This window comes from Pseudomonas sp. GW821-FHT11G12 (genome assembly GCF_058808055.1).
Genome location: NZ_JBXARH010000005.1, coordinates 115344 through 229012, shown reverse-complemented (window position 1 = coordinate 229012; position 113669 = coordinate 115344). Strand labels below are relative to the sequence as shown.

The following is a 113669-nucleotide window of genomic DNA, read 5'->3' as shown; positions in this document are numbered from 1 at the left end:
GTGTTACGCATGTGATAGATCACTTTACGCTGTTCGTTGTTGACGTCGTCGAACTCGAGCAATTGCTTGCGAATGTCGAAGTTGCGGCCTTCAACCTTGCGCTGTGCCTTCTCGATGGCGTTGGTCACCATGCGGTGCTCGATCGCTTCACCGGACTGCATGCCCAGGGCTTTCATGAAGTTCTTCACCCGGTCAGAGGCGAAGATACGCATCAGGCTGTCTTCCAGCGACAGGTAGAAGCGGCTGGAACCGGCGTCACCCTGACGGCCGGCACGGCCACGCAGCTGGTTGTCGATACGACGGGATTCGTGACGCTCGGACGCGATCACCTGCAAGCCGCCGGACTCCAGCACTTGCTGGTGACGCTTCTGCCAGTCGGCCTTGATCTGGGCAATCTGCTCAGGGGTCGGGTTTTCCAGCGACGCCACTTCAACTTCCCAGTTGCCGCCCAACAGGATGTCGGTACCACGACCGGCCATGTTGGTAGCGATGGTCAGGGCGCCCGGACGACCGGCCTGCGCGATGATCTCGGCTTCTTTTTCGTGGAACTTGGCGTTCAGAACCTTGTGTTCGATGCCTTCCTTCACGAGCAATGCGGACATGTGCTCGGAGGTTTCGATGGTGGCAGTACCCACCAGCACCGGACGGCCGGCAGCCATGCTTTCCTTGATGTCATTGACGATCGCCGCGTATTTCTCTTCGGCGGTCAGGAACACCAGGTCGTTGTAGTCCTTACGGGCCAACGGCTTGTTGGTCGGGATCACGATGACCGGCAGGCCATAGATCTGGTGGAATTCGAACGCTTCGGTGTCGGCCGTACCGGTCATGCCGGACAGTTTGTCGTACAGACGGAAGTAGTTCTGGAACGTGGTCGATGCCAGGGTCTGGCTCTCGGCCTGGATGTTCAGGTTTTCCTTGGCTTCGATGGCCTGGTGCAGGCCTTCGGACAGACGACGGCCCGGCATGGTACGGCCGGTGTGTTCGTCGACCAGTACGACCTGACCGTCCTGCACGATGTATTCAACGTTGCGGTTGAACAGCTTGTGCGCACGCAGGCCGGCGTAAACGTGAGTCAGCAGGCTCAGGTTATGCGCCGAGTACAGGCTCTCGCCCTCGGCCAGCAGACCGATGCTGGTCAGTTGGTCTTCGATGAACTGGTGACCGGCTTCGTTGAGTTCGACCTGACGGGTCTTCTCGTCGACGGTGAAGTGGCCTTCCTGGGTGACGACGCCTTCGACTTCTTCGACGTGCAGCTTGAGTTTCGGGATCAGTTTGTTGATCTCGATGTACAGCTTGGAGCTGTCCTCGGCCTGACCGGAAATGATCAGCGGGGTACGCGCTTCGTCGATGAGGATGGAGTCGACTTCGTCGATCACGGCAAAGTTGAGTTCGCGCTGGAATTTCTCTTCCATGCTGAACGCCATGTTGTCGCGCAGGTAGTCGAACCCGAATTCGTTGTTGGTGCCGTAGGTAATGTCGGCGGCGTAGGCCAGACGTTTCTCTTCCGGCGGCTGGAACGGCGTCACGATGCCGACGGTCAGGCCGAGGAATTCATACAGCGGACGCATCCAGTTGGCGTCACGGCGGGCCAGGTAATCGTTCACGGTCACAACGTGCACGCCCTTGCCGGACAGCGCGTTGAGGTAAACGCCCAGGGTACCCACCAGGGTCTTGCCTTCACCGGTACGCATTTCGGCAATCCGGCCTTCATGCAGGGTCATGCCGCCGATCAGCTGGACGTCGAAGTGACGCATGCCCATGACACGCTTGCCGGCTTCGCGGGCGACCGCAAAAGCTTCCGGCAACAGCTTGTCGAGGGTTTCCCCTTTGGCGATGCGGTCCTTGAACTCTGCGGTCTTGGCGCGCAGTTGATCGTCCGAGAGGGCGACCATCTTCTCTTCGAAGGCATTGACGAGCTGCACCGTCTTGAGCATGCGTTTGACTTCACGCTCGTTCTTGCTTCCAAAAAGTTTCTTTAACAAAGGCGCAAACATATCGGCAGGATCTTCCACACTAAAGGGATGGAGGGCGGCCCCGTGAGTCGCCCGTGCAGCCCTCATGGCCGCATGCGAACGAGCATTCTACCCGGAAACGGTGGTGAGGAAAGTGGCGATATTCCACGATGCTGGCACTGCGCTTTGACGGGGCTCACTTAAAATAGGGGCGTTTTGCTCAACTTCAAGCCGTTGGAGGCAGAAGTTAGTCGTTGATTTAATGGGCAAAGCAGGGACAAAAGCAATGGGCGAGTGAAATGGGTGCTATCTGCTACCATGGCGCCTCTGTTACTTCAGGTGTTAGATCATGGCATTTCGCCCTCTTACAGCCAGAGCGCCCGCCGTTCTGCTTCGCGAAGCCAAGCCGCTGAAAGCCATCCTCGGCCATGCCCAACGTCTGGGCCGTCTGCAACGCCTGCTCGAAAGCCAACTGCAACCCGCCGCCCGCGAGCACTGCCATGTTGCCTCGTGGCGCGAAGGCAATCTGTTGCTGATTGTCACCGATGGCCATTGGGCCACACGCCTGCGCTACCAGCAAAAACGCCTGCAACGGCAACTGCAGATGTTCGATGAGTTCGCCAACCTGACGCGGATTCAGTTCAAGGTCCAGCCGCCAACGGTGCAGCGCGGTGCAGCCGGGCACACGATGGACTTGTCGACGGATGCGGCGGCGACCATTCAGTCGACCGCCGACGGGATCAGTGATCCGAACCTGCGTGCAGCGCTGGAGCGTCTGGCGGCGCACGCCAAAGCCAAATCCTGACCAAAAAACCTGTGGGAGCAAGCTCCCACGGGTGTTATCGACGTTTACTGCCACCGAGCAGAGAACCCATCAGGCCGCGCACCAACTGTTTACCCAGCGAATTCGCTGCCTGGCGCATCGCCGACTTGAGCGCCTGCCCCGCTGCCGTCCCGAGGAACTCCCCGGCCTTGTCCGCCAGGCTTGGCTCCGCGACTGCCGGTTTGCCGGGTGCCGCTTCACCTTCCGGCGCCAGCCCCTTGCGCCCCATCAGGATTTCATAGGCCGACTCCCGATCGATCGGCTTGTCATAGCGGCCCTTGAACGGCGAACCGGCAATCAGCACGGTGCGTTCGGTTTCGGTCAACGGCCCGATCCGCGATTGCGGCGGCGCCACCAACACCCGCTGGACCATTTCCGGCGTGCCCTTTTCCTGCAAGGTGCCGACCAGCGCCTCGCCAATCCCGAGTTCAGTCAACACCGACAACGTATCGAACGCCGGATTCGGCCGGAAGCCATCCGCCACCGCCCGCAGGGATTTCTGCTCCTTGGCGGTGAATGCCCGCAGACCGTGCTGGACCCGCAGGCCCAGTTGCGCCAGCACATCGTCCGGCAAATCGCCCGGCGACTGGGTGACGAAATACACACCGACACCCTTGGAACGGATCAGTCGCACCACCTGCTCCAGACGTTCCTGCAAGGCCTTGGGCGTATCGCCGAACAACAAGTGCGCTTCGTCAAAGAACAGTGCCAGCAACGGTTTGTCGGCATCGCCACGTTCCGGCAATTGCTCGAACAGCTCGGCGAGCAACCACAGCAGGAACGTCGCGTAGACCTTCGGCGCTTCATGCACCAGGCGACTGGCATCGAGCAAATGAATGCGCCCGCGACCGTCGGCGGCCGGTTGCAGAATGTCCTCCAGTTGCAGCGCCGGCTCGCCGAACAAGGCTTCGGCGCCCTGCTGTTCAAGGATCGCCAGACGCCGCAACAGCGCCTGGCTGGAACCGGTGGTGAACAACGCGGCGTCTTCGCCGAGCAGCTGCGGGTTGTCCTTGAGGTGGTTGAGCAGCGCTTTCAGGTCTTTCAGATCCAGCAGCAACAGGCCTTCGCGGTCGGCGACCTTGAACGCCGCGTACAACGCCGACTGCTGGCTGTCGGTCAACTCCAGCAAGGCACCGATCAACAATGGCCCCATTTCACTCAGCGTTGTGCGCAGCGGATGACCGGACTCGCCGTGAATGTCCCACAAGGTCACGGGATAAGCCTGAGGCTTGTAGTTGAGCCACGGCATGCCGGCGATGCGCTCGGCGACCTTGCCCTGGGGATTGCCAGCGGCGCCGAGGCCGCACAGGTCACCCTTGATGTCGGCGGCGAACACCGCGACCCCGGCGTCACTGAACGCTTCAGCCAGCCGTTGCAGGGTGACGGTCTTGCCAGTGCCGGTCGCGCCGGCCACCAGTCCATGACGGTTGGCCAGGCGCATCGCCTGGGCGATCGGTTGCCCGGCGAGATCGGCGCCGATAACGAGTTGCGAGGAGTCAGGCATTTGGTCACCCAATAGTTAATCTTTGTCGAGCATGGCCGATAGAGAGAAGTGAGAGACCGGATCAAAAGTCCGGTCCGTGATTTCCCTAAGGAGAGACGGAAATATCACTCAGCTTTCACACCTGCCCATTTTGCGCGTCTTTATAAAAGCACGCCCTGGACATTAAGACCTTAGCGGAACCCCAAGCCATGAACAAAAATCTACGCTTCAGCCATAAAATTTTGCTTGCCGCCGCCCTCATCGTCATTGCCGCCTTCGCCTCGTTCACGCTGTACAACGACTGGCTGCAGCGCAATGCAATCCGCGATGACCTGAACAATTACCTCAACGAGATGGGCGAGGTCACTGCCGACAACATCCAGACCTGGCTCAGCGGGCGCATCCTGCTGATCGAGAACGCGGCACAGAACATCGCCATCAATCCCGAGCCTGCCGCCGTTGCCAGCCTGCTGGAACAGAAAGCCCTGACCTCGACGTTCATGGCTTCCTACCTCGGCGATGCCACCGGTCACTTCACCATCCGTCCGGATGCGAAGATGCCGGACGGTTTCGATCCACGGGTTCGCCCTTGGTATAAAGGTGCCGAAAGCAGCAGCACTTCGACCCTGACCGAACCGTACATCGACGCGGCCACTGGCCAGACCATCATTTCCATCGCCACTGCCGCGAAAAAGGCCGGTCAGAACGTCGGCGTGGTGGGCGGCGACCTGAGCCTGCAAACCCTGATCAACACCCTCAGCGCCCGGGACTTCTCCGGCATGGGCTATGCGTTCCTGGTCAGCGCCGACGGCAAGATCCTGGTGCACCCGGACAAGGCCCTGGTGATGAAATCGCTCAAGGAAGCCTACCCGCAGGACACGCCGCGCATCAGCAGCGACTTCAGTGAAATCACCGTCGACGGCAAGACCCGTATCGTCACCTTCACCCCGATCAAGGGCCTGCCGTCGGTGAACTGGTACATCGGCCTGTCGGTGGACAAGGACAAAGCCTTCTCGATGCTCAGCCAGTTCCGAACCTCGGCCGTGATTGCGACCGTGATTGCGGTGGCGATCATCATCGCCCTGCTCGGCATGCTGATCCGCATCCTGATCCAGCCGCTGCACGTCATGACCCGCGCCATGGAAGACATCGCCGACGGCGAAGGCGACCTGACCAAGCGCCTGACCATCCAGAACCAGGACGAATTCGGCGTACTCGGCACTGCCTTCAACCGCTTCGTCGAACGGGTTCACGGTTCGATTCGCGAAGTGTCGTCGGCCACCGGGCAAGTCAACGAAGTCGCCCTGCGGGTCGTCGCCGCTTCGAACTCGTCGATGTACAACTCCGACCAGCAAGCCTCGCGCACCAACAGCGTGGCCGCCGCGATCAACCAGCTCGGTGCCGCCGCTCAGGAAATCGCCCGCAACGCCGCGCAAGCCTCGACCCAGGCCAGCGACGCCCGTGGCCTGGCCGAAGACGGCCAGCAAGTGGTGGATCGCAGCATCAAGGCAATGAATCAACTGTCGAGCATGCTCAGCGCGTCGAGCAGCAATATCGAATCGCTGAACAGCAAAACCGTGAACATCGGCCAGATTCTCGAAGTGATCACCAGCATTTCCCAGCAGACCAACCTGCTCGCGCTCAACGCCGCCATCGAAGCAGCGCGGGCCGGTGAAGCCGGGCGCGGGTTTGCGGTGGTGGCGGACGAAGTGCGCAACCTTGCACACCGCACTCAGGAATCGGCGCAACAGGTGCAGACCATGATCGAGGAGCTGCAAGTCGGCGCCCGCGAATCCGTCAGCACCATGAGCGACAGCCAGCGCCACAGCCAGGAGAGCGTGGACATCGCCAACCTCGCCGGCGAGCGCCTGAACAGCGTGACCCAGCGGATCGGCGAGATCGACGGCATGAACCAGTCGGTGGCCACCGCCACCGAGGAACAGACCGCCGTGGTCGAGTCGATCAACGTCGACATCACCGAGATCAATACGCTGAACCAGGAAGGCGTGGAGAACCTGCAGGCGACATTGCGCGCCTGTTCCGATCTGGAACAACAGGCTTCGCGCCTGAAGCAACTGGTCGGCAGCTTCCGGATTTAAGCTGCTCCCCCCGGATGTCTTCGCGGTTCAGTCCGCGAAGACATCTTCACCTCCCGCAAAACCTCCCCCACCCCGCCGCACATCCCGACCGAACATCTATTCTGGAGAAAGGTCAACACGGGACATCAACACGCGGAGGGGCACTCACTGTGCATATCGCTGAAACCACGCTGGCGCGCCAACACGGACTTCACGCATGAGTCGCGGCATTCTGTTGCTGATCGGTCTGCTGGCGGCGGTGCTGATCCCTTCTTTACTGGGTGGCGGTGAAACCTGGACCCGGCTGCAAGCCTTTCCTCTGCACTGGCTGCAGATCCTGCTGGCCATGATTCTGCTCTGTTGGGGCATCAATACCTTGCGCCTGAGATTGCTGCTCGGCGATCAGCGTGAACGGGTCACACCGCTGAAAAGCCTCGGCGTGGTCATGGCGGCCGAATTCGCCTGGTGCGCCACACCCGGCGGCACTGGCGGGCCGCTGACGATCATGGCGCTGCTGGCCCGCAGCGGCGTGCGCCCGGCCCGGGGCAGCGCGGTGTTTGCGATGGATCAGTTGAGCGACTTGCTGTTCTTCCTGTGTGCACTGGGCGGGATTCTGATTTATGCGCTGTTCCAGCATCTGAGCGACCGGATGGAATGGCTGCTGACTGTCAGCGCCATATCGCTGTTCGGCGGGCTGTTCAGCTGTGTGCTGGTGGCGCGTTATCACCGCACGCTGATTCGCTTGAGTGGCCGGCTGCTGGCGCGCATGAACGTGCAACCCGCTACGAGGTGGCGCTGGGCGCGCAAGCTGCTGCATTTTCTTGCGGCGTTCACCGATGCCCTGAAATTGCCGCGACAAACGCTGTTCAAGGTGTTTGCCCTGACCTGCGTGCATTGGTCGCTGCGTTACAGCGTGCTGTATCTGGCGCTGCGCGGGCTGGGGGCGGACGTGCAGTGGGCCTGGACGTTCCTGATTCAGATGCTTTCACTGGGCGCAGGACAATTCAGCCTGTTGCCGGGCGGTGCCGGGGCGGCGGAGCTGACCTCGGCGGCGCTGCTGGCGCCCATGGTCGGGGCTTCGACCGCTGCGGCGGCGATTCTGATCTGGCGGGCGATGACGTTTTACTTCTACCTGCTGGTGGGCGGGCCGATTTTTCTGCTGATGCTCGGGCGTCCGCTGCTCAGGAAGCTGATGAAGGTGCGCCAGGCTTAGCGTCGTCCGGTTTCTCTTCATTGAGCTGTTCCCACAACGCGGCGGCGTCGGGGAAGTCCGTGCCATCCTCCGGGCCCAGGTCATCCGGGTCATAGCGGCTCAGGCAGCCTTCACCCAAGGTGGCGGGCGCTTTGGAGGTGGCTTTGTCCAGTGGATCGCTCATGGGCATGTCCTCAAGGGCTGAAACAGGGCGAAAAAAAGGGCCTGAAGCGATTGAACGCCCAGGCCCTTTGTTTTTCAACCGTAAAGGGTTCGATCAGAACACGACGGTCTTGTTGCCGTGCACCAGCACGCGGTCTTCAAGGTGATAACGCAGGCCACGGGCCAACACCATCTTCTCGACGTCACGGCCGAAACGCACCATGTCTTCGATGCTGTCACTGTGGCTGACGCGCACCACGTCCTGCTCGATGATCGGGCCGGCGTCCAGCTCTTCGGTCACGTAGTGGCAGGTCGCACCGATCAGCTTCACGCCGCGCAGCGACGCCTGGTGATACGGCTTGGCGCCGACGAACGACGGCAGGAAGCTGTGGTGAATGTTGATGACCTTGTGCGCGTATTCGCGGCACATGTCCGGCGGCAGGATCTGCATGTAGCGCGCCAGCACCACCACTTCGGCATCGTGCTGCTTGACCAGGCGCGACACTTCGTCGAAGGCCGGTTGCTTGTCCTGCGGATTGACCGGGACGTGGTAATAAGGAATGCCGTGCCACTCGACCATGCTGCGCAGGTCGTCGTGGTTGGAAATTACGCAGGAGATCTCGCAATCGAGTTCATCGCTGTGCCAGCGGTGCAGCAGGTCGGCCAGGCAGTGGGACTCACGGCTGGCCATCAGCACCACGCGTTTTTTCTGCTCGGTGTCGGTGATGCGCCAGTCCATCGAGAACTCTTCGGCGATCGGTGCAAACTTCTCGCGCAACACCTCGATACCGAAAGGCAGGGAATCGGCACGGATTTCGTGACGCATGAAGAACCAGCCGACCTGATTGTCCGAGTGGTGGCTCGCTTCGGTGATCCAGCCATTGTGGGCCGCCAGAAAGTTACTGACTTTGGCAACGATGCCAACGCGGTCCGGGCAAGAAATCACCAGCCGAAAAGTGCGCATGAGGGGGAAACTCCAGAACTTCGCAAAGGCGGCCATTCTAGCGACTACGCCGCAAAACTGCAGTATTGATGAGCCTTGAGCCCCGGCAGGCCTCGCCACAGTTTTTTTGACGCGGACAACCGTCAGGATGATGGCGCAGTAATAGCCATGCACCAACGGATCTCTGTGAATATCTGTGAAGACTGCATCACATTATTTAACTGAATATTCAATTCAGGGCTTTTCAACGCAACTAATTCAAATAAAAAGCCCTGTTAAATGTTTACTTGATGAAACAGCCTGACTATTATTGCCGCACTGTCCCCTGCCATCGTGCACTCCCAATAAGGTAGTAATCATGTCCTTGATCAACGAATATCGTGCCACCGAAGAAGCAATCAAAGAGCTGCAAGCCCGTTTGAAGAACCTGTCGCAAGACGACAAACTGCAAACCGAGCTGGAATTCGAAGGCAAACTGCGCACCCTGATGGGCGAATACTCCAAATCCCTGCGTGACATCATCGCGCTGTTGGATCCAGAGTCCAAAACCAAGGCCCCACGTGGCGGCGCAGTAAAAACTACCGGCACCAAGCGTGCTCGCAAAGTTAAACAATACAAAAACCCGCACAACGGTGAAGTCATCGAAACCAAAGGTGGCAACCACAAGACTCTGAAAGAGTGGAAAGCCAAGTGGGGCGGTGACGTGGTTGAAGGCTGGGCTACCCTGCTGGGCTAAGCCGCAACCCTTGTCGCAGACCCGTCTGCGACACCAAAAAAAACGCCAGCATCCGCTGGCGTTTTTTTATGCCCGTCGTTCAAGCGACGGGCATGTTCGATTTCAAAGATTCAAACGTTTGCGCAATGCCTGGACATAATTCTGCCATTCAACCAGCACCTCGCGCTGTAATGGCGTGGCACTAAGCAGCCATTGCTCTGCGGCCTCTGTAAAAGATTGCAAGGTATTAGGAGCCCCCCATTCAGGCTCGGACAAGCGCTGCCGACAAAAGATTTGCCAGCGTTCTTGCTCTTCGAAATTCAACGTATCCGGAAAGTTACGCGCTCGATATCGAAACAACAATTCAGGCAAACGTTCGTCATCGAACGGCCATTGCTCTCGCGCTAATTGAGCAGGATCTGCCGTCCTCACTTGCTCACATAGTCGCCGGTCACGATCACCGATAAATCCGTCGTACAACTGTTGTTCGGGATCTTCACTCGGGGTGAAATCTTCGCTGGCATAAATCGCCGCGACTTTATCTTTCCAAACTTGTTGTGCGTCACTTAGTCGCAATGCACGCGCCTGATACAGCGCCATGTCCAGACCCAGACGCTGCTGATCTTCAGCTCTCAGCACCGACAACGGCGCCACCACCGGGCACTTGTTGATGTGAATAAGCTTGAGCGGCACCGGCAACTCGCCTTCGGCCAGATCATCACGACGGGTATACAGACGCTGACGCAATGTCTGCGCATCCAGGTCGAGCAGGCCCTGCGGGTCCAGGTGCAGATCACAGACGATCAACGCGTTCTTGTTGCGCGGATGCCAGGCCAGTGGCAGCACCACACCGACATAACTGCGCGCCGCCGAGAAGCGTCCGGAAATATGCACCATCGGCTGCAACAGGCGAATCTGGTCCATGACCTTCTGCTTGCTGCGCAACTGGAACAGCCAGTCATACAGTTTCGGCTGTTTCTCGCGGATCAACCGGGCCAGGGCGATGGTGGCGCGCACGTCCGACAACGCCTCGTGGGCATTGCCGTGATCGATGTTGTTGGCGGCGGTCAGGCGCTCGAGCTTGAGCGTGACCTTGCCTTCATCATCGGTCGGCCAGACCAGACCATCCGGACGCAACGCATAAGCAGCGCGCACCACATCGATCAGATCCCAGCGACTGTTGCCGCCCTGCCATTCACGGGCATAAGGATCGAAAAAGTTGCGATACAGGCTGTAGCGGGTCATCTCGTCGTCGAAGCGCAGAGTGTTGTACCCCGCGCCACAGGTTCCGGGAGCAGCGAGCTGGGCGTGAACCCGGGTCATGAAATCAGCTTCGCTCAAGCCGTGCTCGGCGAGACGGCTCGGGGTGATACCGGTGATTGCGCACGCCGCCGGGTGCGGCAGGATGTCTTCGCTGGGCTGGCAGTAAAGATTGACCGGCGCGTCGATTTCGTTGAGTTCGTGGTCGGTGCGGATCCCGGCCACCTGCAACGGACGGTCACATCGGGGATTGATGCCGGTGGTTTCGTAGTCGTACCAGAAGATGGAAGTCACGGGTGGTTCCTGAACTGAAGATCGGCAAAGTCTAGGCGTTCTACGGCGGTCGCGGCCAGCGCGGCATCATTCAGGCACATTTGGTTGAACGATGTGTATGACATAGTTATGTCGTTTTCCCCCGAGAGACTGCTAGCATCGGACTCACTTGCATCCCGATCCGGCAACATCAGGTAGCCCATGCTCGAGACCACAGCACCGCCAAGGAAAGCAACGCTGGCCCCGCCACTGGACACGCGGTATCAGGTCGAAACGCCGGAAGGCATCGACCTGCCGCTGCGTCCCGCCGGCCTGATGGTGCGTGCCGTGGCGTTCACCATCGATCTGGGTTTGCGCGGGTTGATCATGGGGCTGCTGTTCATGCTGCTGGCGTTGCTCGGCAAACTCGGTATCGGTCTCGGTTCACTGCTGCTGTTCGCGGTGAGCTGGTGGTACATGGTGCTGTTCGAAGTGCTGCGTCAGGGCCGTTCGCCGGGCAAGCAATGGATGGGCCTGCGGGTGGTGCACGACGATGGCACGCCAGTGGGCTGGTCGGCCTCCTTGTTGCGCAACCTGCTGCGTTTTGTCGACCTGATGCCATTCGGCTATTTCCTCGGCGCCATCAGTTGCCTGCAACACCCGACCTTCAAACGCCTCGGCGACATCGCTGCCGGCACGCTGGTGATCTACAGCGAACGCCCGCTCAAGCGTCCGCAGTTGCCTGATGCTGAGCCCCGTCGCTCACCGATCCCGCTGACCCTGACTGAACAACGCGCCCTGCTCGCTTTCGCCGAGCGTCAGGGCGAACTGTCGACGGCGCGGGTCAATGAACTCGCGGCGTTGCTCGCTCAGCCACTGCACATCAGCGCACCGAAAGCCGTCGGTGAACTCAACGGCATCGCCCGCGGCCTGCTGGGGCCGACATGAAGCAAAGCCTTTTCGAAACCCGCCACAAGGCCGAATGGGAGCGCTTTACGCTCGCCCTCGAACGTCTGGAACGAGGCAAGGACACTTCGCAGGTGGCCGAATTTCCCAAGGCCTATCGCCGACTCTGCCAGCATCTGGCACTGGCGCAGGAACGTGGCTACAGCAGTTTTCTCGTCGACTCGTTGCAACAGCTCGTACTGCGCGGTCATCAACAAATTTACCGTCATCGCAGCCAGCTCGGCGCCAACCTGCTGAGTTTCATCCTGGCCGGCTTTCCAAGGCTGGTACGCGCCGAATGGCGCTTCGTACTGGCCGCCGGGTTGCTGTTCTTCGGCAGCCTGACCGGTTTCGGTTTGCTGGTGTACCTGTTCCCGGAGCTGGTCTACAACCTGATCCCCGCCGATCAGGTGCGCGAGATGCAGAGCATGTACGACCCCACCGCCGGCCACCTCGGACGCTCGGCCGAACGTGCGGCCAGCGAAGACTGGGTGATGTTCGGCTACTACATCATGCACAACATCGGCATCGCCTTTCAGACCTTCGCCAGCGGTTTGCTGCTGGGCGTGGGCAGTGCATTTTTCCTGTTCTACAACGGTTTGATCATCGGCACCGTGGCCGGGCACCTGAGTGAAATCGGCTTCGGCCAGACCTTCTGGTCCTTTGTGATCGGCCACGGTGCCTTCGAACTCACCGCCATTGCCCTGGCCGGCGCGGCGGGACTGAAACTGGGTTGGGCGTTGATCGCGCCGGGACGCCTGACACGCGGCGAGGCCTTGAGACACGCGGCGCGCCAGAGCGTATTGCTGATCTGCGGCGTGATGCTGTTCCTGTTGATCGCCGCGTTTATCGAGGCTTATTGGTCGTCGCGCACCGGGGTCACACCGCAGACCAAATACCTGGTCGGTTCCGGACTCTGGCTCTGCGTGGCGACCTATCTGCTGTTCGCCGGAAGGACCCGCCATGCGCCTGAGTGACGCCACCGTGGTGATCCGCCCGCGTACCACCTGGGAAGCCATGGACCTGGGCGTGCTCATGAGCCAGCAACATCGGCGCTTGCTGATGACCAGTTGGGCCATCGTCACCCTGCCGCTGTTCGTGGTGCTCAGCCTGCTTCTGTGGGATTCGCCGTCGCTCGCGGTGTTCATCTTCTGGTGGCTGAAACCGGCGTACGAGCGCCTGCCGCTGTACATCCTGTCCAAAGCCTTGTTCGGCGAAACGCCCACACTGAAACAGGCATTACGCCAGTGGCCAGAACTGCTTAAACCGCAGTTGCTGGCGAGCCTGACCTGGCGACGCCTGAGCTTCAGTCGCAGCTTCCTGATGCCGGTGGTGCAACTTGAGGGCCTGGGCGGCATCGCACGCCAGCAGCGTTTACGGGTGCTGCTGCAACGCAATGCCGGCGCGGCCCAGTGGCTGACGATCATTGGCGTGCATCTGGAAACGGCGCTGTGGATCGGCCTGATGGTGTTGTTCTACCTGCTTCTGCCACAACAGGTCGAAACCGATTGGGACTGGCAAAGCCTGATCTTCGCGGCCGACCACCAATGGCGCTGGCTCGAGCATCTGACCAATGCCTTCTATGCACTGATACTGGTGATCTGGGAACCGATTTACGTCGCCTGCGGTTTCAGCCTCTACTTGAATCGGCGCACCGCGCTCGAAGCCTGGGACATCGAACTGGTGTTCCGCCGCCTGCGTCAGCGCCTGAACAGCAGCGCACTCGGTTTGCTGCTGGTGGTGTGTCTTTTGCTGCCGGGAGTGCCTTCGGCATGGGCAGCCGACCCCGCCACCGCTCCGGATGCGCCCCGACTCCTGAATCAGCCGCTGACCAGTCAGGCATCCCGCGACAGCATCAAGGCCTTGCTTGAACAACCACCCTTCAAGAACAAGGAAACCATCACCCGTTATCGCTTTGGCGAAGACCCCGCCACCACCGAAAAACCCAAGGACGGCAAGGCGCCGCAATGGCTGAAAACCTTGCTGGGCTGGCTCAACGGCCAGCATCTGAACGGGCTGGCCAAGGCCATTGAAGTGTTGTTGTGGGCTGCCGTGATTGGGGCAGTCGGCTGGTTGATCTGGCGCTATCGCGATTTTCTGCAAACGTTCGTCAGCCGTCGCCCGCGACTGCCCGAGCGAATAAAGCGCCCCGTGCCACAGCAAGCCTTCGGCCTCGACCTGAGCCGGGAAACCCTGCCCGACGACATCGCTGCCAGCGCCGAACAACTCTGGCAAACCCAACCCCGCGCGGCGCTCGGCCTGCTGTATCGGGCGTTGCTCAGTCATCTGCTGCACGATTTCAACCTGACCCTGAAACCTGCTGACACCGAAAGCGAAGTGCTGGCTCGGATCGAACACCTGCAGCGTCCGGACCTGCTCGCTTACAGCCACAGTCTGACCGGCCACTGGCAGAACATGGCCTACGGGCACCGCGTACCGGCGGCGCATCTGCAACAGGAATTGTGTGACGGCTGGCGGTCCTTGTTCGGCCGTGGAGTTGCCCGTTGAACCGGCGTGCACTCTGGCTGGTCGGCGCGCTGATCGTCGCCCTGTTGGGCGCATTGGGCATTTATCTGTACCTCAAGGCCACGCCTTACCAGGCCGTGGTCGATCACGGCCCTTCCCCCGCCGCGCAAGCCAATCCTTATCTGGCGGCGGAGATGTTTCTACGCGGTCGCGGGATAGCCGTCAGTCATGCCGAGAGTCTCGCCGTATTGCCCGAGATCGACCCTCGCCGGCACACGTTGCTGCTGTTCAACGACCGCTCGAACATGCCACCGCGTCAGGTCGACCAAGTTTTGAACTGGGCCCGGGCCGGCGGACGACTGGTGTTCGTCGCCGAATCGATCTGGGATGAAAAGACCGGCCAGAGCAATGACCTGCTGCTCGACCGCGTGCAACTGCATCAGTCCCTGAGCAAGGATCTGAAAGACCCGCCGCCGGATGCCGACGACGATCCCTACCCCAACCTGACCAAGCTCTATCTGGAAGACGAAGACGCTCCCGCCTACGCCGGGTTCGACACCGCGTTCCACCTCGACGATCCGAAAAACCTTGCGCAAGCCTGGGCCAACAGCGCCCGCGCCACGCACATGATGCAACTGCCCTACGGCCTCGGCACGATCACCGTGGTCACCGATGCCGATCTGTGGAAAACCCCGGCGATTGCGCAGCACGACAATGCCTGGCTGCTCTGGTACCTGAGCGCCGACACCGCCGTGACCTTGCTGTACAACACCGAACATGACGGTCTGCTGACCCTGCTCTGGCGCTATTTCCCACAAGCCATCGTTGCCCTGCTGGCGTTGATCGGTCTGTGGTTGTGGCATGTCGGCGTGCGTCACGGGCCGGTGCAGGCTCCTGCCCCGAGCGGTCGTCGTCAGTTGATGGAACACCTGCGCGCCAGTGCCGATTTCATCCTGCGTCACAACGGTCAACAGACCTTGCTGCAAGCCTTGCAGCAGGACGTCCTGCGCCGCGCCCGCCATCGTCACCCCGGTTTCGACCAATTGAACGTCGCCGAACAATGGTTGGCCCTGTCACGCCTGACCCGCCAGCCGACCCGTGCCATCAGCCAGGCCCTGAGCCCGGCACCGAAGCGGCGCCTGTCCAGCGCCGAATTCTGCCGTCAGGTCGCCCACCTGCAAGCCTTGAGGAACTCGCTATGACCGAACACATCGAACCCGGCTCGCCCAGCCACGCGGCCCAGCAACGTCACCGAGCCAGTCAGTTGGCCCAAGCGGTACGCGGTGAATTGCAGAAGGCGCTGATCGGCCAGAACCCGGTAATCGACGACGTGCTGACCGCGCTGATTGCCGGCGGTCACGTGCTGCTCGAAGGCGTTCCCGGCCTTGGCAAAACCTTATTGGTACGCGCCCTGGCCAAATGCTTCGGCGGCGAGTTCGCCCGCATCCAGTTCACCCCGGACCTGATGCCCAGCGACGTCACTGGCCACGCGGTCTACGACCTGCAGACCGAGCAATTCAAACTGCGCAAAGGCCCGTTGTTCACCAATCTGCTGCTGGCGGACGAGATCAACCGCGCCCCGGCCAAGACGCAGGCCGCCCTGCTCGAAGCGATGCAGGAACGTCAGGTCACCCTCGAAGGCCGGGCACTGCCGATTGCCCAACCGTTCATGGTGCTCGCCACGCAAAACCCGATCGAACAGGAAGGCACTTACCCGTTGCCCGAGGCCGAGCTCGACCGCTTCATGCTCAAGGTGCGCATGGATTACCCCGACGCCGATCAGGAGCTGGACATGGTGCGCCAGGTCACCCGCTCGACCCGCGCCGACATGCTCGATGTGCAGCCGCTACGCACCGTGTTGCAGGCCAAGGACGTGCAAGCCTTGCAACGCATCGCCAGTGATTTGCCGCTGGACGATCAGGTACTCGACTACGCCGTGCGACTGGCGCGCAGCACCCGCACCTGGCCGGGGCTGAGCCTCGGTGCCGGCCCCCGCGCTTCCATCGCACTGGTACGCTGCGCCCGCGCCCGAGCCTTGTTGCGCGGTGGCGAGTTCGTGATTCCCGACGACATCAAGGGCTGCGCACTGGCGGTGTTGCGCCACCGCGTGCGCCTCGCACCGGAGCTGGACATCGAAGGGCTGCAAGTCGATCAAGTCCTTCAGCAATTGCTCGACCAAGTGCCGGCGCCGCGCCTGTGAAACCCTCGCGCCTGCTGTTGATCTGGCTGGCGATCCTGCTGGCCATCGGCATTGTGCTGGGCGCGTTGCAGGCGCTGAACGTCGAGGTGCCTTCGAGCCTGCTGTCGATCAACTGGGGATTGTTGCTGGCGTTGTTTGCACTAAGTCTGCTGGATGCCCTGCGCCTGAAGCGCATGCCCTCGCCCCGCGTGCAACGACAGATGCCCGGCAGCCTGGCACTCGGTCGCTGGAGCGAAGTGCGGCTGGAGATCGAACACGATTTCGACCAGCCACTGGCCATTCAAATTTTCGACCACGTACCCGACGGCTTGAGCTTTGAACACCTACCGCTCAACACCGAGCTACAACCCGGCCAACGCAACCTGATCGGCTATCGCCTGCGCCCGCTCAAGCGTGGCCACTTCACCTTCGAAACCTGCGAACTCAACCTGCCGAGTCCCTTCGGCCTGTGGTCCGGCAAACGCCTGCTGAACATCACCGACCACACCCGCGTCTACCCCGACTTCGCCCGCCTCTACGGCGGCCAGTTGCTGGCGGTCAACAACTGGCTCAGCCAGCTCGGCGTACGCCAGCGCCAACGTCGTGGCCAGGGGATGGAGTTTCATCAACTGCGGGAGTTTCGCGAAGGCGACAGCCTGCGCCAGATCGACTGGAAAGCCACCGCCCGCCATCGCACACCGATTGCCCGGGAGTACGAAGACGAACGAGATCAACAGATTGTTTTCATGCTCGATTGCGGGCGGCAGATGCGCAGTCAGGATGGGGAGCTGTCGCATTTCGATCATGCGTTGAATGCGTGTTTGCTGTTGAGTTATGTGGCGTTGCGCCAGGGGGATGCGGTGGGGTTGTCTACCTTCGCCAGTGATCAGCCTCGGTTCATTACACCGATCAAAGGTACGGGGCAGCTCAAGGTGTTGCTCAACAGTGTTTACGATCTGGATAGCACGCGACGTTCTGCGGATTATCCGGCAGCGGTGAATCAGTTGCTGACCAGACAGAAGCGCCGGGCTTTGGTGGTATTAGTGACCAATGTGCGGGATGAGGCTGATGAGGAGTTGCTGAATGCCGTCAGACGCCTGAGTCAGCAGCATCGGGTACTTGTGGCCAACCTCCGCGAGAGCACGCTTGAAAATGCACGGCATTCGCGGGTGCAAACAATAGAGCAGGCCCATGAGTACTGCGCAACAGTGGACTATCTGAATGCCCGAGCGATACTCCATGAACGGTTGAGTGCTCAAGGAGTGCAAGTGATGGATATCCCCCCCAGCGAATTGAGCACGGACGTAATATCACGATATCTAAGCTGGAAGAAATCTGGAGCGCTCTGACCCCTCTCAATCTCACACTCGAGGGGATCAAATAAAATCACAATAATCAAGAGAACCTCAACGAAGTAAAAAACCTTAAGGCGCAGGCATTGATAAAACGGTGCTGCTCATCCAAGGAGTATCAAAACCTCCTCACGATCCAACTAATTTGAGTAGACATCTCTAGTCAACTCACATTTGCAAACACCGCTGCTATCCTTGGAGCTTCTCTAACGGAGTCTCAGAATGCCTGCTAAATACTCTCTATCGGACGTGCTGGAAAGGATGTATCAGAACCAACTCGGCCTGGAAGCCGCCCTGATGGAGTTGGTACTCCAGGTCGAAGCTCAGGGAATGGTGGAAACCGGAAAAAACGTCCGTGAAGCACTTTTTACAATTGGAGAAAACGCCGGTTTCATCAAACAAGGCTTGGCCAAGCTGAAAGGAGAACACCACGGCTAAATTCCGGCTTTTCAGACATATGTCCCAGAGATGTTCGATGTCTTTCGCCTATAAGTCGTGCCTTCCAAAACGAATCGTTGATTGGAAAGACTCTTACAACTTGGTTCTCAAAATCTCCTCGCTGACCACGGCTACTGTAGTCCTGTCCTGCCCGTAAAGTTTCTCTAGCTTAGGATTGAAACCGTTGCCCTTTCAGCACTTGAGGACGATTGCAAGGCGGGGGAATTGAGGCTACAGCAACTGACGCTTTTACCTACACATATGAGCGAATCCGCTGGCTTGTGCACCTTGACGTTGACCCGTAACTTGATCCCCGTCGCTACCAATCAGCGGCCGGGTTTAGTCGCCCGAGGTAAGATAGGTTTGCAAACGCGTCATCCAGTCGGGTATTCCCTATCCCTGCACTAGATGGTGGCTGTGAGCAGGGTGCCCCCGGGCACGCCGGAAAAAAGCCTTACTTCCCCGGTCGACTAACCTGCTTACAGCTGCCACCCCTCGTTTAGTCGCGAAGCGGTAACAGCCCAACTTATTAGGAAGTTAGGTATGTTCAAAGCAACACCAAATCCTCCGTCGGATATCGATCCAACGGACACGACTGATCAAACTGACCCGGTCTCCCCCTACGCTTCAATCGACTCAAAAAAACTCCACGACGCCGCCCACCGGGCCCTCGATTTCTACCTCAATCCCTCTCCCGAGAAACCGCGCAACTCCGTGGATCGCGGCATGCAGATGTTCAAGGTCGATCCCGACATTAACCCCGAAGCCATCGCCATCCAGACCTACGAAACCTTTTCGTCAGTCAGCATCCTGCTGCTCGACCTGGCGGACAGCCTGGACGACAAGCCGCGGCATCTAGCGATGGCGATCTATCAACTGAGCGAGTTAGGGTTGTTGCTGGTGGAGAAGACGCTGGATAACGAGCGGGCGATTGCGATAACCGCGTAAGAAAAAAGGGCCACAACCTGCGGCAGGTTGTGGCCCTTTTTTGTTTTCAGGCCGAAGCCGGCAACGGCTGAAAACTGAAGTACTGCTTCAACGCCTCGACCAGTTGCCCATATTCGGGCGGTGTCCGGTACAGGCTGAAGCCGGCGTCGTAGTGTTGGGGGGTCGCGTCTTCGTGGCACCACAGGCAGCAGGCCGTCAGGTCGATCACCTGCTGGCAGCCCTCGCCCAGGGGGATCTTCAGGCGCAGTTTGAATTCGGCACCGATCATCATCGGCAACTGGCTGATCAGCATCAAACCGTCTTCAGAGACGTTGCCCAGAAAGCCGATGGGTTTGTCGGTGACGCTGTTGAACACTCGCAGAAAATACGGCAACTGGTGCCGTTCGATTCGACGGTCGGTAAACATGAGCGTATCGCCATGCATGGCCCGGTAAACGGGCCGCACTGTGCTTCGGAACGAACCTGCCCTACAGGTCCGCTCTCCCCGCTTCCGGTGTGGCACTTGCCACGTCTATCTCATGCCAGTCGCAGGTGTTGCGCCGGTACAGAGTGCATCTGCACCGGTGTCTGAGGACTATAGCTCACCTTGTACAGCCAGCCAGCTTTTGTATGACAACCGCCATCAAAAGCGAGTTGGACGCACCACGGCCGCTGCGCTACGGGTCGGGTAATGACCCAGGCTCTGCAGGGTTTCCAGACGCGCGCGGGCGCGGTAGGCGTATTCGCTGTTGGGGTACGAGGCGATGATGAACTGATAAGTCTGCGCCGCATCGACAAACATTTTCTGCCGTTCCAGGCACTGGCCGCGCATCATCGACACTTCCGGCCACACGTAAGGGCGGGCACGGCTGGCGCGTTCGACCTTGGACAGTTCGAGCATCACCTGCTCGCAATTGCCCCGGTCGTAGGCGCTGTAGGCGTTGTTCAAATGATGGTTCATCGACCAACGGGTGCAGCCCGTGACGGCGAGGACGCTGAGGGCAAGGGCGGCAATGGGCACGAATCGCATGGGGTATTCTCCTGTCTTGTGATCATTATCGACCTCTGGCGAGAAATCTTCAGAGCCCTTTGCTCCGATTGTCGCGTTCAATAAAGAAAACAATAAGTAGTGCAAACGAACAATGACTACACCCAAAGAGCGTAGTAGCCTCTGCGAGCGCTTGAACCTGAGGAGTCTTTGCATGTCCGTCCGTCGTACCAAAATCGTCGCTACCCTTGGCCCGGCCAGTAACTCGCCGGAAGTTCTCGAACAGCTGATTCTGGCTGGCCTGGACGTCGCCCGTCTGAACTTCTCCCACGGCACCCCCGACGAGCACAAGGCTCGCGCGAAGCTGGTGCGTGACCTCGCTGCCAAGCACGGCCGCTTCGTCGCCCTGCTGGGTGACCTGCAAGGCCCGAAAATCCGTATCGCCAAATTCGCCAACAAGCGCATCGAGCTGAAGATCGGTGACAAGTTCACCTTCTCCACCAGCCATCCGCTGACCGAAGGCAACCAGCAGGTTGTCGGTATCGACTACCCGGACCTGGTCAAGGACTGCGGCGTGGGCGACGAGCTGCTGCTCGACGACGGCCGCGTGGTGATGCGCGTTGATACCGCGACCGCCACCGAACTGAACTGCACCGTGACCATCGGCGGTCCGCTGTCCGACCACAAAGGCATCAACCGTCGCGGTGGCGGCCTGACCGCTCCGGCCCTGACCGAGAAAGACAAGGCCGACATCAAGCTCGCCGCGGAAATGGAAGTCGACTACCTCGCTGTGTCCTTCCCGCGTGACGCCGCCGACATGAACTACGCCCGTCAACTGCGCGACGAAGCCGGCGGCACCGCTTGGCTGGTGGCGAAGATCGAACGCGCCGAAGCCGTGGCCGACGACGAAACCCTCGACGGTCTGATCAAGGCTTCCGACGCCGTGATGGTTGCCCGTGGTGACCTGGGTGTGGAAATCGGCGACGCCGAGCTGGTGGGCATCCAGAAGAAAATCATTCTGCACGCACGCCGCCACAACAAGGCTGTGATCGTGGCGACCCAGATGATGGAGTCGATGATCCAGAACCCGATGCCGACCCGCGCCGAAGTGTCCGACGTGGCCAACGCCGTGCTCGACTACACCGACGCCGTGATGCTGTCTGCCGAATCCGCTGCCGGCGCTTATCCGCTGGAAGCCGTGCAGGCGATGGCGCGCATCTGCGTCGGCGCTGAAAAGCACCCGACCAGCAAGACTTCCAGCCACCGCATCGGCAAGGAATTCGAGCGCTGCGACGAGAGCATTGCGCTGGCGACCATGTACACCGCCAACCACTTCCCGGGCGTGAAAGCGATCATCGCGCTGACCGAAAGCGGCTACACCCCGCTGATCATGTCGCGTATCCGTTCGTCGGTGCCGATCTACTGCTTCACCCCGCACCGCGAAGCCCAGGCCCGCGCAGCAATGTTCCGTGGCGTGTACACCGTTCCGTTCGACCCGGCTTCGCTGGCACCGAACGAAGTCAGCCAGAAGGCCATCGACGAGCTGGTCAAGCGCGGCGTTGTGCAGAAGGGTGACTGGGTCATCCTGACCAAGGGCGACAGCTACCACACCACCGGTGGCACCAACGGCATGAAGATCCTGCACGTGGGCGACCCGCAGGTCTGAGTGACCGGTTGCTGAAAATGAAAAGCCCCGCCATGTGAATGGCGGGGCTTTTTCATTTCAGATTGATCGTTCCCACGCTCCGCGTGGGAATGCCTCAATGGACGCTCCGCGTCCGCTTCGGCATGGGACGCGGAGCGTCCCGGGCTGCATTCCCACGCAGAGCGTGGGAACGATCGGTGCACGGAGTGCGGCGGCGGTCGGCGGTCGGCGGTCGGCGGTCGGCGGTCGGCGGATATCTCAATGGCGTTTGATGAACCCGGTCAACGCCGCCAACGCCTCCGGCGAACGAAGCCGCTGGGTGAACAGCGCGCCCTCCTCCTCGATCACCTTGCGAATCAATTCGCGATCCGGCGCCCGCATCAATTGCTTGCTGATCCGCACCGCTTCAGCCGGCAGCTCGTCAAACCGCAACGCCATCTCCCGCGCCTTGGCCAGTGCTGCTTCGCCGCTGCCCAGTGCCTCGGTGGCAATCCCCCAAGCCGCCGCTTGTTCACCGGTAAAACCTTCACCCAGCAACAACAGCTCCGACGCTTTGGCCTGCCCGAGCAAACGCGGCAGGATCAGGCTGGAACCGAACTCCGGGCACAACCCGAGATTGACGAACGGCATGCGCAACCGCGCATCTCGCGCCACGTACACCAGATCGCAATGCAGCAACAGCGTCGTGCCAATCCCCACTGCCGCCCCGGCCACGGCAGCGACCACCGGTTTGCGGCATTCGAGCAGTTCGAGCATGAAGTGAAACACCGGGCTGTCGAGGTCGCTCGGCGGTTGCTGGATAAAGTCGGCGATGTCGTTGCCGGCGGTGAAGCACTCGGCGCTGCCGGTGATCAGCACCGCGTTGATCTCGGGGTCTTGATTGGCCTGCTTGAGCGCCTCGGCCAACTGGCTGTACATGGCGCGGGTCAGGGCGTTTTTCTTGTCGGGGCGGTTGAGGCGCAGGGTCAGCAAACCGCGTTCGCGGTGCAGCAGGATGGCTTCGGGCATGGCAGGTCTCGCGTCTGAAGAATCAGCGCTCAACCACGGCTCAGGAAGACATCGGCCAGCAGTTGATTGCGCGGCAGTCCGGCCAGGAACAGACGCTTGGCAAACGCGTCAACGCTGGCAGTCGAGCCGCAGACTAAGGCCAGCGTTTGTCGGGAGACAAGGCGCAGTTGCGCCAAAGCGGCCGGCAACTCGGCCGCCGTCCACAATTCGACGCTGAGGTTTTCCCGCTGCGCGGCCAGTGCTTCAAGGGGTTTGGCCAGGTAATGCCCGTCGGCATCATGGGCCAGATGAATGACGCGAATGGCGCCCCGATGATCCTGACGCAAGGCTTCGCGCAACACACCGAACAAGGGGCCTAGTCCGGTGCCCGCCGCCAGTAGCCACAGCGGCCGGTCGTGCCAGTCCGGGTCGTAATGCAACGCACCGCCGCGCAGTTCACCGAGGCGGATCGGGTCGCCGATCTGCAAGCGACGCGCGGCATCGCTGAATTCACCGGGCTGGCGGCAATCGAGGTGGAATTCAAGAAAACGGTCTTCTTCCGGCAGGCTCGCCAGCGAATACGGCCGCGCAACGTGGCCGGCCCACAGCACCAGATGCTGGCCGGCGCTGTAGCGCAACGGTCGCTGGGGTGTCAGGCGCAACCGCAGCACGCTGTCGCCGAGCCAGTCCAGCGCTTCGACCGAGGCCGGGCGACCATCGGTGACGGGATCGAAGGTGTGCACCTGCAAGTCCTCGATCACCTGACACTGACAGGCCAGGCGCCAGCCCTGATCACGCTGTTCAGCGCTCAAGGCATCGGGGCGACTGTCAGCAGGCAGACCTTGCACGCATTGCACCAGACACGCATGGCAACTGCCGGCGCGGCAGCTATAAGGCACCGCCACACCGTTCTGATTGAGAGCATCGAGCAGGTTGCTGCCCGCCGCCACCGACCACTTTCGTTCACCGACCCGCAGTTCAGGCATCGACGTTCTCCCACGCGGCTGCGCAACGGTTGCGCCCGTCGCGTTTGGCCCGGTACAGCGCCTGATCGGCGCGCTGCAAGGCGTCATCCAGATCATCGCCCAGTTCCAGCAGGGTCATGCCGGCAGACAGGCTAAGGTTTTTCACATTCAGGCCCACCAGTTCAACGTCGGTGAAGGCGATGCGCAGCCGTTCGCAACAGGCGGTCAGCCGCTCGGCGTTGCAATCGGGCAGCAGCACCACGAATTCTTCACCACCATAACGGGCCAGCACATCACCGTCACGCAGACAGGCACCGGCCACTCCGGCGAAGGCTTGCAGCACCTGATCGCCGGCCGCATGACCGTGTATATCATTGATGCGTTTGAAATGGTCGAGGTCGATCAGCGCCAGACCGTGCACCACGTCGGCTTCCATCGCGTTCAATTCGCGGGTGGCCAGGCGCAGGAAATGCCGGCGGTTGAACAGCCCGGTCAGTTCGTCGGTGGCCACCAGGTCTTCGAGCTGGCGCATCATCCCGCGCAGGGTGTCCTGATGCGCCTGCAAGGCAAACCGGCGCTGGCGCATGCGTTGCCGTGAGGTCTGGACGAAGCGTGCGTAGATCACCAGCCATGCCAGCACGATCAACAGAATGCACGCCTGCAACGCGGAGAGCGCTGGATCGTGCAGGCGGAAGTGGTAACCGTCCCACAGCGTGATGGCGCAGAAACTGAAGAACACCAGCATCGCGCAGCGCACAAAGGCCCGGCGCGACAAATGGAACAGGCCGAACAGCAGGATCAGCACATAGAAGACCAGGAACTCGCCCCGCGCTTCTTCCAGATGCGCGATCAGCCATGTCTGCCAGCCAAGGCCGAGCAGCACTTGCGCTTCGGTCAGGCTCGGGTCGGAGAACCGCAGGTTGGCGCCTGAGAAAAACACCGCGAACAGGGTCGCCTGGCTGATGACCACCAGGGCGCTGCCGACAGCGACGCCTGTCAGCGAATCTTCGTAGTGTCCGGTGAAATACGCCAGCCACAGCAGCAGCAAGGCCAATCCATAGGTGGCTGCAGCGAGGGCGAAGCGTTTGAGCAAAAGACGTTGAATGGCGTTATGGGTCAATCGTTGACTCACCGTGCGATAAGAGGCTGACCGAGTGTCCTACTCTACAGACCGGCTGCCACTTTAGTGGCGTAGTCGATAAATGACCATTGATTTTCGGGCCGGATAATTGGCGTCAAAAAAGCCCTTGAGTCCGCCCCTCCCGGGTTCCCGGAGCGCCCGCCAATAGCGCCGGCCGCGCGTGATTTTTTGTCGGCCTTCGCCGTCCGCAAACAGCGAACCGGACGCAGCGCTTGCAGACCACATCGACCGGCTCCTGCCATGCGACCAACGAATGACTACCGGCGCGTGTCACCACCAGGGAGGCGCGGTATACTGCCGCGCCTTTTTAGCGTCGCGCCAGCAGCCCCGGCGTGCCTTGAAAGGTGTCTGCGACCGACCGATGCACCCAAGCCGCAGGCACCTTATTGAATGTTCCCGTCTTTTAGAGGAGCGCGACTCATGACCGTGATCAAGCAAGACGACCTGATTCAGAGCGTTGCCGACGCCCTGCAATTCATTTCCTACTACCACCCCGTGGACTTCATCCAGGCGATGCACGAAGCCTACCTGCGCGAAGAATCGCCAGCGGCCCGTGACTCGATGGCGCAGATCCTGATCAACTCGCGCATGTGCGCCACCGGCCACCGGCCGATCTGCCAGGACACCGGTATCGTGACCGTGTTCGTGCGTGTGGGCATGGACGTGCGTTGGGATGGCGCGACCATGAGCCTGGACGACATGATCAACGAAGGCGTGCGCCGCGCCTACAACCTGCCGGAAAACGTCCTGCGTGCCTCGATCCTCGCCGACCCGGCGGGCGCTCGTAAAAACACCAAGGACAACACCCCGGCGGTCATCCACTACTCCATCGTCCCGGGCAACACCGTGGAGGTGGACGTAGCGGCCAAGGGCGGCGGTTCCGAGAACAAGTCGAAAATGGCCATGCTCAACCCGTCCGACTCGATCGTCGACTGGGTGCTGAAGACCGTTCCGACCATGGGCGCCGGCTGGTGCCCACCGGGCATGCTGGGCATCGGCATCGGCGGCACCGCCGAGAAAGCCGCCGTCATGGCGAAAGAAGTGTTGATGGAGTCCATCGACATTCACGAGCTGAAAGCCCGTGGCCCGCAGAACCGCATCGAAGAAATGCGTCTGGAGCTGTTCGAGAAGGTCAACCAACTGGGCATCGGCGCCCAGGGCCTCGGTGGCCTGACCACCGTGCTCGACGTGAAGATCATGGATTACCCGACCCACGCCGCCTCGCTGCCGGTGTGCATGATCCCGAACTGCGCCGCCACCCGTCACGCCCACTTCGTATTGGATGGCTCCGGCCCGGCGACCCTGGAAGCGCCACCGCTGGACGCCTACCCGGAAATCGTCTGGGAAGCAGGTCCGTCGGCCCGTCGTGTCAACCTCGACACCCTGACCCCGGAAGACGTGCAGAGCTGGAAGCCGGGCGAAACCGTCCTGCTCAACGGCAAGATGCTCACCGGTCGCGACGCCGCGCACAAGCGCATGGTCGAGATGCTGAACAAGGGCGAAACCCTGCCGGTGGACCTCAAAGGTCGCTTCATCTACTACGTCGGCCCGGTTGATCCGGTCGGTGACGAAGTGGTTGGCCCGGCTGGCCCGACCACCGCCACGCGGATGGACAAGTTCACCCGTCAGATCCTCGAGCAGACCGGCCTGTTGGGCATGATCGGCAAATCCGAGCGCGGCCCGACTGCGATCGAAGCGATCAAGGACAACAAGGCTGTGTACCTGATGGCCGTCGGCGGCGCCGCTTATCTGGTAGCGCAAGCGATCAAGAAGTCCAAGGTACTGGCGTTCGCCGAGCTGGGCATGGAAGCGATCTACGAGTTCGAGGTCAAGGACATGCCGGTCACCGTTGCGGTGGACAGCAAAGGTGAATCGGTCCACATCACCGGTCCTGCGATCTGGCAACAGAAGATCAGCGAGAGCCTTGCGGTGGAAGTGCAGTAAGCTATTTGCCTTATAAAAACGGCCGGCTCATCCAAGTGGATAGCCGGCCTTTTTTTTGAATGTATAAAATTCGCACAATAATGCAGGGGAGGTTTTTTCGAGCGCAATTGTCGATACCTCCAGTTCGGTATCTGCAAAAAAATACGGCACGCTCATCGCATCTATGAACAGGAACCCCGCCTACACATCTGCATGGTATCGTGCCCGCCCGTCCTGCCATCCGTTTGCCCCAGCATGCTGCCGACTTCCCGTACCCTGCGTCTGTCGTTGTATACCCTGCTGATCATCGCCGGTGCCGCCCTTGCTGCAACGCTTGCGATCCGCCATGCCGAACGCCAGGCATTGGAAGAGGACGCGGCGCGGGCCAATCAGCAGTTGGCACTGTACGCCAATTCTTTGCACACACTGATCGACCGCTACCGCGCCCTGCCCGCCGTGCTCGCACTGGATCCGCAATTGCGTGCGGCACTGGCCGGTCCCGTGAATGCCGAACAGCAAGCGGCGCTGAATCTGAAACTGGAAAAGATCAACGGCGCGGCGCAGTCCTCGACGCTGGAACTGCTCGATCACACCGGCCTCGCGGTGGCGGCCAGCAATTGGCGTCTGCCCAGCAGCTACGTCGGTCACAACTACGGCTTTCGCCCCTACTTCAGCCAGACCCGCACCCAGGGCACCGGGCGTTTCTACGCAGTCGGCGTGACCAGCGGGATTCCCGGTTATTTCCTGTCCAGCGCGGTGCTCGGCGACAACGGCGAGTTCCTCGGGGCGATGGTGGTCAAGCTCGAATTCCCGGAACTTGAACGCGAATGGAGCCAGGGCAGCGACACCCTGCTGGTCAGTGATGCACGCGGGATCATTTTCATCGCCAACCAGCCCGACTGGCGCTATCGCCTCCTGCACCCGCTGAGCCCGGCCGATTACAAAGAGATCAAGGCCACCCGCCAATACGACAAACAGTCGCTGGTGCCGCTGACTCATCTGTCGCTGCGTCGCTTCGACGACAACAGTGACCTGCGCCGTGTCGAAGGCCCGCAAGGCACAGCGGATTACCTGTGGGAATCGCTGCCGCTGACCGCCGAAGGCTGGACCCTGCACCTGCTGCGACGCCCGCAACTGTCCTTCGAAGACCAGCGCAATGCCGGACTCGCCGCTGCCGGGGTGTGGCTGGCGCTGGTGTTCCTGTTGTTGTTCCTCAACCAGCGCTGGCGCCTGGCGAAGATGCGCCAGCGTAGCCGCGAAGAGCTTGAGCAACTGGTCGAAGAACGTACCCGCGACTTGCGTACCGCCCAGGACGGTCTGGTGCAGTCGGCCAAACTGGCGGCACTCGGGCAGATGTCCGCCGCGCTGGCCCACGAAATCAATCAGCCGCTGACCGCTCAGCGCATGCAACTGGCGACCTTGCGCCTGCTGCTCGATCATGGCCGCGTCGATGACGCCTACAAGGCGCTCAAACCGGTCGATGAAATGCTCACGCGCATGGCGGCCCTGACCGGTCATTTGAAAACCTTCGCCCGCAAGAGCCCCAGCGGTTTGCGCGAGCGGCTGGATCTGGCGACGGTGGTCGATCAGGCCCTGCAGTTGCTGGACGCAAGAATGCGCGACGAACAGGTCAGCCTTGTGCTGCATCTGACCCGTCCGGCCTGGGTGCGCGGCGATGCGATCCGCCTCGAACAAGTGCTGATCAACCTGCTGCGCAACGCCCTCGACGCTATGCAAGGCAAACCTTGCAAGCGTCTGGAAATCCGTCTGGAAGCCGACGAGCAACTGTGGCGCCTGAGCGTCATCGACAATGGCGGCGGCATTGCCGAAGAGCATCTGGGCCAGGTGTTCGATCCGTTCTTCACCACAAAACCGGTGGGTGACGGCCTCGGTCTGGGGCTGGCGGTGTCGTTTGCCATCGTCCACGAATCCGGCGGGCGCCTGAGCGCCGACAATGGCGACAACGGCGCAGTGTTCAGCCTGACCCTGCCGATCGATCTGGAGGCGCACATCTGATGCTCAATGCGGTGATGGTGGTCGATGACGAAAGCAGCATTCGCAGTGCCGTCGAACAGTGGCTGAGCCTGTCCGGGTTCGAGGTGCAACTGTTCAGCCGCGCCGAGGAATGCCTGGCGGCGCTGCCCGCGCATTTTGCCGGGGTGATTGTCAGCGACGTGCGCATGCCTGGCCTCAGCGGTCTTGAACTGCTGGCCGAGGTGCAGCGCCGGGACGCCGACCTGCCGGTGATTCTGCTCACCGGCCACGGCGACGTGCCGATGGCGGTCGAAGCCATGCGCGACGGCGCCTACGACTTTCTGGAAAAGCCCTTCAGCCCGGAAACCTTGCTCGGCAGCCTGCGCCGGGCGCTGGACAAGCGTCGGCTGGTGCTGGAAAACCGTGCCCTGCACGAACAGGCCGACAACCGCGCCAAACTGGATGCGACGTTGCTCGGTGTATCCCGTGGCTTGCAGACCTTGCGCCGACAGGTGCTGGATCTGGCGACGCTGCCGGTCAACGTGCTGATCCGTGGCGAGACCGGCAGCGGCAAGGAACTGGTCGCCCGCTGCCTGCACGACTTCGGCCCGCGCGCCGACAAACCGTTCGTGGCGCTGAACTGCGCGGCGATCCCCGAGCAGTTGTTCGAAGCCGAGTTGTTCGGGCATGAGAGCGGCGCGTTCACCGGGGCCTCCGGCAAGCGCATCGGCAAGCTGGAATACGCCGATGGCGGCACGCTGTTTCTCGATGAGATCGAAAGCATGCCGCTGGCCCAGCAGGTAAAACTGCTGCGGGTGTTGCAGGAACAGAAGCTGGAGCGGCTGGGGTCGAACCAGAGTATTCGCGTGGACTTGCGGATCGTCGCGGCGACCAAACCCGATTTGCTGGATGAAGCGCGGGCCGGGCGTTTTCGCGAGGACCTGGCGTATCGCCTGAACGTCGCCGAATTGCGCCTGCCGCCGTTGCGTGATCGTCGGGAAGACATTCCGTTGTTGTTCGAATCCTTCGCCCAGAGCGCTGCCCAACGCTTGGGCCGGACCTTCCCGCCGCTCAGTGGCGCGCAATTGAGCCACCTGCTGAGTCATGACTGGCCGGGTAATGTGCGGGAACTGGCGAATGTCGCCGAACGGCAGGTGCTGGGGCTGGATGAACCGGTGCAGGGCATCGATCCCGGCCAGTCACTGGCGGCGCAGCAAGAGGCGTTTGAGGCGCAGTGTTTGCGGGCGGCGTTGACCCGGCACAAGGGCGATGTGAAAGCCGTACTTGAAGAACTGCAACTGCCACGCCGCACCTTCAATGAAAAGATGCAGCGCCATGGTCTGACCCGGGAAATGTTCGTACCTGAATGAGCGGAAATCCGCTCATTCATTCCTGATCATCGGCAAAAACCCGCTCAACGACTCCCCCTACCCCCTCTAAACCGGCCCTCCCCCCGTTGGCACAGCTCCTGCTATAGCCCTCGCAGGCTGCGTTTCAACGCGCTCCACAAAAACAATTAAACGAAGGATCCTTCAATGGATAACTCCAACGCCCTGCCTCTTGGGTCGGCTGCCGTGCCGGTCAAAGAACGAACCACCGCCAGTCGCATCAAGTCGATCTTCAGCGGTTCCGTCGGCAACATGGTCGAGTGGTACGACTGGTACGTCTATGCCGCCTTCTCGCTGTACTTCGCCAAGACCTTCTTCCCCGCCGGTTCCACCACCGCCCAATTGATGAACACCGCCGCGATCTTCGCCGTGGGCTTTCTGATGCGCCCGATCGGTGGCTGGCTGATGGGCCTGTACGCCGACAAGGTCGGACGTAAAAAGGCACTGATGGCCTCGGTGTACCTGATGTGCTTTGGCTCCCTGCTGATCGCCCTCAGCCCGAACTACGAAACCATCGGCATCGGCGCGCCGATCCTGCTGGTCTTCGCCCGTCTGCTGCAAGGCCTGTCGGTCGGTGGCGAGTACGGCACTTCCGCGACTTACCTGTCGGAGATGGCGACCAAGGAACGTCGCGGCTTCTTCTCAAGCTTCCAGTATGTGACCCTGATCTCGGGCCAGCTCATCGCGCTGGGCGTGTTGATCGTGCTGCAGAACATGCTGACCACTGAACAGCTGTACGCCTGGGGCTGGCGTATCCCGTTCGCCATCGGCGCGCTGTGCGCAATCGTTGCGCTGTACCTGCGTCGTGGCATGGAAGAAACCGAGTCGTTCACCAAGAAAGAGAAGTCCAAGGAAAGCGCCATGCGCACCTTGATGCGCCATCCGAAAGAACTGCTCACCGTGGTCGGCCTGACCATGGGCGGTACGCTGGCGTTCTACACCTACACCACCTACATGCAGAAATACCTGGTGAACACCGTCGGCATGAGCATCTCCGACTCCACCACCATTTCCGCAGCGACGCTGTTCCTGTTCATGTGCCTGCAACCGATCATCGGCGGCCTGTCCGACAAGATCGGTCGTCGTCCGATCCTGATCGCCTTCGGCGTGCTCGGTACGATCTTCACTGTGCCGATCCTGATGACCCTGCACACCATCCAGACCTGGTGGGGCGCGTTCTTCCTGATCATGGCGGCGCTGATCATCGTCAGCGGCTACACCTCGATCAACGCCGTGGTGAAGGCCGAGCTGTTCCCGACCGAAATCCGCGCCCTGGGCGTCGGCCTGCCGTACGCACTGACCGTGTCGATCTTCGGCGGCACCGCCGAATACATCGCGCTGTGGTTCAAGAGTATCGGCATGGAAACCGGTTACTACTGGTACGTGACTGCGTGCATCGCGGTGTCCCTGCTGGTGTACATCACCATGAAAGACACCCAGAAACATTCGCGGATCGTCACTGACTGATCGCAAAAAAAACGCGCGAAGGTGCAAGACCTTCGCGCGTTTCTTACCTGTCCGATTTCCCGATCAGGACAACTCGGCAACGCCCTGTTTGCCGCCATAGCGCTTCTGCGCATAAGACGCGCCCACGATCATCACCAACAGAATCCCCGCCAGCACCGCCGACGAACCGATGGTGCCGAAGTCCAGTCCGCCCTTCTCATGGGACTTGGTCATCAAGTCGCCCAGGGTCGCGCCAAACGGCCGGGTCAGCACGAACGCCACCCAGAACAGCGCCACCGACGAGATCTTGGTGAAGTACTTGAGCAGTACCACCACCGCAATCGCCGAGCCGATCAACAGCGCGCCACCAGCGAAGCCCAGGCCCGAATCGTCCGCCAGGTAATCGCCGAGCGCGGTGCCCAGGGTGTTGGAGAACAGGATCGCCATCCAGTAGAACATCTCGCCGCGAAAGCTCTGCACCTTGGTGACGTTGAGCGAATCGCCGCTCAGGCGCCACGCCGCGAAGATCGCCAGCAGGATCGCGATCAGGATCATGGAACCTGTGGCGTAACCCAGCTCCAGCGTGCGGTCCATGAAGTCGGACATGGTGGTGCCGGCGGTGCTGGTCGACAGGATCACGATCCAGTACAGCAGCGGCTTGTAAGTCTTGGACATCAGTTGCGTGATCAACGTCAGGACGAACACGCTGATCAGGATCAGCGAGCTCATGGCGTAGCCGACATTCAGGGTCATCGACAGCAAATCCCCCGCGGTTTCCCCCAGGGTCGTCGCGCAGATTTTCATGACCCAGAAGGCCAGGGTGATTTGAGGCAGTTTGTTCATTGCAGGTAAAGCTCCAGTGTGTGACGGCCGGTTCTTGGTTTTCTGGCCGCCGGCAGACTGGCGTTACGAGGGTGAAAAACCGGTCGGGAATGTATGAAAAATCTGTCACACAAGCCAAAAGCAGCGATTAATCACCGGTTAATGCCCCTGCTGCATCCTGCACCTACCTGATCGATGACCTGCGCGACGCTCGCTCCGACGACGAAAGCGAATTGAATGCGTCGCCCTTAATATCAAGTTAATCGATTGCTTTTAGCATTATTTTGCGCTTTTTAATCAATTTAGTTGGCGTAGCATGAACCCCATGCGAAACACATCGCCAACGAATTTCGAATCTGGAGAACGACCATGAAAACCAAACTGATCCTCGCCCTGACCTTGTCCGTACTGGCCGCCAACACCTTCGCCGCCGATGGCTCGGACAAAACCAAATCCGCCGATTTCATTTCCGGCGCCAGCGCCGCCATCGAAACCAGCCACTCGGGCGCCTACGCTGCCGATGGTTTCGATAAAACCAACGTCGGCAAAGCCGTTGCTGCCGATGGCTTCGACAAGACTGGCACTGCTGCTGCCATCGCTGCCGACGGCTTCGATAAAACCGGCACCGCCGCTGCCATCGCTGCTGACGGTTTCGATAAAACCGGTACTGCCGCAGCCATTAGCTGATCGGCGCAATGCAAACACCAAAGCCCGGCCATTGCCGGGCTTGTTCATTTCCAAAGGTCGGCATTTGATCTTCGCGGATCGGACTTGCACTATTGGCCGCTTATAAAAGCCTTCAGGAACACCCCGCCATGCCCGATGACATCCATTTCTACGAACCGGCCAACGGCCACGGCCTGCCCCACGATCCGTTCAACGCGATCGTCGGTCCGCGTCCTATCGGCTGGATTTCTTCGCAGGATGCCGAGGGCCGGCTGAACCTGGCGCCTTACAGCTTTTTCAACGCGTTCAACTACATTCCGCCGATCATCGGGTTCTCCAGCGTCGGGCGCAAAGACAGCCTGAACAACATCGAGCAGACCGGTGAGTTCGTCTGGAACCTCGCGACCCGGCCGCTGGCCGAGCAGATGAACCAGAGCTGCGCAGCCGTCGCGCCCGAGGTCAACGAGTTCGAACTGGCGGGGCTGACGCCGGTGGCGTCGAAGGTGATTGCCGTGCCGCGTGTGGCCGAAAGCCCGGTGTCCTTCGAGTGCAAGGTCACGCAGATCATTCAGTTGCAGCGGGCCGACGGCGAGACGGTGCCGAGCTGGCTGGTGCTCGGCGAAGTGGTCGCCGTGCACATCGCCAAATGGCTGTTGAAGGACGGGATCTACGACACCGCCGCCGCAGAACCGATTCTGCGGGGCGGCGGGCCGGCGGACTACTTCCAGCTGGGGCCGGAAGCATTGTTCAAGATGTGGCGCCCGGGCGCCGTCAAGTAAACGCGGTTACCAGATCAGCTCGGCGTCATCAGTGACGCCCTTGAGCTTGTCCAGCTCATTGATGGCCGCTTCATCGGCGGCAATGGCACCAGGGAAGACCTGGTCATTCAACAGTTTGTGAAAGCGTGGCGCACCGCCGTCGACCAGGGCCTTGACCGCGATTGCCGCGTGATAACCCTTGTTGCTGCCCAACTCGACGGGGACTACAGCGGAAACCGCTTCGAAGTGTTCGAACTCTTTACGTGCCATGTCGCAGGTCCTGGCTCAGTCAAATAGGCTGGCCATTAAACCCTCAACCGGCGAGTTTGTGTATCGGCGCGCAACTTTGACCCAGCGCCTGCGCCGCCGACACGTCTTTAAACGTGTGGAAATCCAGGCTGTTGACCACCAGGTCCTGCACCAGCTCGGCAAAAACCTCCATCGACGGGCTGCTGAAATAAGCGGTCATCGATTGCTGGTTATTCCAGAAACCGGAAACCAGCCACAACTCCGGATCACACTGCGAATGCTGCAAGGAAAAGCTCAGGCAACCGGCGGCGGCACGGGACGGTTCGATCAGCGCGCTCAGGCGCATGCCGAGTTCCGCCGAGCGCCCGGCGCGCGCTCGAACGAAGGCCATATGACTGACGGGAATCTGCTTGGACATGTTCAACCCTCCCAGGGAGTCGCGTGGCAGCCGGGGACGGGCTGCGACAGGATCCAAGGTTAAGGGCCGGGCAGCGTTCGCCGTTAGTCTATTCCTGCCGTCGCGTTGCACAATCCTGCGAGACTGTCTTTCAGACCTGTAACAGATCGTGAATTGCTGTCACCGTCCTGTCACACCGGTTTCGAGCAAGTTTGCCGGGATGCGCCCTGTCATGTCTGGGCAGGCACACAACGCCATGCAGGATCAGGCAAGCATTTCGCAGGATGTGTCTACCGCTTGCGCTTGCACAAACTTATGCTCTGCTCCCATTCCATCCCTTGCCGAGGAGGCTGTGCATGACGTCATTCGATCGTTTTCAGGCGCCGCCCGATGCCGACATGGAAAAGCAGCGCGCGGAACTGGCGGCCATCATCCGCCGCAACACATCCGAAGATGGCAGTTATGCCACCGCCGTCGGCTCGCTGTTCATGTCGCGCCACACCCAATCCCATGACTTCGCCCCGGTGCTCGCGCAACCGGCGCTGTGCATCATGGCCCAGGGGCGCAAAGAGGTGCGGCTGGCGGACGAGTACTTCAATTACGACCCGCTGAATTACCTGGTGGTCTCGGTTTCGATGCCGTTGAGCGGTCGGGTGGTGAATGTTTCGCCTCTGGAACCGATCCTCGCCGTGCGCCTGGACATCGACCCGGCGGAAATCACCGCGCTGATCGCCGACGCCGGGCCCATGGGCGTGCCGACCCGGCCGACCGGGCGCGGTCTGTATGTGGAAAAGATCGACAGCGCGATGCTCGATGCGGTGCTGCGTCTGGCCCGCCTGCTCGACACGCCGAAAGACATCGCCATGCTCGCGCCGCTGATTCGCCGGGAGATTCTCTATCGCCTGTTGCGCAGCCCGCAGGGCCATCGGCTGTACGAAATCGCCATCGCCAACAGCCAGAGCCATCGCATCAGCCAGGCGATCAAATGGCTCAACGGCAACTTCGAACAACCGCTGCGCATTGATGATCTGGCGAAGGAAGTGAACCTCAGCGTCTCGACCCTGCATCACCGTTTCAAGGCGATGACGGCGATGAGTCCGTTGCAGTATCAGAAGCAACTGCGCCTGCAAGAGGCGCGGCGGTTGATGTTGGCTGAGGGGCTGGAGGCTTCTGCCGCCGGGTATCGCGTGGGATATGAAAGCCCTTCGCAGTTCAGCCGCGAGTACAGCCGGTTGTTTGGGGCGCCGCCGTTGAGGGATCTGGCGCGGTTGCGGCTTTCGGTGTGAGTTCAAAAGCCCCCTCACCCTAACCCTCTCCCGGAGGGAGAGGGGACTGACCGAGGAATATTCACGAAGCACACCGACCTGAACGATCGGATTTGAATCCAGAATTAAGTGGATCTACTGGCTCGAATCCATAATCGACTCGATCTCTCTGGTCGACGGACAGCGCAAGACAACTCGGTCGGCTCCCTCTCCCTCGGGGAGAGGGCTGGGGTGAGGGGGCGGGGCCAAGCCAGTATTAAGCGCCCAACACCCGACACGCCTCACTCGGCAACGTCACCGACACCGGATGCCCGATCCCCAACCCGATGCCCTGACACGGCGTGCTCAGCGCCGTAAACGTCACCCCGGAACACTCCACCGTAGTCTCGATCGTCGCGCCGATATCCCGCACAAACGTCACCTTGCCCAGCAGACGATTGCCCGCCGTGGCCTGGGGCGCCGACAGTTGCAGGTCTTCGGGACGGATCAGCATTTTCACTTTCTGTCCGACCACGATGCTGCTGCAGATCGGCACTTGCAGGGCATCGCCGCCCGGCAGCACGACCTTGCCATCGCCTAGCGCGGTGGCCGGGAAGATATTGCCGGAGCCGATGAAGTCCGCGACGAACTCGTTGGCCGGATGGCGGTAGATTTCGATCGGCGTACCCACCTGCTGCACGCGATGCTCGCCCAGCACCACCACGATGTCAGCCATGGTCATGGCCTCGCGTTGATCGTGGGTAACCATGATGGTGGTGATGTTCAGGCGTTGTTGCAACTGGCGGATTTCCACCTGCATCGACTCACGCAGCTTGGCATCCAGCGCCGACAGCGGTTCGTCGAGCAAAAGGATTTTCGGGTGCGAGGCAATCGCCCGGGCAATCGCCACCCGCTGACGCTGACCGCCGGAGAGTTTCGCCACCGGACGATCGATCATCGGTTGCAGCTGGATCAGCTCCAGCAACTCCACCACCCGCGCCTGTTGATCAGCCTTGCTCACACCGCGCAGTTTCAGCGGATAGGCGATGTTCTCGCCCACGGTCATGTGCGGGAACAGCGCCAGCGACTGGAACACCATGCCGAAGTTGCGCAGGTGCGCCGGGGTGTGGCCGATGTCCTCGCCGTCCAGGCGGATCTCGCCGCCGGTAAGGGTTTCCAGCCCGGCGATCATTCGCAGCAACGTGGTCTTGCCGCAGCCCGACGGGCCGAGGAAGCACACCAGTTTGCCCTCGGGCAAATGCAGGTTGACGTCTTTTACCGCGCAGGCCGAGCCGTAGTGTTTCTCGACGTTTTCCAGAATCAGTCCAGTCATGTTGCACCTCACAATCAAAAGGAAACGCCGCCCTCGCCCACCAGCTTCTCCAGCGCCCAGATCAGGACGAAGTCGATCAGCACGATCAGCACGGCAAACGAGAACACGGTAGGGTCGAGCGATGACACGGTGCGGCTGTACATCCAGATCGGCACGGTCATGACGTCGATGGTGTAGAGGAAATAGGTCACGGTGAATTCGTTGAACGAGACGATGAACGCCAGCAGCATCCCCGCCAGAATCCCCGACTTCATCAACGGCACCACCACATCGACGATGGCCCGCAACGGCGAGGCGCCGAGCATCTGCGCGGCCTCTTCGACTTCGCTGCCGATCGAAAGCATGGCCGCCGTGCAGTTCTTCACCACGAACGGCAGCGCCAGAATCACGTGGGCGATCACCAGTCGCGAGGTGGTCATGTGGAATGGCAGGCTGTCGAACACCAGCAGCAAGGCCAGCCCCAACACCACCATCGGAAACACCAGCGGCAGCGACATCAATTGCAGCGCCACGCCCTTGCCACGGAACTCGCAACGGGTCAGCGCGTAAGCTGCCGGCACCGCGATCAGCGTGGCGAAAATCATCGTCAGGCACGCCACCAGCAAACTGGTGCCCATCGCCTGACCGAGGCTCAGCACATCGCTGGCGTCCGGCGACACAAAGGTGTGCCACGCGGCCTTGTACCACTGCAGGCTGTAACTGCTCGGCGGGAAGTCGAGGTTCGACGCACCGCTGAACGACATCACGATCATGGTCAGGATCGGCAACACTGCCAGGAACAAAATGATCCCGGAAAGAATGCCGGCGAACTTGCCGGTGTCGCCCGGCAGCAGCGACTGACGCTTCTTGATCAGGGCACTCATTGCGAAGCCTCCAGCAGACGGCGACGGCGGCCGGTGATGTATTCGGACAAGGTCATGATCGCCAAGGTGGTGACAATCAGCACCACGCCAGCGGCGGATGCGGCAGGCCAGTTCATCAGCGGGGCGATCTGGTCATGCACCATCACCGCGAGCATCGGCACGCGACGGCCACCGAGCAACAGCGGCACCACGAAACTGCTGGCGTTGTAGGCGAATACCAGGGTCGCGCCGGTGATGATCCCTGGCAGACTCATCGGCAACACCACCTGACGGAACACTTGGAAACGACTGGCGCCAAGCGTCGCGGCAGCATCTTCGTAGCTGCGGGCGACACCGCGCATGGCGCTGGCAATCGGCAGCACAGCGAGCGGGAACGCGGTCTGCACCAGACCCATCAATACGCCGTTCTGGTTGTACAGCAACATGATCGGGCGTTTGATCAGACCGAGGCCCATCAGCGTCTGGTTGAGCATGCCGCCGGGGCCGAGGATCACCAGCCAGCCGTAGCTTTGCAGCAGCAGGTTGACCAGCAACGGCAACAGCACCGCCGCGAGGAAAATCCGTCGCACGAACGGCGAGGTCAGACGCGACATGGTGTACGCCACCGGGATCGCCAGCACCACCGCGATCACCGCGCTGATCAGCGCCAGACGCAAGGTCAGCAGCAACGATTTGAGGTAGTAGGGTTCGAGCAACTGAGCGTAACTGGCCAGGCTGAAACCGGACCACTCCGCGCCCTTGGTGCCGACGCTCATGCGCAACACCAAAAGGCTGGCGGCAATCAGCACGCCGAGAAACAGCATCGACGGCGTGAGGAAAAACCACGCCCGTGCAGTCGGCGAAACACTGCGCGCCGGGCGCACGTCACCCGCGCCGACCGGTTGGGTCAGGGATTGATGTTCCATAGCAATGATCTCGTCAATGGAAAACGAATCTCCCGGGCACCCCGATCATGCGGTGCCCCGGAAGGTCGGCGTCAGGAAGAAAAGATTTCCGTGTAGCGACGAATCCACTGGTCATGCACGGTCGCCAGGAAGGCGTTGTCGTGCATGATCGCCTTCTCCGCGATCTGCTCCGGCGTGAGGATGAACGGGCTCTTGCGCGCTTCGGCGGAGATGATCGCCTTGGCGTTGACCGGGCCGTTGAAAATGTCTTCGGCCATCTTGCCCTGCACCAGCGGGTCGAGGGAGTGATCGATGAAGGCGTAGGCCAGGTCGGTGTCGCCCGGACGGTTCTTCGGCATCACCGAGAGCATCAGGTCGGTGTAGAAACCTTCTTTCATGCCGAACGTGGCGCCGAGGCCGTAGTTCGGGTCGCGGATCTGCTTGGGGAAAAACGCCGGGGCATACAGGCCGCCCATGTCCAGGGAACCGGTGCGAAACAGCTCGGCAATCTGGTTGGGGTTTTCGCCCAGGGTCACCACGCGGTCTTTCAACTCCGCGAGTTTCTTGAAGCCCGGCTCGATGTTGTGCTCGTCACCACCGGCCAGTTTGGCGGCGATGATGATCAGGTCCATCGCTTCGGTCCAGTTCGGCGGCGGCAGGAAAATGTTCGGTGCCAGATCGGCGTCCCATAGCGCGGCGTAACTGTCCGGCGCTTCTTTCTGGGTGCGGGTGCTGTAGACCAGACTGTTGCACCACAGCAGGTAACCGATGCCGTGACCGTTGGCTCCGGTGCGGTATTTTTCCGGGACATCGATCAGGTTGGGAATGCGGTTGAGATCGGGCTTTTCCAACAGCCCGGCAGCGGCCAGACCTTCAGCTCCAACGCCGGCCAGAGTGATGATGTCGTACTGCGGACGGTCACCGCCGGCCTTGAGTTTGGCGACCATTTCCGAGGTGCTGCCGGTGCGGTCGGCAATCACTTTGGCGCCGGTCTTGGCTTCGAACGTTGCAGCGATGTTGCGCAGTGCGGCCAGACCCGTGTCATCGGACCAGGTCAGCAGGCGCAGGGTCTTGCCGGCAAAGCGGGTGTCGCTGGCACTGGCCCGGATGAAGGGCATGCTCATGGCCGCCGCAGCCACCGAGGCCACGCCGACGGTTTTGATGAATTGACGCCTGTTCAGATCGTGCTCGCCCATTTAGGACTCCCATTATTCTTGTAAGTATGAGATTGACCGCAACCCTTGCCGTGCGTGATCGGAACCGCTCAAGCCCCGATTTCAAAGGGCTTGAACGTGATCAGCGGGTTCATCCTGAGGTCGTGCAAAACACCTGACTATCGATAAAAACTCATTGGAGCCATGACGCCGGCGCATGCCTCGTTGCGAGGCATGCGCTGACCTTTTTCGGGCATTCAGAGTGCGCGGATCACGTGCTTGATTTCCTGGAATGCCGCCAGGCCCCACGGCCCCAGTTCGCGACCGATGCTGCTCTGTTTGTAGCCGCCCCACGCCGTCTGCGGGAAGATCACCTGCGGTGCGTTGAGCCACACCAGCCCCGCCTGCAAGGCGTTGGCGACCCGATCTGCGGTCTCGGCATTGCGCGTGACCACGCTGGCCACCAGACCGAACTGGCTGTCGTTGGCCAGGGCAATCGCCTCGGCTTCCGAAGCGAAACTGCGCACGCATATCACCGGGCCGAAGATTTCTTCACACCACAGCGCACTGTCGAGGGGCACTTCGGTGAAGATCGTCGGTTGCAAGAAATATCCACGCGGCAGATCCGCCGGGCGATTGCCGCCACAGATCAGCTTGGCACCGGCGCTCAGGCCACGGTCAATGTGACCGAGCACTCGCTGGTACTGCGCCTGATTGACCAGCGCGCCCATCTCGACTTCTGGATCGAACGGGTCGGCCACACGGATTTTTTCCGCGCGGGCCTTCAGACGAATCAGGAATTCATCGGCCAGTTCATCGGCGACCAGCACCCGGCTGGTGGCCGAGCACATCTGCCCGGCGTTGAAGAAACCACCGCCGCAGGCCAGCTCCACCGCCAGATCCAGGTCGGCATCTTCCAGGATCAGCAGCGAGGACTTGCCGCCCAGTTCCAGGCTCACGCCCTTTACGGTTTCCGCGGCGCGCTGCATCACTTGCACACCCACGGCGTTACTGCCGGTGAAGGAAACCTTGGCGATGCGCGGGTCCGCCGACAGCGGCGCACCGACCGCCAGGCCGGTGCCGCACACCAGGTTGAACACGCCTTTGGGCAGACCGGATTCGGCGATGATCGCTGCCAGTTCCAGTTCCGGCAGCGGCGTGACTTCCGAAGGTTTGAGCACCACGCAGCAACCGGCGGCCAGGGCTGGCGCGAGTTTCCACGCGGTGGTGACCATCGGGAAATTCCACGGCACGATCAGCCCGACCACACCGCAAGGCTCGCGGCGCAGACGTGCGCTGAAATCGTCGCTCGGCAGCGGCACATCGCTGTCCTGTTTCGCATCGAGGCCTTCGGCGAGTTCGGCGTAATACTCGAAGGTGGCGATCACGTCGTCGACATCGATGCCCGCTTCAAACTGCGGTTTGCCGTTGTTGCTCGACTGCAATTTCATCAAGTGATCACGACCGTTGCGCACGCCATTGGCGATGTTGCGCAGGATCGCGCCGCGCTCGGCACCGGTGGTTTTCGACCAGTCCTTGAAGGCTTCAGTCGCGGCCGTTACCGCTTGGTTGACGGCGTTTGCATCACCGCCATTGACCGTGGTCAGCAGCGCTTCAGTGGCCGGGTTGATCACGCGCAGGTGCTCGCGGCCGGCGGCCCATTGGCCGTTGATGTACAGGCCGTCGAGTGTGGTCGGGAAATTCATCATTTGGCCACCGCCTTCATCCATTGGGTCTGGTCGATTTCGATCAGGGTCGGGCCCTGACGATCGGTGGCGGCGCGCAGGGCACCGCGCAGGTGTTCGGCGGAGCTGATCGCTTCCGCCGCGCAACCCAGGGCCTTGGCGACACCGATGAAATCCGGGGTGTAGATGTCCACGCCCACCGGTTCGATGGCGCGGTTGACCATGTATTTCTTGATCTCTTCGTAACCCTGGTTATTCCACAACAGGATGATCACCGGGGTGCGTGCTTCCACGGCGCTGGCCAGTTCCGGCAGGGTGAATTGCAGACCGCCGTCGCCGATCAGGCACACCACTGGCGGACGTGCGCCGTGTTCCAGAGGGCCGCCGAGCCAGGCGCCAATCGCTGCCGGCAAGGCGTAACCGAGGGTGCCGTAACCGGTGGACGAGTTGAACCAACGGCGCGGACGCTCCGGGTTGAACGTGAGGTTGCCGGTGTACACCGGTTGCGTGGAGTCGCCGACGAACACCGCGTTCGGCAGTTCGTGCAGCACGGTTTCAAGGAAGCGGGTCTGGGCCAGAGTCGGGGCGTCCCAGGTCGCGGCCAGGTCTTCACGCAGACGGGCGGCGCGCACCTGACCCCAGTCGTTGCGGCGCTCGGCCAGCGGCTTGTGCGACAACGCGCTCAGCAATGCTTGCGCCGCGTTGCGCGAGTCAGCCACCAGCGCCACATGAGGCGGGTAGTTGCGTACGGTCTGGTCTGGATCGATATCGACGCGCAGCAGTTTGCCGGGGATCTCGAAACCACCCGCGAAGGTGACGTCGTAGTCGGTTTCCGCCAGTTCGGTGCCGATCGCCAGTACCACGTCGGCATCCGCCACCAAAGCACGGGTCGCCACCAGACTCTGGGTCGAACCGATCAACAGCGGATGATTGGACGGCAACATGCCTTTGGCGTTGATGGTCAGGGCCACCGGCGCATCGAGCAATTCGGCCAGTTCGGTGAGTTCGGCAGCGGCATCGATGGCGCCGCCCCCGGCGAGGATCAGCGGACGCTGGGCGCCGGCCAGCAGTTCAGTCATGCGGCTAACGGCGGCCGGCGCAGCACCGGCGCGATCGATGTTGACCGGCACGCTGGTCAGTAGCTCATCGGCTTCTTCGACCAGCACATCCAGCGGAATCTCGATGTGCACTGGACGCGGACGCCCGGCCTGGAACAGCGCAAACGCACGGGCCAGCACACCCGGCAATTCGGACGCCGACATCAGCGTGTGGGAGAACGCCGCCACGCCGCCGACCAGTGCGCTCTGGTTCGGCAGTTCATGCAACTTGCCGCGACCACCGCCCAATTGGTTGCGCGACTGCACGCTGGAGATCACCAGCATCGGGATCGAATCGGCGTACGCCTGGCCCATGGCGGTGGTGATGTTGGTCATGCCGGGGCCGGTGATGATGAAGCACACGCCCGGTTTGCCGCTGGTGCGGGCGTAGCCGTCGGCCATGAAGCCGGCGCCCTGCTCGTGACGCGGGGTGACGTGGTTGATGCTCGAACGGGCCAGCCCGCGATACAGCTCCACGGTATGCACCCCGGGAATGCCGAACACCTGCTCGACCCCATAATCTTCGAGTAACTTGACCAGTACTTCGCCACACGTCGCCATGTCTTTGCCCTTCTTGTTCGTTGAGGCACCGGGCCTTAAGGGAACCGGTGATTGGCCTCATTGAAACGGGCGACCCGTAGCCGCAACAATCGATAAAAGCTCATACTAGCCATGTCCTCACGTCATACCTTGGATCCACATGAAACGACTGCCTCCCCTGCCCGCCCTGCACACGTTTCTGATCACCGCGCAGTGCTGCAACTTCACCCGGGCCGCCGAGCAGTTGCATATCACTCAAGGTGCGGTGAGCCGGCAGATCGCCGGGCTGGAGGAACATCTGGGTTATGAGCTGTTCATTCGCCTGGCCCGGGGCCTGGAACTGACGGCCGAAGGTCGCGAATGGCTGCCACGGGTGCAGCAGGTGTTCAGCCTCATCGGCGACTCGATGGAGCAGATCGGTGCCAAGCGCGAAACCCTGCAACTCAAGGCGCCGAGCTGCGTGATGCGCTGGTTGTTGCCACGGCTGCTGCAATGGCAGCGCGAGCGCCCGGACGTGCCGGTGAAACTCACGGCGTCGTTGCAGCACGGGGTGGACTTTCATCGCGAGCAGTTCGACGCGGCGGTGATCTATGGCACCGCGCCCCACGACTCGCCCGCGACCTTGCACCTGTTCGATGAACAACTGACGCCGGTCTGTTCACCGGGGCTGCTCAAGGGGTCGTCGGCCCTGCACACGCCGGCCGACTTGCAACAGCACTTGCTGCTGCACCCGACGCACACCGATGACGACTGGACGCTGTGGCTGGAGGCCGCCGAACTGCAATTGAACAACATCGGCAGCGGTCAGCATTTCGAAACCCTGGATCAGGCGATGTCGATGGCGTCCCACGGGACGGGGGTGGCGATCGGCGACTGGTCGTTGATCGGCGATGACTTGAACGCTGGGCGACTGGTAATGCCGTTCGATCTGAAGGTGAAGACGGGATTGGGCTATTACATCGTGGCGCCGGCGTCGGAGCCTTCGGCGAAGTTGCAGGAATTGATGGGGTGGTTGGTGGAGCAGGCTCATACCCGCTGATGATCGTTCCCACGCTCCGCGTGGGAATGCAGCCCGGGACGCTCCGCGTCCCATGCCGAAGCGGACGCGGAGCGTCCAGTGAGGCGTTCCCACGCGGAGCGTGGGAACGATCCAGTACTTAATATCCGACGGTGAACCGCTGACGCGAATGCTTCGGCGTTTCCACTTCGTCGATCAGCGCAATCGCGTAGTCGGCAAAGGTGATCGAGCTCTGGCCTTCGGCGCTCACCAGCAAGTCATCCTTGCCGACGCGGAATTTGCCGGTGCGCTCGCCTTCGACAAACAGCGCCGACGGCGACAGGAACGTCCAGTCCAGCTCCTTCTCCTGACGCAGCGCATCAAGGAACGCCGCACCGGCGCTGGCCTCAGCCTTGTACTCGGCCGGGAAACCGGCGCTGTCGATCACTCGGGTGCCGTCCGGCAGCAACAGCGAACCGGCACCGCCGACCACCAGCAGACGTTTCACCCCGGCCTGTTTCACCGGACCGATCAGCGCGCTGGCCGGGACCGTGGCGAAATGCACGGCGCTGATCACCACATCGTGACCGGCGACGGCGTCTTGCAGCGCGGCGGCATTCAAAACGTCTACGTTCTTGCTGACCACACCGGCGCGGGCGCCGATCTTCGAGGTATCCCGAGCGATGGCGGTGACGCTGTGGCCGCGACGCAGGGCTTCTTCCAGCAATTGGCTGCCGGCACGGCCGGTGGCACCAATGATTGCGATCTTGCTCATGACATTCTCCAGTTGGCTTGAGAGTGCTGCGTTTTTCAGAATCGGGTTACCACTTCATCTCGCCCTTGGCGACTTTGGCGCTCAGCTCCAGCGAGCTTTCTTCGCCCAGTTTCGGGTAGCGTTTTTTCATCGCGGCGATCAGCGCGGCAGAGTCCTTGGCCTTGGCGGTTTCTTCGTCGAACGCCTTGATGTAGTCGGCGGTGAACTTCACGGCGGCCAGTGAACGGGCGCTGTCACCCAGGTAGTGACCCGGCACCACGGTTTTCGGTTTCAGGGTTTCGATCGAGTGCAGGGTTTCCAGCCAGTCGGCGTGGGATTGTGCAGTCTGGGTATCGGCCATCCACACGTGGATGTTCTCGGCGACAACGACACCACCGACCACGGCTTTCAACGAAGGAATCCACACGAAGCTGCGATCCGGTTGCTTGCCTTCCAAACCGACTACCTGCAGTTTCTGGCCTTCAAGCATCAGGCTGTCGCCCTTGAGCACGCCCGGCACGATGGTTTTGGCCGGCACGTCGGCGCCCATTTTCGGGCCCCAGAACGCCAGTTTGCCGTCGACGGTTTGCTTGATGTGATCAACGGTCGGCTGCGAAGCCAGTACCTTGGCATTCGGGAATGCCTTGGTCAGGGTGTCGAGACCGAAGTAATAATCCGGGTCACCGTGGCTGATGTAGATCGTGGTCAGTTGCTTGCCGCTGGCGCGGATCTTTTCCACCACTTGCTCGGCCTGGGACTTGCCGAACTGGGCGTCCACCAGGATCGCGTCCTTCTCGCCGCTGACCAACACCGAAGTCACCGGGAAGATTGCGTTGGTGCCTGGGTTGTAGACATCGAGGCTCAGATTCGCAGCCGCCGCGTGAGCAGCAAAACCGAGGGTGGCGGTGGCCAGTAAAACGCGCTTGAGAGTGGTGAAGCCGATCATGGGTTGCTCCGCTGTTCGTATGCCGTGCTTGGCGATGGGACAGAGCTTAGTTGCCAGACTCATTACAAAAAATGCGATGCTTAAACATAGTTTGTTTCTGAAAGCGGGCAAATCATGGATCGTCTCCAAGCAATGCGGGTGTTTGTCACGGTTGTGGATCTGGGCAGCCAGTCGGCGGCGGCCGATCACCTGGACCTGTCGCGGCCAGTGGTGTCGCGGTATCTGGCGGAACTGGAAGACTGGGTCGGCGCGCGCCTGATGCACCGCACCACGCGCAAACTGAGCCTGACCGCCGCCGGCAACGAGATCCTGCCGCGCTGCCGGCAGATGCTCGAACTGTCGAGCGACATGCAGGCCGCCGTCAGCGAACCCGACGATGCGCCACGGGGTTTGCTGCGGATCAGCGTCAGTACCTCGTTCGGCCAGGCACAACTGGCCGATGCCATGGCCGCGTTCGTCAAACGCTACCCGGGCGTCAACATCGACCTGCAAATGCTCGATCGCACGGTGAATCTGGTGGACGAGCGCATCGACCTGGCGATCCGCACCAGCAACGATCTCGATCCCAACCTGATCGCCCGGCGCCTGACCGTCTGCCGCTCGGTGGTCTGCGCCGCACCTGCCTATCTGCGGGAACACCCGCAGCCGCAGCGCGTAGAAGATCTGAGCCGACACAACTGCCTGACCCATTCCTATTTCGGCAAGAGCCTGTGGCATTTCGAAGAGGATGGCGAACCGGTGTCGGTGCCGGTGCAGGGCAACATCAGCGCCAATGAGGCCAGCACCCTGCTGCGCGCGACACTGGCCGGTGCCGGGGTGGCGATGCTGCCGACCTATCAGGCCGGCGTACATATTCACAGCGGGGAACTGGTGCGCCTGCTGCCGCACGCCGAGCCTCGGCGGATGAACATCTATGCGGTCTACGCCTCGCGCAAACACATGCCGGTGGCGCTGCGCAGCATGCTGGATTTCCTGGTACTGCGGTTTCCCGAAAACCCGCAATGGGATGTCGGCTTGTAAACCCGTTCGCCGCGCGGCTGGCAACTCCACGGCGCTGACCTATGCTGAAAGTAGTACCCAAGGGTATTCGTTCAGAGGTCAACGCCATGATCATGAGCACCAGAACAAGAAGATACCTCGCGATTTTCATCACCTGCGCGGCCACGCTGGCGCTGTACGGCACCGCGGCATGGCGCGTGGAGCAGTTGCGGCAACTGCCCCGTGAGTACGCGAGCTGCAACTTCGAGCGCTGCATCCCTCACAACGCCACCCTCAACGCCCTGCGCTGATACAGGACGTCAGGCGTCGTCGTTCTGCTCGGCCTTCAAGCGGTCGCGGAACGCCTTTGGCGAGATCCCCACCCGGCGCCGGAACAGGCGCGTGAAGTTGGTCGGATCGGAAAAACCCAACACGTCGGACATCTCGTAGATGGTCATGCTGGTGTACGTCAGCAGACGCTTGGCTTCCAGCAACTGACGTTCATGCATGATCTGCAACGCCGGCTGCCCCGCCAGTTCGCGGCAGGTGCCGTTGAGGTGCGAGACGGAAATCCCCAGGCGATGAGCCAGGTCCTCGACCTTGACGTGCTGTCGGTACGTCTCCTCTACCAGTTGAATAAAGCCATTAAGGTATTCGCGCTGACGCTGCGGGCGTTGCGTGGCGTTGTGGCGGTGGATCGCCTGGCGGCTGACCCAGACCATGATCACGCTGACCAGCGAATGCATGAGCATTTCCCGCGCCGGTTGATGACCGTTGTACTCGGCCTGCAACGCGGCAAACAGACTGTTGAGGTAGTCCGCGTCCTTGCCCGCCGGGTAGCTTTCGGCCTGGGCCAAAGCCTGCACCGCGCTGCCCAGTTGCGCCTGCAAATGGTTGATCAACGGCGTGGCCAAGGTGACGACAAATCCTTCGACGTCCTCGGAAAAACGGAAACCATGCACCGATAACGGCGGCAGGATCTGGATCGCGGTTTCGTTCAGTTGCGTGCGTTGGCCTTCGATTTCAAGCTCTGCCTGACCTTTGAATACGAAGAGCAACTGGCACAAATCGGCGTGGCGGTGGGGTTTGATTTCCCATTGATGTTCGCGGCTGCGTTTGGAAATGGTTTCACAGTGCAGCAAGTCAGGGGTTGGCCAGTCCAGGCTTTCACCGTAGAGCTTGAACACCGGAATCGAAGGCAGGTCAGGCTTGTTCATCACTTCAATCCAGGCCTCGAAGGTTGCGGGCGATAATCGCACCGATTGGCAGAATGTACAGGTATCGGCTCAGTTTTCACCTTCAATTGACAGACCCGCAAGGGAAAAATGCAAGCACTCGAATCCTGAAAATCATTCACCGGCCGTTGTCGCGTGAAGCTTGCGAGTCATAAAAACAATGAAAACGCTGAAAACCCAAGTCGCCATCATTGGCGCCGGTCCGTCCGGATTATTGCTCGGCCAACTGCTGCACAACGCCGGCATCGACACCCTGATTATCGAGCGCCAGACACCTGACTATGTACTCGGCCGAATCCGCGCCGGGGTCCTTGAACAGGGCATGGTAGAGCTGTTGCGTGAGGCTGGCGTGGGTCAGCGGATGGACGTCGAAGGGCTGGTCCACGGTGGGTTCGAACTGGCCCTCGACGGGCGTCGGGTGCACATCGATCTGCAGGCGCTGACCGGTGGAAAAACCGTGATGGTCTATGGCCAGACCGAGGTCACCCGCGACCTGATGGCCGCTCGTCGGGAGACCGGCGGACAGACAATCTACGAAGCCAGCCATGTCGCTCCCTGTGGCATGAAAAGCGACGAGGCCTTCGTCACGTTTGAAAAGGACGGCGAAACCTGGCGTGTCGATTGCGATTACATCGCCGGTTGCGACGGTTTCCATGGCGTGGCCCGTCAGTCGATCCCGGCGGAATGCCTGAAGGTCTTCGAACGGGTTTATCCGTTCGGCTGGCTGGGGATACTCGCCGACACACCACCGATTCACGACGAACTGGTCTACGCCCGTCACGAGCGCGGCTTCGCCCTGTGCAGCATGCGGTCGGCGACCCGCACCCGCTATTACCTGCAAGTGCCGGCCGAGGAAAACGTCGACGACTGGTCGGATCAGCGCTTCTGGGATGAACTGCGCAATCGCCTGCCGGCGGATCTGGCGCAGAAGCTGGTGACCGGTCCGTCGATTGAAAAGAGCATCGCGCCGCTGCGCAGTTTTGTGGTCGAGCCGATGCAGTACGGGCGGATGTTTCTGGTGGGGGATGCGGCACATATCGTTCCGCCGACCGGTGCCAAGGGTTTGAACCTGGCGGCCAGCGACGTCAGCACCCTGTTCAGGATTCTGCTGAAGGTTTACCGCGAAGGGCGCGCTGACTTGCTGGAGAAGTATTCGGAAATCTGCCTGCGTCGGGTGTGGAAAGCCGAGCGGTTTTCCTGGTGGATGACCTCGATGCTGCACCGTTTCGACGAACACGATGATTTCAGCCAGCGGATCAGTGCTTCGGAACTGGACTACTTTGTCAGTTCAGAGGCCGGTCAAAAAACCATTGCAGAAAATTACGTCGGACTTCCTTATGAGGCTATCGAATAGCCTGCTACCGACTTACACTGGCGAGCATCCACCCGCTCGCCTTGCCCCTGCGGGTCAATCACTGCCCGCAGGTTCGCCCGTGACCAATCTCAACCATCCCGAAACGCCCAAACCGGCCATTCGCAGCGTGCTGGTCGCGCTGATGATGGCGATCTTCCTTGGCGCGCTGGACCAGACCATCGTCGCGGTTTCCATGCCGGCCATCTCCGCGCAATTCAAGGACGTGAGCCTGCTGGCCTGGGTGATTTCCGGCTATATGGTGGCGATGACCGTGGCGGTGCCGATCTACGGCAAGCTCGGTGACTTGTACGGGCGGCGCAAACTGATGCTGTTCGGCATGGGCCTGTTCACCCTGGCCTCGCTGTTCTGTGGCATGGCTCAGAGCATGGAGCAACTGGTGCTGGCGCGGATCTTCCAGGGCATCGGTGCCGGCGGGATGATTTCGGTGAGCCAGGCGATCATCGGCGACATCGTCCCGCCCCGGGAGCGTGGTCGCTATCAGGGTTACTTCTCCAGCATGTACGCGGTGGCCAGCGTGGCCGGCCCGGTGCTCGGCGGTTACATGACCGAGTACCTGTCATGGCGCTGGGTGTTCCTGATCAACCTGCCGCTGGGCCTCGGCGCCTACTGGGTAGCGCGACGCAATCTGATCGGCCTGCCGATTCCCCAGCGCAAACCGGTCATCGACTACCTCGGCACACTGCTGATGATCATCGGCCTGACGGCATTGTTGCTGGCGATCACTCAGGTCGGCCAAGGCCATGCGTGGCGCAGCAGTGAAGTCCTCGGTCTGTTCGCTTGTGCAGTGGCGGTGCTGGCGGTGTTCGTCTGGCATGAGCGACGTGCCCGGGAGCCGTTGCTGCCGATGCACCTGTTCACCAACCGCAGCGCCCTGCTGTGCTGGTGCACGATTTTCTTTTGCAGCTTTCAGGCGATTTCGTTGATCGTGCTGATGCCGCTGCGCTTCCAGAGCGTGACTGGCGCCGGGGCGGACAGCGCGGCCCTGCACTTGTTGCCGCTGGCGATGGGTTTGCCGATCGGCGCGTATTTCGCCGGTCGTCGCACGTCGATTACCGGGCGCTACAAGCCACAGATTTTCACCGGTGCGCTGCTGATGCCGATCTCGATCCTCGGCATGGCCTTCAGCCCGCCCGATGCGACGCTGATCAGTAGTGTGTTCATGTTGCTCAGCGGTATCGCCGGGGGCATGCAGTTCCCGACCTCGCTGGTCGGCACGCAGAACTCGGTCGAGCAAAAGGACATTGGCGTCGCCACCAGCACCACCAACCTGTTCCGCTCTTTGGGCGGTGCGGTGGGCGTGGCGTTGATGTCGGCACTGTTGCTGGCGTTGTTGCAGGACTCCAGTTTCGCCCACCTGACCGGTACATCGCTGATCGGCGAAGGTCATTCCGGCAACGTGCTGCTCGATGGCCTGAACGCGGCACCCGGCGATGCGCAGAATGCCTTGCGTGCCGAGTTGCTGGTGACGTTCCGGCATTTGCTGATGGTCAGCGCCGGGGTGTCGCTGCTCGGGCTGGCGGCGGCGATTGCCATGCCGAACCGCCTGTTGCGCGGGCGTGAACACGGCGCCCGCTGACCGATGCCGATGGCTCCCACGCCTTGCGTGGGAGCCACTGGGATCAAGCACTGTAATAACCGACCGCCACCAGATAATCCCCGACCTTCTTCAGGTAGGCATGTTTGTCCTCGACCTTGCCGGTCACCGGGTTCTTCCAGCGATATTCGTACTCGCCCTCATCCTGTTTGCCGATCAGCGCCAGAATCGGCTCGCCCACCGGTTTTCCTTCCGGGTCCTTGACCTTGGCGAAGTCGGTATTGATCAACCGCAGGTTGGTGCCATGGGCGACGTAACGTTGCGTTTTCAGGTCCACCACGAACACGTAAAGGTCGTCCTGCAGGTAACCGCCTTTGAGCGAGTTGACCGCCATCAGCATGCCCTTTTCGTCCTTGGTCAAATCAGTGGCGGCTTTGTCGAGCAATGATTTCGCCTGTTCTGCCGATGCTCGCGGCAAGTAATAACCGACCGCCAGAATCCGCTGACCGATGCGCTGATAGAACACATGCTTGCGCTCGACCTTGCCGTCGGCCTGATTCTGCCAGCGATATTCGGCTTGCTGGATGCCGTTGCCTTCCGGCACTTTCAGCGCGTCCTTGAACGCTTTCTGCAAATCCGGCCCGAGCACTTCGCTCACGTCCCGGCCGATCAACGCCGAAGACGGCCCGCCGCTGGCGAGCATTACGCCCTTGGTATCGACCACGAACACGTAGCGATCCTTGTCGACGAACTCGCCCTGGCGGCTGAACGCCGCGAACGCCTTGTCGCCGTTCTCGTGATAGTAGGCCAGAGCCTTTTCCAGCAAGGCGATGGCGGCCTTGCTGTCGTCCTTTTCCGTGGCCGCATTGGCCTGTCCGAAACTCAACAACAGCACCGCGCCGAGCCAGGCCAGTTTTTGCACAAACCCCATGACGCATCCCTCGTTCTTGTTGGTGTTTCAAGAGCGTAGACGGCCTGACGGCAGGTATGGATATTCAGAAAGCTTCTGAATGTTGCGATGGGTGTGTGGCGAGGGCGTTCGCGCCCTCGCCACAGAAGGGGCTCACGGCCGGGCGTTGATCTGCTGTTGCAGGTTCTGGATCTGCGCCTGCAGGGTGTTGAGGTTGCGGGTCATCTGCCCACGGAACGCATCGAACTCGGCGGTGCTGGAGCCGCCCTGTGCCGAAGCCGGACGGTTATCCTGCTCGCTCTTGAGCACAACGATTTCCTGTTCCAGACGATCGATCGCGGCGTTCGACCCGCCTTGTTTTTTCAGGGCCGTGATGTCGGCGCCGAGGCTCTTGAACTGCGCATCGAAACCCTTGACCTGTGCATCGAAGCTTTTCAGCTGGGCATCGACCTTGCTGGTGTCGGCCGGCGTGCTTTTCAGCGTTGCCAGCTCTGCACTCAGGGCTTTGAGCTGGGCCTGCAACTGGGTATTGGCGTTCTGCTGTTCAGTGGTCTGGGCGGTCATCTGCGCCAGACGCTTGTCCAGATCCGTCGCCTGACCCGCCACACCCTGCTGCTGTTTGCTCTGATCCTGCAGTGCGCTTTGCAACTGTTTGATCTGCAGTTTCAGCGCTTCGCTGTCGGTGTTGACGTTGGTCTGGCTGGCCACGACCTTGCCGGAAATGTCCTGCAGGCGTCCCGCCGCTTCTTCACTGATCCGCGCGAAACTTTCCTGGGTCGCCACCAGTTGCTGCTCCATCAGCGAGATCTGCTGGAAACTCCACCAGGCCAGACCGATGAAGGCAAAGAACAATGCGCCAACCAGCGCCCACAATGGCCCGGTGCTGGCCGACTTTACCTTGACCACGGGTGGCGTGCGCGAATGCACGGAAGTGCGAGTGGTGGTAGGGAAATCGTCGTCATCGAGTGTGTCGGCGCGCAGGCTCGGAACATCGTCGAAATCGTCGTCGTGTGCATCGTTACGCATGGACATTGAGGCAACCTTTGTGAAACCCGGTAATGGCTGATTGCGGCGCAGTATAAACCCCGCAGCCGCAGGGATTGACCCCCAACCCGTGGCTGGGTTCAGCACTTCGTATCAACGAATGTCCTGGGCCTTCCACCAGCCACAGAACTCATCGAGGGCCGTCCAGAGACTGACTTTCGGATCGTAGTCCAGATAATGCCGGGCGCGACTGATGTCGAGGGTGAAATTTTTGTTCATCACCTGCATGCCCAGCCGCGACAGGGTCGGTTCGGGACGTCCCGGCCAGAGTTTGCATGCGCCTTCGTTGAGCGCCGCCACACTGTAGGCCAGCCCGTAGGAACGGTACTTGGTGACCTGTGGGACTTCCATTTTGCGCATCACGTAATTGACCACATCCCACAGCGGCACCGGGGCACCGTTGCTGATGTTGTAGGCCTTGCCCAGTGCCGAACCGGCCGCCAGAAGACTGCTCAACAACGCTTCGTTGAGGTTGTGCACGCTGGTGAAGTCGACCTTGTTCAGGCCGTTGCCGATGATTGCCAGACGCCCTTTGCGCTGCATCTTCAGCAGACGCGGAAAAATGCTCATGTCCCCGGCGCCGGTGACGAAACGCGGGCGCAGGGCCAGGGTTTCGAGGCCGAACTCCTGAGCGCCGAAGACCTTTTGCTCGGCCAGATACTTGGTCGCCGCGTAGTGGTGTTTAAAGCGCTTGGGCACTTGCTCTTCGGTCAGGCCGAGGTGGTCGCGGCCGTCAAAATAGATCGACGGTGACGACAGGTGCACCAGGCGCCGCACCCGTTGCTTGAGGCAGGCCTCGACCACGTTTTCGGTGACCTGCACATTGCCCTGATGAAAGTCCTGATAACGTCCCCACAGCCCGACGGCGCCGGCGCAATGCACCACGGCTTCGACGTCGGTGCAGAGCGCACGCACCAGTTCCGGATCGCTGAGGTCGCCCTGAACGAACTCGGCGCCGCGACGCACCAAATGCTCGACACCTTCGGCCCGGCGACCGTTGACCCGCACCTCCAGGCCCTGCTCCAGGGCAAAACGCGCAAAGCGTCCGCCAATGAAGCCGCTTGCGCCGGTGACCAGAATTTTCATGTAGAGCTCCGCTGTCTTTCGTTTTGCCTGATTCGTGAGTCTTGACGCTGGCCGTCAGTCCAACGGCACCAGCCATTGCGACGACGAACGCACCAATTGGTCGGTCAACAACCCCAGCAACTGGCCGCCATTGCGCCAATGATGCCAGTACAACGGCACGTCGATCGGTTTATCTGGCAACAGTTCGCGCAATACGCCGCGTTCCAGTTGCTCGCGCACCTGCAATTCCGGCACCAGTCCCCAGCCGAGCCCGGCTTCGGTCAGGCGGATAAAACCTTCGGATGACGGACACAAATGATGTTCGAAACCACCATCGACACCGAGGGACGCAAGGTAGCGGTGTTGCAGAAAGTCGTCCGGACCGAACACCAGCGCCGGGGTGCGCGGCAGTTGTTCGGCCCGCACGCCGTCGGGGAAATGCCGCTCGATGAATGCCGGGCTGGCCAGCGCCCGATAGCGCATCGCCCCGAGCAACACACTGCGGGCGCCCGCCACCGGCCGTTCACTGGCGCAGACACAGGCCGCCACTTCACCAGCACGCATGCGCTTGAGGCCGACGGTCTGGTCTTCGACGATCAGGTCCAGCAACAGATGTTGCTCGGCGCAGAAGTCGCCCACCGCCTCGGCCCACCAGGTGGCGAGGCTGTCGGCGTTCAGCGCGATGCGCAGCCGTTCCGGCAGGCCCTCTTCGTCCAGCGCCGGCACCAGCGTCTGCAAATCCCGTTCGAGCAGGCGCACCTGCTGCACATGGTTGAGCAGGCGCCGACCGATCTCGGTGGGTGATGGCGGCGTCCCGCGCACCAGCACCGGCTGGCCAACCCGCGCTTCCAGCAGTTTGATCCGCTGGGAAATCGCCGATTGCGAAAGGCCCAGCACCTGCGCCGCCCGTTCGAATCCGGCCTGCTCGACCACGGCGGCCAGAGCGGAAAGCAATTTGTAGTCGAACATCAGTTTTCCTAATGAGCGATCAGCACTATTGGTTTTTCTTATACAGCGTCTGCCCGGAGAATAGCCAGCAAGCACTCTTTATCAAGGACCACCCCCATGGCTGGCGAAACCTCTTTGACCACCCTGCTGCGCAGCATGAGCCCGCAGCTCAATGCCGGCGAATACGTGTTCTGCACCTTGCGCGACGGTCAGTTGCCGAGCGGTCTGGAGGTCGTGGGCAGTTTCCGCGAACAGGAAGGCCTGACGGTGATTCTGGAGCGCTCCCACGCCGAACGCGCCGGTTTCAGCTTCGACTATGTCGCGGCCTGGATCACCTTGAACGTGCATTCGGCGCTGGAAGCCGTCGGCCTGACCGCCGCATTCGCCACCGCACTGGGCAAGGCCGGTATCAGCTGCAACGTGATTGCCGGCTACTACCACGACCATTTGTTCGTCGGTCAGGCCGACGCCGAACGCGCCATGCAAGTGCTGCGCGATCTCGCAGCCAACGCGGAGTAATTGTCATGTGGCAAAGCTATACCAACGGTTTGCTGGTGGCCTTCGGGCTGATCATGGCGATCGGCACCCAGAATGCTTTTGTACTGGCCCAGAGTCTGCGTCGCGAGCATCACCTGCCGGTCGCCGCGCTGTGCGTCGCCTGCGATGCGCTGCTGGTGGCGGCGGGCGTGTTCGGTCTGGCCACAGTGCTGGCGCAGAACCCGACGTTGCTGGCGGTTGCCCGCTGGGGCGGTGCAGTGTTCCTGATCTGGTACGGCAGCCAGGCGTTGCGCCGGGCGTTCTCGAAACAGAGCCTGCAACAGGGTGAAAACCAGACCGTGCGTTCATTGCGCGCGGTGATGCTCAGCGCACTGGCGGTAACCTTGCTCAACCCGCACGTCTATCTGGACACCGTGCTGCTGATCGGCTCCCTTGGCGCGCAACAATCGGTGCCCGGCGCTTATGTCGTGGGCGCGGCGAGCGCTTCGCTGCTGTGGTTTTTCACTCTGGCGTTCGGCGCGGCATGGCTGGCACCGTGGCTGGCACGGCCGGGTACGTGGCGAATTCTCGATCTGTTGGTGGCGGTGATGATGTTCACGGTGGCGGGTCAGCTCATTCTGGCCTCGTGATTATTCCAAACGGCTCTGGAACCTCTATCCCACACAGTTGTTGCGTGGTTATGCCGCACCCCCGGTGCTATGATCCGAACCCTGCGCCGCAAAGAGTAAAAACTCGCCGGTGCATTTCTGGCCGCCCGTGATCGGCCTTGCGCTCACCGCAACAGACCTGATTAGGAGAATCATCATGGCTTTCGAATTGCCGCCGCTGCCTTACGCACACGATGCCCTGCAGCCGCACATTTCCAAGGAAACCCTGGAATTCCACCACGACAAGCACCACAACACCTACGTCGTGAACCTGAACAACCTGGTGCCAGGCACCGAGTTCGAAGGCAAGACCCTGGAAGAAATCGTCAAGACTTCCTCGGGTGGCATCTTCAACAACGCCGCTCAGGTCTGGAACCACACCTTCTACTGGAACTGCCTGGCGCCAAACGCCGGCGGTCAACCAACCGGCGCACTGGCTGAAGCCATCAACGCGGCTTTCGGTTCGTTCGACAAGTTCAAGGAAGAGTTCAGCAAAACCTCGATCGGCACCTTCGGTTCCGGCTGGGGCTGGCTGGTGAAAAAGGCTGACGGTTCCCTGGCTCTGGCCAGCACCATCGGCGCCGGCAACCCGCTGACCAGCGGCGACACCCCGCTGCTGACCTGCGACGTCTGGGAACACGCTTACTACATCGACTACCGTAACCTGCGTCCTAAGTACGTCGAGGCGTTCTGGAACCTGGTCAACTGGAAGTTCGTGGCCGAGCAGTTCGAAGGCAAGACCTTCACCGCTTAAGCTGCGCGCCAGACAAAAAACCCGGCTATTGCCGGGTTTTTTTATGCCTGCGAAAAACACGAAGGTGAATCTGATCGCAAACAGGGCCATTTCCCACACGCAAAGCAGCCCTTGTCCCCTTGCTCCCGAGCCACAGCGGACTAACATCAAACAGAGGAAAAAATGTCCGACGCCCCTCAAGTTGGAGGCCAAAACTACCGACACAGTACAACCAGGGCAAATACTCCAGGCAGCAGCATTTCGGCCAAGGCCACGGACAAATTTTCCGCGGCTCGATTGTCCCTTTGACTGCCAACACGGGATTGCCAATACTCATGGCAACTTGACGCTACCCGCACGGAACAAGGAATAACCCTTTGAAGCTGGAACTCAAGAACAGCTTGTCGGTGAAGTTGCTCCGGGTCGTGCTCCTGTCGGCATTGATCGTCGGCGTGGTCTTGAGCTGCGCGCAGATCGTTTTCGATGCCTATAAAACACGCCAGGCCGTCGCCGGCGATGCCGAACGCATCCTCGACATGTTCCGCGATCCTTCAACCCAGGCCGTCTACAGCCTGGACCGGGAGATGGGCATGCAGGTGATCGAAGGCCTGTTCCAGGACGATGCCGTGCGCCAGGCCTCCATCGGGCATCCCAACGAAGCGATGCTCGCGCAGAAATCCCGTGAATTGCAGCATTCCAACAGCCGCTGGCTGACCGACCTGATTCTCGGACAGGAGCGCACGTTCACCACCCAACTCGTGGGTCGCGGCCCCTACAGCGAATATTACGGCGACCTGAGCATCACCCTCGACACCGCCACCTACGGTCAGGGTTTCATCGTCAGTTCAGTGATCATCTTCATTTCCGGCGTATTGCGCGCCCTGGCCATGGGCCTGGTGCTGTATCTGGTCTATCACTGGCTGCTGACCAAGCCGCTGTCGCGGATCATCGAGCACCTCACGGAAATCAACCCGGACCGCCCCAGCGAACACAAGATTCCACAGCTCAAGGGCCACGAGAAGAACGAACTCGGCATCTGGATCAACACCGCCAACCAGTTGCTCGAATCCATCGAACGCAACACCCATCTGCGCCACGAAGCGGAGAACAGTCTGCTGCGCATGGCCCAGTACGATTTCCTCACCGGCCTGCCGAACCGTCAGCAACTGCAGCAACAGCTGGACAAGATTCTGGTGGACGCCGGCAAGCTGCAGCGCCGGGTCGCGGTGTTGTGCGTCGGGCTGGATGACTTCAAGGGCATCAACGAACAATTCAGCTACCAGACCGGCGACCAATTGCTGTTGGCCCTCGCTGATCGCCTGCGCGCCCACAGCGGCCGTCTCGGCGCCCTCGCCCGCCTGGGTGGCGACCAGTTCGCCCTGGTACAGGCCGACATCGAACAACCTTACGAAGCGGCGGAACTGGCGCAAAGCATCCTCGATGATCTGGAAGCGGCATTCGCCCTCGACCATCAGGAAATCCGCCTGCGCGCCACCATCGGCATCACCCTGTTCCCGGAGGACGGCGACAGCACCGAGAAGCTGTTGCAGAAAGCCGAGCAGACCATGACCCTGGCCAAGACCCGCTCGCGCAACCGCTATCAGTTCTATATCGCCAGCGTCGACAGCGAGATGCGCCGTCGCCGCGAACTGGAAAAAGACCTGCGCGATGCCTTGCTGCGGGATCAGTTCTACCTCGTCTATCAGCCACAGATCAGCTACCGCGATCACCGCGTGGTCGGTGTCGAGGCCCTGATCCGCTGGCAACATCCGGAGCACGGGCTGGTGCCGCCGGACCTGTTCATTCCGCTGGCCGAACAGAACGGTACGATCATCGCCATCGGCGAGTGGGTGCTGGATCAGGCCTGCAAACAACTGCGCGAATGGCACGATCAGGGTTTCGTCGACCTGCGCATGGCGGTCAACCTGTCCACCGTGCAACTGCACCACGCCGAGCTGCCCCGGGTGGTCAACAACCTGTTGCAGATGTACCGCCTGCCGCCGCGCAGCCTGGAACTGGAAGTCACCGAAACCGGCCTGATGGAAGACATCAGCACCGCCGCCCAGCACTTGCTGAGCCTGCGCCGCTCCGGCGCACTGATCGCCATCGACGACTTCGGAACCGGCTACTCCTCGCTGAGCTATCTCAAGAGTCTGCCGCTGGACAAGATCAAGATCGACAAGAGCTTCGTCCAGGATCTGCTGGATGACGACGATGACGCGACCATCGTTCGCGCCATCATTCAACTGGGCAAAAGCCTCGGCATGCAGGTGATCGCAGAAGGCGTGGAAACCGCCGAACAGGAGACCTACATCATCTCCGAAGGCTGCCATGAAGGTCAGGGCTATCACTACAGCAAGCCGCTGCCGGCGCGGGAGTTGAGCGTTTATCTCAAACAGGCCCAGCGCAGCAACGCGGCGATCCTCTGAACGCTGCCGGCAAGGGCCGCCACACGCCTTGTGCCCGGCACCGTTGATCCAGCGCAAACCCCGCGCGAATAGGAAATATTTCCAGCCACAACCCTTTACACATAATGCGAAAGATTTGCATTATGTCGCAGCTTTTGCGCACCCCCGCGCCTGTCCACTCAATTACCGAAGCAGGATGTTCGCCATGATTCGTATGCCTCTGGCTACCGCCAGTCTGCTGGCCATCGCTATTTCCCTCGCCGGTTGCGGCGAAGGCAAAGACAAGGCCGCCGCTCCAGCAGCGCCGACGCCAGCCGCCAGCACCGCCGCGCCGGCGGCTCCTGCCACTGCCGGTAAAGTCGACGAGGCCGCTGCCAAGGCTGTGGTCGCACACTACGCCGACATGGTCTTCGCCGTTTACAGCGATGCCGAATCCACCGCGAAAACCCTGCAGACCGCTATCGACGCTTTCCTCGCCAAGCCGAACGCCGACACTCTGAAGGCCGCACGTGCAGCCTGGGTTGCCGCCCGCGTTCCTTACCTGCAGAGCGAAGTGTTCCGCTTCGGCAACACCATCATCGACGACTGGGAAGGTCAGGTTAACTCCTGGCCTCTGGACGAAGGCCTGATCGACTACGTCGACAAATCCTACGAACACGCACTGGGCAACCCGGGCGCCACCGCCAACATCATCGCCAACACCGAAGTACAGGTCGGCGAAGACAAGGTCGACGTCAAGGACATCACTCCGGAAAAACTCGCCAGCCTGAACGAGCTGGGCGGTTCCGAAGCCAACGTTGCCACCGGCTACCACGCCATCGAATTCCTGCTCTGGGGCCAGGACCTGAACGGCACCGGCCCTGGCGCCGGCAACCGTCCAGCTTCGGATTACCTGGAAGGCGCTGGCGCCACCGGCGGTCACAACGATCGTCGTCGTGCCTACCTGAAAGCCGTGACCCAACTGCTGGTCAGCGACCTGGAAGAAATGGTCGGCAACTGGAAGCCGAACGTGGCCGACAACTACCGCGCCACCCTGGAAGCCGAACCGGCCGAAAGCGGCCTGCGCAAAATGCTGTTCGGCATGGGCAGCCTGTCTCTGGGCGAGCTGGCTGGCGAGCGCATGAAGGTGTCCCTGGAAGCGAACTCCCCGGAAGACGAACAGGACTGCTTCAGCGACAACACCCACAACTCGCACTTCTACGATGCCAAAGGCATTCGTAACGTTTACCTGGGCGAGTACACCCGCGTCGACGGCACCAAAATGACCGGCGCCAGCCTGTCGTCGCTGGTGGCCAAGGTTGACCCGGCTGCCGACACCGCCCTGAAAGCCGATCTGGCCGCTACCGAAGCCAAGATCCAGGTCATGGTCGATCACGCCAACAAGGGTGAGCACTACGACCAGTTGATCGCCGCCGGCAACACCGCTGGCAACCAGATCGTTCGTGACGCCATCGCTTCGCTGGTCAAGCAGACCGGTTCGATCGAAACGGCGGCCGGCAAGCTGGGTATCAGCGACCTGAACCCGGACAACGCCGATCACGAGTTCTGATCAAGCGCGTCTGACTGAACAAGGCGACCTTCGGGTCGCCTTGTTCGTTCTGGCTGACCTGACGTGTATCAAGCAAACGATAATTCCTCTTATTCAAACCCCCTCGCCCTGTTAGACTTTGCGCCTTTAAATTCGCCCCTCTTGCAGGAAGTCTGATGCCCTCGCTGCCTCTTCGCTTGTCCGCACTGTTTCTGGCCCTGGGCCTGAGTGCCTGCGATGACGCCCCGCGTTTCACCAAGGCCGAGCCCGGCGAAGCCCGCTCCGGCGGCGCCGCGACCGTGCGCAAGACGGATCAGAATTCATTTTCCCTGCCCTCCGCGAATCTTCCGCCCTCGCGTCGGGTGGACTTCAGCGTCGGCAACAGTTTCTTTCGCAGCCCTTGGGTGATCGCACCGTCGACCACCACCGCCCGCGACGGCCTCGGCCCGTTGTTCAACACCAACGCCTGCCAGGGCTGCCACATCAAGGACGGCCGCGGCCATCCGCCGACGCCGGATGCGCCCAACGCCGTATCGATGCTGGTGCGCCTGTCGATTCCCGATGCGCCGCAGTACGCCAGATTGATCGAGCAGGTCGGCGTGGTGCCGGAGCCGGTCTACGGTGGGCAGTTCCAGGACATGGCCGTGCCCGGCGTTGCACCGGAAGGCAAGGTGCGGGTCGACTACACGCCAGTGCCGGTGCGCTTCAAGGACGGCACCGAAATCGAGCTGCGCAAGCCGGTCTTGCAGATCACCCAGCTCGGCTACGGCCCGATGCACCCGGATACACGTTTCTCCGCACGCGTTGCGCCACCGATGATCGGCCTGGGTCTGCTCGAAGCGATCCCCGAGGAAGCGATTCTCGCCAACGCCGCCGCGCAAGCCAAAGAGAACAACGGCATCAACGGCCGGCCCAACCGGGTCTGGGATGACGCACAGCAAAAGACGGTCATGGGGCGATTTGGCTGGAAAGCCGGCCAACCGAACCTCAATCAACAAAATGTTCACGCGTTTTCTGGTGATATGGGCCTCACCACGAGCCTGAGACCGTTTGATGACTGCACCGACGCGCAAATCGCCTGCAAACAGGCGCCGAACGGCAATGGCCCGGACGGCGAACCTGAAGTCAGCGACAACATCCTGCGCCTGGTGCTGTTCTACAGCCGCAACCTCGCCGTTCCCGCACGCCGGGGCGTCAACGATGCCCAGGTGCTGGCCGGCAAGAATCTGTTTTTTCAGGCTGGTTGCCAGTCCTGTCACACGCCGAAATACACCACTGCCGCCAACGCGGCCGAACCTGAACTGGCCAATCAAGTGATTCGCCCGTACAGCGATCTGCTGCTGCATGACATGGGCGAAGGCCTGGCCGACAACCGCACCGAATTCCAGGCCAGCGGCCGCGACTGGCGCACCCCGCCCCTTTGGGGCATCGGCCTGACGCAGGCGGTCAGCGGTCACACTCAGTTTCTGCACGACGGCCGCGCCCGCAACCTGCTCGAAGCTGTGCTCTGGCATGGCGGCGAAGCCAAGGCGGCGCAGCAACAGGTTTTGTCTTTCAATGCCGAGCAGCGTGCCGCGCTGCTGGCGTTTTTGAATTCACTTTAAACACTTAAAAGAATCGGGAGCCCGACATGTTCCGTCCCAAGCTGTTGTTCACCAGCCTTGCCGCACTGGCCCTCGGCGCGTGCTCGCCGCAGGATCCGCAAGCCGTCACCTCCGCCGCCATCGCCAAATCGGTGATCCTGCCGACTTACACCCGCTGGGTCGAAGCCGACAAGCAACTGGCTGTCAGCGCCCTCGCCTACTGTCAGGGCAAGGAAAACCTGGAAACCGCCCGCGCCGACTTCCTGCACGCGCAGAAAGCCTGGGCCGAGCTGCAACCGCTGCTGATCGGTCCACTGGCCGAGGGCAACCGCTCGTGGCAGGTGCAGTTCTGGCCGGACAAGAAAAACCTGGTCGGCCGTCAGGTCGAGCAACTGGTCACCGCCCAGCCGCAGATCGATGCCGCTGCATTGGCCAAATCCAGCGTCGTGGTCCAGGGCCTGTCGGCCTACGAGTACATCCTGTTCGACGCCAAGCCTGACGTGGCCAACGACGCGCAGAAAGCCAAGTACTGCCCGCTGCTGGTGGCCATTGGCGAGCGCCAGAAACTCCTGGCCGAAGAGATCCTCAGCAGCTGGAACAACACCGACGGCATGCTTGCGCAGATGAGCAAGTTCCCGAACCAGCGCTACGCCGACTCCCACGAAGCGATCGCTGATCTGCTGCGGGTACAGGTCACCGCCCTCGACACCCTGAAGAAAAAGCTCGGTACGCCAATGGGCCGCCAGAGCAAAGGCGTGCCGCAACCGTTCCAGGCCGACGCGTGGCGCAGCCAGTCGTCTCTGACGGCCATGGAAGCCAGCCTCGCCGCCGCCAAGACCGTTTGGGAAGGCGTCGACAACAAAGGCCTGCGCGGCTTGCTGCCAGCTGAGCAGAAACCATTGGCGGACAAGATCGACGCCGCTTACGCAGCCTCGCTCAAACTGTTCGGCAGCACCCAGCGCTCGCTGACCGAAATGCTCGAAGACGACGCCGGTCGCCAGCAACTCAACGACATCTACGACAGCCTCAACGTCGTCCATCGCCTGCACGAAGGCGAACTGGCCAAGGCGCTGGGCATCCAACTGGGCTTCAACGCCAACGACGGTGACTGATGAGGGCAAGTGCCATGCTGCGACGCCAGGCTCTGACTTTAGGTAGTTTGCTGCTGGGAGCAGTGACACTGGGCGGCTGGACGCTGTTCAAGCGCAAGGATCAGAGCCCGCTGCTGCTGTCGGCGCGGGACGACACCGACGGCAAGCACTACGCCGTCGGCTATCGGCTGGACGGCACGCGAGTGTTCGCCACCGAAGTCGGCCAGCGCTGCCACGACATCATCAATCACCCGACACTGCCGATTGCGCTGTTCGTCGCCCGGCGTCCGGGCACCGAAAGCTACCTGATCGACCTGCGCGACGGTGCCTTGCTGCAAACCGTGACCTCGCAGCCGAACCGGCACTTCTACGGCCACGCGGTGATCCACCACAGCGGCGACTACCTGTACGCCACCGAGAACGACACCACCGATCCGGGCCGCGGCCTGCTCGGGGTGTACAAGTTCGAGGGTGAACGGCTGGTGCACAGCGGCGAGATTTCCACCCACGGTCTCGGCCCGCATCAAGTGTCGTGGATGCCCGACGGTGAAACCCTGGTGGTGGCCAACGGCGGGATCCGCACCGAAGCCGAAAGCCGGGTCGACATGAACCTCGACGCCATGGAACCGAGCCTGGTCCTGATGCAGCGCGACGGCACCCTGCTGAGCAAGGAAACCCTCGCTCAGTCGATGAACAGCGTGCGGCACCTGGGGATCGCCAGCGACGGCACCATCGTCGCCGGCCAGCAATTCATGGGGCCTTCCCAGGAGCGTTCCGAGTTACTGGCGATCAAACGTCCGGGCCAGCCGTTCGTGGCGTTCCCGGTGCCGGAGCATCAGTTGCAGTCGATGGGTCATTACACCGCCAGCGTCGCCGTCCACAGCGACCTGCGTCTGGTGGCGCTGACCGCACCGCGTGGCAACCGCTTCTTCATCTGGGATCTGGACAGCGGCGAAGTACGCCTCGATGCACCGTTACCCGACTGCGCCGGTGTCGGTGCGGTGAAGGACGGTTTTGTCGTGACCTCGGGGCAAGGACGTTGCCGCTATTACGATTGCCGCCAGGACGAACTGCTGGCCAAACCGCTGGATTTGCCCGCAGGGCTCTGGGACAACCATCTTCATCTGATGGCCTGAAATTCGCCGCCGACCGCTCGGTCGGCGGCACCGCTTTTCTACACCTTCCTCCATCACACCCTGTAAAAACTGGCAGTTGGAATCCCTGCCGGAGTCGGGGTAATGTGCCCGCCTGTCTCGCCTGATTTTCTCCAAGGAACTGGAATATGCTGCGTCGCCGCATGCTGATCATGTTGGGTGTTGTACTGCTGATCGTTCTGCTCCTCGCCGGTTACAAGGCCTTCTCGATCTACACGATGATCCAGGGCTTTGCCAAACCGAAGCCGCCGATCAGCGTCGCCGTGGCCACCGCCGCCGAGCGCCCGTGGCAGATGCGCCTGCCTACCGTCGGCACGCTCAAGGCGCTGCAGGGTGTCGAGCTGAGCCTGGAAGTCGCCGGCACCGTGACCGAACTCAAGTTCGAATCAGGCCAGAAGGTCAAGGCCGGGCAACCGTTGCTGCAACTCGACAGCGCCGTCGAATCCGCACTGCTGGAAACCGCCAAGGCCGACCTCGGTCTGGCGCAACTGGACTTCGGCCGCGGCAGCCAGCTGGTTGGCAGCAGTGCCATTTCAAAAGGCGAGTACGACCGACTCTCGGCGGTCCTGCAAAAGAACAAGGCCACGGTCAATCAGCTCAATGCATCGCTGGCAAAAAAACGCATTTCCGCACCGTTCAGCGGCACCATCGGCATCCGTCAGGTCGACGTCGGTGACTATCTCGCCAGCGGCACGAAAATCGCCACCCTGCAGGATCTGAGCAGCCTCTACGCCGACTTCTATGTGCCTGAGCAATCTGTGCCGAAGCTGGCCATCGGTCAGCCAGTGCAGATTTCGGTTGCCGCCTATCCCGGGCAGAACTTCCCTGGCGCGATCAGCGCGATCAACCCGATTGTCGAAAGCACCACCCGCAACATTCTGGTCCGCGCGACGCTGGACAATCCCGACGGCAAGTTGCTGCCGGGCATGTTCGCCAGCCTTGAAGTGCTGCTGCCGGACCCGCAGAAGCACATCGTCGTGCCGGAAAGCGCGATCACCTACACCCTTTACGGCAACTCGATCTACGTGGTCGGGCAGAAGAAAGCCGAAGACGGCGGTGTCGAGAAAGACGACAAGGGCCAACCGGTACTGATCGCCGAGCGCCGTTTCATTGAAACCGGTGAGCGCCGCGAGGGGCTGGTGATGATCAACAAGGGCGTGCAGAGCGGCGAACAAGTGGTGACGGCCGGCCAGATCAAACTGGACAACGGCGCGCACATCGCCATCAGCGACGACAAGACCCTCGGCGAGCAGAACAGTCCGCGCCGCGCTGACTGATCAAGGAATCCTCATGGCCTTTACCGATCCGTTCATTCGCCGCCCGGTGCTCGCCACCGTGGTCAGCCTGCTGATTGTGCTGCTGGGCTTCCAGGCCTGGAGCAAGCTGCCGCTGCGCCAGTACCCGCAAATGGAAAACGCCCTGATCACGGTGACCACCGCCTACCCCGGGGCCAACGCCGAAACCATCCAGGGCTACATCACCCAGCCGATGCAGCAGAGCCTGGCGAGCGCCGAGGGCATCGACTACATGACCTCGGTCAGCCGGCAGAACTTCTCGGTGATTTCGATCTACGCACGCATCGGTTCCAACAGCGACCGCTTGTTCACCGAACTGCTGGCCAAGGCCAACGAGGTGAAAAACAAACTGCCACAGGATGCCGAAGACCCGGTACTGAGCAAGGAAGCCGCCGATGCCTCGGCACTGATGTACATCAGCTTCTTCAGCAAGGAACTGAGCAACCCGCAGATCACTGACTACCTGTCCCGGGTGATCCAGCCAAAACTGGCGACGCTGCCAGGCATGGCCGAAGCCGAGATTCTGGGTAACCAGGTGTTCGCCATGCGCCTGTGGATCGACCCGGTGAAACTCGCCGGTTTCGGCCTCAGCGCCAGCGACGTGAGCAACGCGGTGCGCCAGTACAACTTCCTCTCCGCCGCCGGCGAGGTAAAAGGCGAGTACGTGGTCACCAGTATCAACGCCAACACCGAACTGAAGTCGGCCGAGGCCTTCGGCAAGATTCCGCTCAAGGTCAGTGGTGACAGCCGTGTGCTGCTCAGCGATGTGGCGCGGGTGGAAATGGGGGCGGAGAACTACAACTCCATCAGCTCCTTCGGTGGCACACCCTCGGTGTACATCGGGATCAAGGCGACGCCCGGCGCCAACCCGCTCGACGTGATCAAGGAAGTGCGCAAGATCATGCCGGAGCTGGAGGCCCAGTTGCCGCCCAACCTCAAGAGCGAGATCGCCTACGACGCGACGCTGTTCATCCAGGCCTCCATCGACGAAGTGGTGAAAACCCTGTTCGAAGCGGTGCTGATCGTGATCGTGGTGGTGTTCCTGTTCCTCGGCGCGCTGCGTTCGGTGGTGATCCCGGTGGTGACCATTCCGCTGTCGATGATCGGCGTGATGTTCTTCATGCAGATGATGGGCTACTCGATCAATCTGCTGACCCTGCTGGCGATGGTGCTGGCGATCGGTCTGGTGGTGGACGATGCCATCGTCGTGGTGGAAAACATCCACCGACATATCGAAGAAGGCAAGACACCGCTGGACGCCGCACTTGAGGGCGCCCGGGAAATCGCGATGCCGGTGGTCTCGATGACCATCACCCTGGCAGCGGTGTATGCGCCGATCGGTTTCCTCACCGGGCTGACCGGGGCACTCTTCAAGGAGTTCGCGTTGACCCTGGCCGGGGCCGTGGTGATTTCCGGCATCGTCGCCCTGACCCTGTCACCGATGATGTGTGCCTTTCTGTTGCGACATGAAGAAAACCCCAGCGGACTTGCCCACCGCCTCGACCGGATCTTCGAAAACCTCAAGCGACGCTATCAGAGCATGCTCCACGGCACCCTCAACACCCGGCCAGTGGTGCTGGTGTTCGCAGTGATCGTGCTGTGCCTGATTCCGGTACTGCTCAAGTTCACCAAATCGGAACTGGCGCCGGATGAAGACCAAGGCATCATTTTCATGATGGCCAACGCGCCGCAACCGACCAACCTCGATTACCTGAACACCTACACCGACGAGTTCGTGAAGATCTTCAAGGAATTCCCGGAGTACTACTCCTCGTTCCAGATCAACGGCTACAACGGTGTACAGACCGGTATCGGCGGTTTCCTGCTCAAACCGTGGAACGAGCGCAGCCGTACACAGATGCAGATTCTTCCCGAGGTGCAGGGCAAACTCGGCAACATCCCGGGGTTGCAGATCTTCGGCTTCAACCTGCCTTCCCTGCCCGGCACCGGCGAGGGTCTTCCGTTCGAATTCGTGATCAACACGGCCAATGACTACGAGCTGTTGCTGCAGGTGGCTGACCGGATCAAGAAGCGTGCGATGGAGTCGGGCAAGTTCGCGTTCGTCGACCTTGACCTGGCCTTCGACAAACCGGAGGTGGTGGTCGATATCGACCGCGCCAAGGCGGCGCAGATGGGCGTGTCGATGCAGGATCTGGGCGGCACCCTCGCCACCCTGCTTGGCGAAGCGGAGATAAACCGCTTCACCATCGAGGGTCGCAGTTACAAGGTCATCGCCCAGGTTGAACGGGCCTATCGCGACAACCCGGACTGGCTGAACAATTACTACGTGAAAAACACCCAGGGCGAGTTGCTGCCGCTCTCGACCCTGATCACCGTGACCGACCGGGCACGACCGCGACAGCTCAACCAGTTCCAGCAGCTCAATGCGGCGAAGCTGTCCGGGTTCCCACTGGTCAGCATGGGCGAGGCCATCGACAGCGTGGTGCAGATCGCCCGGGAAGAGGCACCCGCCGGTTTTGCTTTCGATTACGGCGGCGCTTCACGGCAGTTCGTACAGGAAGGCAGCGCGCTGTGGGTCACCTTCGCGTTGGCGCTGGCAATCATTTTCCTGGTGCTGGCGGCGCAGTTCGAGAGTTTCCGCGACCCGCTGGTGATCCTGGTGACCGTACCGCTGTCGATTTGCGGGGCGCTGATTCCGCTGTTCCTCGGCTGCTCGAGCATGAACATCTACACCCAGGTCGGGCTCGTGACACTGATCGGCCTGATCAGTAAACACGGGATCCTGATCGTCGAATTTGCCAATCAACTGCGCAAGGAAAAGGGCCTGACGCCCCGTGAAGCGGTCGAGGAAGCGGCGGCGATTCGCTTGCGACCTGTCCTGATGACCACCGCTGCCATGGTGTTCGGCATGGTGCCGTTGATCCTCGCCAGTGGCGCGGGAGCGGTGAGCCGCTTCGATATCGGGACGGTGATTGCCACCGGGATGTCGATCGGGACGTTGTTTACGTTGTTCGTCTTGCCCTGCGTCTACACCGTGCTGGCCAAACCCGATCCCAAACCCTCCACCTGACCGCCGCTTCCACGCAAGCATAAAAAAGGCCTCGCATGTGCGAGGCCTTTGGCTCTTGTAGACGTTTCAACTCTGCGGCCTCATCCCTTGAGAAAGTCCGAACATGAACAGCAGCAAATCATGGTCGGGCTTGGTTGCCACGGAGGCTTTCGCCACCCGCGGCATCGGACAATGGGCATCGTTGGTCGATGCCCCGATCACTTGCATGCGTGGCTGTTCCCAGGCCGCCACCGCCAAAGATGCAACTGCCAAGGCTCCTACCAAAAACAAACCTCGCGCAATTTCTAGTTTCATCGCTATAAACCTTTGATAGCGCTGCCAAACGCCGTCTCATAAAAATAGACGAGTTTCTTCCAGTCCGTAGGGCTGAACGACGAGTGGCGGCGCAATTGTTTCATGTCATGGGAGGCCGCGCGATGAGCGGTCAGGCGTTGACGGCACTTTTCCAGATCGATCAGGGCCACTTCGACTTTGGCTGACTCACCCTCGCCGGTGACGCGGACAAATACGTGCTTGATGTAAATGCAGCTGTGCTGCCAGCGACCCTTGTGCATGCGAGCCAGGTTCTCCGCGAGATCCTTGAGTACACGCTCATACACCGCTTCACCGTACTGCTCGCGGCCGCCTGCCGCTTCCCACTGTTCAAGCTCCTGAAAGCCGTCCAGCGACTTGGTGACCAGCAACGCCCGCCACTTGTGCTGCGGGTCAGGCTGAGCACCGCAAAAGACAATTTCCGGTACCCGGACGCCGAGCTTGGTTACACCGGTCAGTGCATCCAGTTCACGCAAAACAGTCGGTCGCCCGAACGGGTGCAGCCAACTGCGATAGATATGGCCTGTCTGGCGTTTGGCATACAGCAGTTGACCATCGCGCCCCACCACCCGCTGTACACCACTTTCACCACCACGACGCACGTTGGGTTCTTCCACCCATTCACCGCGCTGGTTCCAGTAGTAGTCAAAGCGATCCTGGGGAGCGACTCCCGTTTCTGCTGCAAATTGCACTGCCATCCTCTTACCTCTTGCGTAGTACGTAAACTCGCCACATGGCATAGAGCGGAATAAAGTCCAGTTGTTCCTGGATCCTGAATCCTGCCTCTTCGAATTCCTTTTCAACCGTAGCGGCCGGTAGCACAAATCGATTCTGGTAACCTTCCTGCCCGCGTTTTTTCTCGGCGCGCTTGCGTTTCCAGGCCTTGAAATTGCCATCTACCCACAACGAAATGATCACACTGTCCCGGGTAACGCGTTCGAACTCACGCAAAATCGTCTGCCGATGCTCGGCCTCGCCGATGTGGTGCAGCAGACGCATGCAGAAAATGCTGTCCACGGAGTTGTCAGGCAACGCAATGTCGAACGCCGAAGTGTGCAAGGGTTGTACCCGTTTCACCACATCCGCCGGTTGGGCCTGCATCGCCGTCTTGATCATCGACTCGGAATTGTCTGCCCCGATGATCACCCGATTGGGCTTTTCTGCCAGCAGTGGCCAGAAACGCCCGGCACCGCACGGCAGATCCAGCACCAGCCCAGGCTCACCGACCAGGGTCAGTGCCTTGCGAGCCAACTGCTGATCTCGCCAGTTGGACAAACGACGCCCCAGACCATCCTGATGCTTGCGCAGGTATTTTTGCGCGTGGTTGTCGTCGTACTTTTCGGAAAAATCGAGTTTGATCGGGCCGGCCATCGTCGGGACTCCTGAATGCTGATAGCTCCACCTTAGGCACGGGAGTGTCAGCGTCAGGTCATCCCTTTGTGAAAAAAACGTCGCGTAAACCCCCGAACTATTTCAAGGTTATACAGGATTCGTTCAGGTTGGCAGCTTTTTTACGTCGCCCGGGAGGGATTCAGCGCTTGCCAAGATCTACTTCGAAACGGCAGCCATTGGGCTCCATCGTACTCAATGTGACACTCCAGCCCTGGTTCTCGCAGATGCGCTGTACCAATGACAGACCGAGCCCCAGACCCTCTCCACGCTTTTCGCTGCCCCGTACGAAGGGCTGGAACATCGCCTCGCGTTTCTCCTCGGGAATGCCCACGCCCGAGTCCTCGACCACAAAGCCGTTGTCATTGAGCGTCAGCCGAATGAAGCCATGCTCGGTGTAGTGCAACGCATTACGCAGCAGGTTGCCCATCACGGCATTGAGCAGGGTGGCGTTGTAACGGGTTTCCGGCGGGTTGCCCGGTTCGAAAATCAGATTCAGGCCCTTCGACTCGATCGGCTCGCGCCACAGGCCCAACAGATTGTCCGCCACCTGGCCGAGATTGTGCTGGGGCGCGGCCCCCGCATCTTCGCGCTGGGCACGGGCCAGCATCAGGAAAGTCTGCACCAGTTCGCGCATTTCTTCGCTGGCACGGGCGATGCGTTCGACCTGGGCGCGGCCGCGCTGATCGATGCCCGGGTTTTCCAGCAGCAGCTCACAGGAACTGGCCAGCACCATCAGCGGTGTACGCAATTCATGGCTGACGTCACTGGTGAACAGCCGCTCACGCGTCAGCGCCTGACGCAAACGCCCCAGCGTCGCATCGAATGCCACCGCCAGTTCACCCACTTCATCGGCGGCGTAGTCCGGCGCCAGCGGCGGTGCGAGTCCCAGCAACTGATCGCGATGACGCACCTGACGCGCCAGCCGGACCACCGGCGCCATCACCTTGCGTGCCAGCACCCAGCCGAGGAAAACCGCCAGCGCCAGACTGAGCACGAAGCCCACCAGCACCACGGCAAACAGTACGCGCTCACGCTCTTCGAAATCGCTTTGATCCTGCAGCAGCACATAGCGCCGGCCGTCGACGATTTCGACCATCGCGTGATACGACAGCTGCTCGCGGAAGACTTCGTGGAACCCGGAATCCAGATGTCGCAGATCCTTGGGCAGCTCGAAGTCACCCGGGCCGCCGCTGAAATAGAACAGTTGATCCGGCTCCGGCCGATGGCTCCAGTCCGAGACGTTGTCCATCAACAACAGGCGCTGCAAGTCGCCGCCCAGTCCTGCGGAAATCAGTTTTTCTTCCACCAGGTGCACGGTCGCGACGATGCCCATGGCGAAGGCCCCTGCCACCAGTGCGCTCATCAGCGCAAAGGCGATGATGATCCGCTGGGCAAGGCTTTGCTTAAACTCCATCGCGGCCCTCGGCCAAGCGATAACCCACGCCGTGCACGGTGTGCAGCAGTGGTTTGGCGAACGGCTTGTCGATCACCTGACGCAATTGGTGGACGTGGCTGCGCAGGCTGTCGCTGTCCGGGCAGTCATCGCCCCACAGGGCTTCTTCGAGAATTTCCCGACGCAGTACATGCGGGCTCTTCTGCATCAGCACCGCGAGCAACTTGAGGCCGACCGGGTTGAGCTTGAGCAGTTTGCCTTCGCGGGTCACTTCGAGCGTGTCGAGGTCGTAGCTCAGATCACCGACCTGCAGGGAACGGCGACCGCCGCCCTGGGTCCGGCGCATCACGGCTTCGACCCGCGCGGCCAGTTCCGACAACGCAAAGGGTTTGACCAGGTAATCGTCAGCCCCGGACTTGAAGCCCTGCAGGCGATCGTCGAGTTGGTCGCGGGCGGTGAGCATGATCACCGGCGTGTCGCGGCGCGCATCTTCGCGCAGGCGTTTGCACAGGGTGTAGCCGTCGATGCCGGGCAACATGATGTCGAGCACGATCAGGTCATAGTGCTCGGTAGCCGCCAGATGCAGGCCCGACAGACCGTCCTGGGCGCAATCGACGGTATAGCCCTTCAGGCCCAGGTAATCGGCCAGGTTGGCCAGGATATCGCGGTTGTCTTCGACCAATAGAATTCGCATGGGCACCTCTTCCGTACACAGTAACGGCCGTCATGGCCCGCGCAGCTTACGGCCAACTTCGGCTCAGGGCTAGGGTTGCAGCCCCGACAGATCGATTTGCTCAACCAACATAAATCTTTAACAAAGTTTTCACTATCGGTTCACAACCTCATTACAGTGACTTCGCGAAACTCCCGCGCCATTGATAAAAGGAAAAGAAAACAATGGGTTTCTTCAAGACAGCGCCTATGCGCTATCTGCTGCTGGTCACCGGTGCCTGGCTGGTCGTGTTTCTCCTCACCCGTATCGTACTGCTGCTGACTCATCTGGATGAGGCCGGTGGCGGTGCGCTGTCCGTGTTCGGTGTCGGTCTGGTCTACGACCTGGGCTTCCTCGCCTATGCCGCTTTGCCGATGGGCCTGTATCTGCTGCTGTGCCCGCCGGCCTTGTGGCGCCGTCGCGGTCACCGCTGGTTCCTGCAGGGACTGCTGACCGTCAGCCTGTACGCCATGCTGTTCACGGCGGTGGCCGAATGGCTGTTCTGGGATGAGTTCGGGGTGCGCTTCAACTTCATCGCCGTCGACTACCTGGTGTACTCCGACGAAGTGCTGAACAACGTGCTGGAGTCTTATCCGATCGGCAAGTTGCTGAGCATTCTGGCAGTTCTGGCCGTGGGACTGAGTCTTGTCTTGCGCAAGGCATTCAATGCAGCGCTGGATGCACCGCTGCCGCCACTGCGCGGACGTCTGCTCAATGCGCTGGCGCTGTTGGTGGTGGCGGGCCTGAGCCTGCAACTGGTCAGTCAGGACGCACCGCGTGCCCAGGGCGGCAACGCCTATCAGAATGAACTGGCGAGCAATGGCCCGTATCAGTTCTTCGCCGCGTTCCGTAACAACGAACTGGACTACAGCCAGTTCTACAAGAGCCTGCCAGCAGACAAGGTTGCCGGTCAGATTCGTGCCGAACTGAACGAGCCCAATGCCCGTTTCGTCGGCCAGGATCCGCAGGACATCCGTCGCAATATCGATAACCCCGGCGTCACCCGCAAGCCGAACATCGTGCTGGTGACCATCGAAAGCCTGAGCGCCAAATACCTGGGCAGCAATGGTGATGGCCGCAACCTGACGCCGAACCTCGACGCCTTGCGCAAGCAGAGCCTGTACTTCAACAATTTCTACGCCACCGGCACTCGCACAGACCGTGGACTGGAAGCCATCACCCTGGCCATTCCACCGACGCCGGGCCGTTCGATCGTCAAGCGCATCGGTCGCGAAAGCGGTTTCGCCAGCCTCGGCCAGCAATTGAGCGCGGTCGGCTATGACAGCGTGTTCGTGTACGGTGGGCGTGGTTACTTCGACAACATGAACGCGTTCTTCAGTGGCAATGGCTATCGCGTTGTCGATCAGAGCAGCGTCGATGAGTCGGAGATTCACTTCAAGAACGCCTGGGGCATGGCTGACGAGGATCTGTACAAACAGACCCTGAAGCTGGCGGACGCCGACTACGCCAAGCAGCAGCCTTTCCTGTTGCAACTGATGACCACCTCCAACCATCGTCCGTACACCTATCCGGATAACCGGATCGACATCAAGTCCGGCAACGGTCGTGATGGTGCGGTGAAGTACACCGACTACGCCATCGGCCAGTTCCTGGCGCAGGCGCGTGAGAAGCCGTGGTTCGACAACACGATCTTCATCTTCGTCGCCGACCACACGGCCGGCAGCGCGGGCAAGGAAGACCTGCCGATCACCAACTACCAGATCCCGCTGTTCATCTATGCACCGAAGATGATCGAAGCACGGGAAAACGCGCAACTGGCCAGCCAGATCGACCTCGCGCCGACCCTGCTGGGGTTGCTGAACCTGGATTACCAATCGACCTTCTTCGGTCGCAATCTGCTGCAGGACAACCCGCTGCCACCTCGGGTCGTGGTGGGCAACTATCAGCATCTGGGGCTGTTCGACGGCAAGGATCTGGCGATCCTCAGCCCACGCCAGGGCCTGCGCCGGCATGACGACGCACTGACCGAAAGCCGCGAGTCCCGGGTCAACAGCGACGACCCGCTGGTGAGTCGCGCCATCACGTATTACCAAACCGCCAGTTATGGCTTCAAGCAACAGCTGCTTGGCTGGAAAGCGCCCAAGGAGGGTGCCGCGCAAGTCAGCGATCGTTAATCGAAGCGCCCCGGGCTGATGCCCCGGGGCGTTTTCCCGTTCTGGATCCCTCATGTCATCAAGCGTTGTACGCCCTGCCCCTCGCCCGCTGAATTTTTGGCTGTGCCTGGGGATACCCGCCGTCGCGGCCGCCATTCTGGTCTTGCTCGAACTGACCGATCTGGACATGAACCTGGCCCGGATGTTTTACGACCCCGCCGCCGGCGACTTCATCGGGCGCCACAGTTACTTCCTGGAGAACATCCTTCACGACCGCGCCAAACAGGTGGTGATCGCGTTTTCGGTGTTTTCCGTCATTGGTTTCATCGCGGCGTTCTTCATCGCGCGGCTCAAGCCCTTCAAGCGTGAGCTGGGTTGCCTGGTGCTGTCGCTGGGCCTGGCGACGTCATTCGTGACACCGATGAAAGCCGTGACTGCCGTGCAGTGTCCGTGGAGCCTTGAGCAGTTCGGCGGCCATGAAACCTACAGCAAACTGCTGGATCACCGCCCGCCGACCGACAAGCCCGGACGTTGCTGGCCCGGTGGCCATGCCGCAACGGGTTTCACCTTGTTTGCGCTGTTCTTCGTGCTGCGTGACCGTCGCCCGCGACTGGCGCGGCAGGCATTCATCTTTGCCTTTGCGCTGGGCTCGGTGTTCTCGATCAGCCGGATGATGCAGGGCGCGCACTTCTTTTCGCACAACGTGTGGACGGCGATTTTCTGCTGGCTGATCTGCCTGGGGTCGTATTACTGGGTGCTGTATCGCCCGACCGTCAAAGCGGAAGCAGTCACGCAGGCACAACCGGTCAACGCCTGAGTACTTGAAGCTCTGCCTATAAAATCAGGGCAATAAAAAACCCCGCCTGCTCATCGCAGGCGGGGTTTTTCGTTTCGGGGTAAGGCTGGCTTACATCATGCCGCCCATGCCACCCATGCCGCCCATGTCTGGCATACCGCCGCCAGCAGCACCGTCTTTCTTCGGTGCGTCAGCAACAGCGGCTTCGGTGGTCAGGATCAGACCGCCGATCGACGATGCAGCTTGCAGAGCGGAACGGGTTACCTTGGTTGGGTCCAGGATGCCCATTTCGATCATGTCGCCGTATTCGCCAGTCGCAGCGTTGTAACCGAAGTTACCTTTGCCGTTCTTGACTTCGTTGACCACAACGCTTGGCTCGTCGCCGCTGTTGGCAGCGATCTGACGCAGCGGTGCTTCAACGGCACGACGCAGAACAGCGATACCTACGTCCTGGTCGGCGTTGTCGCCTTTCAGGTTGATGATCGCGTTCAGAGCGCGGATCAGCGCAACGCCACCGCCAGGTACCACGCCTTCTTCAACGGCTGCGCGGGTTGCGTGCAGGGCGTCTTCAACGCGGGCTTTCTTCTCTTTCATTTCAACTTCGGAACCGGCGCCAACCTTGATCACTGCAACGCCGCCGGACAGCTTGGCCAGACGCTCTTGCAGTTTTTCACGGTCGTAGTCCGAGGAAGTCTCGGCAACCTGGGCACGGATCTGAGCGATACGCGCCTGGATGTCGCCTTCAACGCCAGCACCGTCAACGATGATGGTGTTTTCCTTGGACAGGGTCACGCGCTTGGCGCTACCCAGGTGTTCCAGGGTGGTGCTTTCCAGGCTCAGGCCGATCTCTTCGGAGATAACGGTACCGCCGGTCAGAACGGCGATGTCCTGCAGCATGGCCTTGCGACGGTCGCCGAAGCCTGGAGCCTTGACGGCTGCGACTTTAACGATGCCACGCATGTTGTTCACTACCAGAGTCGCCAGGGCTTCGCCTTCAACGTCTTCGGCAACGATCAGCAGTGGGCGGCCGGCTTTGGCAACGGCTTCCAGTACTGGCAGCATTTCGCGGATGTTCGAGATCTTCTTGTCGACCAGCAGGATCAGCGCGCCTTCCAGCTCGGCAACCATGGTCTCTGGCTTGTTGACGAAGTATGGGGACAGGTAGCCACGGTCGAACTGCATGCCTTCTACAACCGACAGTTCGTTTTCCAGGCCCGAGCCTTCTTCAACGGTGATCACGCCTTCTTTACCGACTTTTTCCATGGCTTCGGCAATGATGTCGCCGATGGAGTTGTCGGAGTTGGCGGAGATGGTGCCAACCTGAGCGATCGCTTTAGTGTCGGTGCATGGTGCGGACAGCTTTTTCAGCTCGGCAACGACAGCGATGGTCGCTTTGTCGATACCGCGCTTCAGGTCCATCGGGTTCATGCCGGCAGCGACGGCTTTCAGGCCTTCGTTGACGATCGACTGAGCCAGAACGGTAGCGGTGGTAGTACCGTCACCAGCGTCATCGTTGGCACGGGAGGCAACGTCTTTGACCAGCTGCGCGCCCATGTTTTCGAAACGGTCTTCGAGTTCGATTTCCTTGGCGACGGAAACGCCGTCCTTGGTGATGGTCGGAGCGCCGAAGCTCTTCTCGAGGATCACGTTACGGCCTTTCGGGCCCAGGGTCGCTTTTACCGCGTCAGCCAAGACGTTTACGCCAACCAGCATTTTCTTGCGGGCGGAATCGCCGAATTTAACTTCTTTAGCAGCCATGATCGATATTCCTTAAATACTTTGTAGTAGCGGGAAAATGAACGGGGGTAATCAGCCTTCGATAACAGCGAGGATTTCGTTCTCGCTCATTACCAGCAGGTCTTCGCCGTCGACTTTCACAGTGTTGCTGCCGGAGTAAGGACCGAACACAACCTTGTCGCCTTCCTTAACGGACAGTGCGCGCACTTCGCCGTTTTCCAGAGCTTTGCCCGGGCCTACAGCGAGAATCACACCGTGGTTGGCTTTTTCAGCAGCCGAACCTGGCAGGACGATACCGCCAGCGGTTTTCTTTTCTTCTTCGCTGCGACGGATAACGACGCGGTCATGCAGAGGACGAAGCTTCATTGTCGATCTCTCCTAATTGTGGTTTTCATCGGCCGGTGTAGTCCCGGCGGGTTTAACGAATCCGGCCTGCGCCGGTTGCGGCTCGTCGAGCGAACCGCGGAAGTCTGTCCGACTCAAATGTCGGAAACCTTTCGGTGACCGATACATAAGGGCGCATAAGCTTATTACAAGGGCGGGGCTAAAAAAATTTCACTGCGGCTTCATGAATTGGCCCCGCAAACGAACACGGCACCCGAAGGTGCCGTGTCGATGCAGAAGTTACTGGGTGTCGCGGTGTTCGAACTCGCCTTCGATCACATCGCCTTCGCGACCCAGAGGCTGGCGCGGTGCGGGACCGCCGCGAGGTTGCAGGTCATCGGCGAACGCGCGCTGACGCATGGCCTGTTCTTCGGCGCGCTGGCGCATTTTGTTGGCGACCAGACGACGGCTGAATGGCAGCAACAGCACCAGACCGACCACGTCGCTGATGAAACCCGGCAGGATCAACAGACCACCGGCCAGGGCCAGCATCAGGCCTTCGAGCATGGTTTGCGCAGGCAGTTCGCCGCGGTTCAGGCTTTCACGGGCACGCAGGGCGGTTGCCAGTCCGGCGACGCGCAGCACGAACACGCCGAACATCGAGCCGAGAATGATCAGCAGCAGGGCCGGGAAAAATCCGATCGATCCTGCCACTTTGACGAATACGAACAGCTCCAACACCGGGAACAGCAGAAAGAGCAACAAAAAAGGGCGCATCAAAGTTTCCTCAACGCAAGAAATGCCTTGCAGTAAGCCTTAGATGACGTCGCCCTTTCGTGAATTCAAGCGTCGGCCACCGCATTTTTTGGCCAGACCTCGGCGTGAGCCAGAGAAACCAAGGCTTCGCGCACTTGTATCGGCGTATGACAAGGCGCTTGAAACGGCAGCCAGTACAGCGCCTGACCGATGCGCAGGTGCATGCCTTCGGTGTCGATCCCGGCCATTTGCGCCGGGACGGTTTTCGGCAGCCCGGCGAGGTCGACGTAATGCGCGATGGCCTTGGCGTGGTCGCTGTTCATGTGCTCGACCATGCTGATTTCGGCCTTGCCGGCGAACGGGTTGGCCAGGGTCAGGTGATCGACCCAGTGGATCGCGCCGAAACCGCCGATGTAGCGATGACGTACCGGAGTGAGCACCCAGAAGTCGAAATCGTGGGCCTTGTGGTAATTCTGCGAGTCGGGGAAATAGCGGTAGTAGCGCTCGGCGGCGGCTTCGATGGCAGCCGCATCTTCGAGCTTTTGAGCCTCGGCCAGATAGGTCAGGCGACCGACGGCTTGCACGTCATCGGCCTCGCGCTCGCCCACCAGCAGCGAACACTTCGGATCTTTCTGCAGGTTGTGGGTGTGCTGGGCGATGCGGCTGATCAGGATCAGCGGCCGGCCCTGCTCGTCCAGGCAGTAGGGAACCACGGAGCCGAACGGAAAACCGGGCATCGATTTGGAGTGGGTCGACAGCACGCCACGGTATTCCTTGAGAAGCAATTCTCGGGCATTCTTAGCCGCTTCAACGCTCAATTTATGACTCCTTAAATAGAATCCGTCGAAAAAACGGACGGGCGACATGGATAAGTTTCAGTCGCCACAGGGGCAGTTCTCATGTGCAGCCGGGCTTTGTCAGGCGCAGATCGAGAGGCTCTCTAAAGGACACCACTCTGACCTGCTCTCGGGGACATGCGAATGCAACTCAACGACAAAGTAATCATTATCACTGGCGGTTGCCAAGGCTTGGGCCGCTCGATGGCCGAGTATTTCGCCGGCAAGGGCGCGAAGCTGGCACTGGTCGACCTGAACCAGGAAAAACTCGATGACGCCGTCGCGGCCTGCAAGGCCAAGGGCGTCGAGGCGCGCAGCTATCTGTGCAACGTCGCCAATGAAGAGCAAGTGACGCACATGGTTGCCCAGGTCGCCGAGGACTTCGGCGCGATTCACGGCTTGATCAACAACGCCGGGATCCTGCGCGACGGCCTGCTGCTCAAGGTCAAGGACGGCGAAATGACCAAGATGAGCCTGGCCCAATGGCAGGCGGTGATCGACGTCAACCTGACCGGCGTGTTCCTCTGCACCCGTGAAGTGGCGGCGAAAATGGTCGAGCTGAAGAACAGTGGCGCGATCATCAACATCTCGTCGATCTCCCGCGCGGGCAACGTCGGCCAGACCAACTACTCCGCCGCCAAGGCCGGTGTGGCGGCAGCGACCGTGACCTGGGCCAAGGAACTGGCACGCTACGGCATTCGTGTGGCCGGCATCGCGCCGGGCTTCATCGAAACCGAGATGACCCTGGGCATGAAACCGGAAGCGCTGGAGAAAATGACTTCGGGCATTCCGCTCAAACGCATGGGCAAGCCGGAAGAGATCGCCCATTCGGCGGCGTACATCTTCGAGAACGACTACTACACCGGCCGGATTCTGGAGATGGACGGCGGGCTGCGCATCTGACCTCTGTCGCGGAATGAAAAACGCCCCGGTGCACAGGCACCGGGGCGTTTTTGTTTAAACCACAGGCATCAATCGTCGCTGATGGTGATATTCGGCATCGCTGGCGATGCCGCTTCCTGCAACACGATCCGCGCACCGACGTGGCGGGCCAGTTCCTGATAGACCATGGCGATCTGGCTGTCCGGCTCGGAAATCACCGTCGGTTTGCCGCCATCGGCCTGTTCGCGGATCAGCATCGACAGCGGCAACGACGCCAGCAGCTCGACGCCGAACTGGGTCGCCAGCTTCTCGCCACCGCCCTCACCGAACAGATGCTCGGCGTGTCCGCAGTTCGAGCAGATGTGCACGGCCATGTTTTCCACCACGCCCAGCACCGGAATGTTGACCTTGCGGAACATCTCCACGCCCTTTCGTGCGTCGAGCAGCGCCAGATCCTGCGGCGTGGTGACGATCACGGCGCCAGCCACCGGGACTTTCTGCGCCAGGGTCAGCTGGATGTCGCCGGTACCTGGCGGCATGTCGATCACCAGATAGTCCAGGTCGCCCCAGGCGGTTTGCGTGACCAGTTGCAGCAGCGCGCCGGAGACCATCGGCCCGCGCCAGACCATCGGCGTGTTGTCGTCGGTCAGGAAGGCCATCGACATGACTTCCACGCCATGGGCCTGCAGCGGCACGAACCACTTCTGATCCTTGACCTGCGGACGGGTGCCCTCGGGAATGCCGAACATGATGCCCTGGCTCGGGCCGTAGATATCGGCGTCGAGAATCCCGACTTTCGCGCCTTCACGGGCCAGTGCCAGCGCCAGGTTGGCGGCGGTGGTGGATTTGCCCACGCCGCCCTTGCCGGACGCCACGGCGACCACGTTCTTGACGTTGGCCAGCCCCGGGATCTGCGCCTGGGCCTTGTGCGCGGCGATCACGCTGTTGACCTCGACCTTGGCCGACACTACGCCGTCGAGGTTTTCGATGGCCAGTTGCAGCAATTGCGCCCAGCCGCTCTTGAACAGACCGGCGGCATAACCGATTTCCAGCTGCACGCTGACGCGATCACCGGTGATTTCGATGTTGCGCACGCAACCGGCGCTGACCGGATCCTGGTTCAGGTAAGGGTCGGTGTATTGGCTGAGGACGGCTTCCACCGCTGCGCGAGTGACGGCGCTCATGGGCAACTCCGATAACAAGACTGGGAAAAGATGGCGGGTATCCTACCCCTTCTGTCCTCCGGACGGCATGCCCGGCAACGATTTGCAGGGGTGAAATATCTTTCCCGGCGCTTTATAGTGGCCGACCTCCGTTTCATCAAGTAGCGAAGCCCCACATGTCCGAACCACGCAAGATTCTCGTCACCAGCGCCCTGCCCTACGCCAACGGTTCGATTCACCTTGGCCATATGCTGGAATACATCCAGACCGATATGTGGGTGCGCTTCCAGAAGCATCGCGGCAATCAGTGCATTTATGTCTGCGCCGACGACGCCCACGGTTCGGCGATCATGCTGCGCGCGGAAAAGGAAGGCATCACCCCGGAACAACTGATCGCCAATGTCCAGGCTGAACACAGCGCCGACTTTGCCGAGTTCCTGGTGGACTTCGACAACTTCCACTCCACTCACGCCGAAGAAAACCGTGAGCTGTCGAGCCAGATCTACCTGAAGCTGCGTGACGCCGGGCACATCGCCCAACGTTCGATCACCCAGTATTTCGACCCGGAAAAGAAAATGTTCCTGGCCGACCGCTTCATCAAGGGCACCTGCCCGAAATGCGGCACCGAGGACCAGTACGGCGACAACTGCGAAAAATGCGGTGCGACCTACGCGCCGACCGACCTGAAGGATCCGAAGTCGGCAATCTCCGGCGCCACTCCGGTGCTCAAGGATTCCCAGCACTTCTTCTTCAAGCTGCCGGACTTCCAGCAGATGCTGCAGACCTGGACCCGCAGCGGCACCCTGCAGGACGCCGTGGCCAACAAGATCGCCGAATGGCTGGACGCCGGCCTGCAACAGTGGGACATCTCCCGCGATGCGCCGTACTTCGGTTTCGAGATCCCGGGCGAACCAGGCAAGTATTTCTACGTGTGGCTGGACGCGCCGATCGGCTACATGGCCAGCTTCAAGAACCTGTGCAACCGCACGCCGGAGCTGGACTTCGACGCGTTCTGGGGCAAGGACTCCACCGCCGAGCTGTACCACTTCATCGGCAAGGACATCGTCAACTTCCACGCCCTGTTCTGGCCGGCGATGCTTGAAGGCGCGGGTTTCCGCAAGCCGACGGGGATCAACGTGCACGGCTACCTGACCGTCAACGGCCAGAAGATGTCCAAGTCCCGCGGTACCTTCATCAAGGCCCGGACCTACCTGGATCACCTGTCGCCGGAATACCTGCGCTACTACTACGCGGCCAAACTGGGCCGTGGCGTGGACGACCTCGACCTGAACCTCGAAGACTTCGTGCAGAAGGTCAACTCCGACCTGGTCGGCAAAGTGGTCAACATCGCCAGCCGTTGCGCCGGTTTCATCCAGAAGGGCAACGCTGGCCTGCTGGTCGACACCAACGCCGCGCCGGAACTGACCGACGCGTTCCTCGCCGCTGCGCCGAGCATCGCCGACGCCTATGAAGCCCGCGACTTCGCCCGTGCCATGCGCGAAACCATGGCCCTGGCCGACCGCGCCAACGCCTGGATCGCCGACAAGGCACCGTGGTCGCTGAACAAGCAGGAAGGCAAGCAGGATGAAGTCCAGGCGGTCTGCGCCACGGCGATCAACCTGTTCCGCCAGTTGGTGATCTTCCTCAAGCCGGTGTTGCCAGTGCTGGCCGCCGATGCCGAGGCGTTCCTCAACGTCGCCCCGCTGACCTGGAACGACCACACCACGCTGCTGGCCAACCACCAGTTGAACGAATTCAAACCGTTGATGACCCGCATCGACCCGGTAAAAGTGCAAGCCATGACCGACGCCTCGAAAGAAGACCTGACCGCCAGCCAGACCGACACCGGCGCCGCCGCGCCTGCCGGCAATGGCGAACTGGCCAAGGATCCGCTGTCGCCGGAAATCGACTTCGACACCTTCGCCGCCGTCGACCTGCGCGTCGCACTGATCGTCAAGGCCGAACACGTTGAAGGGGCGGACAAGCTGCTGCGCCTGACCCTCGACATCGGTGACGAACAACGCAACGTATTCTCGGGGATCAAGAGCGCCTATCCGGATCCGTCGAAACTCGACGGTCGCCTGACCATGATGATCGCCAACCTCAAGCCACGGAAAATGAAGTTCGGCATCTCCGAAGGCATGGTGATGGCGGCCGGCCCTGGCGGTGAAGAAATCTACCTGCTGAGCCCAGACAGCGGCGCCAAGCCGGGTCAGCGCATCAAGTAAGGTTTTGCACTGACCGATCCCACAGGCGTACCCCGTGCGCCTGTGGGATTTTTCATATCTGGCCCACCCGTCATGGCCGCCGGATAATGCCTAATCTTAAGTGACACTCGCCCGCTCTCACCGGCAGAACCATGACCGAACTCGTGCTTACGCTCTTCAGTGCTGCGCTGATCAACAACTTCGTGTTGCACTGGCCGCTGGGCGTCGATCCGCTGCTGGCTGGCGAGCGCCGTCAGGTGCATGCGTTGGGGCTGGCGACGTTGTGTCTGATGCTGATTGTCGGTGTGGCGGGTTACGCGATCTGGCATTGGCTGCTGGTGCCATTGCAACTGGAATTCCTGCGTCTGTTTGTATTCCTGCCGCTGAGCGTCCTGCTGATCACGCCGTTGCTGAAGTTGCTGGCGCGCTGGCGACCCGCCCTGCCGTTCGACGGTTTGTGGCCGTTGCTGCTGGGCAATGCCGGTGTGCTGGGGCTGACGCTGATCAACGCGCAAACGGATAAAGGCCTGTTTCATGCAACTGCGCTGAGCCTTGGCGCCGGTCTGGGTTTCTGGCTGGTGTTGAGCCTGTTCAGCGATTTGCGTGAGCGCACGGCCGACAACGATATTCCCCTGCCCTTTCGTGGCCTGCCGATCCAGTTGATCGGCGCCGGATTGATGGCCGTGGCTTTTCTCGGATTCAGTGGACTGATCAAAACATGAGTCTGATTCAACGCATCGATGCCTTGCTGCCGCAAACCCAATGCGGCAAATGCGGCCATCCCGGATGCAAACCCTACGCTGAAGGCATCGCCGACGGCGAGCCGATCAACAAATGCCCGCCGGGTGGTGACGAAACCATCGCGGCGCTGGCCGAACTGCTGAAAATCCCAGTGCTGGAGCTGGACATCAGCCGTGGCGCGGCACCGCCGCAAGTGGCGTTCATCCGTGAAGCCGAATGCATCGGCTGCACCAAGTGCATACAGGCCTGCCCGATCGACGCCATCGTCGGCGCGGCGAAACTGATGCACACGGTGATCATCGACGAGTGCACCGGTTGCGATCTGTGCGTGGCGCCGTGCCCCGTCGATTGCATCGAGATGCACCCGCTGCCGCTCGGAACGCTGCCAGTGGTGGGCGGCCTGGCCAACAGCCTCGAAGAACAACAGGCGCGTACCGCCAAGCGCGATCACGCCCGGCAACGCTTCGAACGGCGTAACGCCCGGCTGCAAAGAGAAGAACAGCAGAAGCAGGCCGAACGCGAAGCCCGTGCGAAACGTGCGGCGCAGGTTGAAGTCGCAGCCACCACGCTCGATCCGGTGCAAGCGGCGCTGGAACGGGTACGTGCGCAGAAAGCCGCGACAGCCGACGCCGCGCTGAAGAAGGCCAAGATCGATGTGGCGATGAGCCGCGCTCAATTGCACAAATCGTTGAAAGCCTTCGGTCATCCGCCGACCTTCGAACAACAGTCGCAATTGATCGTATTGCAACAGCAGTTCGAAGCCGCCGAACAAGCGCTGGCGAAACTGGAAAGCAGCGCCGCACCTGCGCCGGTCGTGACAGCCCCAGCAAAAGACGCCGACTTGAAACGGGCGAAAATCCAGTTGGCGATGCGCCGTGCCGAGCTGAAAAAGGCGCAGACCGCAGAGGCTCCGCCGGAGCAAATTGCAGCGCTGGAACAAGCACTGCGTGATGCCGAACAAGCGTTGCACGACGCCGAAGCCGCGAGCGATCAACCGCTGCCCGACCTTGTGCGCGTGGAGAAACGTCCGATCGACAACCAGCTTCGTCAGCTGAAAACCGAACTGGCCTACGCTCGCGCCGACCTGAACAAACTGCAACGACGTGACGGCACGCCAGCCGAGATCCTCGACAAGGCCCGCACCCGCCTGCAAGAGGCGGAGCGGCAGGTAGAAGCCCATGTCATCCATTGAAACCAGAGACGAACGCCTGCAACAGGCAATGAAGCTGGTTTTGCTGGCGACATTGCCGGGGTTGTTGGCGTTGTTCTGGTTTTACGGATGGGGCGTGTTGATCAACCTGATCCTGTCCGTCGTCACAGCCTTGAGCGTCGAAGCCGCCGTGACTCGTCTGCGCCGGCAGCCGGTGCAAGCCACTCTCACCGATGGCAGCGCAGTGGTCAGCGCCACACTGCTGGCAATCGCCTTGCCGCCTTACTGCCCGTGGTGGCTGACGGTCACGGCGATCGGCTCGGGCCTGCTGTTAGGCAAACACTTGTACGGTGGCGTGGGCAGAAACCCTTTCAATCCGGCCATGCTCGGTTTTGCTTTCGCGATGGTGATGTTCCCGCAGCCGATGACCCATTGGCCGGCCCATGGCATGGATCTGACGACGGCCATTGAACAGGTGTTCAACCTGGGCGTGGCGCCGGACGCCTGGGTCCAGGCCACGGCGCTGGACAGCCTGCGCATCAACAAAAGCCTGACCATCGATGAATTGTTTGCCAGCAACCCGGCATTCGGCCGCTTCGGCGGGCATGGCGTGGAGTGGGTGAACCTGGCATTTCTTGCCGGTGGACTGCTGCTGCTACAGCGCCGGGTGATCGGCTGGCACGCACCGGTCGGCATGCTCGCCAGCCTGTTCGTCATCAGCCTGCTGTGCTGGAACGGTTCGGGGTCCGACGCTCATGGCTCGCCGCTGTTTCATCTGCTGAGTGGCGCGACCATGCTGGGTGCGTTCTTCATCGTCACTGAACCGGTGTCGGGGGCAAAGAGTCCGCTCGCCCGCTTGTTGTTCGGCGTGGGCGTCGGTCTGCTGACCTATCTGATTCGCACCTGGGGCGGCTATCCGGATGGCGTGGCGTTCTCAGTGTTGCTGATGAATCTGTGCGTGCCGGCGCTGGAACGCATTGCAGCCGCTCGTCAGTCGCAGGTGATGCCATGAACCGCACAAGCAGCCTGATCACCCTGGCGCTGCTGGCAACGATTGGTGTCGGCGCGACTTATGTTGTGCAACGCAGCAATGCGCCGCACATCGCCGCCGAACAGCGCCAGCTCGAAAGTCGCAAACTGCTGGATGTACTTTCAGTCGACGCCTACGACAATCAGCCTTTGGAACAGCCTCTGGCGCTGACCGACACCCATCTGAGCCACAGCGAGTTGCTGGGCGGTTATCGGGCGACCAGGGCCGGCCAACCCGTGGCGGTGCTGCTGCGCAGCCAGACCGAGGGTTATGCGGGTCGCATCGAGCTGCTGATTGCCATCGATGCCAATGGCCGATTGCTCGGCGTGAAAACCCTTGAGCAAACTGAAACGCCGGCGCTGGGCGGGCATCTCGGTGACTGGCCAAATAGCTGGTTGCAGGCGTTTATCGGTAAATCCAGCAGCCAGCCGACCGATGCCGGATGGGCCTTGAAAAAGGATCAGGGGCAATTTGACCAGATCGCTGGCGCAACCATCACATCTCGCGCGGCCATCAACGCCATCCACGATGCTCTGCGTTACTTCGACGACCACCGGACGACCCTGCTGGGGAGCGCGCCATGAACGCATCAACGACCCTGTCGAACTCAATGATGCTGGTGCTGTTGATCGGTGCCACTGACTCAGTGGCCGGCGCGCTGGCGATCCTGCTGATGTTCGCCGTTGTGGTGAGCATGTACGGCTTGTGCATGGCACCACTGCGGTCGCGCCTGAGCAGTGAAACCTTGTTGGCGGTCAGTCTGGTAATCGCCGCGACCTTGGCCGGGTGCGCCGATATTCTGCTGCAGCGCGCCGCTGTGCAGTGGCATCAGATGATCAGCCTCTACGCCGGCCTGATCGGTCTGCAGTGCGTCATATTCGAACACAATGGATTCTTTCGACTGCCAGCCCGATGGCGTCTTAAAATCTGTGGCGTGTTTACCACCCTGATGACCGTGCTGGCGGTGTTGCGCGAGCTGCTCGGTCAGGGCAGCATCGGCCATCACCTGTCGGATCACTGGCAAGGTTTTATTCTGTTCGGCGACGGCCTGCATTTCGCGACGCTGGCTCCCGGCGCCTTCATACTGCTGGGGCTGGTGCTCGCCGCCCGTCAGGCCTGTTCTCGCCCTGCCGCCCTATCCGAGGAAACGCATCACCCATGAATGCCGCAAAACGTCTGGAGATCTTCCGCAGGCTTCACGAGGACAATCCCGAACCCAAGACCGAACTCGCCTACTCTTCGCCTTTCGAGTTGTTGATCGCGGTGATTCTGTCCGCACAATCGACTGACGTCGGGGTGAACAAGGCGACGGCGAAGCTTTACCCGGTGGCCAACACGCCGGCCGCCATTCATGCCTTGGGCGTCGAAGGTTTGTCCGAGTACATCAAGACCATCGGCCTCTATAACAGCAAGGCCAAAAACGTGATCGAGACCTGTCGCATGCTGGTCGAGTTGCACAATGGCGAAGTCCCACAGACGCGCGAAGCGCTGGAAGCCCTGCCCGGCGTCGGCCGCAAGACTGCCAACGTCGTGCTCAACACCGCGTTCCGTCAATTGACGATGGCGGTGGACACCCACATTTTTCGGGTCAGTAACCGCACCGGTATTGCGCCGGGCAAAAACGTGGTCGAGGTGGAGAACAAACTGATGAAGTTTGTGCCCAAGCAATACCTGCTCGATTCGCATCACTGGCTCATTCTTCACGGGCGCTACGTGTGCCTGGCCCGCAAGCCGCGGTGCGGCAGCTGTCGGATCGAAGACTTGTGCGAATACAAGGACAAAACTTCGGACGATTGAGCGTCTATTAAGTTTATTGATATTGCGATTGAAAAAATCTTTTTTACGATCTGCTGGAATATCGATATAAGGAGCGCCAAAGGCAGCCTTAGCCTGGAGTTAACCTTATGAGCACCAGCAAAGAGCAAGTGGACGTAGAAGACGATTTCGTCGCGGAGTCGGACGACGAACCGGTGGTTGAGGTCGCCAAGACTAACCTGAGCAAACGCCGCACCATCGATAACATGCTTGAGGAGCGCCGACTGCAGAAGCAATTGGCCGATTACGACTTTGATCTCTGACATTTGAAAGCCTCCCGCAACGGAGGCTTTTTCGTTTCTGCTGCAAGCTGATGCCGACCTGCCCAGGATCCGTCAGCGACTGAAGCGGTCAGACCAGGCCATTGCGCTGGGCAAGTTCGATCAGATCCACCAGTGAACGCGCATTGAGCTTCAGCAGCAACCGCGTCTTGTAGGTGCTGACGGTCTTGTTGCTGAGAAACATGCCATCGGCGATTTCCTTGTTGGTCTTGCCGCGTGCCAACTGCTGCAACACCATCATCTCGCGCCCGGACAAACGATCGACCATGTCGGCTTCACTGGCATTGCCCAGGCTGGTGCGTACGGTGTGCAACGCCTGATTCGGAAAATAGCTGTACCCGGACAGCACAGCCTTGATAGCGCTGAGCAGCTCGGTCAGGTCCTGTTGTTTGCAAACATATCCCGCCGCTCCCGACTGCATGCAGCGCATGGAAAAATGGCCCGGGGCCTGGGACGTCAACACCAGCACTTTCAAAGGCATCGCGCTGGTTGTAAGACGCGCAATGACTTCCAGTCCATCAAGTTTCGGTATACCGATATCCAGAATGACAATATCGGGCATCTGGTCGCGAGCCAGTTGTAATGCATCCACTCCGTTATCCGTTTCTGCAATGACTTCGTAGCCATGACGTTCCATCAGCATACGCACCGCAAGACGAATGACCGGGTGATCATCCACGATCAGCACTTTATTCATGGGCAAGTCCAGTTTCGCTGTTCGAATTTTTAGAACCGGCACAATAACGTAGTCATTTCACCCATGGCATAGCGAAGTTCCCTTGCATTGGCAGCGAGAGACACTTCCTACAGGCAATAAAGATTTCTCCTACAGAAAAGACTCATAAATGTAGCGACAAGACATCCAGACCAAGTGACCACTTGAAAATTATTTAACCTGCAACACCGGCTTATCGAGTAGCGAATCCTGAAAAGAGGGACTCGACACGACAAAAAACCGAAACAACATATTTATATCCACCCGGCCGTTTTTAATATAAATACCAGACATCGGGGACAAAAAGCCTCCACTCCCCTTACAACAACTCCAACATTCCAACATGACGAGAAAGATCATACTCATGAGTAAAGAATATGTTAAAGATCAACAAGAAAATCACCAACCCCATCAGTGTCATTGCCATATTCGCGTTCATCTCCGAAACGTCCGCAGCGGTGTCCCTGCCCTTTCTTGACAATGACGAACGGGAAATCTACATCTGGTTTCTGATCAGTTTTCCATTCTATTTACTGTTCCTGTTTTTCATCACCTTGAACTTCAACTACCGATCCCTTTATGCACCTTCGGACTTTGATGACGACAAGAACTTTCTGAAAGCATTTGAAGATAACAACATTGATTTCCCCGGAGAACCGGGTGACCAACCCGTTACCGGAATTCAGACTGTAAAACTACCGAAACCGCTGAGTACGCTGTGTATCATCGACATTCGGGGCATGAACGCCGAATCAAAAATAAACACACTCCTGGAAAAAATCCCACAACCCGCCAAGCACTCGCTCAGAATATTCCTCGTTTTAACAGATGATATGTCAGACATTTTACCGAAAGAAAACATCGCCAAATCGCTCAAGCGAGGAAGGAAAACCACAGGGACGACGTATTGTATTATTTACGACGTTCAAGCGCAGAACATCAGTGTATTGGGAAGAGTTTAAATTGAGGCGCAGAGACACGAAGTACATCAATGCGATGCGCACAGTACAACAGATGAGTTCGGGAACGCTGATCCACTACGATCAGGTAAACAGAAGGGTTTTGCAGCATAGCGGTCTTGTCAGAACGACAAGACCGCTATTTCACGTCTGGTCCGAAGGACTCAGAACAGCTTGCGGCCTTTGTTGGCAGCAATGCGCATACGCAGCGCGTTGAGCTTGATGAAGCCCGCCGCGTCGGCCTGGTTGTAGGCGCCGCCGTCTTCTTCGAAGGTCGCGATGTTGGCGTCGAACAGCGAATCGTCGGACTTGCGGCCGGTCACGATCACGTTGCCCTTGTACAGCTTCAGGCGCACGACGCCATTCACGTTGACCTGGGAGGCGTCGATCATCTGTTGCAGCATCAGACGCTCCGGGCTCCACCAGTAACCGGTGTAGATCAGGCTGGCGTACTTCGGCATCAACTCGTCTTTCAAGTGAGCGACTTCGCGGTCCAGGGTGATCGACTCGATGGCGCGGTGAGCGCGCAGCATGATGGTGCCGCCCGGGGTTTCGTAGCAGCCACGGGACTTCATGCCGACATAACGGTTCTCGACGATGTCGAGACGGCCGATGCCGTGTTGGCCACCGATCTTGTTCAGGGTCGCCAGTACGGTGGCCGGAGTCATTTCGACGCCGTCCAGAGCGACGATGTCGCCGTTGCGGTAGGTCAGTTCCAGGTATTGCGGCTTGTCAGGTGCGTTCTCCGGGGAGACAGTCCAGCGCCACATGTCTTCTTCGTGCTCGGTCCAGGTGTCTTCCAGCACGCCGCCTTCATAGGAGATGTGCAGCAGGTTGGCATCCATCGAGTACGGGGATTTCTTCTTGCCGTGGCGCTCGATCGGGATCGCGTGCTTCTCGGCGTAGTCCATCAGTTTCTCGCGGGACAGCAGGTCCCACTCGCGCCAAGGGGCAATCACTTTTACGCCTGGCTTGAGCGCGTAGGCACCCAGTTCGAAACGGACCTGGTCGTTGCCCTTGCCGGTTGCGCCGTGGGAAATGGCGTCGGCACCGGTTTCGTTGGCGATTTCGATCAGACGCTTGGCAATCAGCGGACGCGCGATGGAAGTACCCAGCAGGTACTCGCCTTCGTAAACGGTGTTGGCACGGAACATCGGGAACACGAAGTCACGCACGAATTCTTCGCGCAGGTCGTCGATGTAGATTTCTTTGACGCCCATGGCCTGAGCCTTGGCGCGAGCCGGTTCGACCTCTTCGCCCTGACCCAGGTCAGCGGTGAAGGTCACGACTTCACAGTTATAAGTATCCTGCAGCCACTTGAGGATCACCGAAGTGTCCAGGCCGCCGGAATACGCCAGAACGACCTTGTTTACGTCCGCCATGCCATCACTCCACGGGGTTCTACGGAAAGCCGAGGAGTCTACCGCTCAAACGCGATAATTTACAGAGGCGCGACAGCTTAAGACGACAAAGCGACAGAATCTGTCGAGAGGGCGACGATGACCGGCGGGTCAGGACGTCGCCGCAGCGTTGGCCGGTGTGCTGGCCTGAGGCGCAGGAGCGGTAGTCGGTGCCACCCGCGCAAGGTGCACGTTGACCCGACGGTTCTTGGCCCGGTTGGCGGCATTGGTGTTTGGCACCAACGGGTAACGTTCACCATGGAAGCGCACGGTGATCTGCGATTCCTGGATACCGTTGGCCTTGAAGAAGTCGACCACCGCCAGAGCGCGCCGGCGCGACAGTTCGCGGTTGGTCAGGCGATTGCCGCTGTTGTCGGAGTGGCCGTCGAGCTCGATGTGGTTGACCGTCGGATCGGCCTTCATATATTCGAGCATGACTTGCAGCTTGGCCTTGGCGGCGGCGTCCAGTTCGATGCCTTCGCCGGGGAAACCGATCTGTGATTGCTTGACCTGCTCGAAATTCTGCGGGAGCAGTTTCGCCACGCAGGCCTGATAGTCGTTGAACGCCTTGCTGAACTTGACCGGCAACAGACGCACTTCCGACACACGGCCATCGCCCGATGCATGGCGCACCACGGGGCTGCGCCCGTCCATCAGGCCGCTGATCAGTTGCCCGGCCTGCGCCTGAGAACTGTTGAACAGGATATTGCCACTGCCGATCCTGACCGTGCCCAGATTGATATCGCCACGGCCCGGCTGCCAGGGCGCCGCTGCCGCCATCAAGGTCGCCGAACCGCCGCCGAGCATGGCGTTGTAGGCGTTCAGGCGGAAAGTCGCCTGCTCGCCGGCCTTGCGCACGAACTGGCCCGAGCCGAAATCGGTGATCGGCTGCGTCAGGCGGCATTCGAACTTGTCGCCCTCGACCGTCCACTCAATGTTCTCCAGACGGGTCTGGTAGGTCAGCGCCATCGCCGGAAGGCTGGCAAACACACTGAGCAAGGCTAAATAACGCTGGCGCACGGGAGGCTCCATTGGCTTCTACAACAAAAAGACCGATACATACATGTTTACGGCATACCTATGGGATATCGGACGCTCGTCGCAAAACTTGATAGCGAGTGCCTGCAAGAGTCTTTTCCGGTAGCATTCGCCTCAGTTTGACCCGCCTGGAATCCCCTCATGTCCGACCGCCTGACCCTGCTGCGTCCCGACGACTGGCACATTCATCTTCGCGATGGTGCCGTGTTGACCAATACCGTTGCAGATGTTGCGCGCACCTTTGGTCGCGCGATCATCATGCCTAACCTGGTACCTCCGGTGCGCAACGCCGCTGAAGCCGACGGCTATCGCCAGCGGATTCTCGCTGCCCGCCCGGCCGGCAGTCGTTTCGAGCCGTTGATGGTGCTGTACCTCACCGACCGTACCCAGCCCGAAGAAATTCGTGAAGCCAAGGCCAGCGGTTTTGTCCACGCGGCCAAGTTGTACCCGGCCGGCGCCACCACCAACTCCGATTCCGGGGTCACCAGCATCGACAAGATCTTCCCGGCGCTGGAAGCCATGGCCGAAGTCGGCATGCCGCTGTTGATCCACGGTGAAGTCACCCGTGGCGACGTCGACGTGTTCGACCGCGAGAAAATCTTCATCGACGAGCACATGCGTCGTGTGGTCGAGCGTTTCCCGACGCTCAAGGTCGTGTTCGAACACATCACCACCGGCGACGCCGTGCAGTTCGTCAACGAGGCTTCGGCCAACGTTGGCGCGACGATCACCGCGCATCACCTGCTCTACAACCGCAACCACATGCTGGTAGGCGGAATCCGGCCGCACTTCTATTGCCTGCCGATCCTCAAGCGCAATACCCACCAGGAAGCCCTGCTCGACGCCGCCACCAGCGGCAGCGCGAAGTTCTTCCTCGGCACCGACTCGGCGCCGCACGCCCAGCACGCCAAGGAAGCCGCCTGCGGCTGCGCCGGCTGCTACACCGCGTACGCCGCCATCGAGTTGTATGCCGAAGCCTTTGAACAGCGCAATGCGCTGGACAAGCTCGAAGCCTTCGCCAGTCTCAACGGCCCGCGTTTCTACGGCCTGCCGGCGAACACCGATCGCATTACCCTGGTCCGTGAAGAATGGACCGCCCCGACCAGCCTGCCCTTCGGCGAGCTGACCGTTATCCCGCTGCGCGCCGGTGAAAAACTGCGCTGGCGCCTGCTGGAGGAACACGCGTGAGTGAAGACCATTTCGACGACGAACTGGACGGTCAAGGTGGCGGCGGTTCACGCCATCCAATGGCAGCACGCTTTCGCGGCTACCTGCCGGTTGTCGTCGACGTAGAGACCGGTGGTTTCAACTCGGCCACCGACGCATTGCTGGAGATTGCCGCGACCACCATCGCCATGGATGAAAAGGGTTTCGTTTACCCGGACCACACCTACTTCTTCCGTGTCGAGCCATTCGAAGGCGCCAACATCGAAGCGGCCGCGCTGGAGTTCACCGGGATCAAGCTCGATCACCCGTTGCGCATGGCGGTCAGCGAAGAGACGGCCCTGACCGATATCTTCCGTGGCGTGCGCAAGGCCTTGAAGGCCAACGGTTGCAAACGGGCGATCCTGGTCGGCCACAACAGCAGCTTCGACCTGGGCTTCCTCAACGCCGCCGTCGCGCGGCTGGACATGAAGCGCAACCCGTTCCATCCGTTCTCCAGCTTCGACACCGCAACCCTCGCGGGTCTGGCGTACGGTCAGACCGTACTGGCCAAGGCCTGTCAGGCAGCCGACATCGATTTCGATGGCCGTGAAGCGCACTCCGCGCGTTACGACACCGAAAAGACGGCCGAGCTGTTCTGCGGCATCGTCAACCGCTGGAAACAGATGGGCGGCTGGGAAGACTTCGACGACTGAGGGTCGTCGGATTAAATCCCGCGCATGAAAAAACCGGCTCAAGAGCCGGTTTTTTTGTACCTCGACGTTGCGCCTTACAGGGCAGCAGCGTTCTCGGTCAGGTAAGCCGCAACGCCTTCTGGCGAAGCGTTCATGCCTTTGTCGCCTTTTTTCCAGTTGGCAGGGCAGACTTCGCCGTGCTCTTCGTGGAATTGCAGAGCGTCGACCAGACGGATCAGCTCTTCCATGTTACGGCCCAGCGGCAGGTCGTTGATGATCTGCGAGCGGACAACGCCTTTGTCGTCGATCAGGAACGCGCCACGGAAAGCCACGCCGCCTTCGGATTCAACGTCGTAGGCCTTGGCGATGTCGTGCTTCATGTCGGCAGCCATGGTGTATTTCACCTGGCCGATGCCGCCATTGTTGACCGGGGTGTTGCGCCAGGCGTTGTGGGTGAAGTGCGAGTCGATCGACACAGCGATCACTTCTACGTTGCGCGCCTTGAAGTCGGCCATGCGGTTGTCCAGAGCGATCAGCTCGGACGGGCAGACGAAGGTGAAGTCCAGCGGGTAGAAGAACACCAGGCCGTATTTGCCTTTGATGGCCGAGGACAGGGTGAAGCTGTCAACGATCTCGCCATTGCCGAGTACGGCCGGGACGGTGAAGTCAGGGGCTTGTTTGCCTACGAGTACGCTCATTGATATCTCCTGGTGTAGAAACTTGAAGTTCAGGGTTCGCGCCAGCCTGCCACCCTCAGGCGACAGCCCTGTGACACGAACCCCCTTCGCAAGGGCCGACCATCATACACTGCGTTTTTCGACTGTCCTTAACGGTTTTTCGCGAAATCCCGGCTGGCATTCAGCCATGCACCACCGTTCGTCAGTCACAGCCGTTGGCGATGAAAACCGTTGGGAAAGCACTTTGACAATCATTCTCGTTAACATTAAGATCCATCGCAATTGAGCCACAACCAGCGACGGTTCTCACTTATGTATGTTTGCCTCTGCACTGGCGTCACCGACGGACAGATCCGCGAAGCGATCTATGAAGGTTGCTGCAGCTATAAAGAAGTCCGTCAGGCCACCGGCGTAGCCAGCCAATGCGGCAAATGTGCCTGCCTCGCGAAGGAAGTGGTACGCGAAACCCTGACCAAGCTGCAAACCGCCCAGGCCGCGATCCCCTACCCTGTAGAATTTACTGCCGCGTAATTGCACCCATTTCAAAGAACCGGACTTATGTCCGGTTTTTTTATGCCTGAAAATCAATTGCTTAGCGACTAGACGCGGAACACAAACATTCTTATTCCGATTAATTTTCATATATTATTCAATAACTTAGGTTTGACACTTATAAGTACCAAGCTCAAACTCCGCCTTATATACCGCTACTTAGGGCAGGACTCCCATCATGAAAGGCGACGTAACAGTCATCCAGCATCTCAACAAGATCCTTGCCAATGAGCTGGTCGCGATCAATCAGTACTTCCTGCATGCGCGCATGTATGAAGATTGGGGCCTGAACAAGCTCGGCAAGCACGAGTACAAAGAATCCATCGACGAGATGAAGCACGCGGACAAGCTGATCAAGCGCATCCTGTTCCTCGAAGGCCTGCCGAACGTGCAGGACCTGGGCAAGCTGCACATCGGCGAGCACACCAAGGAAATGCTGGAGTGCGACCTGCGTATCGAGCGCACCGGCCATGCCGATCTGAAGGCCGCCATCGCTCATTGCGAATCGGTTGGTGACTTCGGCAGCCGCGAACTGCTTGAAGACATTCTCGAATCCGAAGAAGAACACATCGACTGGCTGGAAACCCAACTGGGCCTGATCGATAAAGTCGGTCTTGAGAACTATCTGCAATCGCAGATGGGCGAAGACGAGTAATTAGCGAGCGCTAAACTCGAGACACTAAAAAGCCCCGCCCTCTTTCGAGAGGCGGGGCTTTTTATTGCCCGGACTTCAGACTCGCCGAAATCCGGGCAGAAACCAATCAGGCTTCGGACTTGGCCGCAGCAGCCTTGGCGGATGCTTCCTTGACCAGAGTCTGCAGCTCACCGTTGGCGAACATTTCAGCCATGATGTCGCTGCCGCCGACCAGTTCACCGCCTACCCACAACTGCGGGAAAGTCGGCCAGTTGGCGTACTTCGGCAGGTTGGCACGGATTTCCGGGTTCTGCAGGATGTCGACGTAGGCGAACTTCTCGCCACAGCCCATCACAGCCTGCGCAGCTTTCGCGGAGAAGCCACACTGCGGGGCATTCGGCGAGCCTTTCATGTAAAGCAGAATGGTGTTGTTGGCAATCTGCTCTTTAATCGTTTCGATGATATCCATGGAGCACCTCGGCTGAACTTTCCGACTCATGGGTCGGCACGGTGGCGCATTGTAACGGAATCCCGAGCGCCCTGCTCGGTCTCCCCGACAGACATGCTCAAGCCGCCGCCACCGTCACCGGCACGCCATTGAGCGCCGCGTTGCCCGAGAGCTCGTCGAGCTGGCACTCATCGGTCAGGTCGTTGGCGCTGGAGCCCGGCTGGCCGCTGGCAATCGCCATCTGCACGCCCGGGCGCGCATGGCCCCAACCGTGTGGCAGGCTGACCACGCCCGGCATCATGTCCGCACTGCCCAGCACTTCAACCTCGATCTGTCCGACCCGCGAGCTTACGCGCACAAGCTGGCCATCGCTGAGCCCGCGACTGGCGAGATCCTCCGGGTTCATCAGCAACTGATGACGCGGCTTGCCCTTCACCAGTCGATGATAGTTGTGCATCCACGAGTTGTTGCTGCGCACATGGCGACGGCCGATCATCAACAGCTCATCGGCAGCCGGCGCCTGCAATGCGGAAAAGCGCGCAAGGTCGGCAAGAATTTCCGGCGGTGCCGCCTGGACTCGTTGATTGGCGGTCTTCAATCGCGGTGTCAGGTTGGGTTTCAGCGCCCCCAGATCCACGCCGTGCGGATGATCGAACAGCGTCGCCAGCGACAACTTGTGTTCGGATGCATCGCCATACAGGCCCATGCGCAGGCCCATGTCGATCATCTTCGCCGGCGGCATCGTCGGCTTCAGTTCCTTGTCGGTCTTCGCCGCAAAGGCCTTGGCCAGGCCGACGAAGATCTCCCAGTCATGCAGCGCGCCCTCGGGTTTGGCAAGGATCGCCCGGTTGAAACGGGTGACGTTGCGCACCGCGAACAGGTTGAACGTGGTGTCGTAGTGATCGTTTTCCAGCGCTGAGGTGGACGGCAGGATCAGGTCGGCATAACGGGTGGTTTCGTTGATATAGAGGTCGACACTGACCATGAACTCCAACCCGTCCAGCGCCTGCTCCAGTTGCCGGCCGTTGGGCGTCGACAGCACCGGATTGCCGGCCACGGTGATCAACGCACGAATCTGGCCCTCGCCTTCGGTGAGCATTTCTTCGGCCAGCGCCGAAACCGGCAGCTCGCCGCCGTACTCGGGACGGCCCGAGACACGGCTCTGCCATTTGTTGAAGTGCCCGCCCGAAGTGGACGCCACCAGATCCACCGCCGGCTCGGTGCACAGTGCACCGCCCACGCGGTCGAGGTTGCCGGTCACCAGATTGATCAGTTGCACGACCCAATGGCACAGCGTGCCGAAAGCCTGGGTGGAAACGCCCATGCGACCGTAGCAGACGGCGCTTGGCGCCGCGGCGAAGTCCCGGGCCAATTGGCGGATCTGTTCGGCAGGAACGGCGCACAGCGGGCTCATGGCCTCGGCCGTAAACGCCGCCACCGCTGCGCGCACGTCGTCCAGACCGTCCACCGGCAAATGGCTTTCCGTTGTCAGGCCCTCGCTGAACAGCGTGTTGAGCACACCAAACAGCAACGCCGCATCGCCACCGGGACGCACGAACAGGTGCTGGTCGGCCATCGCTGCCGTCTCGCTACGCCGCGGATCGACCACCACCACTTTACCGCCTCGAGCCTGAATCGCCTTCAGACGCTTTTCCACGTCCGGCACGGTCATGATGCTGCCGTTGGAGGCCAGCGGGTTGCCGCCCAGTATCAGCATGAAATCGGTGTGATCGATATCCGGGATCGGCAACAGCAAGCCGTGGCCGTACATCAGGTAGCTGGTCAGGTGATGCGGCAATTGGTCGACCGAGGTTGCCGAATAGCGATTACGGGTTTTCAGCAGGCCGAGGAAATAATTGCTGTGAGTCATCAACCCGTAGTTATGCACGCTGGGATTGCCCTGATACACGGCAACCGAGTTCTGCCCATGACGCGCCTGAATCGCCGACAGCTTTTCAGCCACCAGCTCAAAAGCCTCTTCCCACCCGATCGGCAACCATTCACTGCCGACCCGGCGCATGGGTTGGCGCAGGCGATCCGGATCGTTCTGGATATCTTGCAGCGCCACAGCCTTGGGGCAGATGTGCCCGCGACTGAAGGTATCCAGTGCGTCACCCTTGATCGAGGTGATCTGCACTTGGCCGTCGGTTTCAGTGGTTTCGATGCTCAGGCCGCAGATGGCTTCGCACAGGTGGCAGGCACGGTGGTGGAGAGTCTTGGTCATGGCCAGTCTCTGTCTTGTTCTGGGCAGGCAATAACGCCTGCGGGAACAAAACTATGGCGCGTGGCCGGGCGCGGCGCCAGCGACGTTCGTCTTGTGAATCGACGACCATCAGGCGAGCCGATAGCCCGACGCAATCAACTGGAGGGTAACTGGGGCGGCGCTGCCAGCTGGATTTCCTGGATGGTTTCGATCTGCTCGTGGGCGACGTGCACCCCGGTGAGTTCGCCGATCAGTCGCCAGTGCTCGTCGAGCCCGGTGCTGATGGTGGCCATGCGATCGATCATGTGGCGGCCGGCCGTCTTGACCACTTCGTCTTCACTGCGTAGCAGTTCGAAGGACAATGAGGTGACCGAAGCGGTCAGATGAGTCAGTGAGCGAGCCGTGTGGCCCAGCAATTCCATTAACAGTTTTTCTTTCGATTCCATGCGGAGGCTTCCTGCGTCGCTCGTGAGTTATTTATAACCCAGCACTTTGCTTTAGCAAATGTTTCAGGTCTGACATCCGACCGGCGAATCCATGGCTGGCCGGTCGCAAACCGACCAGGTCTGCTCCATCCCCGCCCCGCCTGATTGCCAAGCCCTGCGGCGCCAGTGTACAAAGGGTTGGAAATCCGGCTTCAAACCAGCGCTTCGTGTGACCTCGTCACCCCCGCACAATCCGCAAAAATCGTAGCCTATTGGAAAAACGCGACATTTAGTGTCAATATCGCGCCTCCCCCTATTTCGTCGCCCCGTGCGGCTTACGCCGCAGGTCTCGCCCGTTGTTCCGATAAACAAGGCTTTGAGCATCTGCGGTTTGTAGCAAAAAGGTAGTCAATGATGAGCGCAAGGCACTTTCTCTCCCTGATGGATTGCACGCCCGAAGAGCTGGTCAGCGTGATCCGTCGAGGCGTTGAGCTCAAGGACCTGCGTAACCGCGGCGTACTGTTCGAGCCTCTGAAAAACCGCGTCCTGGGGATGATCTTCGAGAAATCCTCGACCCGCACCCGGATCTCCTTCGAGGCCGGCATGATCCAGCTCGGTGGCCAGGCGATCTTCCTTTCGCCCCGCGACACCCAACTGGGCCGTGGCGAGCCCATCGGCGACTGCGCCATCGTCATGTCGAGCATGCTCGATGCGGTGATGATCCGTACCTTTGCCCACAGCACCCTGACCGAATTTGCCGCCAACTCCCGCGTGCCGGTGATCAACGGCCTGTCCGATGACCTGCACCCGTGCCAGTTGCTGGCCGACATGCAGACGTTCCTCGAACACCGTGGCTCGATCCAGGGCAAGACCGTGGCCTGGATCGGCGACGGCAACAACATGTGCAACAGCTATATAGAAGCGGCGATCCAGTTCGACTTCCAGTTGCGCGTCGCCTGCCCTGAAGGCTATGAGCCAAACCCTGAATTCCTGGCCAAGGCCGGTGATCGCGTGACCATCGTCCGCGATCCGAAGGACGCCGTGCGCGGCGCGCACCTGGTGAGCACCGACGTCTGGACCTCCATGGGCCAGGAAGAGGAAACCGCCAAGCGCCTCAAGCTGTTCGCGCCGTTCCAGGTCACCCGCGCCCTGCTCGACCTGGCCGCCGAGGACGTGCTGTTCCTGCACTGCCTGCCCGCCCACCGCGGCGAAGAAATCAGCCTCGACCTGCTTGATGACCCGCGCTCCGTCGCCTGGGATCAGGCAGAAAACCGTCTCCACGCACAGAAGGCCCTGCTCGAGTTCCTCGTCGAACCGGCATATCACCACGCATGAGCCATGAATTACTGCTGAACCTGCGCAACCTCGCTTGCGGCTATCAAGATCAACGTGTGGTGCAGAACCTCAATCTGCACCTCAACGCCGGCGACATCGGTTGCCTGCTCGGCTCTTCGGGCTGCGGCAAGACCACCACCCTGCGCGCCATTGCCGGTTTCGAACCGGTGCACGAAGGGGAAATCCAGCTGGGCGGTGAAGTGATCTCCAGCGCCGGTTTCACCCTCGCCCCGGAGAAACGCCGGATCGGCATGGTGTTCCAGGACTACGCGCTGTTCCCGCACCTGAGTGTCGCGGACAACATTGCCTTCGGCATTCGCAAGCACCCGAACAAGGAGCGCGTCACCGAAGAGCTGCTGGAACTGGTCAACCTGAAGAACCTCGGCAAGCGCTTCCCACACGAACTGTCCGGCGGGCAGCAACAACGTGTCGCCCTCGCCCGCGCCCTGGCGCCGGAGCCACAACTGCTGCTGCTCGACGAACCGTTCTCGAACCTCGACGGCGAGCTGCGACGCAAGCTCAGCCATGAAGTGCGCGACATCCTCAAGGCCCGTGGCACCAGTGCGATTCTGGTGACTCACGACCAGGAAGAAGCCTTTGCCGTCAGCGATCACGTCGGTGTGTTCAAGGAAGGCCGGCTGGAGCAGTGGGATACGCCCTACAACCTCTATCACGAACCGGCGACGCCGTTTGTTGCCAGCTTCATTGGCCAGGGTTACTTCATTCGCGGCCAGCTCGGCAGCCCGGAATCGGTGCACACCGAACTCGGTGAACTGCGCGGCAATCGCGCCTACACCTGGCCGATCGGCGGTGCGGTGGATGTGTTGCTGCGTCCGGATGACATTGTTTATGCACCGGACAGCGGGTTGAAAGCACGGATCGTCGGCAAGACCTTCCTCGGCGCCTCGACCCTGTATCGCCTGCAACTGCCAACCGGCGCGCAACTGGAGTCGATCTTCCCGAGCCACGCAGACCATCAGGTCGGTGCGGATGTAGGGATTCGCGTGGCGGCGGAGCATCTGGTGTTGTTCCAGGCATCCGGCAGCACGGCTGCGCAGATCCCGGCGGTGGAAAACGGTGTTCGCCGGTACAGCACCGCACACTGATCTACACAAAAACAAAGAGGGAGCCTGATGGCTCCCTCATTGTTTTGGCCTCAGCCCAGCATCAAGGTGCCGCTGGCGACCAGCGTCGCATTCCCGCCGATCTTCACCCGCTCGCCTTCCAGCCGACAGAACAACTCCCCGCCCCGCGCCGAACGCTGGCACGCGGTCAGGCTCGATTTGCCCAGACGTTTTGACCAATACGGAATCAGGCTGCAATGGGTCGAGCCGGTCACCGGGTCTTCATTGATACCGATGGCCGGAGCGAAGTAGCGCGAGACGAAATCATGCTGGTTACCCCGGGCCGTGACGATGGCGCCGAGCCAAGGCAGTTTGGCCAGGGCGACCATGTCCGGCGTGCAATCGAGCACCGCCTGCTCCGACTCCAGCACCACGAACAGCTCGTTGGAACCGAGCACGTCCACGGCTTCGACGCCCAGCGCCCGCTCGACATCCAGCGTCACACCGATTTCCGACGGCACGATCGAAGGGAAATCCAGCCACAAACGACCGCCCTCGCGACTGACACTCAAAGGGCCGGACTTGCAGGTGAAATCCAGACGCTCGGCCGTTTCCTTGTAAATCTCGAACAATACGTACGCGCTGGCCAGCGTCGCGTGACCGCACAATGGCACCTCGGTGGTCGGCGTGAACCAGCGGATATGCCAGGCCTGGCCTTCGCGCACCAGAAACGCGGTTTCCGCCAGGTTGTGCTCGGCGGCGATCTTCTGCATCAAGTCGTCCGCGAGCCAGGCGTCGAGCCGATAGACCATCGCCGGGTTGCCACTGAACGGCCGATCACTGAAGGCGTCGACCTGATGAAACTCTAGCTGCATAACGTTCTCCCTGAATTCGTCAACGGAGCATGCCGCTACGGCTCGTTCATCGCCAGTGACAGAACCGGTCAATTTTCCTCATACAGACCTCAGGAACGGCCGATGTCGGCGAATTTGGCCTGGGTGTGCTCGGCCAGAACGGCGGGCGCCAACTCAACTTCCAGTCCACGTCGCCCGGCACTGACATAAATGGTCGCAAAAGCCTGGGCGGAATTATCGATGAAAGTACGCAGGCGCTTTTTCTGCCCCAGCGGACTGATGCCGCCCAACAGGTAACCGGTGGAACGCTGCGCAGCGGCCGGGTCGGCCATCTCCACTTTTTTCACGCCGGCGGCGTGGGCCAGCCCCTTGAGGTCGAGGCTTCCGACGACCGGCACCACCGCCACCAGCAATTCACCTTTTTCGCTGGCCGCCAGCAGCGTCTTGAACACCTGCGCCGGCTCCAGGCCCAGTTTTTCCGCGGCCTCCAGCCCGTAGGACGCCGCCTTGGGGTCATGTTCGTAACTGTGCACGCGATGTTCGGCACGAACTTTTTTCAACAAGTCCAACGCAGGGGTCATGGCAGCTCCGGGCTCGGCAGTGGCAAAAAATCCTGCGCCGGATTCTAGGCCATCGCCATACAAAAGGCTCTACCACGCGCCACGTTTCCCGGGGCTTGCAGGCCGATAACAGGATCGTCAGGCCAGTGACCCGCAGGATCATTCACACGGCTGATAGTTTATTTGTGACTGACGGTTCACTTTCGACCTTTGACAGCTTTGTTTCTTGTCTATATTTTTTCGAATCTGAATAATGTAAGAATTATCGTCACCGCAGCACCCAGCAGTAAACCGGGAACAGGATGGGGATCCTGCCCTGGCGAAAATCGCGCCTTGCCCTGTCGGCAAACGCGCCAGACAACAACAAAAACCGAGGTTTTCAATGACAACTGCGTTACAGCAACCATCGCTCTCGAGCCAGTGCCTGGCCGAGTTTCTGGGTACTGCACTTCTGATCTTTTTCGGTACGGGCTGCGTCGCCGCGCTCAAGGTCGCGGGCGCGAGCTTCGGCCTGTGGGAAATCAGCATCATCTGGGGCGTCGGCGTGAGCATGGCGATCTACCTCACCGCCGGGGTTTCCGGTGCGCACCTGAACCCTGCCGTCAGTATCGCCCTGAGCATTTTCGCCGACTTCGAAAAGCGCAAACTGCCGTTCTACATCCTCGCTCAGGTCGCCGGCGCCTTCTGCGGCGCGCTGTTGGTTTACACGCTGTACAGCAACCTGTTCTTCGATTTCGAACAAACTCACCACATGGTTCGTGGCTCGGCCGCCAGCCTGGAACTGGCGTCGGTGTTCTCCACCTTCCCGAACCCTGCGCTGTCGACTGCCCAGGCGTTCCTGGTCGAGGTGATCATCACGGCGATCCTGATGGGCGTGATCATGTCCCTGACCGACGACAACAACGGCCTGCCGAAAGGCCCGCTGGCACCACTGCTGATCGGCCTGCTGATTGCCGTGATCGGCAGCTCGATGGGCCCGCTGACCGGCTTCGCGATGAACCCGGCCCGTGACTTCGGTCCGAAACTGATGACTTTCTTCGCGGGCTGGGGTGAAATTTCCTTCACCGGCGCACGTGAAATCCCGTACTTCCTGATTCCGATTTTTGCACCGATTGTCGGTGCCTGCCTCGGCGCTGCCGGGTATCGCGGGCTGATTGCCCGTCACCTGACCGGCGCCACACCTGCTACAAAGGATGCAGAACCGGCCATTGACGGCAAACCAAGAACTTCTTGAAACAGTCGGCGCAGGTTCCTGCCCATTCGAACCTGCGCCACGGCCCACTCTCCCTTATTTCGTCCAAGGCAATCGACATGACCGACATTCAGAATAAGAACTACATCATTGCCCTCGATCAGGGTACGACCAGCTCCCGCGCGATCATTTTCGACCGCGATGCGAACGTGGTCTGCACCGCGCAGCGCGAATTCGCCCAGCATTACCCACAAGCCGGTTGGGTCGAACACGACCCGATGGAAATCTTCGCCACCCAGAGCGCCGTGATGGTCGAAGCGCTGGCCCAGGCCGGTCTGCATCACGACCAAGTGGCCGCCATCGGCATCACCAACCAGCGTGAAACCACCGTGGTCTGGGACAAGACCACCGGCCGCCCGGTCTACAACGCGATCGTCTGGCAATGCCGCCGCAGCACCGAGATCTGCCAGCAGCTCAAGCGCGACGGCCACGAAGAATATATCCGTGACACCACGGGCCTGGTCACCGACCCGTACTTCTCCGGCACCAAACTGAAGTGGATCCTCGACAACGTCGAAGGCAGCCGCGAACGTGCGCGCAACGGCGAACTGCTGTTCGGCACCGTCGACAGCTGGCTGATCTGGAAATTCACCGGCGGCAAGGTCCACGTCACCGACTACACCAACGCCTCGCGCACCATGCTCTTCAACATCCACACACTTGAGTGGGACGCGAAGATGCTGGAGATTCTCGACATCCCGCGCGAAATGCTGCCGGAAGTCAAAGCCTCCTCGGAAATCTACGGTCGTACCAAGAGCGGCATCGCCATCGGTGGTATCGCCGGCGACCAGCAGGCTGCGCTGTTCGGCCAGATGTGCGTGGAGCCCGGCCAGGCGAAAAACACCTACGGCACCGGCTGCTTCCTGCTGATGAACACCGGCGACAAAGCGGTGAAGTCCCAGCACGGCATGCTCACCACCATCGCCTGCGGCCCGCGCGGCGAAGTGGCTTACGCGCTGGAAGGCGCTGTGTTCAACGGCGGTTCGACCGTGCAGTGGCTGCGCGATGAACTGAAAATCATCAACGACGCTCACGACACCGAATACTTCGCCAATAAAGTGAAGGACAGCAACGGCGTTTATCTGGTGCCAGCCTTCACCGGCCTCGGCGCTCCGTACTGGGACCCGTATGCCCGTGGCGCCCTGTTCGGCCTGACTCGCGGCGTGCGTGTGGATCACATCATTCGCGCTGCGCTGGAATCGATTGCCTACCAGACCCGCGACGTACTCGACGCCATGCAACAGGACTCCGGCGAACGCCTCAAGGCCCTGCGCGTGGACGGCGGCGCAGTGGCGAACAACTTCCTCATGCAGTTCCAGGCCGACATCCTCGGCACGCAGGTCGAACGCCCGCAAATGCGCGAAACCACTGCACTCGGCGCCGCTTACCTGGCTGGTCTGGCGTGCGGTTTCTGGGGCAGCCTGGAAGAACTGCGCGGCAAGGCAGTGATCGAACGCGAGTTCGAACCGAGCCTGGACGAAGCGGCAAAAGAGAAGCTCTATAAAGGCTGGAAAAAAGCCGTCAGCCGTACCCGTGACTGGGAACGTGAGGACGCCGAATAAGCCACGAACCGGACTCGTATCCGTATGTAACTGGTCGGGAGCGGATTCCTGCGGCATCATGGGCAAATTTTGCACGGCAGCCCAAAGGAAGCCCCATGAATCTGCCTCCCCGTCAGCAGCAAATCCTCGAGCTGGTCCGCGAACGCGGCTATGTGAGCATCGAGGAAATGGCCACGCTGTTCGTTGTTACCCCGCAAACCATCCGCCGCGACATCAATCAACTGGCGGAAGCCAATCTGCTGCGTCGTTACCACGGCGGCGCCGCCTATGATTCCAGTGTTGAAAACACCGCCTATGCGATGCGCGCCGATCAGATGCGCGATGAAAAACAACGCATCGGTGAAGCCATCGCCGCACAGATTCCCGATCACGCCTCGCTGTTCATCAACATCGGCACCACCACCGAATCCATCGCCCGCGCCCTGCTCAACCACAGCCACCTGAAAATCATCACCAACAACCTGCACGTCGCCTCGATGCTCAGCGCCAAGGATGATTTCGATGTGCTGCTCACCGGCGGCAATGTCCGTCGCGACGGCGGCGTGGTGGGTCAGGCGAGCGTGGATTTCATCAATCAATTCAAGGTCGACTTTGCGCTGGTGGGCATCAGCGGCATCGATGAAGACGGCAGCCTGCTCGACTTCGATTACCAGGAAGTCCGGGTGTCCCAGGCAATCATCGCCAATGCCCGCCAGGTGATCCTCGCGGCGGACTCCAGCAAGTTCGGCCGTAACGCAATGATCCGCCTCGGCCCGATCAGCCTGATCGATTGCCTGGTCACCGACCAGCAGCCGGTGCCGGCCCTGGCGCAACTGCTGAGCCAGCACAAGATTCGCCTGGAAGTCGTTTAACCCCCCCTCCTTTTATTTCTCGTTCCCACGCTCCGCGTGGGAACGCAGCCCGGGACGCTCCGCGTCCCCTCCCAAGCGCTGACGCAGAGCGTCAATGTATGCATTCCCACGCAGACGGTTCGACGCCTCGACGTGGGAACGATCAATCGCTCGCGTAGGGCGATCCGCCCGCGAATGTTCGAATATTTTCCTTTCTCCGCCCTTCGATGAGTTTTTTCAATCGAAGTCGGCTGGCTGTGCGCGTCTTTATGGGCTACCATTTTCGCAAATGAACATTCATGTTCGATTTCCAAGACAGAAAATCAAAAGAGCCCGAGGCCAGCCGATGTCCACATCTACCTTGCGTACGCCCCCTATCTCCGAGATCTACGATATCGCCGTCATCGGCGGCGGGATCAATGGCGTGGGGATCGCAGCGGATGCCGCCGGTCGCGGTCTTTCGGTGTTCCTTTGCGAAAAGGACGACCTGGCCAGCCACACCTCGTCGGCCAGCAGCAAGCTGATCCACGGTGGCCTGCGCTACCTCGAACATTACGAATTCCGTCTGGTGCGCGAAGCCCTGGCCGAGCGCGAAGTGCTGCTGGCCAAGGCCCCGCACATCGTCAAACCAATGCGTTTCGTACTGCCGCACCGTCCGCACCTGCGTCCGGCGTGGATGATCCGTGCCGGCCTGTTCCTCTATGACAACCTCGGCAAGCGCGAAAAACTTGCGGGCTCCAAGAGCCTGAAGTTCGGCGCCGACAGCGCGCTGAAAAGCGAAATCACCAAAGGCTTCGAATACTCCGACTGCTGGGTCGATGACGCCCGCCTCGTCGTGCTGAACGCCATGGCCGCCCGTGAGAAAGGCGCGCATGTCCACACCCAGACCCGTTGCGTCAGCGCCCGCCGGGCCAAAGGCCTGTGGCACCTGAACCTGGAACGCGCCGATGGCAGCCTGTTTTCGATCACCGCCAAGGCACTGGTGAACGCCGCCGGCCCATGGGTCGCCAAGTTCATCCGTGACGACCTGAAGATGGAATCGCCGTACGGCATCCGCCTGATCCAGGGCAGCCATGTCATCGTGCCGAAACTGTACGAAGGCGATCACGCGCACATCCTGCAGAACGAAGATCAGCGCATCGTTTTCACCATTCCGTACCTGAACCACTTCACCCTGATCGGCACCACCGACCGCGAATACACCGGCGATCCGGCCAAAGTAGCGATCACCGACGGCGAAACCGATTACCTGCTCAAAGTGGTCAACGCCCACTTCAAGAAGCAGATCAATCGCGAAGACATCCTGCACAGCTACTCGGGCGTGCGCCCACTGTGCAACGACGAATCCGACAATCCTTCGGCCGTGACCCGCGACTACACCCTGGCGCTGTCCGGCAGCACCGAAGAAGCGCCGCTGCTGTCGGTGTTCGGCGGCAAGCTGACCACCTACCGCAAACTCGCCGAGTCGGCGATGGCGCAGTTGATGCCGTTCTTCACGCAGATGCGTCCGAGCTGGACCGCCAGCGCCACCCTGCCGGGCGGCGAAGACATGACCACGCCGCAGGCCCTGAGCGCGCTGATCCGCGACAAGTTCGACTTCGTGCCAACCGAAATTGCCCGTCGCTGGGCCACCACCTACGGCAGCCGCACCTGGCGCATGCTGGAAGGCGTCGACACCCTCGCCGACATGGGCGAGCACATCGGCGGCGGTCTCTACACCCGTGAAGTCGATTACCTGTGCAGCGAAGAATGGGCCACCACCGCGCACGACATCCTGTGGCGCCGCAGCAAACTGGGGCTGTTCACCACCCCGGCCGAGCAGGAAAAACTCGCGGCGTACCTGAACAAGGTCGAGCAGAACCGCAAGATCGAAGCGGCCTGATCGATCCGCCCGTAAAACAAAAAGCCCCTGAATCGAGAGATTCAGGGGCTTTTTGCATCCCGGCTGAAACATGGGATGACGAATGCCGTTCGGTTTTCCGAACGCGACCTGTCAGTCGATTCGGATAACCGGATCAGAAACGCAGAAAAACACCATCACAAAACCTTAATCATCAAATAAATCAATAAGTTAACTTGTAGCAACTGGTCTGGCACGAGTCATGCTCTACACTCCTTCGACGAATGCCTGTTGCGCCAACACAGCAGGAGCCGTCAGGCATTCGAAGCACAAAAGGGCCCGCTCAACCGGCTCCATAAAAAAAACAATGTCGAGGAAAATTTGATGCGCATCGTTCCCCATATCCTGGGCGCAGCCATTGCTGCCGCTCTGATCAGCACACCAGTTTTCGCTGCCGAGCTCACCGGCACCCTTAAGAAGATCAAAGAGTCCAACACCATCACCCTGGGGCACCGCGACGCCTCCATTCCGTTTTCCTACATCGCTGACGCCTCCGGCAAACCGGTCGGCTACTCCCACGATATCCAGCTGGCCATCGTCGAAGCGATCAAGAAAGACCTGGACCTGCCAAACCTGCAGGTCAAATACAACCTCGTGACCTCGCAGACCCGTATCCCGCTGGTGCAAAACGGCACCGTGGACGTCGAGTGCGGCTCCACCACCAACAACGTCGAGCGTCAGCAGCAGGTCGACTTCTCCGTCGGCATCTTCGAGATCGGTACCCGTCTGCTGTCCAAGGCCGGTTCGCAGTACAAGGATTTCGACGATCTGAAAGGCAAGAACGTCGTGACCACCGCCGGCACCACCTCCGAGCGCATCCTCAAGGCGATGAACGCCGACAAGCAGATGGGCATGAACGTCATCTCTGCCAAGGACCACGGCGAATCCTTCCAGATGCTGGAATCGGGTCGTGCCGTTGCGTTCATGATGGACGACGCGCTGCTGGCAGGCGAAGCCGCCAAGGCCAAGAAAGCCACCGACTGGGCCGTGACCGGCACTCCGCAGTCCTATGAAATCTACGGCTGCATGGTCCGCAAGGGCGACGAGCCGTTCAAAAAGGCTGTGGATGACGCCATCAAGGCGACCTACGCATCGGGCGAGATCAACAAGATCTACACCAAGTGGTTCATGTCGCCGATTCCACCAAAAGGCCTGAACCTGAACTTCCCGATGAGCGACGAGCTCAAGGCCCTGATCGCCAACCCGACCGACAAAGCGGCTGACGACAAGAAGTCCTGATTTCTGACTAACCTTGTTCCCTGAGGAGGCGCCTGCCTTCTCAGGGAATGGTCACTCCCTGCTGGCACTTTTTGGAAACACTCGAACCGGTGGCTGTCGAGCCGATCGCGTGTGCCTGACCGTCAGGATCAGGCCGGGAACGGAGCTTCCCCAGGCGGGCACTTGTACATCGATCGAATCGAGGGGAGACCCTAATGAATTACAACTGGGACTGGGGCGTGTTCTTCAAGTCCACCGGCGTGGGCAGCGAGACTTATCTCGACTGGTTCATTTCCGGTCTGGGCTGGACCATCGCCATCGCCATCGTGGCCTGGATCATCGCCCTGCTGCTGGGCTCGCTGCTGGGCATCATGCGCACCGTGCCGAACCGCATCGTATCGGGCATCGCGACCTGCTACGTCGAACTGTTCCGTAACGTACCGCTGCTGGTTCAGCTGTTCATCTGGTACTTCCTGGTACCGGACCTGCTGCCGCCGGACCTGCAGGAGTGGTACAAGCAGGACCTGAACCCGACCACCTCGGCCTACCTGAGCGTTGTCGTGTGCCTGGGCCTGTTCACCGCCGCCCGTGTCTGCGAACAGGTTCGCACCGGTATCCAGGCGCTGCCACGTGGCCAGGAATCCGCCGCCCGCGCCATGGGTTTCAAGCTGCCGCAGATCTACTGGAACGTGCTGCTGCCCCAGGCCTACCGGATCATCATTCCACCGCTCACCTCGGAATTTTTGAACGTGTTCAAGAACTCCTCCGTGGCGTCCCTGATCGGCCTGATGGAACTGCTGGCGCAAACCAAACAGACCGCCGAGTTCTCGGCCAACCTGTTTGAAGCCTTCACCCTGGCGACCCTGATCTATTTCACCCTGAACATGAGCCTGATGCTGCTGATGCGCATGGTCGAGAAGAAAGTCTCCGTGCCCGGCCTGATCTCCGTGGGGGGTAAATAATGGACTTCGATTTCAGTGGCATCGTCCCGGCCATTCCCGGCCTGTGGAACGGCATGCTGATGACCCTCAAGCTGATGGCGATGGGCGTTGTCGGCGGGATCATTCTCGGCACCCTACTCGCGCTGTGCCGTCTGTCCCATAACAAACTGCTGTCGAACATTGCCGGCGCCTACGTCAACTATTTCCGCTCGATCCCGCTGCTGCTGGTCATCACCTGGTTCTACCTGGCGGTGCCATTCGTGCTGCGCTGGATCACCGGCGAAGACACCCCGATCGGCGCGTTCACCTCGTGCATCGTGGCCTTCATGATGTTCGAAGCGGCGTACTTCTGCGAAATCGTCCGTGCCGGCGTGCAGTCGATTCCGAAAGGCCAGATGGGTGCCGCACAGGCGCTGGGCATGAGCTACGGCCAGATGATGCGCCTGATCATCCTGCCCCAGGCGTTCCGCAAGATGACCCCGCTGCTGCTGCAGCAGAGCATCATCCTGTTCCAGGACACCTCGCTGGTCTACACCGTGGGCCTGGTGGACTTCCTCAACGCCTCGCGCGCCAGTGGCGACATCATTGGCCGCTCGAATGAGTTCCTGATCTTCGCAGGTCTCGTGTACTTCACCATCAGCTTTGCCGCCTCGGTGCTGGTCAAGCGTCTGCAAAAAAGGTTCGCCGTATGATCTCTATCAAGAACATCAACAAGTGGTATGGGGACTTCCAGGTGCTGACCGATTGCAGCACCGAGGTCAAAAAGGGTGAAGTGATCGTGGTCTGCGGTCCGTCCGGTTCGGGCAAGTCGACCCTGATCAAGTGCGTCAACGCGCTGGAGCCGTTCCAGAAAGGCGACATCGTGGTCGACGGCACGTCGATTGCCGACCCGAAGACCAACCTGCCGAAACTGCGCTCGCGCGTCGGCATGGTGTTCCAGCACTTCGAACTGTTCCCGCACCTGACCATCACCGAAAACCTGACCATCGCGCAGATCAAGGTGCTGGGCCGCAGCAAGGAAGAGGCGACCAAGAAAGGTCTGCAACTGCTTGATCGCGTCGGTCTGGCTGCCCATGCCCACAAGCACCCGGGCCAACTGTCCGGCGGTCAACAACAGCGTGTGGCGATTGCCCGTGCGCTGGCGATGGACCCGATCGTCATGCTGTTCGATGAACCGACCTCGGCGCTGGACCCGGAAATGGTCAACGAAGTGCTCGACGTGATGGTGCAACTGGCCCACGAAGGCATGACCATGATGTGCGTGACCCACGAAATGGGCTTCGCCCGCAAAGTGGCCGACCGGGTGATCTTCATGGATGCCGGCAAGATCATCGAAGACTGCAAGAAAGAAGAGTTCTTCGGCGACATCAGCCAACGCTCCGAACGCGCGCAGCATTTCCTCGAGAAAATCCTGCAGCACTAAAAACCTGCCGGACTCCCCGACAGCAACTGTCGGGGAATCCGGGTGGTTGACCCAAGGCATCTGTGATGAAATGCGACCCCAATCTCTATCGCGCAACCACGCCATCACTTGCCGTGAAACCCCGTCTGATCCGCCATTTGTTCCTGCCGCCGCTGGTCATCATCCTGATGGTCGGGTTGGGTTACGCCGGCTTCTGGATCAGTGAACACTTCGGCATTCGCAGCCTCAGCGAAAACGGCCAGCGTCAGCTCGAACTGAACGCCCGTGCCGTCGAAAGCGAAATCAGCAAATACACCTACCTGCCCAGCCTGCTGGAACTCGAATCGAGCGTTTCGCAGTTGCTGGACGACCCGACCCCGGAACACCGGCAAACGGTCAACGATTACCTGGAAGGCCTGAACCGGCGCAGCCGCAGTCGGGCCATCTACGTCATGGACACCACCGGCCGCGTCATGGCCACCAGCAACTGGCGCGATGTCGACAGCTACCTCGGCGAAGACCTGTCGTTCCGCGCCTATTTCCAGCACGCCATCCGCGGCCAGCCCGGACGTTTCTACGGGATCGGCAGCACCAACGGCGAACCCGGCTATTACCTGGCCCACGGCCTGGAAGAACACGGCAAGATCATCGGCGTCGCGGTGGTCAAAGTGCGCCTGGAAGCCATGGAAGAGCGCTGGCAACGGGCGCGCCTGGAAGCCTTCGTCAGTGACGAGAACGGCATCATCATTCTCTCCAGCGATCCGGCCCGACGCCTGAAATCCGTGGTGCCACTGAGCGACGAGACCAAGGAAAAACTCGCCCGCAGCCTCCAGTACTACTGGTTCCCGCTCAACGAACTGCAACCTCTGGCCCGGGAAACCCTGGCTGAAGGCGTGGAAAAACTGACCTTCCCGGCCAACAGCGAAGTCGATGCCGACGAGGAGAACATCAGTTACCTGGCGCAAACCCGGCCGCTGAGCGACACTCCGTGGAATTTCACCCTGCTCACACCGTTGCAGGACCTGCGGCGCGAAGCGATCAATCAGGGGATTCTGGTGGCGGTCGCCTTCGCCCTCGTGGCCTTTCTGCTGATCGCCTGGAACGAGCGTCGCAAGGTCATCGCCACCCGCCTCGCCGCCCGGGAAGCCCTG

Annotated in this window: 107 protein-coding genes and 1 pseudogene (2 of these 108 cut by a window edge); 63 read left to right on the top strand and 45 right to left on the bottom strand. The window is 60.7% G+C overall.

What is annotated here, in order from left to right; genetic code table 11:
* Positions 1-1994, bottom strand: the 5' portion of a protein-coding gene (gene secA, locus AC1RR7_RS17320; protein ID WP_096818321.1) for a preprotein translocase subunit SecA. Its footprint begins 745 nt before the window's first position; 1994 of the gene's 2739 nt are visible here — the first part of the coding sequence; its start codon is at positions 1992-1994; its stop codon lies beyond the left edge, outside the window.
* Between the two features lie 307 nt (positions 1995-2301).
* On the opposite strand from secA, the gene AC1RR7_RS17315 reads away from it, so the two are divergent.
* Complete coding sequence (locus tag AC1RR7_RS17315) at positions 2302-2757, top strand: DUF721 domain-containing protein (protein ID WP_096818322.1); 456 nt, start codon at positions 2302-2304, stop codon at positions 2755-2757.
* Between the two features lie 34 nt (positions 2758-2791).
* Here the strand turns inward: AC1RR7_RS17315 and AC1RR7_RS17310 are convergent, their stop codons facing one another.
* Positions 2792-4279, bottom strand: coding sequence for a helicase HerA-like domain-containing protein (locus AC1RR7_RS17310; RefSeq protein WP_096818654.1), 1488 nt, complete (start codon positions 4277-4279; stop codon positions 2792-2794).
* Positions 4280-4467: 188 nt separating this feature from the next.
* On the opposite strand from AC1RR7_RS17310, the pseudogene AC1RR7_RS17305 reads away from it, so the two are divergent.
* From AC1RR7_RS17305 to gpgF, 3 genes and pseudogenes are all read left to right on the top strand, one after another.
* A pseudogene (locus AC1RR7_RS17305) lies at positions 4468-5499 on the top strand (HAMP domain-containing protein); the annotation flags it as partial.
* Positions 5500-5592: 93 nt separating this feature from the next.
* On the top strand, positions 5593-6357 hold the full coding sequence (locus AC1RR7_RS17300; RefSeq protein ID WP_371858320.1) for a methyl-accepting chemotaxis protein: 765 nt from the start codon (positions 5593-5595) through the stop codon (positions 6355-6357).
* Between the two features lie 196 nt (positions 6358-6553).
* Positions 6554-7549: a glucosaminyl phosphatidylglycerol flippase gene (gene gpgF / locus AC1RR7_RS17295; protein WP_493158055.1), complete on the top strand. Its 996-nt coding sequence runs from the start codon at positions 6554-6556 to the stop codon at positions 7547-7549.
* Here gpgF and AC1RR7_RS17290 read toward each other — a convergent pair.
* The gene (locus AC1RR7_RS17290; RefSeq protein ID WP_096818328.1) at positions 7518-7712 is read right to left on the bottom strand and encodes a hypothetical protein; all 195 of its coding nucleotides are present in this window, start codon (positions 7710-7712) and stop codon (positions 7518-7520) included. The two genes, gpgF and AC1RR7_RS17290, sit on opposite strands and share 32 nt — an antisense overlap.
* Positions 7713-7805: 93 nt before the next feature.
* The gene (gene purU, locus AC1RR7_RS17285; protein WP_007912774.1) at positions 7806-8654 is read right to left on the bottom strand and encodes a formyltetrahydrofolate deformylase; all 849 of its coding nucleotides are present in this window, start codon (positions 8652-8654) and stop codon (positions 7806-7808) included.
* Between the two features lie 337 nt (positions 8655-8991).
* Between purU and mvaT the strand changes: the two genes are divergently transcribed.
* On the top strand, positions 8992-9369 hold the full coding sequence (gene mvaT / locus AC1RR7_RS17280; RefSeq protein ID WP_007933316.1) for a histone-like nucleoid-structuring protein MvaT: 378 nt from the start codon (positions 8992-8994) through the stop codon (positions 9367-9369).
* Between the two features lie 102 nt (positions 9370-9471).
* On the opposite strand, the gene sbcB is transcribed toward mvaT, so the two are convergent.
* Entirely contained in the window at positions 9472-10902 is a 1431-nt protein-coding gene (gene sbcB, locus AC1RR7_RS17275; RefSeq protein ID WP_493158054.1) for an exodeoxyribonuclease I, read from the bottom strand.
* Between the two features lie 180 nt (positions 10903-11082).
* Here sbcB and AC1RR7_RS17270 point away from each other — a divergent pair, with 180 nt between their 5' ends.
* The 8 genes from AC1RR7_RS17270 to AC1RR7_RS17235 all read left to right on the top strand — a co-directional run bounded on the left by AC1RR7_RS17270 (position 11083) and on the right by AC1RR7_RS17235 (position 19188).
* Positions 11083-11808, top strand: a complete 726-nt coding sequence (locus AC1RR7_RS17270; RefSeq protein WP_192558848.1) for an RDD family protein — start codon at positions 11083-11085, stop codon at positions 11806-11808.
* Positions 11805-12782 carry a stage II sporulation protein M gene (locus tag AC1RR7_RS17265; RefSeq protein WP_493158053.1) on the top strand — a complete coding sequence of 326 codons (978 nt, stop codon included), beginning with the start codon at positions 11805-11807 and terminating at the stop codon, positions 12780-12782. The genes AC1RR7_RS17270 and AC1RR7_RS17265 overlap by 4 nt, the downstream gene beginning before the upstream one ends.
* Positions 12769-14313, top strand: a complete 1545-nt coding sequence (locus tag AC1RR7_RS17260) for a DUF4129 domain-containing protein (RefSeq protein WP_493158052.1) — start codon at positions 12769-12771, stop codon at positions 14311-14313. Before AC1RR7_RS17265 ends, AC1RR7_RS17260 begins: the two co-directional genes overlap by 14 nt.
* A complete protein-coding gene (locus AC1RR7_RS17255) occupies positions 14310-15473 on the top strand; it encodes a DUF4350 domain-containing protein (protein ID WP_493158051.1) in 1164 nt (387 codons plus the stop codon). The genes AC1RR7_RS17260 and AC1RR7_RS17255 overlap by 4 nt, the downstream gene beginning before the upstream one ends.
* Positions 15470-16471 carry an AAA family ATPase gene (locus tag AC1RR7_RS17250; RefSeq protein ID WP_096818339.1) on the top strand — a complete coding sequence of 334 codons (1002 nt, stop codon included), beginning with the start codon at positions 15470-15472 and terminating at the stop codon, positions 16469-16471. The genes AC1RR7_RS17255 and AC1RR7_RS17250 overlap by 4 nt, the downstream gene beginning before the upstream one ends.
* On the top strand, positions 16468-17799 hold the full coding sequence (locus AC1RR7_RS17245) for a DUF58 domain-containing protein (RefSeq protein ID WP_493158050.1): 1332 nt from the start codon (positions 16468-16470) through the stop codon (positions 17797-17799). Before AC1RR7_RS17250 ends, AC1RR7_RS17245 begins: the two co-directional genes overlap by 4 nt.
* A gap of 225 nt (positions 17800-18024) precedes the next feature.
* The gene (locus tag AC1RR7_RS17240) at positions 18025-18240 is read left to right on the top strand and encodes a hypothetical protein (protein WP_102621260.1); all 216 of its coding nucleotides are present in this window, start codon (positions 18025-18027) and stop codon (positions 18238-18240) included.
* Positions 18241-18783: 543 nt separating this feature from the next.
* A complete protein-coding gene (locus tag AC1RR7_RS17235; RefSeq protein WP_102621259.1) occupies positions 18784-19188 on the top strand; it encodes a DUF6124 family protein in 405 nt (134 codons plus the stop codon).
* Positions 19189-19234: 46 nt separating this feature from the next.
* Here AC1RR7_RS17235 and AC1RR7_RS17230 read toward each other — a convergent pair whose 3' ends face one another.
* Entirely contained in the window at positions 19235-19594 is a 360-nt protein-coding gene (locus AC1RR7_RS17230; RefSeq protein WP_096818351.1) for a PilZ domain-containing protein, read from the bottom strand.
* Positions 19595-19810: 216 nt separating this feature from the next.
* Positions 19811-20197 (bottom strand): tetratricopeptide repeat protein, encoded by a 387-nt coding sequence (locus tag AC1RR7_RS17225; protein ID WP_007951249.1) that lies wholly within the window; start codon positions 20195-20197, stop codon positions 19811-19813.
* A 172-nt stretch (positions 20198-20369) separates the two neighbouring features.
* On the opposite strand from AC1RR7_RS17225, the gene pyk reads away from it, so the two are divergent.
* Positions 20370-21821 (top strand): pyruvate kinase, encoded by a 1452-nt coding sequence (pyk, locus tag AC1RR7_RS17220; protein ID WP_096818355.1) that lies wholly within the window; start codon positions 20370-20372, stop codon positions 21819-21821.
* 237 nt (positions 21822-22058) lie between these two features.
* On the opposite strand, the gene AC1RR7_RS17215 is transcribed toward pyk, so the two are convergent.
* Genes AC1RR7_RS17215 through AC1RR7_RS17205 form a run of 3 tightly spaced genes read right to left on the bottom strand, consistent with a single transcriptional unit; the run spans position 22059 to position 24872 of the window.
* Positions 22059-22808, bottom strand: coding sequence for an enoyl-CoA hydratase-related protein (locus tag AC1RR7_RS17215; protein ID WP_493158049.1), 750 nt, complete (start codon positions 22806-22808; stop codon positions 22059-22061).
* A gap of 29 nt (positions 22809-22837) precedes the next feature.
* A complete protein-coding gene (locus tag AC1RR7_RS17210) occupies positions 22838-23773 on the bottom strand; it encodes an iron-sulfur-binding ferredoxin reductase (protein WP_102622785.1) in 936 nt (311 codons plus the stop codon).
* Positions 23766-24872 carry a GGDEF domain-containing protein gene (locus AC1RR7_RS17205; protein WP_096818361.1) on the bottom strand — a complete coding sequence of 369 codons (1107 nt, stop codon included), beginning with the start codon at positions 24870-24872 and terminating at the stop codon, positions 23766-23768. The genes AC1RR7_RS17210 and AC1RR7_RS17205 overlap by 8 nt, the downstream gene beginning before the upstream one ends.
* Before the next feature lie 441 nt (positions 24873-25313).
* Between AC1RR7_RS17205 and AC1RR7_RS17200 the strand changes: the two genes are divergently transcribed.
* The 4 genes from AC1RR7_RS17200 (at position 25314) to AC1RR7_RS17185 (ending at position 31645) form a co-directional block, all read left to right on the top strand.
* The gene (locus tag AC1RR7_RS17200) at positions 25314-26837 is read left to right on the top strand and encodes a fumarate hydratase (RefSeq protein ID WP_096818362.1); all 1524 of its coding nucleotides are present in this window, start codon (positions 25314-25316) and stop codon (positions 26835-26837) included.
* A 234-nt stretch (positions 26838-27071) separates the two neighbouring features.
* Positions 27072-28832 (top strand): sensor histidine kinase, encoded by a 1761-nt coding sequence (locus AC1RR7_RS17195; RefSeq protein ID WP_493158048.1) that lies wholly within the window; start codon positions 27072-27074, stop codon positions 28830-28832.
* On the top strand, positions 28832-30160 hold the full coding sequence (locus AC1RR7_RS17190) for a sigma-54-dependent transcriptional regulator (protein ID WP_192558854.1): 1329 nt from the start codon (positions 28832-28834) through the stop codon (positions 30158-30160). Before AC1RR7_RS17195 ends, AC1RR7_RS17190 begins: the two co-directional genes overlap by 1 nt.
* A gap of 165 nt (positions 30161-30325) precedes the next feature.
* Entirely contained in the window at positions 30326-31645 is a 1320-nt protein-coding gene (locus AC1RR7_RS17185; RefSeq protein ID WP_096818372.1) for an MFS transporter, read from the top strand.
* A gap of 63 nt (positions 31646-31708) precedes the next feature.
* On the opposite strand, the gene AC1RR7_RS17180 is transcribed toward AC1RR7_RS17185, so the two are convergent.
* On the bottom strand, positions 31709-32467 hold the full coding sequence (locus tag AC1RR7_RS17180; protein WP_096818374.1) for a COG4705 family protein: 759 nt from the start codon (positions 32465-32467) through the stop codon (positions 31709-31711).
* Between the two features lie 348 nt (positions 32468-32815).
* Here AC1RR7_RS17180 and AC1RR7_RS17175 point away from each other — a divergent pair, with 348 nt between their 5' ends.
* The gene (locus AC1RR7_RS17175; protein ID WP_085730226.1) at positions 32816-33133 is read left to right on the top strand and encodes a hypothetical protein; all 318 of its coding nucleotides are present in this window, start codon (positions 32816-32818) and stop codon (positions 33131-33133) included.
* A 128-nt stretch (positions 33134-33261) separates the two neighbouring features.
* Positions 33262-33891 carry a flavin reductase family protein gene (locus AC1RR7_RS17170; RefSeq protein WP_085709577.1) on the top strand — a complete coding sequence of 210 codons (630 nt, stop codon included), beginning with the start codon at positions 33262-33264 and terminating at the stop codon, positions 33889-33891.
* 6 nt (positions 33892-33897) lie between these two features.
* Here the strand turns inward: AC1RR7_RS17170 and AC1RR7_RS17165 are convergent, their stop codons facing one another.
* Entirely contained in the window at positions 33898-34140 is a 243-nt protein-coding gene (locus tag AC1RR7_RS17165; RefSeq protein WP_096818378.1) for a hypothetical protein, read from the bottom strand.
* A 43-nt stretch (positions 34141-34183) separates the two neighbouring features.
* Complete coding sequence (locus tag AC1RR7_RS17160) at positions 34184-34537, bottom strand: putative quinol monooxygenase (RefSeq protein WP_085709576.1); 354 nt, start codon at positions 34535-34537, stop codon at positions 34184-34186.
* A gap of 335 nt (positions 34538-34872) precedes the next feature.
* On the opposite strand from AC1RR7_RS17160, the gene AC1RR7_RS17155 reads away from it, so the two are divergent.
* The gene (locus tag AC1RR7_RS17155) at positions 34873-35802 is read left to right on the top strand and encodes an AraC family transcriptional regulator (protein WP_493066018.1); all 930 of its coding nucleotides are present in this window, start codon (positions 34873-34875) and stop codon (positions 35800-35802) included.
* A 235-nt stretch (positions 35803-36037) separates the two neighbouring features.
* Here the strand turns inward: AC1RR7_RS17155 and AC1RR7_RS17150 are convergent, their stop codons facing one another.
* From AC1RR7_RS17150 to AC1RR7_RS17125, 6 genes are all read right to left on the bottom strand, one after another.
* The gene (locus tag AC1RR7_RS17150; RefSeq protein ID WP_108563115.1) at positions 36038-37093 is read right to left on the bottom strand and encodes an ABC transporter ATP-binding protein; all 1056 of its coding nucleotides are present in this window, start codon (positions 37091-37093) and stop codon (positions 36038-36040) included.
* 14 nt (positions 37094-37107) lie between these two features.
* Positions 37108-37956 (bottom strand): ABC transporter permease, encoded by an 849-nt coding sequence (locus AC1RR7_RS17145; protein ID WP_064599073.1) that lies wholly within the window; start codon positions 37954-37956, stop codon positions 37108-37110.
* Entirely contained in the window at positions 37953-38861 is a 909-nt protein-coding gene (locus tag AC1RR7_RS17140; RefSeq protein ID WP_493158047.1) for an ABC transporter permease, read from the bottom strand. The genes AC1RR7_RS17145 and AC1RR7_RS17140 overlap by 4 nt, the downstream gene beginning before the upstream one ends.
* A gap of 71 nt (positions 38862-38932) precedes the next feature.
* Positions 38933-40036 carry an ABC transporter substrate-binding protein gene (locus tag AC1RR7_RS17135; RefSeq protein WP_011335694.1) on the bottom strand — a complete coding sequence of 368 codons (1104 nt, stop codon included), beginning with the start codon at positions 40034-40036 and terminating at the stop codon, positions 38933-38935.
* A 215-nt stretch (positions 40037-40251) separates the two neighbouring features.
* Positions 40252-41700, bottom strand: coding sequence for an aldehyde dehydrogenase family protein (locus AC1RR7_RS17130; protein ID WP_493158113.1), 1449 nt, complete (start codon positions 41698-41700; stop codon positions 40252-40254).
* Positions 41700-43337, bottom strand: coding sequence for a 5-guanidino-2-oxopentanoate decarboxylase (locus AC1RR7_RS17125; protein ID WP_493158046.1), 1638 nt, complete (start codon positions 43335-43337; stop codon positions 41700-41702). The genes AC1RR7_RS17130 and AC1RR7_RS17125 overlap by 1 nt, the downstream gene beginning before the upstream one ends.
* A gap of 139 nt (positions 43338-43476) precedes the next feature.
* Here AC1RR7_RS17125 and AC1RR7_RS17120 point away from each other — a divergent pair, with 139 nt between their 5' ends.
* Positions 43477-44355, top strand: a complete 879-nt coding sequence (locus AC1RR7_RS17120; protein ID WP_493158045.1) for a LysR substrate-binding domain-containing protein — start codon at positions 43477-43479, stop codon at positions 44353-44355.
* A gap of 118 nt (positions 44356-44473) precedes the next feature.
* Here AC1RR7_RS17120 and AC1RR7_RS17115 read toward each other — a convergent pair whose 3' ends face one another.
* Positions 44474-45088, bottom strand: a complete 615-nt coding sequence (locus AC1RR7_RS17115; RefSeq protein WP_493158044.1) for an NAD(P)-dependent oxidoreductase — start codon at positions 45086-45088, stop codon at positions 44474-44476.
* A gap of 46 nt (positions 45089-45134) precedes the next feature.
* A complete protein-coding gene (locus tag AC1RR7_RS17110) occupies positions 45135-46013 on the bottom strand; it encodes an MBL fold metallo-hydrolase (protein WP_096818389.1) in 879 nt (292 codons plus the stop codon).
* Between the two features lie 114 nt (positions 46014-46127).
* Here AC1RR7_RS17110 and AC1RR7_RS17105 point away from each other — a divergent pair, with 114 nt between their 5' ends.
* On the top strand, positions 46128-47033 hold the full coding sequence (locus AC1RR7_RS17105; protein WP_096818391.1) for a LysR family transcriptional regulator: 906 nt from the start codon (positions 46128-46130) through the stop codon (positions 47031-47033).
* Positions 47034-47074: 41 nt separating this feature from the next.
* Positions 47075-47302 carry a hypothetical protein gene (locus tag AC1RR7_RS17100; protein WP_085730216.1) on the top strand — a complete coding sequence of 76 codons (228 nt, stop codon included), beginning with the start codon at positions 47075-47077 and terminating at the stop codon, positions 47300-47302.
* A gap of 9 nt (positions 47303-47311) precedes the next feature.
* On the opposite strand, the gene AC1RR7_RS17095 is transcribed toward AC1RR7_RS17100, so the two are convergent.
* Positions 47312-48208 (bottom strand): helix-turn-helix domain-containing protein, encoded by an 897-nt coding sequence (locus AC1RR7_RS17095; RefSeq protein WP_096818393.1) that lies wholly within the window; start codon positions 48206-48208, stop codon positions 47312-47314.
* Positions 48209-48386: 178 nt separating this feature from the next.
* Here AC1RR7_RS17095 and pobA point away from each other — a divergent pair, with 178 nt between their 5' ends.
* Positions 48387-49580 carry a 4-hydroxybenzoate 3-monooxygenase gene (pobA, locus tag AC1RR7_RS17090; RefSeq protein WP_493158043.1) on the top strand — a complete coding sequence of 398 codons (1194 nt, stop codon included), beginning with the start codon at positions 48387-48389 and terminating at the stop codon, positions 49578-49580.
* A gap of 79 nt (positions 49581-49659) precedes the next feature.
* Positions 49660-51177: an MDR family MFS transporter gene (locus AC1RR7_RS17085; protein ID WP_493158042.1), complete on the top strand. Its 1518-nt coding sequence runs from the start codon at positions 49660-49662 to the stop codon at positions 51175-51177.
* Positions 51178-51220: 43 nt separating this feature from the next.
* On the opposite strand, the gene AC1RR7_RS17080 is transcribed toward AC1RR7_RS17085, so the two are convergent.
* The 4 genes from AC1RR7_RS17080 to AC1RR7_RS17065 all read right to left on the bottom strand — a co-directional run bounded on the left by AC1RR7_RS17080 (position 51221) and on the right by AC1RR7_RS17065 (position 55123).
* Positions 51221-52066 (bottom strand): cache domain-containing protein, encoded by an 846-nt coding sequence (locus AC1RR7_RS17080; RefSeq protein ID WP_493158041.1) that lies wholly within the window; start codon positions 52064-52066, stop codon positions 51221-51223.
* A gap of 132 nt (positions 52067-52198) precedes the next feature.
* Positions 52199-53077 (bottom strand): ATPase, encoded by an 879-nt coding sequence (locus tag AC1RR7_RS17075; protein WP_493158040.1) that lies wholly within the window; start codon positions 53075-53077, stop codon positions 52199-52201.
* Positions 53078-53182: 105 nt separating this feature from the next.
* Positions 53183-54175, bottom strand: coding sequence for an NAD-dependent epimerase/dehydratase family protein (locus tag AC1RR7_RS17070; protein WP_493158039.1), 993 nt, complete (start codon positions 54173-54175; stop codon positions 53183-53185).
* Positions 54176-54229: 54 nt separating this feature from the next.
* On the bottom strand, positions 54230-55123 hold the full coding sequence (locus AC1RR7_RS17065) for a LysR family transcriptional regulator ArgP (RefSeq protein WP_096818404.1): 894 nt from the start codon (positions 55121-55123) through the stop codon (positions 54230-54232).
* Positions 55124-55219: 96 nt separating this feature from the next.
* On the opposite strand from AC1RR7_RS17065, the gene AC1RR7_RS17060 reads away from it, so the two are divergent.
* The 10 genes from AC1RR7_RS17060 (at position 55220) to AC1RR7_RS17015 (ending at position 69070) form a co-directional block, all read left to right on the top strand.
* Positions 55220-55621 (top strand): ACT domain-containing protein, encoded by a 402-nt coding sequence (locus AC1RR7_RS17060; protein WP_007953258.1) that lies wholly within the window; start codon positions 55220-55222, stop codon positions 55619-55621.
* A 5-nt stretch (positions 55622-55626) separates the two neighbouring features.
* Positions 55627-56229, top strand: a complete 603-nt coding sequence (locus AC1RR7_RS17055; protein ID WP_085709557.1) for a LysE/ArgO family amino acid transporter — start codon at positions 55627-55629, stop codon at positions 56227-56229.
* Positions 56230-56404: 175 nt separating this feature from the next.
* Positions 56405-57001, top strand: a complete 597-nt coding sequence (locus AC1RR7_RS17050; RefSeq protein WP_003227660.1) for a superoxide dismutase — start codon at positions 56405-56407, stop codon at positions 56999-57001.
* 356 nt (positions 57002-57357) lie between these two features.
* Positions 57358-59409 carry a putative bifunctional diguanylate cyclase/phosphodiesterase gene (locus AC1RR7_RS17045; RefSeq protein WP_102620744.1) on the top strand — a complete coding sequence of 684 codons (2052 nt, stop codon included), beginning with the start codon at positions 57358-57360 and terminating at the stop codon, positions 59407-59409.
* A 184-nt stretch (positions 59410-59593) separates the two neighbouring features.
* Positions 59594-60937 carry an imelysin family protein gene (locus tag AC1RR7_RS17040; protein ID WP_096818411.1) on the top strand — a complete coding sequence of 448 codons (1344 nt, stop codon included), beginning with the start codon at positions 59594-59596 and terminating at the stop codon, positions 60935-60937.
* Positions 60938-61092: 155 nt separating this feature from the next.
* The gene (locus tag AC1RR7_RS17035; RefSeq protein ID WP_493072513.1) at positions 61093-62520 is read left to right on the top strand and encodes a di-heme oxidoreductase family protein; all 1428 of its coding nucleotides are present in this window, start codon (positions 61093-61095) and stop codon (positions 62518-62520) included.
* 26 nt (positions 62521-62546) lie between these two features.
* Positions 62547-63611 carry an imelysin family protein gene (locus AC1RR7_RS17030; protein WP_192558867.1) on the top strand — a complete coding sequence of 355 codons (1065 nt, stop codon included), beginning with the start codon at positions 62547-62549 and terminating at the stop codon, positions 63609-63611.
* A 14-nt stretch (positions 63612-63625) separates the two neighbouring features.
* Positions 63626-64726 carry a DUF1513 domain-containing protein gene (locus AC1RR7_RS17025; protein WP_493158038.1) on the top strand — a complete coding sequence of 367 codons (1101 nt, stop codon included), beginning with the start codon at positions 63626-63628 and terminating at the stop codon, positions 64724-64726.
* A 146-nt stretch (positions 64727-64872) separates the two neighbouring features.
* Positions 64873-66021, top strand: coding sequence for an efflux RND transporter periplasmic adaptor subunit (locus tag AC1RR7_RS17020; RefSeq protein WP_493158037.1), 1149 nt, complete (start codon positions 64873-64875; stop codon positions 66019-66021).
* Between the two features lie 13 nt (positions 66022-66034).
* Positions 66035-69070, top strand: a complete 3036-nt coding sequence (locus tag AC1RR7_RS17015; RefSeq protein ID WP_493158036.1) for a multidrug efflux RND transporter permease subunit — start codon at positions 66035-66037, stop codon at positions 69068-69070.
* Positions 69071-69136: 66 nt separating this feature from the next.
* Here AC1RR7_RS17015 and AC1RR7_RS17010 read toward each other — a convergent pair whose 3' ends face one another.
* The 5 genes from AC1RR7_RS17010 to colR form a co-directional block, all read right to left on the bottom strand.
* Entirely contained in the window at positions 69137-69364 is a 228-nt protein-coding gene (locus AC1RR7_RS17010) for a hypothetical protein (RefSeq protein ID WP_102620748.1), read from the bottom strand.
* A gap of 2 nt (positions 69365-69366) precedes the next feature.
* Positions 69367-70080 (bottom strand): lipopolysaccharide kinase InaA family protein, encoded by a 714-nt coding sequence (locus tag AC1RR7_RS17005; protein ID WP_096818422.1) that lies wholly within the window; start codon positions 70078-70080, stop codon positions 69367-69369.
* 4 nt (positions 70081-70084) lie between these two features.
* Positions 70085-70753: a class I SAM-dependent methyltransferase gene (locus AC1RR7_RS17000; RefSeq protein WP_096818423.1), complete on the bottom strand. Its 669-nt coding sequence runs from the start codon at positions 70751-70753 to the stop codon at positions 70085-70087.
* A 160-nt stretch (positions 70754-70913) separates the two neighbouring features.
* Positions 70914-72188: a sensor histidine kinase gene (locus tag AC1RR7_RS16995; RefSeq protein ID WP_102620750.1), complete on the bottom strand. Its 1275-nt coding sequence runs from the start codon at positions 72186-72188 to the stop codon at positions 70914-70916.
* Entirely contained in the window at positions 72178-72861 is a 684-nt protein-coding gene (gene colR / locus AC1RR7_RS16990; RefSeq protein WP_065258608.1) for a two-component system response regulator ColR, read from the bottom strand. Before colR ends, AC1RR7_RS16995 begins: the two co-directional genes overlap by 11 nt.
* 203 nt (positions 72862-73064) lie before the next feature.
* Between colR and AC1RR7_RS16985 the strand changes: the two genes are divergently transcribed.
* Both AC1RR7_RS16985 and AC1RR7_RS16980 read left to right on the top strand, forming a co-directional pair.
* Positions 73065-75014 carry an LTA synthase family protein gene (locus AC1RR7_RS16985; protein ID WP_102620751.1) on the top strand — a complete coding sequence of 650 codons (1950 nt, stop codon included), beginning with the start codon at positions 73065-73067 and terminating at the stop codon, positions 75012-75014.
* 52 nt (positions 75015-75066) lie between these two features.
* Positions 75067-75810 carry a phosphatase PAP2 family protein gene (locus AC1RR7_RS16980; RefSeq protein ID WP_493066024.1) on the top strand — a complete coding sequence of 248 codons (744 nt, stop codon included), beginning with the start codon at positions 75067-75069 and terminating at the stop codon, positions 75808-75810.
* 90 nt (positions 75811-75900) lie between these two features.
* On the opposite strand, the gene groL is transcribed toward AC1RR7_RS16980, so the two are convergent.
* The 4 genes from groL to AC1RR7_RS16960 form a co-directional block, all read right to left on the bottom strand.
* Entirely contained in the window at positions 75901-77547 is a 1647-nt protein-coding gene (gene groL / locus AC1RR7_RS16975; RefSeq protein WP_096818431.1) for a chaperonin GroEL, read from the bottom strand.
* Positions 77548-77598: 51 nt separating this feature from the next.
* On the bottom strand, positions 77599-77892 hold the full coding sequence (locus tag AC1RR7_RS16970; protein WP_007916610.1) for a co-chaperone GroES: 294 nt from the start codon (positions 77890-77892) through the stop codon (positions 77599-77601).
* A 258-nt stretch (positions 77893-78150) separates the two neighbouring features.
* Entirely contained in the window at positions 78151-78627 is a 477-nt protein-coding gene (locus tag AC1RR7_RS16965) for an FxsA family protein (RefSeq protein ID WP_096818434.1), read from the bottom strand.
* A gap of 65 nt (positions 78628-78692) precedes the next feature.
* Positions 78693-79424, bottom strand: coding sequence for a HugZ family pyridoxamine 5'-phosphate oxidase (locus AC1RR7_RS16960; RefSeq protein WP_096818435.1), 732 nt, complete (start codon positions 79422-79424; stop codon positions 78693-78695).
* A 162-nt stretch (positions 79425-79586) separates the two neighbouring features.
* On the opposite strand from AC1RR7_RS16960, the gene AC1RR7_RS16955 reads away from it, so the two are divergent.
* Positions 79587-80345, top strand: a complete 759-nt coding sequence (locus tag AC1RR7_RS16955; protein ID WP_011335726.1) for an SDR family oxidoreductase — start codon at positions 79587-79589, stop codon at positions 80343-80345.
* A 68-nt stretch (positions 80346-80413) separates the two neighbouring features.
* Here AC1RR7_RS16955 and apbC read toward each other — a convergent pair whose 3' ends face one another.
* Complete coding sequence (apbC, locus tag AC1RR7_RS16950; protein WP_096818437.1) at positions 80414-81508, bottom strand: iron-sulfur cluster carrier protein ApbC; 1095 nt, start codon at positions 81506-81508, stop codon at positions 80414-80416.
* A gap of 155 nt (positions 81509-81663) precedes the next feature.
* Here apbC and metG point away from each other — a divergent pair, with 155 nt between their 5' ends.
* The 8 genes from metG (at position 81664) to AC1RR7_RS16910 (ending at position 88693) form a co-directional block, all read left to right on the top strand.
* Positions 81664-83715 (top strand): methionine--tRNA ligase, encoded by a 2052-nt coding sequence (gene metG / locus AC1RR7_RS16945; RefSeq protein WP_493158035.1) that lies wholly within the window; start codon positions 81664-81666, stop codon positions 83713-83715.
* Positions 83716-83846: 131 nt separating this feature from the next.
* The gene (locus AC1RR7_RS16940; RefSeq protein WP_493072508.1) at positions 83847-84416 is read left to right on the top strand and encodes an electron transport complex protein RnfA; all 570 of its coding nucleotides are present in this window, start codon (positions 83847-83849) and stop codon (positions 84414-84416) included.
* A complete protein-coding gene (gene rsxB / locus AC1RR7_RS16935) occupies positions 84413-85627 on the top strand; it encodes an electron transport complex subunit RsxB (protein WP_493158034.1) in 1215 nt (404 codons plus the stop codon). The genes AC1RR7_RS16940 and rsxB overlap by 4 nt, the downstream gene beginning before the upstream one ends.
* Entirely contained in the window at positions 85614-86597 is a 984-nt protein-coding gene (locus tag AC1RR7_RS16930) for an RnfABCDGE type electron transport complex subunit D (RefSeq protein WP_493158033.1), read from the top strand. Before rsxB ends, AC1RR7_RS16930 begins: the two co-directional genes overlap by 14 nt.
* On the top strand, positions 86594-87199 hold the full coding sequence (locus AC1RR7_RS16925; protein WP_493158032.1) for an RnfABCDGE type electron transport complex subunit G: 606 nt from the start codon (positions 86594-86596) through the stop codon (positions 87197-87199). The genes AC1RR7_RS16930 and AC1RR7_RS16925 overlap by 4 nt, the downstream gene beginning before the upstream one ends.
* Positions 87196-87777, top strand: a complete 582-nt coding sequence (locus AC1RR7_RS16920; protein ID WP_493158031.1) for an Rnf-Nqr domain containing protein — start codon at positions 87196-87198, stop codon at positions 87775-87777. Before AC1RR7_RS16925 ends, AC1RR7_RS16920 begins: the two co-directional genes overlap by 4 nt.
* On the top strand, positions 87774-88412 hold the full coding sequence (gene nth / locus AC1RR7_RS16915) for an endonuclease III (protein WP_096818452.1): 639 nt from the start codon (positions 87774-87776) through the stop codon (positions 88410-88412). The genes AC1RR7_RS16920 and nth overlap by 4 nt, the downstream gene beginning before the upstream one ends.
* Positions 88413-88519: 107 nt before the next feature.
* Positions 88520-88693, top strand: a complete 174-nt coding sequence (locus AC1RR7_RS16910) for a PA3496 family putative envelope integrity protein (protein WP_096818454.1) — start codon at positions 88520-88522, stop codon at positions 88691-88693.
* An 88-nt stretch (positions 88694-88781) separates the two neighbouring features.
* Here AC1RR7_RS16910 and AC1RR7_RS16905 read toward each other — a convergent pair whose 3' ends face one another.
* Positions 88782-89408 (bottom strand): response regulator transcription factor, encoded by a 627-nt coding sequence (locus AC1RR7_RS16905; RefSeq protein WP_085730184.1) that lies wholly within the window; start codon positions 89406-89408, stop codon positions 88782-88784.
* Positions 89409-89803: 395 nt separating this feature from the next.
* Between AC1RR7_RS16905 and AC1RR7_RS16900 the strand changes: the two genes are divergently transcribed.
* Positions 89804-90388: a hypothetical protein gene (locus AC1RR7_RS16900; RefSeq protein WP_102620760.1), complete on the top strand. Its 585-nt coding sequence runs from the start codon at positions 89804-89806 to the stop codon at positions 90386-90388.
* A 161-nt stretch (positions 90389-90549) separates the two neighbouring features.
* Here the strand turns inward: AC1RR7_RS16900 and AC1RR7_RS16895 are convergent, their stop codons facing one another.
* Both AC1RR7_RS16895 and AC1RR7_RS16890 read right to left on the bottom strand, forming a co-directional pair.
* On the bottom strand, positions 90550-91767 hold the full coding sequence (locus AC1RR7_RS16895) for an argininosuccinate synthase (protein ID WP_096818458.1): 1218 nt from the start codon (positions 91765-91767) through the stop codon (positions 90550-90552).
* A 129-nt stretch (positions 91768-91896) separates the two neighbouring features.
* A complete protein-coding gene (locus AC1RR7_RS16890) occupies positions 91897-92805 on the bottom strand; it encodes a flagellar protein MotY (protein ID WP_096818459.1) in 909 nt (302 codons plus the stop codon).
* A gap of 159 nt (positions 92806-92964) precedes the next feature.
* On the opposite strand from AC1RR7_RS16890, the gene pyrC reads away from it, so the two are divergent.
* Positions 92965-94011, top strand: a complete 1047-nt coding sequence (gene pyrC / locus AC1RR7_RS16885; RefSeq protein WP_095190451.1) for a dihydroorotase — start codon at positions 92965-92967, stop codon at positions 94009-94011.
* Positions 94008-94682 (top strand): ribonuclease T, encoded by a 675-nt coding sequence (gene rnt, locus AC1RR7_RS16880; RefSeq protein WP_085709496.1) that lies wholly within the window; start codon positions 94008-94010, stop codon positions 94680-94682. Before pyrC ends, rnt begins: the two co-directional genes overlap by 4 nt.
* A gap of 74 nt (positions 94683-94756) precedes the next feature.
* Here the strand turns inward: rnt and AC1RR7_RS16875 are convergent, their stop codons facing one another.
* On the bottom strand, positions 94757-95359 hold the full coding sequence (locus tag AC1RR7_RS16875; RefSeq protein ID WP_003227723.1) for a peroxiredoxin: 603 nt from the start codon (positions 95357-95359) through the stop codon (positions 94757-94759).
* Between the two features lie 291 nt (positions 95360-95650).
* On the opposite strand from AC1RR7_RS16875, the gene AC1RR7_RS16870 reads away from it, so the two are divergent.
* Both AC1RR7_RS16870 and bfr read left to right on the top strand, forming a co-directional pair.
* Entirely contained in the window at positions 95651-95869 is a 219-nt protein-coding gene (locus AC1RR7_RS16870; protein ID WP_003227725.1) for a bacterioferritin-associated ferredoxin, read from the top strand.
* A gap of 199 nt (positions 95870-96068) precedes the next feature.
* Entirely contained in the window at positions 96069-96545 is a 477-nt protein-coding gene (gene bfr, locus AC1RR7_RS16865) for a bacterioferritin (RefSeq protein ID WP_102620761.1), read from the top strand.
* Between the two features lie 106 nt (positions 96546-96651).
* On the opposite strand, the gene grxD is transcribed toward bfr, so the two are convergent.
* The 3 genes from grxD to plzR form a co-directional block, all read right to left on the bottom strand.
* Positions 96652-96993 carry a Grx4 family monothiol glutaredoxin gene (gene grxD / locus AC1RR7_RS16860; protein ID WP_003227729.1) on the bottom strand — a complete coding sequence of 114 codons (342 nt, stop codon included), beginning with the start codon at positions 96991-96993 and terminating at the stop codon, positions 96652-96654.
* 97 nt (positions 96994-97090) lie between these two features.
* The gene (locus AC1RR7_RS16855) at positions 97091-99196 is read right to left on the bottom strand and encodes a molybdopterin oxidoreductase family protein (protein WP_493158030.1); all 2106 of its coding nucleotides are present in this window, start codon (positions 99194-99196) and stop codon (positions 97091-97093) included.
* 134 nt (positions 99197-99330) lie between these two features.
* Positions 99331-99621, bottom strand: a complete 291-nt coding sequence (gene plzR / locus AC1RR7_RS16850; RefSeq protein ID WP_085730176.1) for a PlzR type 4 pili assembly inhibitor — start codon at positions 99619-99621, stop codon at positions 99331-99333.
* A 393-nt stretch (positions 99622-100014) separates the two neighbouring features.
* Here plzR and argF point away from each other — a divergent pair, with 393 nt between their 5' ends.
* Together argF and AC1RR7_RS16840 are read left to right on the top strand one after the other, a co-directional pair.
* The gene (gene argF, locus AC1RR7_RS16845) at positions 100015-100935 is read left to right on the top strand and encodes an ornithine carbamoyltransferase (protein ID WP_096818463.1); all 921 of its coding nucleotides are present in this window, start codon (positions 100015-100017) and stop codon (positions 100933-100935) included.
* On the top strand, positions 100932-102041 hold the full coding sequence (locus AC1RR7_RS16840) for an ABC transporter ATP-binding protein (RefSeq protein WP_102620763.1): 1110 nt from the start codon (positions 100932-100934) through the stop codon (positions 102039-102041). The genes argF and AC1RR7_RS16840 overlap by 4 nt, the downstream gene beginning before the upstream one ends.
* Before the next feature lie 50 nt (positions 102042-102091).
* On the opposite strand, the gene AC1RR7_RS16835 is transcribed toward AC1RR7_RS16840, so the two are convergent.
* Positions 102092-102874, bottom strand: a complete 783-nt coding sequence (locus AC1RR7_RS16835) for a PhzF family phenazine biosynthesis protein (RefSeq protein ID WP_493066030.1) — start codon at positions 102872-102874, stop codon at positions 102092-102094.
* A gap of 89 nt (positions 102875-102963) precedes the next feature.
* Positions 102964-103434, bottom strand: a complete 471-nt coding sequence (ybaK, locus tag AC1RR7_RS16830) for a Cys-tRNA(Pro) deacylase (RefSeq protein ID WP_096818466.1) — start codon at positions 103432-103434, stop codon at positions 102964-102966.
* A gap of 361 nt (positions 103435-103795) precedes the next feature.
* On the opposite strand from ybaK, the gene AC1RR7_RS16825 reads away from it, so the two are divergent.
* The 9 genes from AC1RR7_RS16825 to aauS all read left to right on the top strand — a co-directional run.
* A complete protein-coding gene (locus AC1RR7_RS16825) occupies positions 103796-104647 on the top strand; it encodes an MIP/aquaporin family protein (protein WP_085730171.1) in 852 nt (283 codons plus the stop codon).
* 77 nt (positions 104648-104724) lie between these two features.
* A complete protein-coding gene (glpK, locus tag AC1RR7_RS16820; protein ID WP_096818468.1) occupies positions 104725-106227 on the top strand; it encodes a glycerol kinase GlpK in 1503 nt (500 codons plus the stop codon).
* 95 nt (positions 106228-106322) lie between these two features.
* Entirely contained in the window at positions 106323-107078 is a 756-nt protein-coding gene (locus AC1RR7_RS16815) for a DeoR/GlpR family transcriptional regulator (protein ID WP_007953179.1), read from the top strand.
* A 325-nt stretch (positions 107079-107403) separates the two neighbouring features.
* Positions 107404-108939, top strand: coding sequence for a glycerol-3-phosphate dehydrogenase (glpD, locus tag AC1RR7_RS16810; protein ID WP_493158029.1), 1536 nt, complete (start codon positions 107404-107406; stop codon positions 108937-108939).
* Between the two features lie 342 nt (positions 108940-109281).
* A complete protein-coding gene (locus AC1RR7_RS16805; RefSeq protein ID WP_102620767.1) occupies positions 109282-110196 on the top strand; it encodes a glutamate/aspartate ABC transporter substrate-binding protein in 915 nt (304 codons plus the stop codon).
* Positions 110197-110390: 194 nt separating this feature from the next.
* Positions 110391-111137 carry an amino acid ABC transporter permease gene (locus tag AC1RR7_RS16800; RefSeq protein ID WP_102620768.1) on the top strand — a complete coding sequence of 249 codons (747 nt, stop codon included), beginning with the start codon at positions 110391-110393 and terminating at the stop codon, positions 111135-111137.
* Entirely contained in the window at positions 111137-111808 is a 672-nt protein-coding gene (locus tag AC1RR7_RS16795; protein ID WP_102620769.1) for an amino acid ABC transporter permease, read from the top strand. The genes AC1RR7_RS16800 and AC1RR7_RS16795 overlap by 1 nt, the downstream gene beginning before the upstream one ends.
* A complete protein-coding gene (locus AC1RR7_RS16790; protein WP_102620770.1) occupies positions 111805-112539 on the top strand; it encodes an amino acid ABC transporter ATP-binding protein in 735 nt (244 codons plus the stop codon). Before AC1RR7_RS16795 ends, AC1RR7_RS16790 begins: the two co-directional genes overlap by 4 nt.
* 65 nt (positions 112540-112604) lie before the next feature.
* Positions 112605-113669, top strand: the 5' portion of a protein-coding gene (gene aauS / locus AC1RR7_RS16785) for a two-component sensor histidine kinase AauS (protein ID WP_096818478.1). Its footprint extends 837 nt past the window's final position; 1065 of the gene's 1902 nt are visible here — the first part of the coding sequence; the start codon lies at positions 112605-112607; its stop codon lies beyond the right edge, outside the window.

Excerpts from the sequence above, each read along its gene's own strand:
- AC1RR7_RS17315 (WP_096818322.1), top strand. The coding sequence starts at position 2,302 with ATGGCATTTCGCCCTCTTACAGCCAGAGCGCCCGCCGTTCTGCTTCGC.
- AC1RR7_RS17310 (WP_096818654.1), bottom strand. The coding sequence starts at position 4,279 with ATGCCTGACTCCTCGCAACTCGTTATCGGCGCCGATCTCGCCGGGCAA.
- AC1RR7_RS17300 (WP_371858320.1), top strand. The coding sequence starts at position 5,593 with ATGTACAACTCCGACCAGCAAGCCTCGCGCACCAACAGCGTGGCCGCC.
- gpgF (WP_493158055.1), top strand. The coding sequence starts at position 6,554 with ATGAGTCGCGGCATTCTGTTGCTGATCGGTCTGCTGGCGGCGGTGCTG.
- AC1RR7_RS17290 (WP_096818328.1), bottom strand. The coding sequence starts at position 7,712 with ATGAGCGATCCACTGGACAAAGCCACCTCCAAAGCGCCCGCCACCTTG.
- purU (WP_007912774.1), bottom strand. The coding sequence starts at position 8,654 with ATGCGCACTTTTCGGCTGGTGATTTCTTGCCCGGACCGCGTTGGCATC.
- mvaT (WP_007933316.1), top strand. The coding sequence starts at position 8,992 with ATGTCCTTGATCAACGAATATCGTGCCACCGAAGAAGCAATCAAAGAG.
- AC1RR7_RS17270 (WP_192558848.1), top strand. The coding sequence starts at position 11,083 with ATGCTCGAGACCACAGCACCGCCAAGGAAAGCAACGCTGGCCCCGCCA.
- AC1RR7_RS17265 (WP_493158053.1), top strand. The coding sequence starts at position 11,805 with ATGAAGCAAAGCCTTTTCGAAACCCGCCACAAGGCCGAATGGGAGCGC.
- AC1RR7_RS17260 (WP_493158052.1), top strand. The coding sequence starts at position 12,769 with ATGCGCCTGAGTGACGCCACCGTGGTGATCCGCCCGCGTACCACCTGG.
- AC1RR7_RS17250 (WP_096818339.1), top strand. The coding sequence starts at position 15,470 with ATGACCGAACACATCGAACCCGGCTCGCCCAGCCACGCGGCCCAGCAA.
- AC1RR7_RS17240 (WP_102621260.1), top strand. The coding sequence starts at position 18,025 with ATGCCTGCTAAATACTCTCTATCGGACGTGCTGGAAAGGATGTATCAG.
- AC1RR7_RS17235 (WP_102621259.1), top strand. The coding sequence starts at position 18,784 with ATGTTCAAAGCAACACCAAATCCTCCGTCGGATATCGATCCAACGGAC.
- AC1RR7_RS17230 (WP_096818351.1), bottom strand. The coding sequence starts at position 19,594 with ATGTTTACCGACCGTCGAATCGAACGGCACCAGTTGCCGTATTTTCTG.
- AC1RR7_RS17225 (WP_007951249.1), bottom strand. The coding sequence starts at position 20,197 with ATGCGATTCGTGCCCATTGCCGCCCTTGCCCTCAGCGTCCTCGCCGTC.
- pyk (WP_096818355.1), top strand. The coding sequence starts at position 20,370 with ATGTCCGTCCGTCGTACCAAAATCGTCGCTACCCTTGGCCCGGCCAGT.
- AC1RR7_RS17215 (WP_493158049.1), bottom strand. The coding sequence starts at position 22,808 with ATGCCCGAAGCCATCCTGCTGCACCGCGAACGCGGTTTGCTGACCCTG.
- AC1RR7_RS17210 (WP_102622785.1), bottom strand. The coding sequence starts at position 23,773 with ATGCCTGAACTGCGGGTCGGTGAACGAAAGTGGTCGGTGGCGGCGGGC.
- AC1RR7_RS17200 (WP_096818362.1), top strand. The coding sequence starts at position 25,314 with ATGACCGTGATCAAGCAAGACGACCTGATTCAGAGCGTTGCCGACGCC.
- AC1RR7_RS17195 (WP_493158048.1), top strand. The coding sequence starts at position 27,072 with ATGCTGCCGACTTCCCGTACCCTGCGTCTGTCGTTGTATACCCTGCTG.
- AC1RR7_RS17190 (WP_192558854.1), top strand. The coding sequence starts at position 28,832 with ATGCTCAATGCGGTGATGGTGGTCGATGACGAAAGCAGCATTCGCAGT.
- AC1RR7_RS17185 (WP_096818372.1), top strand. The coding sequence starts at position 30,326 with ATGGATAACTCCAACGCCCTGCCTCTTGGGTCGGCTGCCGTGCCGGTC.
- AC1RR7_RS17180 (WP_096818374.1), bottom strand. The coding sequence starts at position 32,467 with ATGAACAAACTGCCTCAAATCACCCTGGCCTTCTGGGTCATGAAAATC.
- AC1RR7_RS17175 (WP_085730226.1), top strand. The coding sequence starts at position 32,816 with ATGAAAACCAAACTGATCCTCGCCCTGACCTTGTCCGTACTGGCCGCC.
- AC1RR7_RS17170 (WP_085709577.1), top strand. The coding sequence starts at position 33,262 with ATGCCCGATGACATCCATTTCTACGAACCGGCCAACGGCCACGGCCTG.
- AC1RR7_RS17165 (WP_096818378.1), bottom strand. The coding sequence starts at position 34,140 with ATGGCACGTAAAGAGTTCGAACACTTCGAAGCGGTTTCCGCTGTAGTC.
- AC1RR7_RS17160 (WP_085709576.1), bottom strand. The coding sequence starts at position 34,537 with ATGTCCAAGCAGATTCCCGTCAGTCATATGGCCTTCGTTCGAGCGCGC.
- AC1RR7_RS17155 (WP_493066018.1), top strand. The coding sequence starts at position 34,873 with ATGACGTCATTCGATCGTTTTCAGGCGCCGCCCGATGCCGACATGGAA.
- AC1RR7_RS17150 (WP_108563115.1), bottom strand. The coding sequence starts at position 37,093 with ATGACTGGACTGATTCTGGAAAACGTCGAGAAACACTACGGCTCGGCC.
- AC1RR7_RS17145 (WP_064599073.1), bottom strand. The coding sequence starts at position 37,956 with ATGAGTGCCCTGATCAAGAAGCGTCAGTCGCTGCTGCCGGGCGACACC.
- AC1RR7_RS17140 (WP_493158047.1), bottom strand. The coding sequence starts at position 38,861 with ATGGAACATCAATCCCTGACCCAACCGGTCGGCGCGGGTGACGTGCGC.
- AC1RR7_RS17135 (WP_011335694.1), bottom strand. The coding sequence starts at position 40,036 with ATGGGCGAGCACGATCTGAACAGGCGTCAATTCATCAAAACCGTCGGC.
- AC1RR7_RS17130 (WP_493158113.1), bottom strand. The coding sequence starts at position 41,700 with ATGAATTTCCCGACCACACTCGACGGCCTGTACATCAACGGCCAATGG.
- AC1RR7_RS17125 (WP_493158046.1), bottom strand. The coding sequence starts at position 43,337 with ATGGCGACGTGTGGCGAAGTACTGGTCAAGTTACTCGAAGATTATGGG.
- AC1RR7_RS17120 (WP_493158045.1), top strand. The coding sequence starts at position 43,477 with ATGAAACGACTGCCTCCCCTGCCCGCCCTGCACACGTTTCTGATCACC.
- AC1RR7_RS17115 (WP_493158044.1), bottom strand. The coding sequence starts at position 45,088 with ATGAGCAAGATCGCAATCATTGGTGCCACCGGCCGTGCCGGCAGCCAA.
- AC1RR7_RS17110 (WP_096818389.1), bottom strand. The coding sequence starts at position 46,013 with ATGATCGGCTTCACCACTCTCAAGCGCGTTTTACTGGCCACCGCCACC.
- AC1RR7_RS17105 (WP_096818391.1), top strand. The coding sequence starts at position 46,128 with ATGGATCGTCTCCAAGCAATGCGGGTGTTTGTCACGGTTGTGGATCTG.
- AC1RR7_RS17100 (WP_085730216.1), top strand. The coding sequence starts at position 47,075 with ATGCTGAAAGTAGTACCCAAGGGTATTCGTTCAGAGGTCAACGCCATG.
- AC1RR7_RS17095 (WP_096818393.1), bottom strand. The coding sequence starts at position 48,208 with ATGAACAAGCCTGACCTGCCTTCGATTCCGGTGTTCAAGCTCTACGGT.
- pobA (WP_493158043.1), top strand. The coding sequence starts at position 48,387 with ATGAAAACGCTGAAAACCCAAGTCGCCATCATTGGCGCCGGTCCGTCC.
- AC1RR7_RS17080 (WP_493158041.1), bottom strand. The coding sequence starts at position 52,066 with ATGGGGTTTGTGCAAAAACTGGCCTGGCTCGGCGCGGTGCTGTTGTTG.
- AC1RR7_RS17075 (WP_493158040.1), bottom strand. The coding sequence starts at position 53,077 with ATGTCCATGCGTAACGATGCACACGACGACGATTTCGACGATGTTCCG.
- AC1RR7_RS17070 (WP_493158039.1), bottom strand. The coding sequence starts at position 54,175 with ATGAAAATTCTGGTCACCGGCGCAAGCGGCTTCATTGGCGGACGCTTT.
- AC1RR7_RS17065 (WP_096818404.1), bottom strand. The coding sequence starts at position 55,123 with ATGTTCGACTACAAATTGCTTTCCGCTCTGGCCGCCGTGGTCGAGCAG.
- AC1RR7_RS17060 (WP_007953258.1), top strand. The coding sequence starts at position 55,220 with ATGGCTGGCGAAACCTCTTTGACCACCCTGCTGCGCAGCATGAGCCCG.
- AC1RR7_RS17055 (WP_085709557.1), top strand. The coding sequence starts at position 55,627 with ATGTGGCAAAGCTATACCAACGGTTTGCTGGTGGCCTTCGGGCTGATC.
- AC1RR7_RS17050 (WP_003227660.1), top strand. The coding sequence starts at position 56,405 with ATGGCTTTCGAATTGCCGCCGCTGCCTTACGCACACGATGCCCTGCAG.
- AC1RR7_RS17040 (WP_096818411.1), top strand. The coding sequence starts at position 59,594 with ATGATTCGTATGCCTCTGGCTACCGCCAGTCTGCTGGCCATCGCTATT.
- AC1RR7_RS17035 (WP_493072513.1), top strand. The coding sequence starts at position 61,093 with ATGCCCTCGCTGCCTCTTCGCTTGTCCGCACTGTTTCTGGCCCTGGGC.
- AC1RR7_RS17030 (WP_192558867.1), top strand. The coding sequence starts at position 62,547 with ATGTTCCGTCCCAAGCTGTTGTTCACCAGCCTTGCCGCACTGGCCCTC.
- AC1RR7_RS17025 (WP_493158038.1), top strand. The coding sequence starts at position 63,626 with ATGCTGCGACGCCAGGCTCTGACTTTAGGTAGTTTGCTGCTGGGAGCA.
- AC1RR7_RS17020 (WP_493158037.1), top strand. The coding sequence starts at position 64,873 with ATGCTGCGTCGCCGCATGCTGATCATGTTGGGTGTTGTACTGCTGATC.
- AC1RR7_RS17015 (WP_493158036.1), top strand. The coding sequence starts at position 66,035 with ATGGCCTTTACCGATCCGTTCATTCGCCGCCCGGTGCTCGCCACCGTG.
- AC1RR7_RS17010 (WP_102620748.1), bottom strand. The coding sequence starts at position 69,364 with ATGAAACTAGAAATTGCGCGAGGTTTGTTTTTGGTAGGAGCCTTGGCA.
- AC1RR7_RS17005 (WP_096818422.1), bottom strand. The coding sequence starts at position 70,080 with ATGGCAGTGCAATTTGCAGCAGAAACGGGAGTCGCTCCCCAGGATCGC.
- AC1RR7_RS17000 (WP_096818423.1), bottom strand. The coding sequence starts at position 70,753 with ATGGCCGGCCCGATCAAACTCGATTTTTCCGAAAAGTACGACGACAAC.
- AC1RR7_RS16995 (WP_102620750.1), bottom strand. The coding sequence starts at position 72,188 with ATGGAGTTTAAGCAAAGCCTTGCCCAGCGGATCATCATCGCCTTTGCG.
- colR (WP_065258608.1), bottom strand. The coding sequence starts at position 72,861 with ATGCGAATTCTATTGGTCGAAGACAACCGCGATATCCTGGCCAACCTG.
- AC1RR7_RS16985 (WP_102620751.1), top strand. The coding sequence starts at position 73,065 with ATGGGTTTCTTCAAGACAGCGCCTATGCGCTATCTGCTGCTGGTCACC.
- AC1RR7_RS16980 (WP_493066024.1), top strand. The coding sequence starts at position 75,067 with ATGTCATCAAGCGTTGTACGCCCTGCCCCTCGCCCGCTGAATTTTTGG.
- groL (WP_096818431.1), bottom strand. The coding sequence starts at position 77,547 with ATGGCTGCTAAAGAAGTTAAATTCGGCGATTCCGCCCGCAAGAAAATG.
- AC1RR7_RS16970 (WP_007916610.1), bottom strand. The coding sequence starts at position 77,892 with ATGAAGCTTCGTCCTCTGCATGACCGCGTCGTTATCCGTCGCAGCGAA.
- AC1RR7_RS16965 (WP_096818434.1), bottom strand. The coding sequence starts at position 78,627 with ATGCGCCCTTTTTTGTTGCTCTTTCTGCTGTTCCCGGTGTTGGAGCTG.
- AC1RR7_RS16955 (WP_011335726.1), top strand. The coding sequence starts at position 79,587 with ATGCAACTCAACGACAAAGTAATCATTATCACTGGCGGTTGCCAAGGC.
- apbC (WP_096818437.1), bottom strand. The coding sequence starts at position 81,508 with ATGAGCGCCGTCACTCGCGCAGCGGTGGAAGCCGTCCTCAGCCAATAC.
- metG (WP_493158035.1), top strand. The coding sequence starts at position 81,664 with ATGTCCGAACCACGCAAGATTCTCGTCACCAGCGCCCTGCCCTACGCC.
- AC1RR7_RS16940 (WP_493072508.1), top strand. The coding sequence starts at position 83,847 with ATGACCGAACTCGTGCTTACGCTCTTCAGTGCTGCGCTGATCAACAAC.
- rsxB (WP_493158034.1), top strand. The coding sequence starts at position 84,413 with ATGAGTCTGATTCAACGCATCGATGCCTTGCTGCCGCAAACCCAATGC.
- AC1RR7_RS16930 (WP_493158033.1), top strand. The coding sequence starts at position 85,614 with ATGTCATCCATTGAAACCAGAGACGAACGCCTGCAACAGGCAATGAAG.
- AC1RR7_RS16925 (WP_493158032.1), top strand. The coding sequence starts at position 86,594 with ATGAACCGCACAAGCAGCCTGATCACCCTGGCGCTGCTGGCAACGATT.
- AC1RR7_RS16920 (WP_493158031.1), top strand. The coding sequence starts at position 87,196 with ATGAACGCATCAACGACCCTGTCGAACTCAATGATGCTGGTGCTGTTG.
- nth (WP_096818452.1), top strand. The coding sequence starts at position 87,774 with ATGAATGCCGCAAAACGTCTGGAGATCTTCCGCAGGCTTCACGAGGAC.
- AC1RR7_RS16910 (WP_096818454.1), top strand. The coding sequence starts at position 88,520 with ATGAGCACCAGCAAAGAGCAAGTGGACGTAGAAGACGATTTCGTCGCG.
- AC1RR7_RS16905 (WP_085730184.1), bottom strand. The coding sequence starts at position 89,408 with ATGAATAAAGTGCTGATCGTGGATGATCACCCGGTCATTCGTCTTGCG.
- AC1RR7_RS16900 (WP_102620760.1), top strand. The coding sequence starts at position 89,804 with ATGTTAAAGATCAACAAGAAAATCACCAACCCCATCAGTGTCATTGCC.
- AC1RR7_RS16895 (WP_096818458.1), bottom strand. The coding sequence starts at position 91,767 with ATGGCGGACGTAAACAAGGTCGTTCTGGCGTATTCCGGCGGCCTGGAC.
- pyrC (WP_095190451.1), top strand. The coding sequence starts at position 92,965 with ATGTCCGACCGCCTGACCCTGCTGCGTCCCGACGACTGGCACATTCAT.
- AC1RR7_RS16875 (WP_003227723.1), bottom strand. The coding sequence starts at position 95,359 with ATGAGCGTACTCGTAGGCAAACAAGCCCCTGACTTCACCGTCCCGGCC.
- AC1RR7_RS16870 (WP_003227725.1), top strand. The coding sequence starts at position 95,651 with ATGTATGTTTGCCTCTGCACTGGCGTCACCGACGGACAGATCCGCGAA.
- bfr (WP_102620761.1), top strand. The coding sequence starts at position 96,069 with ATGAAAGGCGACGTAACAGTCATCCAGCATCTCAACAAGATCCTTGCC.
- grxD (WP_003227729.1), bottom strand. The coding sequence starts at position 96,993 with ATGGATATCATCGAAACGATTAAAGAGCAGATTGCCAACAACACCATT.
- AC1RR7_RS16855 (WP_493158030.1), bottom strand. The coding sequence starts at position 99,196 with ATGACCAAGACTCTCCACCACCGTGCCTGCCACCTGTGCGAAGCCATC.
- plzR (WP_085730176.1), bottom strand. The coding sequence starts at position 99,621 with ATGGAATCGAAAGAAAAACTGTTAATGGAATTGCTGGGCCACACGGCT.
- argF (WP_096818463.1), top strand. The coding sequence starts at position 100,015 with ATGAGCGCAAGGCACTTTCTCTCCCTGATGGATTGCACGCCCGAAGAG.
- AC1RR7_RS16840 (WP_102620763.1), top strand. The coding sequence starts at position 100,932 with ATGAGCCATGAATTACTGCTGAACCTGCGCAACCTCGCTTGCGGCTAT.
- AC1RR7_RS16835 (WP_493066030.1), bottom strand. The coding sequence starts at position 102,874 with ATGCAGCTAGAGTTTCATCAGGTCGACGCCTTCAGTGATCGGCCGTTC.
- ybaK (WP_096818466.1), bottom strand. The coding sequence starts at position 103,434 with ATGACCCCTGCGTTGGACTTGTTGAAAAAAGTTCGTGCCGAACATCGC.
- AC1RR7_RS16825 (WP_085730171.1), top strand. The coding sequence starts at position 103,796 with ATGACAACTGCGTTACAGCAACCATCGCTCTCGAGCCAGTGCCTGGCC.
- glpK (WP_096818468.1), top strand. The coding sequence starts at position 104,725 with ATGACCGACATTCAGAATAAGAACTACATCATTGCCCTCGATCAGGGT.
- AC1RR7_RS16815 (WP_007953179.1), top strand. The coding sequence starts at position 106,323 with ATGAATCTGCCTCCCCGTCAGCAGCAAATCCTCGAGCTGGTCCGCGAA.
- glpD (WP_493158029.1), top strand. The coding sequence starts at position 107,404 with ATGTCCACATCTACCTTGCGTACGCCCCCTATCTCCGAGATCTACGAT.
- AC1RR7_RS16805 (WP_102620767.1), top strand. The coding sequence starts at position 109,282 with ATGCGCATCGTTCCCCATATCCTGGGCGCAGCCATTGCTGCCGCTCTG.
- AC1RR7_RS16800 (WP_102620768.1), top strand. The coding sequence starts at position 110,391 with ATGAATTACAACTGGGACTGGGGCGTGTTCTTCAAGTCCACCGGCGTG.
- AC1RR7_RS16795 (WP_102620769.1), top strand. The coding sequence starts at position 111,137 with ATGGACTTCGATTTCAGTGGCATCGTCCCGGCCATTCCCGGCCTGTGG.
- AC1RR7_RS16790 (WP_102620770.1), top strand. The coding sequence starts at position 111,805 with ATGATCTCTATCAAGAACATCAACAAGTGGTATGGGGACTTCCAGGTG.